The 94,674-nt window shown below is 72.6% G+C and carries 87 protein-coding genes (1 of these 87 cut by a window edge); 55 read left to right on the top strand and 32 right to left on the bottom strand.

The features are described 5' to 3' along the window. Positions 1-158 precede the first annotated feature (158 nt). From ACIBQ8_RS40750 to ACIBQ8_RS40710, 9 genes are read right to left on the bottom strand one after another with little or no spacing between them, the layout of a single operon-like run. Complete coding sequence (locus tag ACIBQ8_RS40750) at positions 159-1,121, bottom strand: UDP-glucuronic acid decarboxylase family protein (RefSeq protein ID WP_397177371.1); 963 nt, start codon at positions 1,119-1,121, stop codon at positions 159-161. Further along, positions 1,118-1,990: a glycosyltransferase family 9 protein gene (locus tag ACIBQ8_RS40745; RefSeq protein WP_397177373.1), complete on the bottom strand. Its 873-nt coding sequence runs from the start codon at positions 1,988-1,990 to the stop codon at positions 1,118-1,120. Before ACIBQ8_RS40745 ends, ACIBQ8_RS40750 begins: the two co-directional genes overlap by 4 nt. Next, positions 1,981-2,655, bottom strand: coding sequence for an SDR family oxidoreductase (locus ACIBQ8_RS40740; RefSeq protein ID WP_397177376.1), 675 nt, complete (start codon positions 2,653-2,655; stop codon positions 1,981-1,983). Before ACIBQ8_RS40740 ends, ACIBQ8_RS40745 begins: the two co-directional genes overlap by 10 nt. Continuing rightward, positions 2,652-3,995: a PfkB family carbohydrate kinase gene (locus ACIBQ8_RS40735; protein ID WP_397194710.1), complete on the bottom strand. Its 1,344-nt coding sequence runs from the start codon at positions 3,993-3,995 to the stop codon at positions 2,652-2,654. The genes ACIBQ8_RS40740 and ACIBQ8_RS40735 overlap by 4 nt, the downstream gene beginning before the upstream one ends. Beyond that, positions 3,995-4,543 (bottom strand): SIS domain-containing protein, encoded by a 549-nt coding sequence (locus ACIBQ8_RS40730; RefSeq protein ID WP_387680190.1) that lies wholly within the window; start codon positions 4,541-4,543, stop codon positions 3,995-3,997. The genes ACIBQ8_RS40735 and ACIBQ8_RS40730 overlap by 1 nt, the downstream gene beginning before the upstream one ends. Before the next feature lie 2 nt (positions 4,544-4,545). Continuing rightward, a complete protein-coding gene (locus ACIBQ8_RS40725; RefSeq protein ID WP_397177380.1) occupies positions 4,546-5,736 on the bottom strand; it encodes a glycosyltransferase in 1,191 nt (396 codons plus the stop codon). Next, the gene (locus ACIBQ8_RS40720; RefSeq protein ID WP_397194709.1) at positions 5,733-6,965 is read right to left on the bottom strand and encodes a glycosyltransferase family 9 protein; all 1,233 of its coding nucleotides are present in this window, start codon (positions 6,963-6,965) and stop codon (positions 5,733-5,735) included. Before ACIBQ8_RS40720 ends, ACIBQ8_RS40725 begins: the two co-directional genes overlap by 4 nt. After that, positions 6,962-8,011 carry a glycosyltransferase family 2 protein gene (locus tag ACIBQ8_RS40715; RefSeq protein ID WP_397194708.1) on the bottom strand — a complete coding sequence of 350 codons (1,050 nt, stop codon included), beginning with the start codon at positions 8,009-8,011 and terminating at the stop codon, positions 6,962-6,964. Before ACIBQ8_RS40715 ends, ACIBQ8_RS40720 begins: the two co-directional genes overlap by 4 nt. After that, entirely contained in the window at positions 8,008-9,639 is a 1,632-nt protein-coding gene (locus ACIBQ8_RS40710) for a carbamoyltransferase (RefSeq protein ID WP_397177386.1), read from the bottom strand. The genes ACIBQ8_RS40715 and ACIBQ8_RS40710 overlap by 4 nt, the downstream gene beginning before the upstream one ends. 172 nt (positions 9,640-9,811) lie before the next feature. Here ACIBQ8_RS40710 and ACIBQ8_RS40705 point away from each other — a divergent pair, with 172 nt between their 5' ends. From ACIBQ8_RS40705 to ACIBQ8_RS40695, 3 genes are all read left to right on the top strand, one after another. Then, positions 9,812-10,405 (top strand): D-glycero-alpha-D-manno-heptose-1,7-bisphosphate 7-phosphatase, encoded by a 594-nt coding sequence (locus ACIBQ8_RS40705; protein WP_397177387.1) that lies wholly within the window; start codon positions 9,812-9,814, stop codon positions 10,403-10,405. Next, on the top strand, positions 10,402-11,322 hold the full coding sequence (locus ACIBQ8_RS40700) for a glycosyltransferase (RefSeq protein ID WP_397194707.1): 921 nt from the start codon (positions 10,402-10,404) through the stop codon (positions 11,320-11,322). Before ACIBQ8_RS40705 ends, ACIBQ8_RS40700 begins: the two co-directional genes overlap by 4 nt. Positions 11,323-11,493: 171 nt before the next feature. Next, complete coding sequence (locus ACIBQ8_RS40695; protein ID WP_397177567.1) at positions 11,494-11,778, top strand: WhiB family transcriptional regulator; 285 nt, start codon at positions 11,494-11,496, stop codon at positions 11,776-11,778. Here the strand turns inward: ACIBQ8_RS40695 and ACIBQ8_RS40690 are convergent. After that, a complete protein-coding gene (locus ACIBQ8_RS40690; protein WP_397177390.1) occupies positions 11,714-12,178 on the bottom strand; it encodes a peptide deformylase in 465 nt (154 codons plus the stop codon). The genes ACIBQ8_RS40695 and ACIBQ8_RS40690 overlap by 65 nt on opposite strands. A 248-nt stretch (positions 12,179-12,426) precedes the next feature. Between ACIBQ8_RS40690 and ACIBQ8_RS40685 the strand changes: the two genes are divergently transcribed. Together ACIBQ8_RS40685 and ACIBQ8_RS40680 are read left to right on the top strand one after the other, a co-directional pair. Further along, positions 12,427-13,575 carry a uroporphyrinogen-III synthase gene (locus ACIBQ8_RS40685; RefSeq protein ID WP_397177392.1) on the top strand — a complete coding sequence of 383 codons (1,149 nt, stop codon included), beginning with the start codon at positions 12,427-12,429 and terminating at the stop codon, positions 13,573-13,575. A 140-nt stretch (positions 13,576-13,715) separates the two neighbouring features. Next, complete coding sequence (locus tag ACIBQ8_RS40680; RefSeq protein WP_397194706.1) at positions 13,716-14,465, top strand: sirohydrochlorin chelatase; 750 nt, start codon at positions 13,716-13,718, stop codon at positions 14,463-14,465. 596 nt (positions 14,466-15,061) lie between these two features. Here ACIBQ8_RS40680 and ACIBQ8_RS40675 read toward each other — a convergent pair. After that, complete coding sequence (locus ACIBQ8_RS40675; RefSeq protein WP_352325653.1) at positions 15,062-15,916, bottom strand: PAC2 family protein; 855 nt, start codon at positions 15,914-15,916, stop codon at positions 15,062-15,064. 307 nt (positions 15,917-16,223) lie between these two features. Between ACIBQ8_RS40675 and metH the strand changes: the two genes are divergently transcribed. The 8 genes from metH to ACIBQ8_RS40635 all read left to right on the top strand — a co-directional run bounded on the left by metH (position 16,224) and on the right by ACIBQ8_RS40635 (position 27,164). Continuing rightward, positions 16,224-19,688: a methionine synthase gene (gene metH, locus ACIBQ8_RS40670; protein WP_397177395.1), complete on the top strand. Its 3,465-nt coding sequence runs from the start codon at positions 16,224-16,226 to the stop codon at positions 19,686-19,688. 21 nt (positions 19,689-19,709) lie between these two features. Continuing rightward, positions 19,710-20,351, top strand: a complete 642-nt coding sequence (locus ACIBQ8_RS40665) for an HAD family hydrolase (RefSeq protein WP_397194705.1) — start codon at positions 19,710-19,712, stop codon at positions 20,349-20,351. An 85-nt stretch (positions 20,352-20,436) separates the two neighbouring features. Beyond that, on the top strand, positions 20,437-20,901 hold the full coding sequence (locus ACIBQ8_RS40660) for a cellulose synthase (protein ID WP_397194704.1): 465 nt from the start codon (positions 20,437-20,439) through the stop codon (positions 20,899-20,901). A 274-nt stretch (positions 20,902-21,175) separates the two neighbouring features. Beyond that, a complete protein-coding gene (locus tag ACIBQ8_RS40655) occupies positions 21,176-22,174 on the top strand; it encodes an ABC transporter permease (RefSeq protein WP_397177400.1) in 999 nt (332 codons plus the stop codon). Between the two features lie 63 nt (positions 22,175-22,237). After that, the gene (locus ACIBQ8_RS40650; protein ID WP_397194703.1) at positions 22,238-24,004 is read left to right on the top strand and encodes an ABC transporter substrate-binding protein; all 1,767 of its coding nucleotides are present in this window, start codon (positions 22,238-22,240) and stop codon (positions 24,002-24,004) included. 93 nt (positions 24,005-24,097) lie between these two features. Next, entirely contained in the window at positions 24,098-25,111 is a 1,014-nt protein-coding gene (locus ACIBQ8_RS40645) for an ABC transporter permease (protein ID WP_352364030.1), read from the top strand. Then, positions 25,108-26,136 carry an ABC transporter ATP-binding protein gene (locus tag ACIBQ8_RS40640; protein WP_397177402.1) on the top strand — a complete coding sequence of 343 codons (1,029 nt, stop codon included), beginning with the start codon at positions 25,108-25,110 and terminating at the stop codon, positions 26,134-26,136. Before ACIBQ8_RS40645 ends, ACIBQ8_RS40640 begins: the two co-directional genes overlap by 4 nt. After that, entirely contained in the window at positions 26,133-27,164 is a 1,032-nt protein-coding gene (locus ACIBQ8_RS40635; RefSeq protein WP_397177404.1) for an ABC transporter ATP-binding protein, read from the top strand. The genes ACIBQ8_RS40640 and ACIBQ8_RS40635 overlap by 4 nt, the downstream gene beginning before the upstream one ends. Positions 27,165-27,236: 72 nt before the next feature. On the opposite strand, the gene ACIBQ8_RS40630 is transcribed toward ACIBQ8_RS40635, so the two are convergent. From ACIBQ8_RS40630 to ACIBQ8_RS40620, 3 genes are all read right to left on the bottom strand, one after another. Then, a complete protein-coding gene (locus tag ACIBQ8_RS40630) occupies positions 27,237-27,920 on the bottom strand; it encodes a response regulator (RefSeq protein WP_397177406.1) in 684 nt (227 codons plus the stop codon). After that, a complete protein-coding gene (locus ACIBQ8_RS40625; protein WP_397194702.1) occupies positions 27,917-29,092 on the bottom strand; it encodes a sensor histidine kinase in 1,176 nt (391 codons plus the stop codon). The genes ACIBQ8_RS40630 and ACIBQ8_RS40625 overlap by 4 nt, the downstream gene beginning before the upstream one ends. Positions 29,093-29,174: 82 nt before the next feature. Then, the gene (locus ACIBQ8_RS40620; protein ID WP_358011338.1) at positions 29,175-30,035 is read right to left on the bottom strand and encodes a RecB family exonuclease; all 861 of its coding nucleotides are present in this window, start codon (positions 30,033-30,035) and stop codon (positions 29,175-29,177) included. 116 nt (positions 30,036-30,151) lie between these two features. On the opposite strand from ACIBQ8_RS40620, the gene ACIBQ8_RS40615 reads away from it, so the two are divergent. Together ACIBQ8_RS40615 and ACIBQ8_RS40610 are read left to right on the top strand one after the other, a co-directional pair. Beyond that, positions 30,152-31,288 (top strand): site-2 protease family protein, encoded by a 1,137-nt coding sequence (locus tag ACIBQ8_RS40615; RefSeq protein ID WP_397177410.1) that lies wholly within the window; start codon positions 30,152-30,154, stop codon positions 31,286-31,288. Positions 31,289-31,605: 317 nt separating this feature from the next. Beyond that, positions 31,606-33,141 (top strand): FHA domain-containing protein, encoded by a 1,536-nt coding sequence (locus ACIBQ8_RS40610; protein ID WP_397194701.1) that lies wholly within the window; start codon positions 31,606-31,608, stop codon positions 33,139-33,141. 473 nt (positions 33,142-33,614) lie between these two features. On the opposite strand, the gene ACIBQ8_RS40605 is transcribed toward ACIBQ8_RS40610, so the two are convergent. Both ACIBQ8_RS40605 and ACIBQ8_RS40600 read right to left on the bottom strand, forming a co-directional pair. After that, positions 33,615-34,085 (bottom strand): hypothetical protein, encoded by a 471-nt coding sequence (locus ACIBQ8_RS40605; protein WP_397177414.1) that lies wholly within the window; start codon positions 34,083-34,085, stop codon positions 33,615-33,617. A gap of 188 nt (positions 34,086-34,273) precedes the next feature. Further along, positions 34,274-35,365 carry a GNAT family N-acetyltransferase gene (locus ACIBQ8_RS40600; RefSeq protein ID WP_397177416.1) on the bottom strand — a complete coding sequence of 364 codons (1,092 nt, stop codon included), beginning with the start codon at positions 35,363-35,365 and terminating at the stop codon, positions 34,274-34,276. 55 nt (positions 35,366-35,420) lie between these two features. Between ACIBQ8_RS40600 and ACIBQ8_RS40595 the strand changes: the two genes are divergently transcribed. The 6 genes from ACIBQ8_RS40595 (at position 35,421) to dop (ending at position 44,704) form a co-directional block, all read left to right on the top strand. Then, positions 35,421-36,272: a tRNA (adenine-N1)-methyltransferase gene (locus ACIBQ8_RS40595; RefSeq protein ID WP_397177418.1), complete on the top strand. Its 852-nt coding sequence runs from the start codon at positions 35,421-35,423 to the stop codon at positions 36,270-36,272. 204 nt (positions 36,273-36,476) lie between these two features. Continuing rightward, the gene (gene arc, locus ACIBQ8_RS40590) at positions 36,477-38,240 is read left to right on the top strand and encodes a proteasome ATPase (RefSeq protein ID WP_352326893.1); all 1,764 of its coding nucleotides are present in this window, start codon (positions 36,477-36,479) and stop codon (positions 38,238-38,240) included. Positions 38,241-38,618: 378 nt separating this feature from the next. Beyond that, entirely contained in the window at positions 38,619-40,877 is a 2,259-nt protein-coding gene (hypF, locus tag ACIBQ8_RS40585) for a carbamoyltransferase HypF (protein ID WP_397194700.1), read from the top strand. 57 nt (positions 40,878-40,934) lie between these two features. Beyond that, the gene (locus ACIBQ8_RS40580) at positions 40,935-41,954 is read left to right on the top strand and encodes a pyridoxal-phosphate dependent enzyme (protein ID WP_397194699.1); all 1,020 of its coding nucleotides are present in this window, start codon (positions 40,935-40,937) and stop codon (positions 41,952-41,954) included. 66 nt (positions 41,955-42,020) lie between these two features. Further along, complete coding sequence (locus ACIBQ8_RS40575; RefSeq protein WP_397177425.1) at positions 42,021-43,100, top strand: acyltransferase family protein; 1,080 nt, start codon at positions 42,021-42,023, stop codon at positions 43,098-43,100. A gap of 86 nt (positions 43,101-43,186) precedes the next feature. Further along, positions 43,187-44,704 (top strand): depupylase/deamidase Dop, encoded by a 1,518-nt coding sequence (dop, locus tag ACIBQ8_RS40570; protein WP_397177426.1) that lies wholly within the window; start codon positions 43,187-43,189, stop codon positions 44,702-44,704. A gap of 25 nt (positions 44,705-44,729) precedes the next feature. On the opposite strand, the gene ACIBQ8_RS40565 is transcribed toward dop, so the two are convergent. Continuing rightward, complete coding sequence (locus ACIBQ8_RS40565) at positions 44,730-45,134, bottom strand: hypothetical protein (protein ID WP_397194698.1); 405 nt, start codon at positions 45,132-45,134, stop codon at positions 44,730-44,732. A 149-nt stretch (positions 45,135-45,283) separates the two neighbouring features. Between ACIBQ8_RS40565 and ACIBQ8_RS40560 the strand changes: the two genes are divergently transcribed. Beyond that, entirely contained in the window at positions 45,284-45,493 is a 210-nt protein-coding gene (locus tag ACIBQ8_RS40560; RefSeq protein ID WP_132622197.1) for a ubiquitin-like protein Pup, read from the top strand. A gap of 70 nt (positions 45,494-45,563) precedes the next feature. On the opposite strand, the gene ACIBQ8_RS40555 is transcribed toward ACIBQ8_RS40560, so the two are convergent. Genes ACIBQ8_RS40555 through ACIBQ8_RS40535 form a run of 5 tightly spaced genes read right to left on the bottom strand, consistent with a single transcriptional unit; the run spans position 45,564 to position 50,781 of the window. Beyond that, positions 45,564-46,628, bottom strand: coding sequence for a DNA polymerase IV (locus ACIBQ8_RS40555; RefSeq protein ID WP_397194697.1), 1,065 nt, complete (start codon positions 46,626-46,628; stop codon positions 45,564-45,566). Positions 46,629-46,657: 29 nt separating this feature from the next. Continuing rightward, complete coding sequence (locus ACIBQ8_RS40550; RefSeq protein ID WP_397194696.1) at positions 46,658-47,704, bottom strand: ABC transporter ATP-binding protein; 1,047 nt, start codon at positions 47,702-47,704, stop codon at positions 46,658-46,660. Then, complete coding sequence (locus ACIBQ8_RS40545; protein WP_397177431.1) at positions 47,701-48,519, bottom strand: carbohydrate ABC transporter permease; 819 nt, start codon at positions 48,517-48,519, stop codon at positions 47,701-47,703. The genes ACIBQ8_RS40550 and ACIBQ8_RS40545 overlap by 4 nt, the downstream gene beginning before the upstream one ends. Further along, entirely contained in the window at positions 48,516-49,442 is a 927-nt protein-coding gene (locus ACIBQ8_RS40540) for a carbohydrate ABC transporter permease (RefSeq protein WP_397194695.1), read from the bottom strand. The genes ACIBQ8_RS40545 and ACIBQ8_RS40540 overlap by 4 nt, the downstream gene beginning before the upstream one ends. Next, a complete protein-coding gene (locus ACIBQ8_RS40535; protein ID WP_397194694.1) occupies positions 49,417-50,781 on the bottom strand; it encodes an extracellular solute-binding protein in 1,365 nt (454 codons plus the stop codon). The genes ACIBQ8_RS40540 and ACIBQ8_RS40535 overlap by 26 nt, the downstream gene beginning before the upstream one ends. Before the next feature lie 169 nt (positions 50,782-50,950). On the opposite strand from ACIBQ8_RS40535, the gene prcB reads away from it, so the two are divergent. The 8 genes from prcB (at position 50,951) to ACIBQ8_RS40495 (ending at position 58,188) form a co-directional block, all read left to right on the top strand. Then, a complete protein-coding gene (prcB, locus tag ACIBQ8_RS40530) occupies positions 50,951-51,799 on the top strand; it encodes a proteasome subunit beta (protein ID WP_352327595.1) in 849 nt (282 codons plus the stop codon). 21 nt (positions 51,800-51,820) lie between these two features. Continuing rightward, the gene (gene prcA / locus ACIBQ8_RS40525; RefSeq protein WP_397194693.1) at positions 51,821-52,699 is read left to right on the top strand and encodes a proteasome subunit alpha; all 879 of its coding nucleotides are present in this window, start codon (positions 51,821-51,823) and stop codon (positions 52,697-52,699) included. Between the two features lie 210 nt (positions 52,700-52,909). Next, positions 52,910-53,467 carry a hypothetical protein gene (locus ACIBQ8_RS40520; RefSeq protein WP_397194692.1) on the top strand — a complete coding sequence of 186 codons (558 nt, stop codon included), beginning with the start codon at positions 52,910-52,912 and terminating at the stop codon, positions 53,465-53,467. A 136-nt stretch (positions 53,468-53,603) separates the two neighbouring features. Then, complete coding sequence (pafA, locus tag ACIBQ8_RS40515; RefSeq protein ID WP_125642647.1) at positions 53,604-54,962, top strand: Pup--protein ligase; 1,359 nt, start codon at positions 53,604-53,606, stop codon at positions 54,960-54,962. Positions 54,963-55,081: 119 nt separating this feature from the next. After that, complete coding sequence (locus ACIBQ8_RS40510) at positions 55,082-55,990, top strand: FKBP-type peptidyl-prolyl cis-trans isomerase (protein ID WP_397177442.1); 909 nt, start codon at positions 55,082-55,084, stop codon at positions 55,988-55,990. Between the two features lie 94 nt (positions 55,991-56,084). Next, positions 56,085-57,008 (top strand): FKBP-type peptidyl-prolyl cis-trans isomerase, encoded by a 924-nt coding sequence (locus tag ACIBQ8_RS40505; protein ID WP_397194691.1) that lies wholly within the window; start codon positions 56,085-56,087, stop codon positions 57,006-57,008. Between the two features lie 19 nt (positions 57,009-57,027). Then, on the top strand, positions 57,028-57,675 hold the full coding sequence (locus ACIBQ8_RS40500) for a helix-turn-helix transcriptional regulator (RefSeq protein WP_397194690.1): 648 nt from the start codon (positions 57,028-57,030) through the stop codon (positions 57,673-57,675). A 33-nt stretch (positions 57,676-57,708) separates the two neighbouring features. Continuing rightward, a complete protein-coding gene (locus tag ACIBQ8_RS40495; RefSeq protein ID WP_397194689.1) occupies positions 57,709-58,188 on the top strand; it encodes a DUF3291 domain-containing protein in 480 nt (159 codons plus the stop codon). Here ACIBQ8_RS40495 and ACIBQ8_RS40490 read toward each other — a convergent pair. Continuing rightward, positions 58,134-59,201: a DUF3866 family protein gene (locus tag ACIBQ8_RS40490; protein WP_397177448.1), complete on the bottom strand. Its 1,068-nt coding sequence runs from the start codon at positions 59,199-59,201 to the stop codon at positions 58,134-58,136. The two genes, ACIBQ8_RS40495 and ACIBQ8_RS40490, sit on opposite strands and share 55 nt — an antisense overlap. Before the next feature lie 38 nt (positions 59,202-59,239). Here ACIBQ8_RS40490 and ACIBQ8_RS40485 point away from each other — a divergent pair, with 38 nt between their 5' ends. From ACIBQ8_RS40485 to ACIBQ8_RS40440, 10 genes are all read left to right on the top strand, one after another. Next, positions 59,240-60,202 carry a helix-turn-helix transcriptional regulator gene (locus ACIBQ8_RS40485; RefSeq protein ID WP_397194688.1) on the top strand — a complete coding sequence of 321 codons (963 nt, stop codon included), beginning with the start codon at positions 59,240-59,242 and terminating at the stop codon, positions 60,200-60,202. Continuing rightward, on the top strand, positions 60,199-61,167 hold the full coding sequence (locus tag ACIBQ8_RS40480) for a WYL domain-containing protein (protein ID WP_364341813.1): 969 nt from the start codon (positions 60,199-60,201) through the stop codon (positions 61,165-61,167). Before ACIBQ8_RS40485 ends, ACIBQ8_RS40480 begins: the two co-directional genes overlap by 4 nt. Further along, positions 61,164-61,382, top strand: a complete 219-nt coding sequence (locus ACIBQ8_RS40475; protein WP_397177451.1) for a hypothetical protein — start codon at positions 61,164-61,166, stop codon at positions 61,380-61,382. The genes ACIBQ8_RS40480 and ACIBQ8_RS40475 overlap by 4 nt, the downstream gene beginning before the upstream one ends. Positions 61,383-61,395: 13 nt before the next feature. Beyond that, entirely contained in the window at positions 61,396-61,740 is a 345-nt protein-coding gene (gene tatA / locus ACIBQ8_RS40470; protein ID WP_397194687.1) for a Sec-independent protein translocase subunit TatA, read from the top strand. Positions 61,741-61,774: 34 nt separating this feature from the next. Then, positions 61,775-62,656 carry a twin-arginine translocase subunit TatC gene (tatC, locus tag ACIBQ8_RS40465; protein WP_397177453.1) on the top strand — a complete coding sequence of 294 codons (882 nt, stop codon included), beginning with the start codon at positions 61,775-61,777 and terminating at the stop codon, positions 62,654-62,656. A 16-nt stretch (positions 62,657-62,672) separates the two neighbouring features. Further along, entirely contained in the window at positions 62,673-63,557 is an 885-nt protein-coding gene (locus tag ACIBQ8_RS40460) for a diacylglycerol/lipid kinase family protein (RefSeq protein ID WP_397177455.1), read from the top strand. 79 nt (positions 63,558-63,636) lie between these two features. Further along, positions 63,637-66,363: a DEAD/DEAH box helicase gene (locus tag ACIBQ8_RS40455; RefSeq protein WP_397177456.1), complete on the top strand. Its 2,727-nt coding sequence runs from the start codon at positions 63,637-63,639 to the stop codon at positions 66,361-66,363. A 597-nt stretch (positions 66,364-66,960) separates the two neighbouring features. Further along, complete coding sequence (locus tag ACIBQ8_RS40450) at positions 66,961-68,613, top strand: ABC transporter ATP-binding protein (protein WP_397194686.1); 1,653 nt, start codon at positions 66,961-66,963, stop codon at positions 68,611-68,613. Between the two features lie 128 nt (positions 68,614-68,741). Further along, a complete protein-coding gene (locus tag ACIBQ8_RS40445) occupies positions 68,742-69,320 on the top strand; it encodes a TetR/AcrR family transcriptional regulator (RefSeq protein WP_397194685.1) in 579 nt (192 codons plus the stop codon). Positions 69,321-69,591: 271 nt separating this feature from the next. Next, positions 69,592-69,762 (top strand): hypothetical protein, encoded by a 171-nt coding sequence (locus ACIBQ8_RS40440; RefSeq protein WP_352331507.1) that lies wholly within the window; start codon positions 69,592-69,594, stop codon positions 69,760-69,762. A 114-nt stretch (positions 69,763-69,876) separates the two neighbouring features. Here the strand turns inward: ACIBQ8_RS40440 and ACIBQ8_RS40435 are convergent, their stop codons facing one another. After that, a complete protein-coding gene (locus ACIBQ8_RS40435) occupies positions 69,877-71,292 on the bottom strand; it encodes an RNB domain-containing ribonuclease (RefSeq protein ID WP_397194733.1) in 1,416 nt (471 codons plus the stop codon). Between the two features lie 36 nt (positions 71,293-71,328). Then, positions 71,329-71,661, bottom strand: a complete 333-nt coding sequence (locus ACIBQ8_RS40430; RefSeq protein WP_352324744.1) for an STAS domain-containing protein — start codon at positions 71,659-71,661, stop codon at positions 71,329-71,331. A 270-nt stretch (positions 71,662-71,931) separates the two neighbouring features. On the opposite strand from ACIBQ8_RS40430, the gene ACIBQ8_RS40425 reads away from it, so the two are divergent. Then, entirely contained in the window at positions 71,932-74,007 is a 2,076-nt protein-coding gene (locus ACIBQ8_RS40425) for an alpha-galactosidase (RefSeq protein ID WP_397194684.1), read from the top strand. A gap of 119 nt (positions 74,008-74,126) precedes the next feature. Here ACIBQ8_RS40425 and ACIBQ8_RS40420 read toward each other — a convergent pair whose 3' ends face one another. After that, positions 74,127-74,525: a hypothetical protein gene (locus tag ACIBQ8_RS40420; protein ID WP_397177462.1), complete on the bottom strand. Its 399-nt coding sequence runs from the start codon at positions 74,523-74,525 to the stop codon at positions 74,127-74,129. Between the two features lie 330 nt (positions 74,526-74,855). On the opposite strand from ACIBQ8_RS40420, the gene ACIBQ8_RS40415 reads away from it, so the two are divergent. From ACIBQ8_RS40415 to ACIBQ8_RS40405, 3 genes are all read left to right on the top strand, one after another. After that, complete coding sequence (locus ACIBQ8_RS40415) at positions 74,856-76,907, top strand: FUSC family protein (protein ID WP_397194683.1); 2,052 nt, start codon at positions 74,856-74,858, stop codon at positions 76,905-76,907. Between the two features lie 124 nt (positions 76,908-77,031). Then, on the top strand, positions 77,032-77,535 hold the full coding sequence (locus ACIBQ8_RS40410) for a MarR family transcriptional regulator (RefSeq protein WP_352364113.1): 504 nt from the start codon (positions 77,032-77,034) through the stop codon (positions 77,533-77,535). Positions 77,536-77,804: 269 nt separating this feature from the next. Further along, the gene (locus tag ACIBQ8_RS40405) at positions 77,805-78,452 is read left to right on the top strand and encodes a DedA family protein (protein ID WP_397177465.1); all 648 of its coding nucleotides are present in this window, start codon (positions 77,805-77,807) and stop codon (positions 78,450-78,452) included. Here ACIBQ8_RS40405 and ACIBQ8_RS40400 read toward each other — a convergent pair. The 4 genes from ACIBQ8_RS40400 to ACIBQ8_RS40385 form a co-directional block, all read right to left on the bottom strand. Beyond that, on the bottom strand, positions 78,396-79,136 hold the full coding sequence (locus ACIBQ8_RS40400) for a GntR family transcriptional regulator (RefSeq protein ID WP_352364117.1): 741 nt from the start codon (positions 79,134-79,136) through the stop codon (positions 78,396-78,398). The two genes, ACIBQ8_RS40405 and ACIBQ8_RS40400, sit on opposite strands and share 57 nt — an antisense overlap. A gap of 28 nt (positions 79,137-79,164) precedes the next feature. Then, positions 79,165-79,866, bottom strand: coding sequence for an HAD family hydrolase (locus ACIBQ8_RS40395; protein WP_397194682.1), 702 nt, complete (start codon positions 79,864-79,866; stop codon positions 79,165-79,167). Further along, the gene (locus ACIBQ8_RS40390) at positions 79,863-80,588 is read right to left on the bottom strand and encodes a hypothetical protein (protein ID WP_397194681.1); all 726 of its coding nucleotides are present in this window, start codon (positions 80,586-80,588) and stop codon (positions 79,863-79,865) included. Before ACIBQ8_RS40390 ends, ACIBQ8_RS40395 begins: the two co-directional genes overlap by 4 nt. Before the next feature lie 110 nt (positions 80,589-80,698). Next, positions 80,699-81,361, bottom strand: a complete 663-nt coding sequence (locus tag ACIBQ8_RS40385) for a GntR family transcriptional regulator (RefSeq protein ID WP_397194680.1) — start codon at positions 81,359-81,361, stop codon at positions 80,699-80,701. A 60-nt stretch (positions 81,362-81,421) separates the two neighbouring features. Between ACIBQ8_RS40385 and ACIBQ8_RS40380 the strand changes: the two genes are divergently transcribed. Together ACIBQ8_RS40380 and ACIBQ8_RS40375 are read left to right on the top strand one after the other, a co-directional pair. After that, on the top strand, positions 81,422-82,609 hold the full coding sequence (locus tag ACIBQ8_RS40380; protein WP_358299074.1) for a CoA transferase: 1,188 nt from the start codon (positions 81,422-81,424) through the stop codon (positions 82,607-82,609). Beyond that, positions 82,606-83,436 (top strand): HpcH/HpaI aldolase/citrate lyase family protein, encoded by an 831-nt coding sequence (locus tag ACIBQ8_RS40375; RefSeq protein WP_397194679.1) that lies wholly within the window; start codon positions 82,606-82,608, stop codon positions 83,434-83,436. The genes ACIBQ8_RS40380 and ACIBQ8_RS40375 overlap by 4 nt, the downstream gene beginning before the upstream one ends. Here the strand turns inward: ACIBQ8_RS40375 and ACIBQ8_RS40370 are convergent. Continuing rightward, complete coding sequence (locus ACIBQ8_RS40370) at positions 83,433-84,071, bottom strand: TetR/AcrR family transcriptional regulator (RefSeq protein ID WP_397177473.1); 639 nt, start codon at positions 84,069-84,071, stop codon at positions 83,433-83,435. The genes ACIBQ8_RS40375 and ACIBQ8_RS40370 overlap by 4 nt on opposite strands. 130 nt (positions 84,072-84,201) lie before the next feature. Here ACIBQ8_RS40370 and ACIBQ8_RS40365 point away from each other — a divergent pair, with 130 nt between their 5' ends. The 9 genes from ACIBQ8_RS40365 to ACIBQ8_RS40325 all read left to right on the top strand — a co-directional run bounded on the left by ACIBQ8_RS40365 (position 84,202) and on the right by ACIBQ8_RS40325 (position 93,591). Beyond that, the gene (locus ACIBQ8_RS40365) at positions 84,202-85,179 is read left to right on the top strand and encodes a sugar ABC transporter substrate-binding protein (RefSeq protein ID WP_397177475.1); all 978 of its coding nucleotides are present in this window, start codon (positions 84,202-84,204) and stop codon (positions 85,177-85,179) included. Between the two features lie 40 nt (positions 85,180-85,219). Continuing rightward, the gene (locus tag ACIBQ8_RS40360; RefSeq protein ID WP_397177477.1) at positions 85,220-86,260 is read left to right on the top strand and encodes an ABC transporter permease; all 1,041 of its coding nucleotides are present in this window, start codon (positions 85,220-85,222) and stop codon (positions 86,258-86,260) included. Further along, positions 86,257-87,012, top strand: a complete 756-nt coding sequence (locus ACIBQ8_RS40355) for an ATP-binding cassette domain-containing protein (RefSeq protein WP_397194678.1) — start codon at positions 86,257-86,259, stop codon at positions 87,010-87,012. Before ACIBQ8_RS40360 ends, ACIBQ8_RS40355 begins: the two co-directional genes overlap by 4 nt. A 106-nt stretch (positions 87,013-87,118) precedes the next feature. Continuing rightward, positions 87,119-88,078 (top strand): alpha/beta hydrolase, encoded by a 960-nt coding sequence (locus tag ACIBQ8_RS40350; protein WP_397194677.1) that lies wholly within the window; start codon positions 87,119-87,121, stop codon positions 88,076-88,078. A gap of 88 nt (positions 88,079-88,166) precedes the next feature. Continuing rightward, positions 88,167-88,583, top strand: a complete 417-nt coding sequence (locus ACIBQ8_RS40345) for a nuclear transport factor 2 family protein (protein WP_397177482.1) — start codon at positions 88,167-88,169, stop codon at positions 88,581-88,583. A gap of 196 nt (positions 88,584-88,779) precedes the next feature. Continuing rightward, positions 88,780-90,099: an MFS transporter gene (locus ACIBQ8_RS40340; protein WP_397194676.1), complete on the top strand. Its 1,320-nt coding sequence runs from the start codon at positions 88,780-88,782 to the stop codon at positions 90,097-90,099. Continuing rightward, the gene (locus ACIBQ8_RS40335) at positions 90,096-91,037 is read left to right on the top strand and encodes a hypothetical protein (protein ID WP_397194675.1); all 942 of its coding nucleotides are present in this window, start codon (positions 90,096-90,098) and stop codon (positions 91,035-91,037) included. The genes ACIBQ8_RS40340 and ACIBQ8_RS40335 overlap by 4 nt, the downstream gene beginning before the upstream one ends. Then, positions 91,034-92,089, top strand: a complete 1,056-nt coding sequence (locus ACIBQ8_RS40330) for a DUF917 domain-containing protein (RefSeq protein WP_397194674.1) — start codon at positions 91,034-91,036, stop codon at positions 92,087-92,089. The genes ACIBQ8_RS40335 and ACIBQ8_RS40330 overlap by 4 nt, the downstream gene beginning before the upstream one ends. Next, positions 92,086-93,591 carry a PucR family transcriptional regulator gene (locus ACIBQ8_RS40325; protein ID WP_397177488.1) on the top strand — a complete coding sequence of 502 codons (1,506 nt, stop codon included), beginning with the start codon at positions 92,086-92,088 and terminating at the stop codon, positions 93,589-93,591. Before ACIBQ8_RS40330 ends, ACIBQ8_RS40325 begins: the two co-directional genes overlap by 4 nt. Positions 93,592-93,612: 21 nt before the next feature. Here the strand turns inward: ACIBQ8_RS40325 and ACIBQ8_RS40320 are convergent, their stop codons facing one another. Continuing rightward, a protein-coding gene (locus tag ACIBQ8_RS40320) for a right-handed parallel beta-helix repeat-containing protein (protein WP_397194673.1) crosses the window boundary here: on the bottom strand, positions 93,613-94,674 show its 3' portion. 159 nt of this gene lie beyond the right edge of the window; only the last 1,062 of its 1,221 coding nucleotides appear in the window; its start codon lies off the right edge, out of view — the gene reads right to left on this strand; the stop codon is at positions 93,613-93,615.

The raw sequence follows: 94,674 nt of genomic DNA, 5'->3' as shown, positions 1-94,674 counted from the left end.
CGACCGTCACCCCCCCCCCGCCGGGGGGGGCCCCGGGCCCCCCCCCCCCGGGGGGGGGGGCCCCGGGGCCCCCCCGGGGGGTTGGGGGGGGGGGGGGGGGGGCGCCCCCCCCCCCCCCCCCACCTCCCGTGGAGTCGCCGATCCCTCGGCGTTCTCCGTCACACACGCAGCTCCTCGAACCTGTCGTTCGCGGCGAGCTCCGCGGTGAACCACTCGATCGTGCGCCGCAGCCCCTCCTTGGCGGGCACCTCCGCCCGCCAGCCCAGCCGCTCGGCGGCCAGGGTGGTGTCGGGCCTGCGCACCTTCGGATCGTCGGCGGGCCGGTCGATGAACTCGATCTCCGAGGCCGAACCGGTCAGGTCGCGGATGAGGGTGGCCAGCTCCAGCATGGTCAGCTCGTCCGGGTTGCCGATGTTGACCGGGCCGGTGAAGTCGCTGCGGGCCATCGCCAGGATGCCCGAGACGGTGTCGTCCACGTAGCAGATCGACCTGGTCTGGGAGCCGTCGCCGGTGATGGTGAGCGGCTCGCCCTTCAGCGACTGCCGGATGAACGTCGGGATCGCCCGGCCGTCGAACGGGCGCATCCGCGGGCCGTAGGTGTTGAAGATGCGCACGATGCCGGTGTCGGTGCCGCGCGAGTGGCGGTAGGCGGTGGTCAGCGACTCGGCGAAGCGCTTGGCCTCGTCGTACACGCTGCGCGGGCCGACCGGGTTGACGTTCCCCCAGTACGTCTCCTTCTGCGGGTGCTCCAGCGGGTCGCCGTACACCTCGCTGGTGGACGCCAGGACGAACCGGGCGCCCTTCTCCCTGGCCAGCCCGAGCGCGTGCAGGGTGCCCACGCTGCCCACCCGCAACGTCTCGATCGGGTAGCGCAGGTAGTCGGCCGGCGAGGCGGCCGAGGCGAAGTGCAGCACCAGGTCCACCCGGCCCGGGACGTGCACGTACCCGGTCAGGTCGCTCTCGATGAGCCGGAAGGCGGGATTGTCCAGCAGGTGCTCGACGTTGCGCGGGCCGCCGGTCAGGAAACTGTCCATGCAGATGACCTCGGAGCCCTCCTCCAGCAGACGTTCGCACAGGTAGGAACCGAGGAAGCCGGCTCCGCCGGTGACCAGAGCCCTCATGACGTGACCTCCAGAGCTGCGTCGACCACTTCCGACACCTCGATCCTGAGCAGGCCGGGATCGGGGCGCAGGCCGTGCGGGTCGCCCTTGCGACCGGCCCACAGGGCCACGTGCCGCCATCCGGGCGGCGGCCCCCACTCCGACGGCGGCACGGGGCCGAACAGCACCACCGACGGCACGCAGAACGCCGTCGCCAGGTGCGCGACCCCGGTGTCGCCGCAGACCACCAGCCGGGCCCGGCTGACCAGGTCGATCAGGTCGGCCAGACGGGTGCGGCCGGCCAGCATGCGCTCCGGCGGCAGCCCGGCCAGCTCGGCGACCTTCGTGGCGATCGGCACCTCGTCGGCGTTGCCGGTGACGACCACGTCGTCCAGCGCCGCCGCGACCTCGGCGAACCGCTCGGGCGGCCAGCGCCGCGCCGGGTAGGCGGCCCCCGGATGCACGATCACCGGGCCCGTCCGGTCGGAGATGCCGAGCGTCAGGTCCTCCGGGTCGGCGGGGATGCCGTGCCACTCCAGCAGGCCGCACCAGCGCCGCACCTCGTGCACGCCGTCCTGCCACGGCGGGCCGACGCCGAAGCTGATCAGCCGGCCCGGGTCGGTGGCGCGCAGCGCCTCGATGCTCTGCGGCCCCTTGCCGTGCAGGTTGACCGCGATGTCGGGCCGCCGGAACGGCACCGGGCCCGGCCCGGACACGTCCACCTGGGCGTCCACCGCGCCGATCAGCGGCAGCAGGGCCTCCAGGGACTTGGGCGCGGCCAGCGTGATCCGGTGCCCGGGAAAGGACTGGCGCAGCGCCCGCAGCGCGGGGACGGCCGTGAGCAGGTCGCCCAGGCCGAGCCCGCGCAACGCGAGCAGTTCTAGGGCCATGACGTCTCCGTGGAGGGGCAGACGACCAGCTCTCTGACCTCGCACCCGGCCGGCTGCCGGAGCGCGAACACGACGGTCTGGGCGACGTCGGCCGGGTCGTTCAGCCCCGCCTCCGGGCCCGGCTTGTACTGCTCGGGACGTCCGTCGAAGAAGCTCGTCCGCATGCCGCCCGGGATCAGCAGGGTCACCCCCACCTCGCCGCGCAGCTCGACCGCCAGCCCCCTGGTGAAGCCGACGACGCCGAACTTGGACGCCGAGTACGCCGAGGCGTCGCTCAGCGGGCGCAGCCCGAGCGTCGAGGCGCAGGTCACCACCTTGCCGCGGGTCCGCTTCAGGTACGGCAGCGCCGCCCGGACGACGGCGGCCGTGCCGAGCAGGTTGACCTGGATCACCCGCTCCCAGTCGTCGGCGGGCACGTCCTCCAGGCGCCCGCAGGCGTCGATGCCGGCCGCGGTCACCACGCCGTCCAGGCCGCCGGCCCGCTCGGCCAGCTCGCGTACGGCCCGCTCGGCCTGCCCGCGGTCGGCCAGGTCGGCCGTGACGTGGTCGAAGCGCTGGTCCGGCTCGCGCACGTCGACGACGAGCGCCCGCCAGCCCTCCTTCTCGACCGCTTCGGCGGTGGCCAGGCCGAGACCGGAGGCGCCACCGGTGATCAAAATATTCACTGGATCTCCCTGATCAGATTGCTGGTCGAACGTCCCGGCAGCGTGCTGAGCGCGACGAACTCGGCGCCGAGCCGCTTCAGGACCTCTGACTCGGGCAGGACTTCCCCCTCGTAGTCCCCGCCCTTCACCCACACGTCGGGCCGCAGCAGCTCGATGGACTCGGCCGGGGTGTCCTCCTCGAACACCAGGACCGCGTCCACGCAGCTCAGCGCCCGCAGCACCTCGACCCGGTCACGCGCGTCGACGACGGGCCTGGACGGGCCCTTCAGCCTGCGCACCGAGTCGTCGGAGTTGACGCAGACGACGAGAGCGTCGCCCAGCGCCCTGGCCCGCCGCAGGAGGCTCACGTGCCCCGCGTGCAACAGGTCGAAACAGCCGCCGGTGGCGATCAGCCGGCCGCCCCGCGCGCGGGTGAGCCTGGCCACCTCCAGCGCGGTGCGCGGCCGGTCGCCTAGCCGCTGCTCCTGGGTCCTGACGGTGGCGGCCCCGCCGCGCTCGACGAAGCGCGAGGCCTCGCCGACGCCGATGGTGACCGCCTCCTCGACGTCCGCGCCGTCCCGCAGCGCGAGCGCCGCGGCGCCGGCGAGCCGGTCGCCCGCGCCGCACGCGTCCTGCCCGGCGGCCGTCACCGGCGGCGGCACCCGCGTCAGCGGGCCGCCCTGGACGGCCAGCGTGGCGCCGTTGCCGCCGGTGGTGACCGCCACGGCTGCGGCGCGCAGCTCCCGCACCAGGCGGCGGGCCGCCTGGTCGGGGCCGCGGTAGCCGTCCGGGCACAGCATCCTGGCCTCCGCCTCGCTCGGCGTCAGCAGCGTGCAGCCCGGCATGGGCGGCCCGCCCCGGGGATGCGGGTCCCACACGACCGGTACGCGGGTCTCGCGCAGCGGCTCCCGGGCCAGGCCGGCCACGCCCCTGCCGTAGTCGGAGACCAGCACGGCGCCGGCGCGGGCCAGCACCGCCGTGATCTCCTCGGGGATCTCGCCGGGCGGGTCGGACGGGGCCACGCCGTCGCCGCTGTCGAGCCTGAGCATGGTCTGGCCCCTCGACCTGACCCTGGTCTTGCGCACGGTCCCGCCGTTCAGCGGCAGGCGTACCAGCTCGACCTCCTCCGACAGCAGCGCGCACAGGCGGTGACCGTCGGGGTCGTCGCCGATCGCGGTGATCAGCACCACCTCCGCGCCGTCCCGCGCGGCCAGCAGCGCGGCCAGCCCGGCCCCGCCGGGACGGGCGTGCTCGGCCGCGATGTCGACCACCGGGACCGGCGCGTCCGGGCACAGCCGCTCGCTGTCGCCCTCGACGTCCACGTCGAGCAGCGTGTCGCCGATGACGACGAGGGGGCCCATCAGACGGCCTCCTCGACGGCGTCGCAGAGCAGGTGGATCATGGCGAGATGCACCTCCTGGACGGTGGCCGTCTCCTGCGCGGGCACGGCCACCGCCTCGTCGCACAGGTCGGCCAGCGGGTTCGGCGCGGGCCCGGTCAGCGCCCAGGCGACGACGCCGACCTCCTGCGCCGCCCGGGCCGCGGCCAGCACGTTCGGGCTGCCGCCGCTGGTCGACAGGCACATCAGCACGTCACCGGGACGGCCGTGCGCGCGCACCTGGCGGGCGTAGACCTCCTCGTGGCCGAAGTCGTTGGCGATCGCGGTCATCGAGGAGCTGTCGCCGTGCAGCGGGATCGCCGCGTACGGCGGCCGGTCGGCCCGGAACCGGCCCACCAGCTCGGCCGTCAGGTGCTGGGCCTCGGCCGCCGACCCGCCGTTGCCGCAGGCCAGCAGCCGGCCGCCGGCCGACAGCACGCCGGCCAGCTTCCCGCCCCAGGCACGGATGGTGACCGCGTGGTCGTCGACCTTCTCCAGCGTGGTCCAGAGCTTTTCCAGATGTCTGTCCATGATCAACCCCCCAGAGCGGCCAGGCGGCAGAGCTTGCCGTCGATGACCTGCGTGTACACCGCCTCGGTCTGCTCGGCGATGCGGGACCAGCCGTACCGCTCGCGGGCCCGCCGCGCCCCCGCCGCGCCCAGCGCCGCGCGCCTGCCCGGGTCGGCGAGCACGTCGCGCAGCGCCCTGGCCAGCGCCCGCGGGCGGCGCGGCGGGACCAGCACGCCGCAGCCCGCGACCGTGTCCAGGTGGCCGCCGACCGCCGAGGCCACGACGGGCACGCCGCAGGCCATCGCCTCGATCGGGACCATCCCGAACGGCTCGTACCAGGGCACGGTGACCACGACGTCGGCCGAGCGCATGAGCGCCGGCACGTGCGTGCGCGGGACGCTGCCGATCAGGTGCACCCGGTCCTGGAGCCCGTAGGCGAAGGCCAGGTCGCGCAGCCGCGCGGTCTCCTCCTCGTCGTCCGGGCCGCCGCCGGCGATCACCAGGTCGGCGTCCGGGAGCTGGCGCAGCGCGGCGATCAGGGTGTCCACGCCCTTGCGCGGCACCATCCGGCCGATGCTGAGCACCACCTTGGCGCCCGCGCGCGGCGCGACCGGCCCCTGCGGGCGGAACGCCGTCAGGTCCACCCCGCAGGGCACCACCGTGACGCGCCGCTCGGGCACGCCCATCGCGCACAGCTCGCTCACCTCGTCGCTGCAGGTGGCCAGCACCGCGTCGGCCCGCTTGCCGATCTCGCGCTCGGTCTCGATCCGGTGCGCCGGGCTGGTGTCGGCCTCGCCCTGCCAGCGCCGCTTCACGGTCCCCAGCGCGTGGAAGGTCTGCACCACCGGCACGCCCCCGGCGGCCCGCAGGGCCGCCTGGCCGCTCATCCAGAAGTGCGCGTGCGCCACGTCCGGCGGGTCGGCCGCCCAGCGCTCGGCCAGGCGTTGGGTGAACTCCGGCATGTACGGCGGCAGCTCGTCCTTCGGGACGACCGCGGCCGGGCCCGCCGTGACGTACTCGACCGTGACGCCCGGCGCCATGGTCACCGCGTCGGGCTGCGACCGCGCCGAGCGCCTGGTGTGGACGACGACCGTGTGCCCGCGCTCGGCCAGTGCGACGGCCAGGTGCGCGACGTAGACGTTCTGCCCGCCCGCGTCCACGCCACCGATCGCCGCCAGCGGATCGGCGTGTTCGGAGATGAGATCGACCTTCACTGCGTCAGCTCCCTCACTGCCTTGACCACCTGCTCACTTGTCACCAGGGACAGGCACGGGTGCCCGGCCACCGGACAGGTGCGCGCCCTGCTTCCCGAGCAGGGCGCCTGCTGGTCGCCGAGCAGCACCGTGGGCACGCCGTACGGGGCCCATCGAGCGGCGGGGACGACAGGGGCGAACAGGCTCACGACCGGCGTGCCGACCGCCGCGGCCAGGTGCGCGGGACCGGTGTTCCCGGCCACCAGCACACTGGCGCCTTCGATCACGGCGGCCAGCTCGGCGAACGTGGTCCTGCCCCCGAGGTCGACTGCCGCGTCGCAGGCCACGTAGGCGGTGAGGTCACGTTCCTTGCCGGTCACGACGACCCGGTGCCCGTCGTCCACCAGCTCCCTGACGGCCTGCCGATGCCTGTCGGCCGGCCACGTTCTGGCGGGGGCTGACGTCCCTGGATGCACCACGACGTACGAGCGTTCATCGGCAGCGCCGCCGACGCCTAGGAGATGCCCGCTTTCCCGGCCGATATCCGGCAAGGGCCGCCGAACAGCCAGTTTGCCGTCGTCGCCGGGTGGCAGATCGAACCCGGCCGCCCGCGCGAGGGCCAGCATGCGCTCGGCCTCGGGCACGTCGAGCGTCTCGTCCACGACGTGCCGGACGTCCAGGAGCGAGCCGGGGTAGTCGTTGCTGATCGCGCAGACGCGCCGCACGCCGGCCATCCGCAGCAGCAGGGCCAGCGGCAGCGCCGACTGGTGGAAGGAGGTCAGGAGCAGCGCCTCGTCCACGCCCTTGACCCGGGCGATCAGGTCGGCGACCTGGGCGTTGGACACGGCGGCGGGGGAGTGGTCGATCCACGGCGCCCGCCACTCGATCACCCGGTCCACGCCGGGCAGCAGCTCGGCGGCGGCCCGGCCGTTGGGACCGGCCAGGAAGACCAGTTCGTCGGCGAGCGTGCGCACGGCCCGGGTGGCGGGCCCGGCCAGCAGGACGTCCCCGGCGTCGTCGAGCCGCGCCACCAGGACGCGTCCCCGGCCGCCGCCGTGCTCTCCGGCCGCCCGGCAGGCCAATGCCTCCGGCGTGGCGGGGTCCGCCGTCGTGGTCTGAGCCGTGGTGTTCTGCGCTGCGGTGTTCTGCGCGGGCTTGCGGGCGCGGGCGGGCCGTCCGGCCTTCCCGCCGCACCGCGCGGCGCTCGTACGGCTGCCGCCGCAGCGAGCCGCCGGATCGCGACGTCTCATCGCCGCCACCTCCATTCCCCCCGAAGCCGGTGCACACAGGCGACCGGCGGGATCACCACGCTGGTGACGGCCATGCGCCACACCTCGCGCGGGGTACGCGGCCCTGGGGCGATGCGCCGCCAGGCGAACTCGGCGGTCATCGCCGCCCACAGGGCTCCGGCGAGCGCGGCCAGCACCGGCAACGCCCGCCACCCGCCGGCCGCGCCGCGCCTGCCGGGCCGCCGATCGAGCCGCCCGCCGGGCCGACTGCCGGGCCGTCTCACGGGCCACCGGTCCGCGCGTCCTCTTCCGGGCGGGCGGGCCGCGGTGGCGGCCAGGCCGAGGGCGGCGGCCGTGAGCGCGGCGGCGGAGGTGGCGGCGTGGCGGCGCAGCCGGCCCCCCGACCCGCCGATGGCCTGCCGCCAGCCCGGCCCGTGCAGCCGCCGCATCAGCGCGTCGTCGGCGTTGCCGCGCTGGAAGCGCACGCTCGCCCAGAACCCGTCCTGGCGCACCGGGTGCGTGGTCACGCGCTCGCCCGCGACCAGCCGGTGGCCGGCCCGCGCCACCCGCAGGGCGATGTCGGCGTCCTCCCGGTAGGCCCGGGGGAAACGTTCGTCGAACCCGCCGATCTGCTCCAGCACCGAACGCCGGTAGGCCATGTCGGCCGTCACCCACAGCGCGTCCGACAGCCCCAGCGTGTGCCGCTCGGCGTCGGTGGGCCGCCGGCCGGCCGGTCGCGGCACCTGGATCCGGCCCTGGCTGCCGCCCACGTCGTCGGGCAGGTCCACCAGGTCCTTCCAGACCGCCTCGGCCCACCCGGGCGCGGGGATCACGTCGTCGTCGAGGAACACCACCCAGGGCGTCCCGGCGGCCCGCCACCCGGCGTTGCGCGCCGCGGCCGGGCCCCGGCCGCCCGAGCGCACGACCCGCACGTGATCGGGCAGCTCCAGCGCGGCGGCGGCCTCCCGCCGGTCGTCCACCACGATCACCGGCGCCGTCCGGCCCACCGCCGCCAGCGTCTCCCGCAGCGTGGCGCGGCCGATGGTGGGGATCACGACGGTGATCACGACGCGAACACCTCCCCGCGCCGCACCAGGTACGGCCCCAGCGCCAGCACGTCCACGGGCGAGGAGCCGAAGCACTCCAGCGCGTCCCGCGGGTCGTCGACCATCGGCCGGCCCGCGGTGTTCAGGCTGGTGTTGACCACCACCGGCAGCCCCGTGCGCGCCTCGAACTCGGTCAGCACCCGCGCCATCAGCGGGTCGTCGGCCGGCGAGATCGTCTGGATGCGCGCGGTGCCGTCCACGTGCACCACCGCCGGGATGCGGTCCCGCCAGGGCTCGCGCACGTCGTGCACGAACAGCATGTACGGCGAGGGCACCGGCCCCCGCCCGAAGATCTCCGGCGCCCTGGACTCCAGGACCATGGGCGCGATCGGCCGGAACTGCTCCCGGCCCTTGACGTCGTTGAGCCGCTCGGTGTTGCGCGCGTGCCCCGGATGGGCCAGCAGCGACCGGCGGCCGAGCGCCCGCGGCCCGTACTCCGACCGGCCCTGGAACCAGGCCACGATCCGGTCGGCGGCCAGCTCGGCGGCCACCGCCGCGCCCAGGTCGGCCGGCCGCGTGTACGGCACCCGCGCCACGTCCAGCCAGGCGCCCAGCTCCTCGTCGGTGAACCCGCGGCCGAGCGCCGCGCCCGGCATGGGACCGGCCGGCTCGCCGTAGGTCTGCGCCAGGTGCAGCGCGCCGCCCAGCGCCGTGCCGGAGTCGCCGGCGGCCGGCTGGGCCCACACCTCCTCGAACGGCCCCTCGTCCAGCAGCCGGGTGTTGGCCACGCAGTTCAGCGCCACCCCGCCGGCCAGCGCGAGCCGGCGTTCGCCGGTGCGCTCGTGCAGCCAGCGGGCCAGCTCCAGCAGCACCTCCTCCAGCCGGGCCTGCACGCTGGCGGCCAGGTCGGCGTGGTCGGAGGTCCACGGCTCGCCCATGGCCAGGGCCTTGACGTAGACGTTCCAGTCGACCGGCTCGACGCGGAAGCCGCCGTCGCCGGTCGTGTAGATGATCTCGCGCAGCGACTCCAGATGGCGCGGCCGGCCGTAGGAGGCCATGGCCATGACCTTGTACTCGTCGCTGGAGCGCAGGAAGCCCAGGTGCTGGGTGACGTCCTCGTACATCAGGCCGAGCGAGTGCGGCAGCTCCTGGGCGGCCAGCACCTCAAGCTCGCCGTCGCGGTAGCGGCCGGCCAGGTGCGAGACGTTCTCGCCGCGCCCGTCGCACACCAGCACCGCGCAGTCGCGCCAGGGGGAGGCCAGGCCGGCCGAGGCGGCGTGCGCCACGTGGTGCGGCACGTACGAGACCTGCCCGGCGTCCAGGCCCGGCAGCGCGGTCGCCAGGAAGGCGGGCGCCCTGACGGCGTACTTCGTGCGCAGGTCCTCCCAGTCGCCCTCCGGCCGCTGGACGACCAGCGCCGGGTCGTAGGAGTAGGCCACGGCGTCCAGGTCCTCGGGGGACAGGCCCGCCTCGCGCAGGCACCAGGCGGCGGCCTGCTCGGGCAGCTCCCACGCCGAGAACGCCAGCGGCCGTTTGCCGTGCTTGCGGCGGCTGAAGCGCTCCTCCTCCGCCGCGGCCACGATCTTCCCGTCGACGACCAGCGCCGCGGCCGGGTCGTGGAAGATCGCGTTGATGCCGAGAAACTTCATCGTTTCCTCCCCCGCAGATGTCGAGAACCGCTACCGAGAGAAGCGGCTCTCAAACCTTGGGCTACCTCGCGAGATGCGAAAACGGGCGTAACCGCCTGGGATTGGTCACTCTGTGTAGTTGTTTGCCGGGTGGCGGCCCGGGTAGCTGCCGGACCGGCGACGGAGGTGAGAGGTGTTCGAAAAGCGACGTCCCGGGGCCGTCCTCTTCGACCGGGACGGAACCTTGATCAAAGACGTGCCGTACAACGGCGACCCGCGCCTCGTCGAGCCCATGCCGGGAGCGATCGAGGCGCTCGGCAGGCTCCGCCGGGCCGACGTGCCCGTCGCGGTGGTCACCAACCAGTCCGGCGTGGCCAAGGGCCTGCTCTCGCCGGACGAGATGGACCAGGTCAACGCCAGGGTGGAGGAACTGCTCGGGCCGTTCGACGCGTGGGCCATCTGCGTGCACGACGACGCCGACGGCTGCACCTGCCGCAAACCGGCGCCGGGGCTGGTGATCCGGGCGGCCGCCGTCCTCGACGTCAGCCCGCGCGACTGCGTGGTGGTCGGCGACATCGGCCGGGACATGGAGGCGGCCAGGGCCGCGGGGGCCCGGGGCATCCTCGTGCCGACCAGGCAGACGCTGGAGGAGGAGATCGAGCAGGCGGCCGAGGTCGCCGACGATCTCACCGACGTCGTCGACCGGGTGCTCAGCGCGCCCGAGGTGCCCGTGGCGGCGGCCTCGTCCGCGCCCTGGGCCCGGGCCATGGGCTGGAGCCGCTGGTGAGGATCCTCATCTGGCACGTCCACGGCTCGTGGACCAGCGCCTTCGTCAGCGGCGGCCACGACTACGTGCTGCCGCTCGTCCCCGGGCGCGGACCCGACGGCCGGGGGCGCGCCGCCACCTACGACTGGCCGGACAACGTCCGCGAGGTGGCCTACGACCGGCTCCGCGACGAGCCGATCGACGTCGTCGTCTACCAGCGGCCGCACGAGATCGACCTGGCCCGCGAGTGGCTCGGCCGCGCGGTGCCCGGCGTGTACGTCGAGCACAACACCCCGGCCGGCGACGTCCCGCGCACCAGGCATCCGCTGTCCGGCCAGAGCGACGTCACGATCGTCCACGTGACCCACTTCAACGAGCTGTTCTGGGACAACGGCAGGGCACCCACCCGGGTGATCGAGCACGGCGTCCCCGACCCCGGCCACCTGTACACCGGCGAGCTGGCCAGGGCCGGCGTCGTGGTCAACGAGCCGGTACGCCGTACCAGGGTCGCCGGCACCGACCTGCTGCCGCGCTTCGCCGAGCGCGTCCCGCTGGACGTGTTCGGCATGAAGGTGGACGGCCTGCCGTACGGCACCTACGAGGACCTGCCGCAGCACGTCATGCACGCCGCCCTGGCCCGCAGACGCGCCTACCTGCACCCCTACCGCTGGACGTCGCTGGGCCTGGCCCTCATCGAGGCCATGACCCTCGGCCTGCCCGTCGTGGCGCTGGCCACGACCGAGGCCGTCGAGGCGGTGCCGCAGGAGGCCGGGGTGCTCTCCACCAGGGTGGACGTGCTGGCCGACGCCCTGCACGCCTTCGTCGCCGACCCCGAGCGGGCCGCCCAGGCCGGCAAGGCCGCGCGGGCCGCCGCCCTGGCCCGCTACGGCCTGCCCAGGTTCCTGCGGGACTGGGACCGGCTGCTGGCCGAGATCTGAGCCGAGATCTGAGCTGGGATCTGAGCCGAGATCTGAGCCGAGATCTGAGCTGGGATCCGAGCCGAGATCTGAGCTGGGATCCGAGCCGAGATCTGAGCTGGGAACCGAGCTGGGAACTCGGCCGGGATCTGCCAGGTATGACGCCGGAAGGCATGGGTAGGCGCGATGGGCATGATGATGCTCAACTGGTCACGCAGGGCAGCCTGCCTGGAACTGGACCCCGAACTGTTCTTCCCGATCTCGCTCGAAGGCCCCGGCCGCTCGCAGGTCGAGAAGGCCAAGACCATCTGCGGCCGGTGCCCCGTGCGCCGGCCCTGCCTGCAGTACGCCCTGGACACCCGGCAGGCGCACGGCGTGTGGGGCGGCACCGACCCCGAACAGCGGCGCGAGCTCAGCTCGCCGGCAGTGCCTCGGCAAGGAAGCGTGCCCGCTCCTCAGCTTCGAGGTGGTCGCTGAACAGCACCCCGTCGAGATGATCGGCCTCGTGTTGCAGCACCCTCGCCAGCACGCCCAGCGCCCGTAGCGTCACCGGCTTGCCGAACATGTCCCGGCCGCGCGCCGTGACCATGTAGGAGCGTTCCAGCGGACGCCAGAGGCCCGGCGCCGACAGGCACGCCTCGTCGGCGGTGATCCGCCGCTCCGACAGCTCCAGCCGCGGGTTGACCAGATGCCCCGACCGGCCGTCGTAGGAGTAGACGAGCACCCGCACCGGCTCGCCGATCTGCGGGGCCGACAGGCCCGCCCGGCCCGTGCCCGCCCGCAGGGTGAGCGTCAGCGACTTCACCAGGCGCCGCAGCTCCCGGTCGAAGTCCTGGACCGGCTCCGCCACCACGCGGAGCACCGGATCGTCGAACACGCGAATAGGCCGGACCGTCACCCGCAACTCCCCGAAACGCCGCGATCGTCATGCGGAACGGTTCCCGTCGCCGGATCCCCTCAACCCTGAAGGCCGTGCCTTGTAGCACAGCGGTAACAGCGGAGACCCAAGGGCGAAACCACCCGAAAGCAGGATCGGAGCGTGATCTCACTTGCGTCGCCCGCGCCTGTGATGCCCGGCCGGGCGCTCGGGGCCCGGCCGGGCCCCGCCTGCCCGGAGGTGCCGGCATGACCGTCCTTTCCGAAGGGGCTCCCGAGACGGCGCCCGACGCGCTGGCCGGGTTCACCGTCGGGGTGACCGCCACGCGGCGGCGGGAGGAGTTCGCCGCCCTGCTGGCGCGGCGCGGCGCCCGCGTCGTCAGCGCCCCCGCCATCCGCCTGGTGCCCCTGGCCGAGGACGCCGACCTGCTCGCCGCCACCCGGCTCACCCTCCAGGCCCCCCTGGACGACGTGGTCGTCACCACCGGCGTCGGCTTCCGCGGCTGGATGGCCGCCGCCGAGGGGTGGGGCCTGTCCGCCGACCTCGGCGACCACCTCGGCAGGGCGCGCCTGCTCACCCGCGGCCCCAAGGCCAGGGGAGCCGTACGGGCCGCCGGGCTGACCGACCACTGGACCCCCGTCACCGAGTCCTGCGACGAGGTCAAGGAGCACCTGCTCGCCCAGGACCTGCGCGGCCGGCGCATCGCGGTCCAGCAGCACGGCGAGCCGCTCACCGCCTTCGTGGCCGACCTGCGCGCGGCCGGGGCCGAGGTGATCGAGATCCCGGTCTACCGGTGGCTGCCCTGCCGCGACGGCTCGCCCCTGCGCCGCCTGATCAGCCAGACCGTCTCCGGCGCGGTGGACGCGGTGGCCTTCACCAGCGCGCCCGCCGTCCACGCCATGCTCGGCGCGGCCCGCGCCGACGGGCTGGAGGACGCGCTGCTGGCCGCGTTCGGCGGGTCCGTCGTGGCCGCCTGCGTGGGGCCCGTCACGGCCGAGCCGCTGACCTCGCGCGGCGTACGCGTCCTGCGGCCCGACCGGTCCCGGCTCGGCGCCCTGGCCCGCGCGCTGGCCAGGCACCTGCCCGAGCACGGCGTCACCCGGCTGGTCGCGGGCGGGCACCGGCTGGAGGTGCGCGGCCACGCCGTCGTCGTGGACGGCGACCTGCGTCCGCTGCCGCCCGCGCCGATGGCGGTGCTCAAACGCCTGGCCGACAAGCCGGGCCACGTGGTCTCCCGCGCCGACCTGCGCACCGTCCTGCCGGGCGCGGCCCGCGACTCGGCCGAGCACGCGGTGGAGATGGCCGTCACCCGGCTGCGCCGGGCTTTGGGACCGGCCGGCATCGTCGAGACGGTCGTCAAACGCGGCTACCGCCTCTCCTGCCCCCACACCCCATGACCCCCAACCACCCCACCGCCCGCCTGCCCCTTCACGAGCCGGGCGACAGCATGGCCCCCCAGCAGCCCGCCCACCCCATGCCTCCCGAGGAGCCCACCCGCTCTGGCCCGGCGCCGGGTCGGGGCGCTGCCCTGGTACGTGTGCCTGCTCCGGCGGAGGCGTTCGCGCCGGAGGACGGGGCCCTGCCCACGCTGGTGCTGGCCGCCCACGGCACGCGGAGCGCGGCGGGGGAGCGGGCGCTGGCCGCGCTGGCCCGCTCGGTCCGCAGGGCCCGGCCGGGATGCCGGGTCGAGCTGAGTTTCCTGGAGATCAGCGCGCCGCTGCTCGCCGACGTGCTGCCCGCCGTGCCGGGGCCGCTGGTGGTCGTGCCGTTGCTGCTGGCCGGGGGCTACCACGTGCACGTCGACCTGCCCGAGGTGGTCGCCGCCCATCGTCCGGACGCGCTGGTGGCCGGCCGGCTCGGTCCGCACACCCTGCTGACCTCGGCACTCGTCCGCACGCTGGCCCAGGCGGGGCTGCGCGCCGACGACACGGTGATCCTGGGCGCGGCGGGCTCGTCCGACCCCGCGGGGCTCGCCGACGTGCGCGCCGCGGCCCGGCAGCTCTCGGTACGCCTGTCGCGGCCGGTCACGGCGGCCTTCGCCACCTCGGGGACGCCGTCGCTGCCCGACGCGGTGGACCAGGCACGCAGGACGACTCATGGCCGGGTGGTGGTGGCCTCGTACGTACTGGCCCCCGGCTTCTTCCACGACCGGCTGACCGCCTCGGGCGCCGACCTGATCACCGCCCCGCTAGCTCCGGACCCCGCCGTGACCACCTTGATCTGGCACCGCCACGACCAGTCCCTCGCACACCAACCCTCACACCCGGCCCACGCAATACGCAGGTGACCCCGCACCGCCGGGAATCCGGCCACGCGACCTCGCAGGCACCAAGAGACGCAGCCAGCGACCTCGTCCCCTCGCCCCCGAGACGTGAGCGAGCGCCCCACAGCCCCAGCCTGGGCTGCACCTCAAGCAACCTCCCAGCCACAGCTTGGGAAACAGCCGAGCGACCACACAGCCCTGGCCCCGGACGTCCGACCTCCTGAACGCGGCCCGGGACATAGCTCCACAACCCCACCGCCCTGGCCTGGCCCCGGGGGTTGCCCGCCGAGTCGGCCGCCGGATGTGGAGGACAGCGCCACGGGACTCCTCCGGGAGCGAGCCACCGGGCGTGACGGCCTGAGCCGAGACGACCCCGGAGTCGGCGGCCGGGACAGCCAAGCCGCGCGATGCCCCCGGAGTCGGCGCCGGGGGAGCTAAGCCGCGCGATGCCCCCGGAGTCAGCCGCCGGGTGCGACAGCCTGGGCCGGAATGGGCCCCGGAGCCGGCCAACGGTTGTGGCGGTCTGGGCCGGGATGGCCCCCGGGGCCGGCGGGCCGGGGTGGCGGCTTGGGCTGCGATGCCCCGGCAGGCCGGCAGGTGTGGCGGGCTGGGGGGCGAGGTCAGCTGTCGGTGTCGCGGTCGCGGCGGCGCAGGTAGCGTTCGAACTCGGCGGCGATCGCGTCGCCGCTCGCCTCGGGGAGCTCGGCCGCGTCCTTGCGCTCCTCCAGCTCCTTGACGTATTCGGCCACCTCGCTGTCCTGCGAGGCCAGCTCGTCGACGCCGCGTTCCCAGGCGCGCGCCTCCTCGTCGAGGTCGCCGAGCGGCATCGGGATCTCCAGCACGTCCTCCATGCGGCGCAGCAGCGCGAGGGTGGCCTTCGGGTTGGGCGGCTGGGCGACGTAGTGGGGGACCGAGGCCCACAGCGAGATCGCGTCGAGCCCGGCCTCGCCGAAGGCGTGCTGGAGCACGCCGACGATGCCGGTGGGGCCCTCGTAGCGGCTGAGCTCCAGGTTGGTCGAACGGGCCAGCGCCTCGTCGGTGGCCCCGCCCAGGATCGGCACCGGACGGGTGTGCGGCGAGTCGTTGAGCAGCGCGCCCAGCATGACCGCCAGCTCGACGCCGAGCTCGCGGCAGACCTGGATGATGTCGGCGCAGAACGAGCGCCAGCGCATGTTGGGCTCGATGCCGCGCAGCAGCACCACGTCGCGCTCGCTGCCCGGCGGACGGGCGTGGAACAGCCGCGTCGTCGGCCACACGATGGACCGGGTCAGCCCGTCGCCCATCTCCACCACGGGACGGGTGACCTGGAAGTCGTAGTAGTCGTCGGGGTCGAGCGCGATCAGCGGCTCGGCCTTCCAGGACGACTCGAGATGGGCGATCACACCGCTGGAAGCCTCGCCCGCGTCGTTCCAGCCCTCGAACGCGGCAATGAGCACCGGGTCGACGAGCTCGGGGAGCCCTTCGAGCTCGATCACGTGTCGCCTCCTCTCTCCCTCATCGCGCTAAGCCTATGCGGTAAGCAGGCGTCGGCGTCACCGATCTCCCCGCGAACGCTCCGAGCCACCGGCCCACCCCTTTCGCCCAGCCCACCACGCGACTATCCCCCGTCCCGCAGCGCTCACCCCTCCCTTCCGTTCGCCCCTAGCGGATCACCCCGAAAGGGGGCGGACCGCCCGCCCGGAGCACGCGACGGAAGCAGGACGGGCCCGCCGGTATTGGACGCCGGGTCAATTGACAGGCGGAAGAATAAGCGGTCGGGACTCAGCCGATAAGCTCTACGGCATGAGCATCTCCCCGTCCTTCCGAGAAGTGTTGTCCCAGCGCGTGATCGTGGCCGACGGGGCTATGGGCACGATGCTCCAGGCGCAGGACCCGACGCTCGACGACTTCGAGGGGCACGAGGGCTGCAACGAGGTCCTCAACGTCACCCGTCCCGACATCGTCCAGGGCGTGCACGACGCGTACTTCGCCGTCGGCGTCGACTGCGTCGAGACCAACACCTTCGGCGCCAACCTGGCCGCCCTCGGCGAGTACGACATCGGCGAGCGCGTCTTCGAGTACTCCGAGGCCGGCGCCCGCATCGCCCGCGAGCGGGCCGACCACTGGTCCACGCCCGAGCAGCCGCGCTTCGTCCTCGGCTCGATGGGTCCTGGCACCAAGCTGCCGACGCTGGGCCACCTGCCCTACCGCAGCCTGCGCGACGCCTACCGCGACAACGCGGCCGGCCTGATCGCGGGCGGCGCCGACGCGCTCATCATCGAGACCTGCCAGGACCTGCTCCAGGTCAAGGCCGCCGTCATCGGCGCCAAGCGGGCCGTCGAGGCCGCCGGCCGGGACGTCCCGATCATCGCCCAGGTGACGATCGAGACCAACGGCGCGATGCTGCTCGGCTCGGAGATCGGCGCCGCGCTCACCGCGATCGAGCCGCTCGGCGTCGACATCGTCGGGCTCAACTGCGCGACCGGCCCGGCCGAGATGAGCGAGCACCTGCGCTACCTCGCCCGCCACTCGCGGCTCAAGCTGTCCTGCATGCCCAACGCCGGCCTGCCGGTGCTCACCTCCGACGGCGCGTACTACCCGCTGTCGGCGCAGGAGCTGGCCGACGCGCACGAGACCTTCGCCCGCGACTACGGCCTGTCGCTGGTCGGCGGCTGCTGCGGCACCACCCCCGAGCACCTGCGCCAGGTGGTCGAGCGGGTGCGCGGCAAGGAGCCGGTCGCGCGCCGCCCCCACCCCGAGCCGGGCGCCTCCTCCCTCTACCAGACGGTCCCCTTCCGCCAGGACACCTCCTACCTGGCCATCGGCGAGCGCTGCAACACCAACGGCTCCAAGGCCTTCCGCGAGGCGATGCTGGAGGGCCGCTGGGACGACTGCGTGGAGACCGCCCGCGACCAGGCCCGCGACGGCGCCCACATGCTCGACCTGTGCGTCGACTACGTCGGCCGCGACGGCGTGGCCGACATGAAGGAGCTGGCCTTCCGCTTCGCCACCGCCTCCACGCTGCCGATCATGCTCGACTCCACCGAGCCCGCCGTGCTCCAGGCCGGCCTGGAGATGCTCGGCGGCCGCGCGGCCGTCAACTCCGTCAACTACGAGGACGGCGACGGCCCCGACTCCCGCTTCCAGAAGATCATGCGCCTGGTGCGCGAGCACGGCGCGGCCGTCGTCGCGCTGACCATCGACGAGGAGGGCCAGGCCCGCACCGCCGACTGGAAGGTGCGCGTGGCCACCCGCCTGATCGAGGACCTGACCGGCAACTGGGGCATGCGCGTCGAGGACATCATCGTCGACTGCCTGACCTTCCCCATTGCGACGGGCCAGGAGGAGACCAGGCGCGACGGCCTGGAGACCATCGAGGCCATCCGCGAGCTCAAGCGCCGCTACCCGGGCGTCCAGACCACGCTGGGCCTGTCCAACATCAGCTTCGGCCTCAACCCGGCCGCCCGCATGGTGCTCAACTCGGTGTTCCTCAACGAGTGCGTCAACGCCGGCCTCGACTCCGCCATCGTGCACGCCTCCAAGATCCTGCCGATGGCCCGCATCCCCGACGAGCAGCGCCAGGTCGCGCTCGACATGGTCTACGACCGCCGCCGCGAGGGCTACGACCCGCTGCAGCGCTTCATGGACCTGTTCGAGGGCGTCGACGCCGCGGCCATGCGCGCCGGCAAGGCCGAGGAGCTGGCCGCGCTGCCGCTGTGGGAGCGGCTCAAGCGGCGCATCATCGACGGCGAGCGCAAGGGCCTGGAGGCCGACCTCGACGACGCGCTCACCCAGCGTCCCGCGCTGGAGATCATCAACGAGGTGCTGCTCGACGGCATGAAGACGGTCGGCGAGCTGTTCGGCTCCGGCCAGATGCAGCTGCCGTTCGTGCTCCAGTCGGCCGAGGTGATGAAGGCCGCGGTGGCCTACCTGGAGCCGCACATGGACCGCGTCGAGGGCGAGACCAAGGGCCGCATCGTGCTGGCCACGGTCAAGGGCGACGTGCACGACATCGGCAAGAACCTGGTGGACATCATCCTGTCCAACAACGGCTACCAGGTGGTCAACCTCGGCATCAAGCAGCCGGTCTCGGCCATCCTGGAGGCCGCCGACGAGCAGAAGGCCGACGTGATCGGCATGTCCGGGTTGCTGGTGAAGTCGACGGTCATCATGAAGGAGAACCTGGAGGAGATGAACTCCAGGGGCCTGTCGGAGAAGTACCCGGTGCTGCTCGGCGGCGCCGCGCTCACCCGCGCCTACGTCGAGCAGGATCTCGCCGAGCTGTTCGAGGGCGAGGTGCGCTACGCCCGCGACGCGTTCGAGGGGCTGCGGCTGATGGACTCCTTCATGGCCGTCAAGCGCGGCGTCGAGGGCGCCACGCTGCCGCCGCTGCGCGAGCGGCGGGTCAAGACCGGCGCGGTGCTGCAGCGCACGCCGGTGGAGGAGCTGCCCGCCCGCTCCGACGTGGCCGCCGACAACCCGGTGCCGGCCGCGCCCTTCCACGGCGACCGCGTGGTCAAGGGCATCTCGCTGGCCGAGTACTCCGCCTTCCTCGACGAGCGCGCCCTGTTCCTGGGCCAGTGGGGCCTCAAGCCCACCAGGGGCGGCGACGGGCCCGGCTACGAGGAGCTGGTCGAGACCGAGGGCCGGCCCCGGCTGCGCATGTGGCTGGAGCGCATGCAGACCGAGGGCCTGCTGGAGGCGGCCGTTGTCTACGGCTACTTCCCGTGCGTCAGCGACGGCGACTCGCTGATCATCCTGGGCGACGACGGCAACGAGCGCACCCGCTTCACCTTCCCGCGCCAGCGCCGCGACCGGCACCTGTGCCTGGCCGACTTCTTCCGCGGCAAGGACTCCGGCGAGGTCGACGTCGTCGGCTTCCAGGTGGCCACCATGGGCGCCAAGATCTCCCAGGCCACCGCCGAGCTGTTCGCCAAGGACGCCTACCGCGACTACCTGGAGCTGCACGGCCTGTCGGTGCAGCTCACCGAGGCGCTGGCCGAGTACTGGCACGCCCGGGTGCGCGCGGAGTGGGGCATCGGCGGCCAGGAGACCCTCGACGACATGCTCAAGGTCAACATCCAGGGCTGCCGCTACTCCTTCGGCTACCCGGCCTGCCCCAACCTGGAGGACCAGCAGCAGCTGTTCGAGCTGCTCGACCCGGGGCGCATCGGCGTCAGCCTGTCGGAAGAGTTCCAGCTCCACCCCGAGCAGGCCACCTCGGCGCTGGTCGCGCACCACCCCGAGGCCAAGTACTTCAACGTCTAGTTCGTCATCGGGGGAAAGCACGTGGAAGCGGTCTTCTTCGACATGGACGGCCTGCTCGTCGACAGCGAGAAGGTCTGGCTGGAGATCGAGACCAGGGTGATGGCCAGGCTCGGCGCCGCCTGGACGCCGCAGCACCAGGCCCACCTGGTCGGCGGGTCCATGGAGCGCACGCTCGACTACATGCTCGCCGTCTCCGGGGCCGACGTGCCGGCGCCGACGGTGCAGGAGTGGATGGTCTCCGGCATGGTCGAGCGCCTGGCCGAGGGCGTCGCCGTCATGCCGGGGGCCGCGGAGCTGCTGGAGGCGCTGCGCGACGAGGGGGTGCCGGTCGGCCTGGTCACCTCGTCGATGAAGGAGATCGCCGACGCCGTGCTGAAGGGCTTCGGCGAAGACCGCTTCGACATCGTCGTCACCGCCGCCGACGTCGAGCGGACCAAGCCCGACCCCGAGCCCTACCTCAAGGCCGCCGGGCTGCTCGGCGTCGAGCCGGTGCGCTGCGTGGTGCTGGAGGACTCACCCAACGGCGTGGCGGCCGCCACGGCGGCCGGGTGCGCCGTCGTGGCCGTCCCCAACCTGCTGCCCGTCGAGCCGGCCCCCGGCCGCCTGGTGGTCTCCTCGCTGGCCGAGGTCGGCGTCGCCGATCTGCGCGCGCTGATCCCCTAGGGGGCGTCTGGTCCTCGCGGAGGAGAGGCCCCCGGCGTTTCGCGTGCCAGGATGGAAGGCGTAGTCGAGACGAGGGGCGGCCTCAATGTTCAATCAGATCGCCTGGTTGCCGCTGTGCGCCGGGGTGACGGCGGTAGGGCTGGTGCTGAGCTTCCTGGCCTTCAGGCGCCGGGGCGCGGCGGCGGGGACGAGGCTGGCGGCCTGGTCCCTGCTGCCGGTGGCGGCCTACCTGACCGGCGCGCTCAGCGCGCTGTGGACGATCGGGGCGACCGCGGTGGGGTTCGTCACCGGGCTGGTGCTCAATCCGATGGTGTGGGCCGGTGTGGCCGTGGCTGGCCTGGCCGCCGTGCTGTTCGTGGTCTCCGGGGTGATGCGCGGCCGCAGGCTGTCCTTGGGCCGCAAGAAGAAGGCCGCTCCGGAGCCGGGCGGGAAGCCGCCGGTTCAGCCCGTAGCGAACAAGACCCAGCCGTCGGTGGCCGCCAAGACCCCCAAGAACGACGATGACTTCTCCGATATCGAAGCGCTTCTGAAGCGCCGCGGGATCAGCTGATTTCGGACGGAAACGGTCGTGGATCGGCACTGTCACAGTTCCGAGACCCAACCGGGACGGGCCGTAGACATTCACATCAAGATCGATACGAATAAGTTTCGCGTGAATCACAGTTGAGCCACATCGAGCGCTGAGGGACTGGTCATACCAGCTCAGGCCATAGATTCTGCCTCCTGGGGCCGCGACTCTGCGGACTCGCCTTGCACGGGCGCACTACCCTGACCGGGTCGCGCCGACACGGACGACGTCGTCTGGAATCCAGGGGGCCACTGGCATGACCGCACCGCTCGATGTTCCTGACTCGGCCGTCGAGGCCGGGCCGGAGACCGTTCTTGAGGGGGCGGAGTCTTCAGTCATCCGGGGGCGTTCCCTCGGGCAGATCGCCTGGATGCGCCTCAAGCGCGACCGCATCGCGATGATCGGCGGCATCGTCATCGTCCTGCTGATCCTCGTGGCGATCTTCGCGCCGCTGCTGGTGTCGTGGTTCGGTCACGACCCGGCCGAATGGCACCGGGAGAAGATCGACCCGGCGATCCAGGCTCCGATCGGCGCCTTCGGCGGCATGAGCTGGGACTTCCTGTTCGGTGTCGAGCCCACCACGGGCCGCGACCTGTTCAGCCGGATCCTGTACGGCGCCCGCATCTCGCTGCTGATCGCGTTCTTCGCGACGCTGCTGTGCGTGGTGATCGGCACCGTGCTGGGCATGATCGCCGGCTTCTTCGGCGGCTGGGTCGACACCGTCATCTCCCGCCTCATGGACATCTTCCTCGCCTTCCCGCTGCTGGTGTTCGCACTGGCGCTGGCCGGCGTCATCCCCGACAAGGCGTTCGGCATGTCGGGCGACACCCTCAGGATCAGCCTGCTGGTCTTCATCATCGGCTTCTTCAACTGGCCCTACATCGGGCGCATCATCCGGGGCCAGACGCTCTCCCTGCGCGAGCGGGAGTTCGTCGACGCCTCCAGAAGCCTGGGTGCGCGCAGCCACACGATCTTGTTCAAGGAGATCCTGCCCAACCTGCTCGCGCCGATCCTCGTGTACTCGACGCTGCTGATCCCGTCGAACATCCTGTTCGAGGCCGCACTCTCCTTCCTCGGCGTGGGCGTGCGGCCGCCGACCCCCACGTGGGGAGGCATGCTGGCTGAGGCGGTCCACAACTACGACGTGGCGCCCAACTTCATGATCTTCCCCGGCCTCGCGATCTTCATCACCGTGCTGGCGTTCAACCTGCTCGGTGACGGCCTCAGGGACGCCTTCGATCCCAAGGCCCGATAAGGCCTCGTGAGTAGTTTTCCGCAAGTTCTCTCAACTCCTAGATTCAAGGGGTGTGTCAGGTCGATGAAGATGAGATCTAAGGCGTCGGCGATCGCGGTGACCGCCGCTCTCGCCGTGGTCGTCTCCGCGTGTGGCGGCGGCGGTGGCAGCAAGAACACCAGCGGCTCGGGCAGCGACGACAAGCCGTCCAGCAAGTACAACGCGGGCGTGACGGCGGTCATCAACCCGTCGGAGAAGGTCGGCGGCACCCTCCACATGGGCATGCCCGGCGACTTCGACTCGGTGGACCCGGGCGACATGTACTACGGCTACGCCTGGAACTTCGCCCGCCTCTACACGCGCGCGCTCACCATGTTCAAGCCGGTCCCCGGCGAGGAGGGCCTGCAGCTCGTCGGCGACCTGGCCGAGGGCCTGGGCACGCCGAGCGACGGCGGCAAGACGTGGACGTACAAGCTGCGCAAGGGCGTCAAGTTCGAGGACGGCACCCCGGTGACCTCGAAGGACGTCAAGTACGGCGTGGCGCGCTCGCTGGACAAGGACATCCTGCCCAGCGGCCCGACGTACTTCAACGACTGGCTCGACCTCGGCGGCTACACCGGCCCGTACAAGATGAAGGGCAAGCTCGACGACCTCAAGGCGATCGAGACGCCCGACGACCAGACCATCGTCTTCCACCTGAAGAAGCCGTACGGCGGTTTCGACTACTTCGCCATGCTCCCGCAGACGGCCCCCGTGCCCGAGGCCAAGGACACCGGCTCGAAGTACAAGGAGCACCCGGTCGCGACCGGCCCGTACATGTTCAAGGCGCACGAGCTCACCAAGCGCATCGAGCTCGTCAAGAACCCGAACTGGGACGCGGCGACCGACCCCAACCGCAAGCAGCTCAACGACTCGATCGAGGTGCTGCTCGGCCAGAACGAGGACGACCTCGACCAGCGCCTGCTCTCCGGCAAGATCGACGTCAAGGTCAACAGCACCGGCGTGGCGGCCAACGCCCGCAAGACGGTCCTGACCGACGAGAAGGTCAAGCAGTACGCCGACTCGGCCCCGATCGACCGCACCTGGTTCACCAACATCAACGGTGACGTGCCGCCGTTCGACAACATCCACTGCCGCAAGGCCGTGCTGTACGCGACCGACCGCTCGGCCATCCAGGGCGCCTACGGCGGCCCGGACGCCGGTGGCGACGTGGCCCTCAGCCTCATGCCGGCCAAGATGACCGGCTACGAGAAGATCGACCCCTACGGCGTCGAGGCCAACCCGACCGGTGACCTCGCCAAGGCCAAGGAGGAGCTGGCGGCCTGCGGCCAGCCCAACGGCTTCAGCACCACCATCTCCTTCCGCAACGAGCGCTCGGCCGAGAAGCAGACCGCCGAGTCGCTGCAGCAGTCGCTCGGCCGCGTGGGCATCAAGCTGGAGCTCAAGGGCTTCCCGCAGGGTGACTACTTCAAGCTCTACGCCGGCAAGCCCGACTTCGCCAAGAAGAACGGCCTGGGCCTCATGGTCTACGGCTGGGGCGCCGACTACCCCGAGGGCTTCGGCTTCTTCCAGCAGATCGTCGACAGCCGGGTCATCCGTCCCGCCGGTAACACCAACCTCGGCGTGAAGGACCCCAAGATCGACGAGCTGATCGACCAGGCCGCGGGCGAGACCGACGCGACCAAGCGCAACAGCATCTGGGCCGCCGTCGACAAGCAGGTCATGGAGTCGGCCTACATCCTTCCCTACGTCTGGGCGCACGGCCTGTTCTACCGTCCGCCGCAGCTGAAGAACGTCTTCGTCTCCCAGAACTGGGGCATGTACGAGTTCCTCACGCTGAGCACCCAGTAGCAACGGCGCATACTGCCGGAACGTCCCGTACCGAAAGCAGGTGAAGGCTTCGGCGGCCGGGCTCACAAGGCCCGGCCGCCATGGCCGAGATCAGTGTTCACATACATTCTCAGACGGTTGATAGCGGCCGTCATGCTGCTCTTCGTGGTGAGCATCGCGACGTTCGCCATCTTCTTCCTCGTGCCTCGGCTCGCTGGGATGTCCGCTGACGACCTGGCCTCCCGGTACGTGGGCAAGGCGGCCAACGCCGAGGTGATCCACGACACGGCTGTGCGCCTCGGCTTCTACGACCCGATCCTGGTCCAGTACGGACGTTTCGTACAGGGCATCTTCGTCGGCGTCGATCGCAACTACGGCCCCGGCATCGAGCACTGCCCGGCGCCCTGCTTCGGCTACAGCTACGTCAGCCAGAACCCGGTCCTGCCCGACCTGCTCAACCGCCTGCCGATCACCTTGTCGCTGGCGCTCGGCGCGGCCGTGGTGTGGGTCATCTTCGGCGTGGCCACCGGCGTGTTGTCGGCGCTGCGCCGCGGCAGCTTCTTCGACCGCCTGTCCATGGGCATCGCCCTGGCCGGCGTCTCGCTGCCGATCTTCTTCACCGGCATCGTCTCCCTGGCCATCTTCCGCGACCAGCTCGGCCTGGTCGGCGACGTGGCCGACTGGGTGCCGATCAGCGAAGACCCGCTCACCTGGGCCAACAACCTCATGCTGCCCTGGGTGACGCTCGCCTTCCTGTACGCCGCCGGCTACGCCCGCCTCACCCGCGCGGGCATGCTGGAGACCATGTCGGAGGACTACATCCGCACGGCCAGGGCCAAGGGCCTGCCCGAGCGGAAGGTGGTGCTCAAACACGGGCTGCGGGCCACGCTCACCCCCGTGGTCACCATGTTCGGCCTCGACCTGGGGCTGCTGCTCGGCGGCGCCGTCCTGACCGAGAGCACCTTCTCGCTGCCCGGCATCGGCAAGTACGCCGTCGACGCCATCAGCAACAACGACCTTCCCCAGGTGATGGGCGTCACGATCGTCGCGGCGGCCTTCATCATCCTGGCCAACCTGATCGTCGACCTGCTCTACGCGGTCGTTGACCCGAGAGTGAGGCTGGCGTGAGTCCCTTCCTCGACGTCAAGGACCTGAAGATCCACTTCCCGACCGACGACGGCCTGGTCAGGTCCGTCGACGGGCTGACCTTCAGTCTCGAACGCGGCAAGACCCTCGGCATCGTCGGCGAGTCCGGCTCGGGCAAGTCGGTGACCAGCCTCGGCATCCTCGGCCTGCACAAGGGCAAGGGCGCCAACGTCTCGGGCGAGATCTGGCTCGACGGCGAGGAGCTCGTGGGCGCCTCGCAGGAGCACGTGCGCGGGCTGCGCGGCAAGAAGATGGCGATGATCTTCCAGGATCCGCTGTCGGCGATGCACCCCTTCTACACCGTCGGCGACCAGATCGTCGAGGCGTACCGGATCCACCACAAGGTCAGCAAGGCCGTCGCCAAGAAGCACGCCGTGGACATGCTGGGCCGCGTGGGCATCCCCGAGCCGCAGCGCCGCGTCGACTCCTACCCGCACGAGTTCTCCGGCGGCATGCGCCAGCGCGCGATGATCGCCATGGCGCTGTCGTGCGACCCCGAGCTGCTCATCGCCGACGAGCCGACCACCGCGCTCGACGTGACCGTGCAGGCCCAGATCCTCGACCTCATGGTCGACCTGCAGCGCGAGTTCAACTCCGCGCTGATCATCATCACCCACGACCTGGGCGTGGTGGCCGAGCTGTCCGACGACATCCTGGTCATGTACGGCGGCAAGTGCATCGAGTACGGCACCGCCGACGACATCTTCTACCGTCCCGAGCACCCCTACACATGGGGTCTACTGGGATCGATGCCCCGCCTCGACCGGGAGCCCACCGAGCGGCTGATGCCGATCAAGGGCTCGCCGCCGTCCCTGATCAACGTGCCTCCGGGCTGCGCCTTCCACCCCCGCTGCCCCTACGCCGAGCGCACCGGGGGCAAGTCCAGCAGTGAGGTGCCCGGCCTGATCGAGACCGAGGGCGGCCACCTGGTGCGCTGCCACATGAGCAGGACGGAGCGGCGGGAGCTGTGGGAGAACGAGATCAAGCCAGTGCTGGAGAGCCAGTGAGCGAGACGGTGACCGCGAACGAGCCGCTTCTTTCCGTCCAAGGACTGGAGAAGCACTTCCCGGTGACAAAGGGCCTGCTCAAGCGGCAGGTCGGCGCCGTCAAGGCGGTCGACGGGGTCAGCTTCGACGTCTTCAAGGGCGAGACGCTCGGCCTGGTGGGGGAGTCCGGCTGCGGCAAGTCCACCACCGGCCGCCTGGTCACCAGGCTCCTTGAGCCGACCGGCGGCAAGGTCGTCTTCGAGGGCCAGGACATCACGCACATGGGGCAGGGCAGGCTCAGGCCGCTCCGCCGCGACATGCAGATGATCTTCCAGGACCCGTTCTCGTCGCTGAACCCCCGCCACACCGTCGGCACCATCGTCGGCGCGCCGTTCCGCATCCAGGGCGTGCAGACCGAGAACGGCGTCAAGAAGGCGGTCCAGGACATCCTCGCCCTGGTCGGGCTCAACCCCGAGCACTACAACCGCTACCCGCACGAGTTCTCCGGCGGTCAGCGGCAGCGCATCGGCATCGCCCGCACGCTCGCGCTCAAGCCCAAGCTCATCATCGCCGACGAGCCGGTCTCCGCGCTCGACGTGTCCATCCAGGCCCAGGTCGTCAACCTGCTGGAGGACCTGCAGAACGAGCTCGACCTGACCTACGTCGTGATCGCCCACGACCTGTCGGTGGTGCGCCACATCAGCGACCGGGTCGCGGTCATGTACCTGGGCAAGATCGTCGAGATCGCCGACCGCAAGAGCCTGTACAGCTCGCCGATGCACCCCTACACCAACGCCCTGCTGTCGGCCGTGCCCGTGCCCGACCCCAAGGCGCGCAAGGAACGCGAGCGCATCAGGCTCACCGGCGACGTGCCGAGCCCGCTCAACCCGCCGCCCGCCTGCCGCTTCCACACCCGCTGCTGGAAGGCGCAGGAGATCTGCAAGACGGTCGAGCCGCCCCTGGAGCAGCTGGCCGGCGGCCACCGCGTGGCCTGCCACTTCCCGGAGAACGCCCCCGCCGCCGCGACCGCCGCGGCGACGCAGGCCTGACCCCGGCGTGACGCGGGCCCGACGCGGGCCCGGAGACCTTGCGGCCGCCGCCCTCCTGCCGGGGCGGCGGCCTCAGGACATCGCGCCGGGCGTGATCAGCCCGGTCTCGTACGCCAGCACCACGGCCTGCACCCGGTCGCGCAGCCCCAGCTTGGTCAGCACGTTGCCCACGTGCGTCTTGACCGTCGTCTCGCTCACCACGAGCTTGGCCGCGATCTCCGCGTTGGACATGCCCTTGGCGATCAGCCGCAGCACCTCCAGCTCCCGCTCGGTCAGCCGGTCGAGGCGGGCCGGCGTGGCCTGCTCGTAGGCCGAGGGCAGCCGCTTGGAGAACCGGTCGAGCAGCCGCCTGGTCACGCTCGGCGCCACGATCGCGTCGCCCGCGGCCACCACCCGGATCGCCTGCACCAGCTCGTCGGGCGGCACGTCCTTCAGCAGGAAGCCCGAGGCTCCCGACCGCAGCGCCTCCACGATGTACTCGTCGAGGTCGAACGTGGTCAGCACCAGCACCTTCGGCACGTGCGCCGTGGGCGCGGCCTCCCGCACGATCCGGCGGGTCGCCTCGATGCCGTCGACGCCCGGCATGCGGATGTCCATGAGCACGACGTCGGGCAGCAGCGCCCTGGTCTGCTCCATTGCGCCCTTGCCGTCGCCGGCCTGGCCGACCACCGTGATGTCGGGCTCGGCCTCCAAGATCAGGCGGAATCCCGTGCGCAGCAGCGGCTGGTCGTCCACCAGCAGCACTCTGATCGTCATTGGCCGTCCTTCAACGGGAAGCTCGCCCGCACCTCGAAACCGCCCCCCGGTCGCGGACCGATGTTCAGAATTCCACCATAGAGTGCGACCCGCTCGCGAATGCCGACCAGACCGTGGCCCGGCCGGTCGGCCGCCGGAGCCGCGCCCCTGCCGTCGTCCTCGACGCGTACGTCAAGGCCCGAGGGGGCGTGCGAGACGGTGACCACCGCCTCGGCCCCGGCGCCCGCGTGCCGCAGGCTGTTCGTCAGCCCCTCCTGGACCAGCCGGTAGGCGGCCAGGTCGACCCCCGCGGGCAGCGGCCGCGGCTCGCCCTCCACGCGCAGCCGCGTGGGCAGCCCCGCCTCGCGCATCTGCTCCACCAGCACCGGCAGGTCGCCCACGCCCGGCTGCGGCCCCAGCTCGGCCCGCGCGTCGGTACGCAGCACGCCCACGATGTTGCGCATCTCGGACATGGCCAGCCGCCCGGTGTTCTCGATCGCCGACAGCGCCTCCCGCGCCAGGTCGGGATCGGCGGCCAGCACCCGGCGGGCAGCGGCCGCCTGCACCGTCATCACGCTCACGTGGTGGGCCACCACGTCGTGCAGCTCGCGGGCGATGCGCGAGCGCTCCTCGGCCCGCGCGGCCCGCGTGTCGGCCGCGTGGGCCCGCTCCAGCCTGGCCGCCCGGTCGCGCAGCTCCTCCAGGTACGCCCGCCGCAGCCGCAGGCTCCGGCCCGCCCCCCAGACCGCCAGCAGCACCAGGACCGCCACCACGTGCCCGCTCGCGCCCGGCGGCAGGTCCGGCGCGGCCAGCGCCCCCAGCGCGTACGTCAGCAGCGAGACCAGCAGCCCGCCCAGCGCCACCGCCAGCCCCCGGTTGGAGGCCACCGAGTACACCAGCACCAGGCTGGACACCCCCGACGCGCCGGTGCCGTAACCCAGCGCGGTCAGCGCCGTCTCGGGGATCAGGCCGGCGCACAGCGCCGCCAGCGGCCAGCGCCTGCGCACCGCGATGGGCGCGGCGGCCAGCACCAGCAGCGCCGCGCCGAGCCCGTCGGGCGCGCGCATGCTCACCGTCGTCAGCTCCGCCGGCTCCAGGCGCTCGGGCCCGTAGAGGAGGAAGAGCGTCACCGAGGCCGCGGCCACCACCACGGCCAGGACCGTGTCGTGGAACAGGGGTCGGTCGATCCGCACCGCTTCACTGTAGGCCCAGGTGAGAGCCTTGAACTCCTCCCTTCGGAGGATTAGGAGCGGCCTGTCGGAGGGCTATCGGCGGCTACAGCTCGTCGGTGGCCGCGCGCCGGTTGCTGCGCACCGTGTCGCCCGGCTGGCGGTCGGGCACCGGCGGCGGGGTGCCGCCGAACTCCGGGCACAGCGCCTGGTGGTCGCACCAGTCGCACAGCCGGCTGCGGCGCGCCCGCCACTCGCCGGTCTCCAGCGCCCGCTCGATCGCCGTCCACAGCGCCATCACCTTGCGCTCGGTGGCCAGCAGGTCGGCCTCGTCGGGGGCGTAACGCAGCACCTCGCCGCGCCCGCCCAGGTAGACCAGCTGCAACAGCCGGGGGACCTGCCCGCGCAGCCGCCACAGCACCAGCGCGTAGAACTTCATCTGGAACAGCGCCTTGGCCTCGAAGTCGGGGCCGGGCGCGCTGCCCGTCTTGTAGTCGACCACCCGGACCTCGCCGGTGGGCGCCACGTCGAGCCGGTCGACGTAGCCCCGCAGCATCAGGCCGCCCTCCAGCACCGCCTGCACGTAGAGCTCGCGCTCGGCGGGCTCCAGCCGGGTCGGGTCCTCCAGCGTGAAGTAGCGCTCCAGCATCGCCCGCGCCTGCGCCAGCCACTCGGCCTGCTCGGCGTCGTCGGCGAACATCCGCGCGTACTGCTCGTCCTCCTGCAGCAGCCGCTGCCACTGGGGCTCCAGCAGCTCCAGCGCCGCCTGCACCGACCGGCGCGGCGCCGGCAGGTCGTAGAGCCGCTCCAGCACGGCGTGCACCACGGTGCCGCGCACGGCCGCGGGGGAGGGTTTCTCGGGCAGCTGGTCGATGACCCGGAACCGGTAGAGCAGGGGACAGGTCATGAAATCGCCTGCCCGGGACGGGGAGAGAGCTCCGATGATCACCGGTTCGGTCAACGTCATGCACCGCACTCTAGGTCAAGAGCCCGACAGAATAACCCTCGCCGGGACGAGGATCACGTGATCCGGCGCGTAGCATCGAGGCAGCAACAGCACGTAATGGACGTACGAGGAGTGCGGTGAGCGAGCAGAGCCCGCGTCAGGAGTTCCCCGGCCTTCGGATGGGGCGGCCCTTCGGCATCCCGGTGTACGTCTCCTGGACGTGGTTCATCGTCGCTGCCTTCATCACCGTCATGTTCGGCCCCCGCATGCGCGACATGCTGCCCGAGCTGGACAGCACCGTCGCCTACGCGGTGGCCTTCGTCTTCGCCGTGCTGCTCTACGTCTCGGTGCTGCTGCACGAGCTGGCCCACAGCGTGCTGGCCAAGATGTTCGGCCTGCCGGTGCGCCGGATCACCCTCTACTTCCTCGGCGGCGTGTCGGAGATCGAGAAGGAGCCGCCCACGCCGGGCAAGGAGTTCCTGGTCGCCGCCGCCGGGCCGGGCCTGTCGCTGGGCCTGGCCGGGCTCGGCCTGCTCGCCGACACGTACGTGATCAACGACGGCGGCATCGCCGAGGTGCTCATCTGGCAGCTGTGGGTGGCCAACCTCATCGTCGGCGTGTTCAACCTGCTGCCCGGCCTGCCGCTCGACGGCGGCCGGATGCTGCGCGCGGGCGTGTGGAAGCTGACCAGGAACCCCGGCTCCGGCACGGTCGTGGCCGCCTGGGGCGGGCGCGTGCTGGCCGTGCTGCTGGTCGTCCTGCCGTTCGCGACGTCGATGACGAGCGGGCAGGAGTTCGACCCCGTCGAGCTGCTGTGGCCGGTGGTGCTGGCCTCCTTCATCTGGATGGGCGCCACCCAGTCGCTGCGCGTGGCCCGCATCCGCGCCCGCATCCCGCAGGTCAACGCGCGCGCGCTGGCCCGCAGGGCGATCCCGGTGGCGGCCGAGACGCCGCTGGCCGAGGCGCTGCGGCAGGCCGCCGAGCAGCGGGCGGGCGCCCTGGTGGTGGTCGACCACGACGGACGGCCGGTCGCCATCGTCAACGAGGCCGCCGTCCAGGCCACTCCCGAGCACCGGCGCCCGTGGGTCGACGTCGGCTCGCTGGCCAAGGCGCTCGAACCGACCATGGTGCTGGCCGCCGACCTGACCGGCGAGCCGCTCATCGACGCCATGCGCTCGGCCCCCGCCGGGGAGTACCTGCTGGTGGAGCACGGCGGCGAGATCTACGGCGTGCTCGCCACCGCCGACGTCAACCGCGTCTTCACCGGGGTCTGACATGCCCGGCGCGTTTGCGGCTAAGGTCTTGTCCGGCCACTTCCCGTAGCCCGGCGATTTCGATGCCAGGACGGCAGGCCGATAGTCTTCTGTTTGGCCGAACTTGCACAGTAGACGGGTTGGTCGTGGTCCACCGGTTCACCGAATCGAGACGCCTGGGCCGCGACACGGCGTCGTCGTCTGGGTATGCGTATGGCTGGTGGCCGGCACGGCAGTGCGGGTGCCGTAACACCGCCGGCTTCCGGGGAGGAGAGTTGAGTGACCGAGCGCAGCGAGGGCACCGATGAGCGCAGCACGGTCGTCATGAGGGAGGGCGCATGAGCGGCCAGGGCTTCGGAGTGGTGCGTCCCCTTCCCGGCGACGGGCTGGTCGCCTACATCGGCGGCCTGCTGCTGGTGTGCGACGCGGGCGAGGCGGCCGCCGACGGCCTGATCGAGGCGCTGCGCGAGACGGCGGCCTCCGGCGGCGACGGCCGGGCGCTGGCCCGCCGCGCGGCGCAGGTGCTGGCCGCCAACATGGCGGGCGACCCGGCCACGTGCGCGGTCGCCGGTCCCGTGGGCGGCGGCGTGGCCGTCCTGGTCAGCGGCTCGGCCTCGGCCTCGGTCAGCACCTCCGGCGGCGAGACGCGCCTGGCCGGCAGCGACTCCCTCACCTGGGCCGACCGGCTGATCAGCGGCCCGGTCGAGCGCGTCGAGCTCACCCTGCCCGGCGCCGGCGACGCCCATCCCGCGGTCGGCTTCGAGGGCGGCGTCGTCCACGGCGGCGGCCTGATCGGCGACCTCACCGACCAGCCGTCGCACGTCCGTCCCCAGGGGCGGGCGGCCGACCGGCCGCTCACCAGCGAGATGCCCAACACGGCCCTGCACATGGAGCCCGACCTGGCCCCGCCGCCCGAGCGGCCCGCCGAGCGGCCGGCCGAACGACCCGTCGAGCGGCCTCCCTACCCGCTGGCCGACCAGCCGCCGATCGTCCAGGGTCCGCCCTCGGGCGCGCAGGCCGGCGTCCCGCACCCGGGCCCCCAGCCCGGTCCCCACTCCAGCCCTCACTCCGGGCCGCCGTCGCTGGACCAGCCGCCGTTCGGGCACGAGCAGCCGCCCTTCGGCCAGGAGCAGGCCCCGTTCGGGCACGAGCAGCCGCCCTACCTCCCGCCCCAGGACCAGCCTCCCTTCCTGCCCGCGCAGGAGCAGCCCCACCCCGAGCCCCAGCAGTTCCCGTCCTACGACGAGCTGCCGCCGTCCGGCAACGGCATGGCCGACCAGCAGCAGCACATGGGCCCGCCCGATCACTTCGACCAGCCGGCCCCGCCCGTGCTCGGCCCGCCGGAGCACTTCGACCACCCGGGGCCGCCGCCGCAGGAGCAGCAGGGCGACCACGGCGACCGCCCGCTGGTCTACGGGGTCGACTGCAAGAACGACCACTTCAACGACCCCAGGGTGCCCTACTGCGCCGTCTGCGGCATCGCCCTGGTGCAGCGGACGCTGGTGCCGTACAAGGGGCCGCGGCCCTCGCTCGGCGTGCTCATCCTCGACGACGGCACGGCGCTGCCGCTGGAGAGCGACTACCTGCTGGGCCGTGACCCCGAGCGCGCGCCCGAGGTGGCGGGCGGCTCGGCCAGGCCCGCCAAGGTCACCAGCCCCGACGGCTCGGTCTCGCGCCGCCACCTGCGGGTGGCCCTCGACGGCTGGGACGTCAACCTGGTCGACCTGGGCTCGGTCAACGGCACCCAGATCCAGCCGCCCGGCGACCCCAACTTCTACGACATCCCGCCCAACGAGCCGGTCACCATCGCGCCCGGCACGACGGTGCGCGTGGGCGTCTCCCGCACGCTCCGCTTCGAGGCCCACCGGGGCTGATTCCGGCGCCCGTCCGCCCGCACCTCTTTTCCGGGGGTGCGGGCGTTCGTGTTTCCGGATAAGCGTTTACGAAATGCGCCGGGAATGGTCGGGGGTGAATGGGTGAGGGGAAATTCTCGGCGTCTGAGGGAGGGGTTAGTAAGGGTATTTCGTGGGCGCTGGGCGATATTTCGGGAAAAGTCAGGACCGGGTCCGCGGCCCTCTTCGAAAGAGAGATCCGGGCCGTCCCAAAGGGGGCGGCCGTGCCAATGAGCCGGCCGTCCCGAGGGGGCCGGAGTTCCTGAGATGCGGTCGGTCCGAGAGGGCAGGTGTTCCGAAGGTGCAGCCGTCTCGAGAGAGGCGGGCGTCCCGGAGGCGCTGCCCCTCTCCGAAGAGGTGGCTGGTCGGCAGGTGCATCGGTTCGAGGGGCGCGCTTCCCTGAGGTGGCAGCTCAGAAGGGGTGGCCGTGCCGACGAGGCGGTTGGGGTGGAGGGTCAGCTGGGGCGGAGGGCGCGGACGCCGCGCAGGAGCCGTACGGCCGCCTCCAGGCCCCGGGCCCCCTCCATCGCCCGCCCCGCCGCCGTCGCGTACCGGCTCAGCAGGTGTTCGTCCCCCTCCTGGAAACCCCGTCCCGCCACCCACACGAACGTGTGGTCGCGGACCTGCGCCGGCACCGGCACGGCCAGGAATCCCGGCTCGCCCATCGACTCGTCCCGCGCCAGCCGGAGCGACCCCTCCGCGGCGGCCAGCTCCTTCAGCACCCCGGACCCCGACAACCACCGCCGCACCCGCAGCGGGTCTCCCGGCGGCGCGTGGACGTGCAGCGGACGGGCGTCCCGCCGCAGCACGTCCACGTGGACGAACCCCGCGTACGCGGTCCCCGCCACGGCCGCCGCGGCGCGCGCGAGCCGATCGATCACGTCGGCGACCTCCAGGCAGGAGAACGCGGTGATGAGTTCACGCATGGCGATATCGACACGGTTGTTTGGCATCGCGGTGATTCCCTCGGGTGGAGGGCGAAGAGATCGCGCGGCCCGATCACGCGAAACTCCGAACGGTGCCCCGGAGTATCACCCTCGACGCGGCTCTTGACTACCCCTCAACAGGAAATTGCGATTTCTCCGCATTTCGCAGGCAGGGCCGGTCGAGCCGTTCACGACGGGCGCAGCCGCACCCACTCCACGTCGTCCGCCCGGGTGCCGTCGGGCTTCGGGAACAGCTCCCGGTGCAGGCTCTCCCTGCTGAAACCGGCACGTTCCAGCACCGCGTGCGAGGCCGTGTTCGCCACGTCGGTGCCCGCCACGACCCGGTGCAGGGCCGTGCGCGCGAACGCCCAGTCGACCAGCAGCCGCACCGCGCGGGTCATGAACCCCCTGCCGCGGAAGTCCGGAACCAGCGAGTAGCCGATCATGGCCTGCCCGAGCACGGGAAGGACCTGCATGAGCTGGAGGTGCCCGGCGAACGCGCCGGTGGCGGCGTCCCTGACCGCCAGTTCGATGCGCTGCCCGGTGACCCACCAGTAGCCGGTGCAGCGGCAGCGCTGCTCGTCCTCCTCCAGGGAGGCGGGCGGCGTCAGGGAGTAGGCGGTCACGCTCGGGTCGCACATCATCCGGTGGTACTCCGGGGCGTCCTCCACCGCGAGCGGCGCGAGCCGCACCACGCCGTCGGTCAGCTCGCCGCCGTCGAAGAAGGGCAGGTACGGCTCCTCGGCCGCCGCCGGCTCCCCGGCGATGCGCGCGAAGGAGACCAGGTCGACCCACCGCCCGTCGCGCAGCCGCTTGGCCCTGCGCCGCCGGCCCTCCTCGCGGAACCCGGCCCTGAGCGCGACCCTGAGGCTGGCCACGTTCTCCACCTCGGCCTGCAGCTCCACCCGGTGCACGCCCCGGTCGGTCAGCCAGTCGGACACCGCCCTGGCGGCCCGGGCGGCCACGCCCCTGCCGCGCGCCCACGGCGCCACCACGTAGCCGATCTCGGCCGTGCCCCAGCGGTCGGGCGGGCGGACCCCGATCGCGCCGGCGTACCGGCCGTCCTCGGTGACGGCCCACTCCGCGCCGCCCGACGCCCACTTGTCCTCGGCGAACTTCAGGTAGGCGCGGGCGTCCTCGATCCGGTACGGCGACGGCAGCAGCGGCAGATGCCGGGCGGTGACGGGATCGTCCATCATGCGCGCGATCGCCTCGGCGTCGGGGTCGGCGGGCATTCGCAGGATCAGGGGGCCGGTGGAGATCACGTCGCGCGGGAGCATTCCCCATAGATACCGCGCGTCCGCGCGCCCGAGAAACCCATATAACCTTGCCGCCATGGGTTTCCGCAGGCATGGGCCGTTCCAGGCAGGGGATCAGGTGCAGCTCACCGACCCCAAGAACAAGCGCCACACGATCACGCTCAAGCAGGACGGCGTCTTCCACACACACAAGGGCGCCATCCCGCACAGCGAGCTGATCGGGCAGCCTGAAGGCTCCGTCGTGCGGTCCTCCGGCGGCACCGCCTACCTCGCCTTCCGCCACCTGCTCCAGGACTACACGCTGGCGATGCCGCGCGGCGCGGCCGTCATCTACCCCAAGGACGCCTCGATGATCGTCGGCATGGCCGACGTCTTCCCCGGCGCGCGGGTGATCGAGGCCGGCGTCGGCTCCGGCGCCCTGACCTGCTTCCTGCTGCGCGCCGTCGGCCCCGAGGGCCACGTCACCTCCTACGAGCGCCGCGAGGAGTTCTCCGAGGTGGCCCGCAAGAACGTGGAGAAGTTCTTCGGCGACCCGATGGACGACAACTGGCGCCTGGTCGTCGGCGACCTGGTCTCCTCGATCGACGAGGCCGACGTCGACCGCGTCATCCTCGACATGCTGGCCCCCTGGGAGTGCGTCGACGCCGCCGCCAAGGCCCTCACGCCGGGCGGCGTCATCTGCTGCTATGTCGCCACCACCACCCAGATGTCCAAGACCGTGGAGGCCATTCGCGATCACGGGTGTTTCACCGAGCCTCATGCGTGGGAGACCCTGGTTCGCGACTGGCATGTCGAAGGGCTCGCGGTTCGTCCCGATCATCGGATGATCGGCCACACCGGCTTCCTCGTCAGCGCCCGCCGCATGGCAGACGGAGTGACGCCGCCACCGCGACGCCGCCGACCGAAGGGAACCACCGAGGAACTATGACAATTTGGCCACGAGGGTGCGTTGGTGCGTGACACGGGAACAGATCGCCGTGTTCATATGCTGGGAGTATTAAACGCACCATTGGGGATTATTCACCGAATACTGCATGTCACTCGACGAACACTGCCCGGCCAGGTTACGGAGGGGCCCGAGATAGGTAAGGTCCTTAGTAGTCGCCCTCGACTGGGAAGGAGGTGACGGGGCGTGGCAGCTCGCGATGATGCTGAGGCTCGAGCCGCGCAGCGCGAACGGGAGGTCGCTGATCTTTCAACACAGGTCTCCTTCCTCCAGGAGGAGATCACCGCGCTGAGGCGGAAGCTGGCCGAGTCACCCCGTCAGGCCAGAGTCCTCGAAGAGCGTCTCCATGAGGCACAGGCGAATCTCGCGGCCGTGACAGGCCAGAACGAGCGCCTGGTGGCCACACTCAAGGAGGCCCGGGACCAGATCGTCGCTCTCAAGGAGGAGGTCGACCGGCTGGCGCAGCCGCCGTCCGGCTTCGGCACCTTCCTTGAAGCCCGAGAAGACGGCACGATCGAGGTGTTCACCGGAGGGCGCAAGCTCCGGGTGAACGTCAGCCCCGCCGTCGACGTCGACTCGCTGAGGCGTGGCCAGGAGGTCATGCTCAACGAAGCACTCAACGTGGTCGAGGCGCTCGGCTACGAAGAGGTCGGCGAGATCGTCATGCTCAAGGAACTGCTGGACGAGGGCAGGCGGGCCCTGGTCATCTCGCACGCCGACGAGGAGCGCGTCGTGCGACTGGCCGACTCGCTGGTCGGCCAGCCCATCAGGGCCGGTGACTCGCTCCTGCTCGAACCCCGCTCCGGCTACGTCTACGAGCGCATACCCAAGTCCGAAGTCGAAGAGCTCGTGCTCGAGGAGGTCCCCGACATCTCCTACGAGGAGATCGGCGGGCTCATGCGGCAGATCGAGCAGATCAGGGACGCCATCGAGCTGCCCTACCTGCACGCCGACCTGTTCCGCGAGCACAAACTGCGTCCCCCGAAGGGCGTGCTGCTCTACGGCCCGCCCGGCTGCGGCAAGACGCTCATCGCCAAGGCGGTCGCCAACTCCCTGGCCAAGCAGGTCGCGGAGAAGACCGGCCAGTCCGGCAAGAGCTTCTTCCTCAACATCAAGGGCCCGGAGCTGCTCAACAAGTACGTCGGCGAGACCGAGCGGCACATCCGCCTGGTCTTCCAGCGGGCGCGGGAGAAGGCCTCCGAGGGCACCCCGGTGATCGTGTTCTTCGACGAGATGGACTCGATCTTCCGCACCCGTGGCTCCGGCGTCTCGTCCGACGTGGAGAACACCATCGTCCCTCAGCTGCTGTCGGAGATCGACGGCGTCGAGGGCCTGGAGAACGTCATCGTGATCGGCGCCTCCAACCGCGAGGACATGATCGACCCCGCGATCCTGCGGCCGGGCCGCCTGGACGTGAAGATCAAGATCGAGCGGCCCGACGCCGAGGCGGCCAAGGACATCTTCTCCAAGTACCTGCTGGCCGACCTTCCCCTGCACCCCGACGATCTGTCCGAGCACGGCGACTCTCGCGAGGCGACCATCCACGGCATGATCCAGAGTGTGGTGGAGCGCATGTACACCGAGAGCGAGGAGAACCGCTTCCTCGAGGTGACCTACGCCAACGGTGACAAGGAAGTCCTCTACTTCAAGGACTTCAACTCCGGCGCGATGATCCAGAACATCGTCGACCGGGGCAAGAAGATGGCCATCAAGCAGTTCCTGGAGAGCGGGCAGAAGGGTCTGCGGGTGCAACACCTGCTCACCGCCTGCGTCGACGAGTTCTCCGAGAACGAAGACCTGCCCAACACCACCAACCCCGACGACTGGGCCCGCATCTCCGGCAAGAAGGGCGAGCGGATCGTCTACATCCGCACGCTGGTCTCCGGCAAGCAGGGCACCGAGGCCGGCCGTTCGATCGACACGGTCGCCAACACCGGCCAGTACCTGTAGGGAACGTCTGGAAAGGGCCGCGCGGCCGCCCGCGCGGCCCTTTCCATGCCCGCCGGGCAAAGCGGCCCTATCCATGCCCGCCGGGCAAAGCTGTCTGGAAGAGACGGGGCCGGCTTCCCGAGGAGAGCGGGAACCCTCCGGGGTGACCTTCGGGGGAGGCGTCCGGGAGAGAGCCGGGGGAAGCCACCCGGGCCGGCGCGGGGGAGAGCCGGGGCGCTTCTCGGAGATGGGCGCGCGACTTCCGGGGAGACGGGGGCGTCCTCTTCAGGACAAAGCGTGCTTCTTCTTGAGGAGAGAGCGCGTGAGTTCCTGGGAGAAGGGGGCGCGACACGCGTCATCCGCCGTACAAGCCGCCCGGGTGAGGCGCACACTGGGCCTGTGACGGTCCGTAAGCGGGTGGACGTCCGCGTCGAAGGCGTCGTTCAGGGCGTGGGGTTCCGCCCCTTCGTGTATTCGCTGGCCAGCAGGCTCGGCCTGGCCGGCCGCGTGCGCAACGACGTCGAGGGGGTGTTCATCGAGGTCGAGGGCGCCCTGGCCGGGGTCGAGGAGTTCCTGACCGCGCTGGAGCGCGACGCGCCCGCCCTGTCGGAGATCGAGAGCGTCACGGTCGTCAGCGGCCCGCCCGCGGGGCACCGGGGCTTCAGCATCGCCGCCGGCGACCCGGCCGGCCCGCGCCGCGCCCTCGTCCCGGCCGACCTCGCCACCTGCGACGACTGCCTGCGCGAGCTGGCCGACCCGGCCGGCCGGCGCCACCGCTACCCGTTCATCGCCTGCGCCAACTGCGGGCCGCGCTTCACCGTCGTGCGCGGCGTGCCCTATGACCGGCTGCTGACCACCATGGCCCGGTTCGCGATGTGCGCCGGCTGCTCGGCCGAGTACCACGACCCCGGCGACCGTCACTTCCGCGCCGAGTCCACCTGCTGCCCGGCCTGCGGCCCGTCCCTGCGCCTGCTGGACGCCCGCGGCGCCGAGCTGTGCGGCGATCCGGTCACCGCCTGCGCGACCCTGCTGCGGGCCGGCCGCGTCGTCGCCGTCAAGGGGCTGGGCGGGTTCCATCTGGCCGTGCCCGCCGCCCACCAGGAGGCCGCCGCGGCGCTGCGGGCCCGCAAGCACCGCGCGGAGAAGCCGTTCGCCGTCATGGTCGCCGACCTCGACCAGGCCCGGCGGCTGTGCGCAGTCGACGGGCAGGGCGCCGCGCTGCTCACCGGCCGCGCGCGGCCGATCGTGCTGCTGCCCCGGCTGCCCGGCGCGCCCGTCGCCGACGCCGTCGCGCCCGGCAGCCGCGACCTCGGCCTGATGCTGCCCTGCACGCCGCTGCACCACCTGCTGCTCGCGGAGCTGGCCGAGCCCATGGTCCTGACCAGCGGCAGCGTCGGCGACGAGCCCATCGCCTACGAGGACGCCGACGCGGTCACCCGGCTCGGCGGCATCGCCGACGCCTTCCTCGTCCACGACCGGGCCATCCACGTCCCCGCCGACGACTCGGTGCTGCGTCCCTGGTCGGGCGGGCACACCGTGCTGCGCCGCGCCCGCGGCCACGCGCCCGAGCCGCTCACGCTGCGCCGTCCCGCGCCCCGGCCGGTGCTGGCCTGCGGCGCCGAGCTGCGCAGCACCTTCTGCCTGGTACGCGGCCGCCGCGCGTTCCTGTCCCAGCACATCGGTGACCTGGACGACCAGGAGACCCTGCGCTCCTTCGTCGAGGGCATCGACCACTTCTGCGGCCTGTTCGACATCCGTCCCGAGGTCGTCGCGCACGACCTCGACCCCGGCTACCTGTCCACCAGGCACGCCCTGGAGCTGACCGGCGTCGAGCTCGTCGGCGTCCAGCACCACCACGCCCACATCGCCTCCTGCCTGGCCGACAACGGCGAGACCGGCCCGGTGATCGGCGTGGCCCTCGACGGCCCCGGCCACGGCCTCGACGGCACGCTGTGGGGCGGCGAGTTCCTGCGCGCCGACCTGACCTCCTTCCACCGGCTCGGCCACCTGGCCCTGGTGCCGATGCCCGGCGGGGCCGCCGCGGTCCGCCAGCCGTGGCGCATGGCCGCCGCCTACCTGCGCGACGAGCACCCCGGCCTGGACGTCGTCCGCCGCAACGCCGCCCACTGGCCCGACGTGCTCGCCCGGACCCGCACCGGGCTCGGCGCGCCCATGACCTCCAGCGCCGGGCCGCTGTTCGACGCCGTCGCGGCGCTGCTCGGCATCCGGGACGCCGTCACCTACGAGGGGCAGGCGGCCGCCGAGCTCGAACAGCGCGCCGACCCGGCAGAGAGCGGCTCGTACCCGGCGACCATCACCGAGGGCGACCTGCTCGTCGTGCACGCCGCCGACCTGGTCCGGGCCGCCGCCGCCGACGTCGCGGCCGGGGTGGCCACCGGCTCGATCGCGGGCCGCTTCCACAACGGCGTGGCCGACGCCGTCGTGCGCTGCTGCGTCATGCTCAGGGACGGCACCGGCCTGAACACCGTGGCGCTGTCGGGCTCGGTGCTGCAGAACGCGCTGCTGCTCGAACGGGCCGTCGAGCGCCTGCGCGGTGCCGGGTTCCGGGTGCTCACCCACACCCGGGTGCCGCCCGGCGACGGCGGGCTCAGCCTCGGCCAGGCCGCCGTGGCCGCCGCCCGCGACCGCTCGTCGTGACATGCGGCCGGGCGCGCCCGCCAGGCACCCGGGAACGCCCGTCCTAGCATGGCGATCATGCACTTCTTCAACCCCGGCCGCACGCCCTACGCCGAACGCGACCGTGAGCTGATCGGTGTGGAGCACGCCCGGCTCGCCCGCGCCCACTTCGCCCGGCACCCCGCCTACCGGCCCACGCCCGTGCACACCCTGACCGATCTGGCCGGGGCGGGCACCGTGCACGTCAAGGACGAGAGCGGCCGCATGGGCCTGGGCAGCTTCAAGGCGCTCGGCGGGGCCTACGCCGTGCACCGGCTGTCCGAACGCGACGGCGGCGGCACCACGTACGTCTGCGCCAGCGCCGGCAACCACGGCATCTCGGTCGCGGCCGGGGCCAGGGAGCTCGGCGCGCACTGCGTCGTCTACCTCAGCGAGCAGGTGCCCGAGCCGTTCGCGCACCGGCTGCGCGCCCTGGACGCCGAGGTCCGCCGCGAGGGCGGCGACTACGACGCCAGCCTGGCCGCCGCCCTGCACGCCTCCCAGGAGCACGGCTGGCGCCTGGTCGCCGACACCTCCTGGGAGGGCTACGACGACATCCCCCTGGACGTCATGCGCGGCTACACCGTCCTGTTCGACGAGATCGAGATCCCGCCCACGCACGTGTTCGTGCAGGCCGGGGTGGGCGGGCTGGCCGCCGCCGCGGCCGGGTACGCGCGCGACCGCTGGGGCGAGCAGCCGCGGATCGTCGTGGTCGAGCCCGACGGCGCGCCCTGCCTGCTGGAGAGCGCCCGCGCCGGACGCCCGGTGCACGCGACCGGTTCGCCCACGCGCCTGGGCAGGCTCGACTGCCTGGAACCGTCCCTGATCGCCTTCGACCTGCTGAGCCGGCAGGCCGACCTGTTCCTCACCGTGTCCGACGCGCAGGCCGCCGAGGCCGCCGCGCTGCTGGCCGAGCGCGGGGTGGCGCTGTCGGAGTGCGGCGCGGCCGGGGCCGCCGGGCTGCTCACCCTCGATCCCGGGACCCGCGAGGCGCTCGCGCTGGGCCCGGCGGCCCGCGTGTTGCTGGTGGGAACAGAGGGACCTGTGGAACCAAAGTGATCAGCGGGTCGTCAAAGGGGCGTGCATCAAGCTAACCGGCCAAAGCATGCTCGGGGAGACGGCCGGTTGGCCGAGCTCGACCTGCTGCGTTTCCTCGCCGCCCTGGCGGTCGTCGCCTTCCACTACCTGGTGGCCTTCGCCTCGGTCTGGGGGGCCAGGCCCGCCGCGCTGTTCCCCGCGGTGGCGCCCTTCGCCGGGCTGGGCATCCTCGGCGTCGAGCTGTTCTTCGTCATCAGCGGGTTCGTCATTCTCATGACGGTGTGGGGGAGGGGCCTCGGGGCGTTCGCGCGGTCGCGGCTGGTGCGGCTCTACCCGGCGTACTGGCTGAGCCTCGGCGCGGTGGCGGCCCTTTACGGGCTGACCGGCGCCACCGCGCTGGACCCAAAACTTTCACCAGGCCAGTACCTGGTGAACGCCACCATGTTCCAGCGGCTGTTCAAGGTGGCCGACGCCAGCGGCGTCTACTGGTCGCTCTGGGCCGAGCTGCGGTTCTACCTGCTGATCGCGATCCTGGTGATCGCCGGCGTCACGTACGGGCGCGTGCTGGTGTTCTCGGGCGTCTGGCTGGCCGCCGCGCTGGCCGCCAGGTTCGTGGAGAACGACCTGCTGAACGAGATCGTCATGCCCGACTACGCCCCCTACTTCGTCGCCGGCATGGCCTTGTATCTCATCCACCAGAACCGCAAGGCCCTGCTCCCGTGGCTGTACGTGGCCGCCGGATACGCCATGGCCATCCCCGCCGCGCTGGGCCGCGTGCACCGCCGCATCGACGCCGCCGGGTTCAAGAACATGCCCGTCACCGATACCAGCGTGATCGTCACGCTCACCCTGATCTTCGCCGCCATGGCCCTGGTCGCCCTCGGCCTGATCCGCCTCAAACCCTCCAGGACGCTCACCGCGCTCGGCGCCACCACTTACCCGCTTTACCTCTTCCATGGGGTCGCCGCGGCGGCGCTCATCCCGCTGCTCACCGGCGACCTGCCCCCCTGGACGGTGGCCCTGGTCACGACTCTGGCCGCCGTCGTGCTGTCGTATCTGATCTACTCCTTTGCCGAACGGCCCATCCAGCGACTCCTCAAGCCCCGCAGATCACCGCAAACCACAACAAGCTCCGCCGTACAGATTCAGAAGGCGTCGGTGCCATAACTCTGTGGCCTCGGGGCACTGTGAAGGGCATAGGCTCGGGCATATAAACGGCGGATAGGCAGATCCGGACGAACAGAGGGTGTTGCATGACGGTGCGTCGGGTGATGGGCATCGAGACCGAATACGGCATCTCCGTACCAGGTCAGCCAGGCGCCAACGCGATGGTGACCTCCTCCCAGGTCGTGAACGCCTACCTGGCCGCCTCGGCGGCCCGCGCGCGCAGAGCACGATGGGACTTCGAGGAGGAGAACCCGCTCCGCGACGCGCGCGGCTTCGACCTGGCCCGCGAGGTCGCCGATCCGAGCCAGCTCACCGACGAGGACCTCGGGCTGGCCAACGTCATCCTCACCAACGGGGCCAGGCTCTACGTCGACCACGCCCACCCGGAGTACTCCTCGCCGGAGTGCACCAACCCGCGGGCCGCGGTCATCTGGGACAAGGCCGGCGAACGCGTGATGTACGACGCGGCCACCCGCGCCTCGGCGATCCCGTCCAACGCGCCGATCCAGCTCTACAAGAACAACACCGACGCCAAGGGCGCCTCCTACGGCTGCCACGAGAACTACCTGATGCGGCGCGCCACGCCGTTCGCCGACATCGTCCGGCACCTGACGCCGTTCTTCGTCTCGCGGCAGGTCGTCACCGGCGCGGGCAAGGTCGGCATCGGCCAGGACTCCCGCGGCGAGGGCTTCCAGATCAGCCAGCGCGCCGACTTCTTCGAGGTCGAGGTCGGCCTGGAGACCACGCTCAAGCGGCCCATCATCAACACCCGCGACGAGCCGCACGCCGACCCCGAGAAGTACCGCCGGCTGCACGTGATCATCGGCGACGCCAACATGTCGGAGATCTCCACCTACCTCAAGCTCGGCTCCACCGCGCTCGTCCTGGCCATGATCGAGGAGGGCTTCCTGACCCGCGACCTGGCCGTGGAGAACCCCGTCCAGTCGCTGCGGGCGGTCAGCCACGACCCGACCTGCCGCTACGAGATCCCGATGCGCGACGGCCGCAAGCTCACCGCCGTGCAGCTCCAGATGGAGTACCTGGAGCAGGCCCGCAAGTACGTCGAAGAACGCGGCACCGCCCAGGACGAGATGAACAAGGACGTCCTCGACCGCTGGGAGTCCGTGCTCACGCGCCTGGCCGAGGACCCGATGCAGCTCTCGCGCGAGCTCGACTGGGTCGCCAAGCTGGAGCTCCTGGAGGGCTACCGCACCCGCGACAGCCTGCCCTGGTCCCACCCGAGGCTGCAGCTCGTCGACCTCCAGTACTCCGACATCCGCCCCGACCGCGGCCTGTACAACCGGCTCGTGGCGCGCGGGCGCATGCAGCGCCTGATCAGCGAGGAGGAGGTCGAGCGCGCGATCGAGCTGCCGCCGACCGACACCCGCGCCTACTTCCGCGGGCGCTGCCTGAGCCAGTACAGCGAGTCGGTGGCCGCCGCCTCCTGGGACTCGGTGATCTTCGACATCCCCGGCCGGGAGTCCCTGCAGCGCGTGCCCACGCTCGAACCGCTGCGCGGCACCAAGGCCCACGTCGGCGAGCTGTTCGACCGCTGCCGCACCGCGGCCGAGCTGGTCGCGGCGCTGACCGGCAGCGGGGAGTGACCGGGGCCCCGGGCGGTCCCGGGGCTCACAGCAGGCCGATGCCGAGCGTCAGCGTGCCCGCGGCCAGCGACGCGCCGCCCACCGCGGTCAGCCAGATCAGCCGGTTCGGCTTGGTGTCGCGCGGACGCAGCACCGACAGGAAGAAGCCCAGCGGCATCAGGATGGGCGCGGCCACGATGAGCGTGCGCGTCAGCGCCTTCACGCCTTCCGGCAGGCTCGCCTGGTCCACGTACACCATCGCGACCAGGCTGAACAGCACCAGGACGCCCGCGTGCGCGTGCCCGGCCCGCCACAGGCCCCTGCGGACGGGGTTGTCCAGATAGCCCGGCTCGTTGCGCATGAGGAAACGCAGCAGCGTCACGCCGCCGAAGGCGACGCCGGGAACTGTGATGAGGAGCACACCTGCCGTGTGCAGCGACGAAGGCGACATGTCGGGATCTCCTTGTGTATAGGTGGATCCATTATTGGATAGGACTGCTATCCAGTCAAGCCGCCAAGATCGCAGGGTGTTCGACGCGAAATGTCGTCCGGTTCGGGGAAGATATGCCTTAGAGGCAGTCCCCCAAGCGGAGGTAGGACATGGCAACCAAGGACACCGGCGGGCAGAAGCAGACCGGCCGGCGTGAGGCCGAAGTTGAGGAGACCGAGGCCTCGGCGGCGCCGGACGTGCAGGAGCGACAGGAGAAGCTCACTGACGATGTCGACGCGATCCTGGACGAAATCGACGAAGTGCTCGAAGAGAACGCAGAGGAATTCGTGCGTTCCTATGTGCAAAAGGGTGGCGAGTAGGGCCAGTAGGGCCTTGTCCTCACCGCTCTGACCATGGGGAAGGATGAGCCCCGGCCGGCCCGGCCGGGGCTCACTCCTCGGGCCCTGCCGGGTCCGGCGTCCGGCCGGGCGCCGTGTAGTCGACCGCCACGCCGAGCAGCCTGATCGGGCGGTCCAGGTCGAAGCGGCCCAGCGCGGCGAGCGCCGCCTCGGTCAGCGCGCCGGGGTCGGCCGTGGGCTCGGGGAGCGTGCACTGCCGGGTACGGGTCAGGAACGGGGTGAAGCGCACCTTGACCGTCACCCGCGCGCAGAGACGCCCGGCCGCCACGGCGTCGCGGGCGACCTGCCCGGCGAGATCGGCCACCTGACCGGCGACGGCCTCGCGATCGGTGAGGTCACGCGGGAAGGTGATCTCGCGGCTGTGACCGCGGGCCACCCAGGGAGTGGTGTCCACCTCGGCCTCGCCCTTGCCGAGGGCCAGATAGCGGTACCAGGGGCCGTTCACCGGGCCGAAGGCGCGGGCCAGCTCGGCGGGGTCGGCGGCGGCCAGCTCGGCGACCGTGCGCAGGCCGAGCGCGGCGAGCTTGCTCGCCGTCCGGGCGCCGATGCCCCACAGCGCGTCGGTGGGCCGGTCGTTCATCACCTCGGCCCAGTTCTCGCCGGTCAGGCGGTAGACGCCGGCCGGTTTGGCGAAGGCCGAGGCGAGCTTGGCCTGGTGCTTGTTGTCGCCGATGCCGACCGAGCAGCTCAGCGTGGTGCGGTCGAGCACGACCCGCCGCAGGTCGGCCGCCAGCGCCTCGGGGTCGTCGGTCGTGGCGCCGACGAACGCCTCGTCCCAGCCCCACACCTCCACCTGCACCGGAAGCTCGCGCAGGGCGGCCATGACGCGCTCGGAGGCGGCCTCGTAGGCGGGCGGGTCGCTGGGCAGGAAGACCGCGTCGGGGCAGCGCCGCAGCGCGGTGCGCAGCGGCATGCCGGAGCGCACGCCGTGCGCGCGGGCCTCGTAGGTGGCGGTCGCGGCGACCGTGCGCGGCTGGGCGGGGTCGCCGGAACCGCCCACGACGACCGGCCTGCCGCGCAGCTCGGGATGGCGCAGCAGCTCGACGGCGGCGATGAACTGGTCGAGGTCGACGTGCAGGATCCAGGACCTGGCCATGAGTCCAGTATGCGAGGCGGCCCCCGGGGTCACAGCAGCCGGTCGTCCCGGTAGACCAGGGCGCGGCGCGGCACGGCCCAGCGGGCGGCGCCGAGCGGCGGCTCCTCGCCCTCCGGCACGACGGCCTGGACGAGCGCGTCCGGGGACTCCAGGGTGATGAGGGTGTGGGTGCCCATGTTCTCCAGGACGGAGACGACGCCAGGGAAGGCGTCGGGGCGCTCGGCGGCGGACAGGTCCATGTACTCCGGGCGTACGCCGTACGTCACGGGGGCGTCGTCGTCCGGGGCCAGGCCGTCGGGCAGGGGGCGCAGGGCGCCGGCCACCTTGAGCCCGGAGCCGGTGACCTGGGCGGGCAGCAGGTTCATCGGGGTGGAGCCGATGAAGGAGGCCACGAACGTGGTGGCCGGCCGGTGGAAGATCTCCGCCGGGGTGCCCACCTGGATCATCGAGCCCCTGGACATCACGGCGATGCGGTCGGCCAGCGCGAGCGCCTCGGCCTGGTCGTGGGTGACGAACACGGTGGTGACGGCCAGCTCCCGCTGCAGCCGCTTGAGGAAGGTGCGCGCCTCCAGGCGCAGGCGGGCGTCGAGGTTGGACAGCGGCTCGTCGAACAGGAACGCGGCCGGATGGCAGGCGATCGCGCGGGCCAGCGCCACCCGCTGCTGCTGGCCGCCCGACAGCTCGGACGGACGCCGCAGCAGCAGCTCGGTGAGGCTGAGCCGGGCCGCGACCTCGGCCGCCTTCTCCGCCCGCCGGGCGCGGGGGACCTTCCTGATGCGCAGCGGGTAGGCGATGTTGGCGGTGACGTCCATGTGGGGGAAGATCGCGTAGTCCTGGAAGACCATGGCGACGTCGCGCTCGCCCGGCGGCAGCGCGGTGACGTCCCTGCCGTTGATGGCGACCGTCCCGGAGGTGGGGGTCTCCAGGCCGGCGATGCTGCGCAGGAGGGTGGTCTTGCCGCAGCCGGAGGGGCCGAGCAGGGCGAAGAACTCGCCGTCCTCGACGGTGAGCGCGAGGTCGTCGAGCGCGCGTACGCCTCCGGGGAACACCTTGGTCAGGCCGTGCAGGGAGATCAACGCTTGATTCCTCCGTGGAAGCGGAAACCGTACCGCTGGGAGACGAACAGGTACATCAGCACCACCGGCAGGGAGTACAGCAGCGAGAAGGCGGAGATGAGGTCGAGCCGGGGCGCGCCGCCCTCGGTGTAGAGCGTGTAGAGGATGATCGAGCCGGGCGCCTTCTCCGGGTCGCGCAGCAGGATGAACTGGAACAGGAACCCGCCCCACACGCTGGCCAGCGCCCACACGGCGATGGTGGCCAGCCCCGGCCGGACGAGCGGGACCACGATGTGCCGCAGGATCTGCAGCGACGAGGCGCCGAAGACCCGGGCCGACTCCTCGTAGGAGGTGGGCGTCTCGTCCATGAAGTCCTTCAGGATGAAGATCGCGGCGGGCAGCAGCCCGGCCGAGACCACGAGGACGACGCCGAGATGGGTGTCGATCAGGCCGAGCCGGGTGGCCAGCTCGAAGATCGGCACCATCGCCGCGGTGCCGGTGACCACGGACGACAGCAGCAGAAGCAGGTAGAGCAGGACGTCGCGGCCGGGCAGCCGCACCCGCGAGAGGGCGTAGGCGGCCAGCGCCGACAGGACGACGACCAGCGCCGCCGCCCCGCCCCCCTGGATCAGGGAGTTGCGGATCGAGCCCAATGCGTACGGGTTGTCCAGGACGGCGGCGAAGTTGCGCAACGTGAACTCGGGGATCGACGTGGTGATCGTCGGCGTGGCGTCGAAGGGCGCGCCGGCCAGCCAGAGCATGGGCAGCGCGAAGAAGGCCAGGACGACGGCGACGAACACGGTGGCGGCCAGCCGTCCGAGCGTGTGGCGGATCATGCGGGCGGTCCTCCGGCGGCGGCGGCCTCCCGGGTGCGGCGGCGTCCGCGCAGCAACCGCAGGTAGGCCAGGGCGAAGACGAGGTTGATCAGCAGGATGAGGAAGGAGATGGCGGCGCCGACGCCGAGCTGCCCGTCCTGGAGGGCGACGCGGTAGACGTACACGGGCAGGATCTCCGAGCGGCCCTCGGGCCCGCCGCCGGTCAGCACGAACGGCGTGAAGTCGTTGAACGTCCACAGGCTGATCAGCAGCAGGTTCGTCAGCACGTGCCGCCTGATGGCGGGCAGCACCACGTCGCGCAGCTGCTGCGGCACGCTCGCGCCGGCCAGCCTGGCGGTCTCCAGGTGCGAGGGCGGCACGTTCTCCAGGGCGGCCGAGTAGAGCATCATCGAGAACGCGGTGCCGCGCCACACGTTGAAGACGATGATCGACAGCAGCGGGTAGTCCAGCAGCCAGGCGAACCCGGGCGTGTGCAGCAGGGCGTTGAGCGTGCCGTCGTCGCGGTCGAGCAGCGCGAACCACAGCATGCCGACCACGGTGCTGGGCAGGATCCACGACAGCAGCACCGCGCCCTCGACGACCCGGCGCAGCGGGCCGGTGCGCGAGCGCAGGATCCAGGCCAGGGCGAACCCCAGCCCGGCCTGCCCGACGACGGCCGAGCCGCCGACGTACAGCAGGGTGAGCCACAGCGAGGACAGGAAGCGCGGGTCGGCGAGCGCGGCGGTGTAGTTGTCCAGCCCGACGACCTGGGGGTCGGCGGCGGCCAGGCCGGTCAGCCGGTAGTCGGTCAGGCCGAGGTAGATGGTCCACAGGGCGGGGAAGAGCAGGAAGACGCCGACCAGGACCAGGGCGGGCAGGACGAACGCGACCGCCCTGCCCCGGCCCAGCCCCGCGGCGTCAGCCGCCGACGTTGGCCGCGCCACCGACCAGTCCCTCCAGCTTGACCCGGTACGCCGCGGCCGCCTCCTCGGCGCTCTTCCCGGCCACCACGGCCGCGGTGGCCTCCTGCAGGGCGGTGGAGACCTGCGGGTAGACGGCCAGGCCCGGCCGGTAGGCGGTGATGGGCAGCACCTCGTCGGCGACGAACTTGAGCATGGGGTCGGCGCTCAGCACCTCTTCGTTGACGTCGGTACGGGCGCTGACCCGGGCCTGCCCGGCCAGCTGCGACTTGGTCGCGGCGGCCGAGTGCATGAAGGCCAGCAGCTCCCAGGCCGCCTTGGGGTTCTTGGAGAAGGGGTTGAGCACGCGGACGGCCCCGCCGGACATGCTGACGAAGTCCTGGCCGCGGATGCCGCCGCCGGGCTGCTTGGCCGGGATCTTGGCATAGCCCACGACCTGGTCGCGGTCGGGCATGGGGGCGACCCCGGCCTTGGGCTCGATGACCGAGCGCCAGAAGTAGTCGCTCTCGGCCAGGATGGCGATCTTGCCGGCGGCGAACTGCGCGAAGGACTTGTCGCGGCCCTTGGCCTCCTGCTGGAGCTTGGGGTCGCCGAGCCCGCTGCCGCCGTAGACCTGCTGGTAGAAGCCCAGGACGTCCTTGACGGCCTGGGAGGCGCCGGTCCACTTGCCCGAGGCGTAGATCTCCGCCCCGGCGCCGGCCAGCAGGGGCAGCACGCCCTGCATGGTGGTGGCCTCGCCCATGGCGGTGCCGGCGTCGATCTGGATCGGCGTGGGCACCCCGGCGGCCTTGAGCTTGACGCCGGCGTCGATGATCTGCTGCCAGCCGGTCGGCTGCCAGGTCTCGGGCAGCCCGGCCTTCCTGAACAGCGCCTTGTTGTAGAACAGCACGCGGCCGTCGGTGCCCTGGGGCAGGCCGTACTTCTTGCCGTCGAAGATGCCGAGGCCCTGGACGGCCTGCGGGATCTGCGACCAGCCCTCCCACTGCTCGACGCCGGCGCCGCCGACCTCGGTGAGCGGCTTGATGTATCCGGCCTGGGCGAACTCGCCGACCCAGATGCCGTCGAGGTCGATGACGTCGGCCCCGGTCCTGGACTTGAGGTCGAGAGCGATCTTGGTCTTGTACTGCTCGTCTTCCACGCCGTTGCCCTGGAAGAGCACCTTGACGTTCTGGTGGGTCTTCTCGAACTCGGGGATGACCCACTTCTTGATCCAGGCGGCGGACTCGGAGTTCTTGCCGCCCTCGATGGAGTTGGCGGTGATGGTGAGGGTGACGCTGCCCCCGGACTGGCTGCCGGAGCCGCAGGAGGTGAGGGCCAGGACGGCTGCGGCCGCGACGAGCGCGGGCCGGCTGGGGAGTCGCAAGTCGGCCTCCTGTTCAGGACGTGCAGACATACCGACAATCGCACGGGGTGTGGCGGGCGTAAAGAAACGATCTGATGAACGGTTCGCCGTGAGCTGATCGTGGGAAGTGCAGACAGCGACGCAACATGAGTAGGGTCGGCCTAAGACACTGATGTTGGGAGGGAGTCGCGTGGCACCGAACAGGGATCTGCCCGTCGGCCTGGTGGACCAGCTTTTCCGAAACTCAGGGAACTCCTCGTTCACCGAGTTCGTCGGCTCTTACGCGCCCGAGTTGCTGCCGCAGCGTCACCAGGCGCTGGCCACTCCGATCGGCGACCAGGTCCCGCACGCGACCACGATCGTGGCCGCCACCTTCGCCGGCGGCGTGGTGATGGCGGGCGACCGGCGGGCCACGTCGGGGAACATCATCTCGCAGCGTGACATCGAGAAGGTCTTCCGCGCCGACGACTACTCGTGCATGGGCATCGCGGGCACGGCCAGCACCGGCATCGAGATGGCCCGCCTCTACCGCGTGGAGCTGGAGCACTACGAGAAGATGGAGGGCCGCACGCTGTCGGTGGCGGGCAAGGCCAACCGCCTGGCCACCATGATCCGCGGCAACCTCGGCATGGCGATGCAGGGCCTGGTGGTGGTGCCGCTGTTCGCGGCCTACGACCCCGACCGCGACGAGGGCCGCATCTTCAGCTACGACGTGGCGGGCGGCCCCTACGAGCGCGACCGGTTCGACGCCATCGGCTCCGGCTCGATCTTCGCCCGCGGCTCGCTGAAGAAGCTCTACCGCGACGGCGCCTCGGCCGACGACATGGTGATGACGGTGATCCAGGCCCTCTACGACGCGGCCGACGACGACTCGGCGACCGGCGGTCCCGACGTGTCCAGGAAGATCTGGCCGATCGTGTCGGTGATCGACGCCGACGGCTTCCGCAGGCTGACCGACCAGCAGGTGGCCGCCAAGGTCGAACAGATGCTGGAGGCCCGGATGATCTCGCCCGACGGCCCCATCGCCCCGCTGCGCTAGAAAGGACCACTGCCCGTGTCCATGCCTTTTGGATATGCGTCCCCTGAGCAGATCATGCGGGACAAGGCCGACTACGCGCGCAAGGGCATCGCGCGGGGCCGGTCGGTCGTCGTGTTGCAGTACGTCGACGGCATCCTGTTCGTGGCGCCCAACCCGTCCCGGGCGCTGCACAAGATCAGCGAGATCTACGACCGCATCGGGTTCGCCGCCGTCGGCCGCTACAACGAGTTCGAGGAGCTGCGCCTCGGCGGCATCCGCTACGCCGACATCAACGGCTACACCTACGACCGCTCCGACGTGACCGGCCGCGGGCTGGCCAACCTCTACGCCTCCAACCTGGGCCGCATCTTCACGGAGTCGATCAAGTCGCTGGAGGTGGAGGTCGTCGTCGCCGAGGTCGGCGACACCCCCGACGGCGACGCCATCTACCGGCTCACCTTCGACGGCTCGGTGTTCGACGAGCACGGCTTCGCGGCCATGGGCGGCCAGGCCGACGCCGTGGCCGGGCGGCTCAAGGAGCGCTACCGCGAGTCGATGTCGCTGGCCGACGCCCTTGAGGTGGCGCTGACCGCGCTCACCGAGCCGGGCGGCGAGCGGCCGCCGGTCGCCCAGCTGGAGGTCGCGGTGCTCGACCGCAACCGCGAGCACCGCAAGTTCCTGCGGCTGACGGGCGCGCGGCTGGAGCGCCTGCTCGCCCAGACGACGACGTCCGCCACGCCGCCCGCCACGCCGCCCGCGGCCCCGCCGACCGGGCCCGCCGACGAGTCGTCCGCGTCGTCCGCGTCGTCCGAGGCGTCTGAGACCCCGCCTGCGCCGCCCGCCGCGCCGCCCGCCGCGCCGCCGACCGGTCCGCCCACGGGCCCCGAGGGCGACGTCGACGACGGCTCCGGGCCGCTCTGAGCCTTCGAAGATCGCCGGGACAGGGCGAGGGCCGCGGTGACGGCCCTCGCCCTGTCCCGTGAGGCCACCGCGTCCATGAGGCCACCGCCCGGTACAGGGGGCCCGGTACAGGGGCCCGGTAGAGGGGGCCCGGTAGAGGGGCCGCGCTGTGTGACCTGTATCACTGGCGTGGCGGTGAACCCCGGGGCGCGAGGCGGGATCTCAGCAAGCGTGAACACAACGATGCGCACCCTCCTCGCCGGTGGCGTCGCCGCCGCCGCGCTGCTGGCCTCCGGCGTCGCCGCCCACGCGGCCACGACCGCCACCGCGACCGCCACCGCGACGGCGAGCAAGTACCCGGCGTACAAGAAGCCCGCGATCTTCGGCACGAGCTTCCAGGCCGACCCCGGCCACGACTTCACCAAGGGCATCCACTCCCGCCACAACGGCATCCTGCGCGGCTGGATCACCGACGTGCGCGACGGCGTCGCCGAGTACGAGCCCATCAAGTGGAAGCGGTCCAAGACCACCGAGGGCTACTTCGTCGGCCCGCCCGAGGGCGACGTGACGGCCTACGCCTCCCCGATCGCCAAGGACGTCGTCTTCCTGTCGGCCTACGGCTGCAAGCCGGTGATGGCCGCCATGACCGTCGACCGCAACACCGGCCTGGGCGCCAAGCGCTGCCCCGCCTCCGTCCTGGTCAAGCGGCACGACAAGCAGCGGCAGCCGTCCCTCATCACGGTGCACCAGGGCAAGATCGTCAAGGTGCAGGAGATCTACACCCCGTGATCCCGGCTCCGCGCTCCGCGGGGGCGGGCGCGGACCTGGTAAAACCCACCCAGCAAATCTGGCAAATGGGACGTCCGCCGGAAAACACCTGTGAAGATCTCTCCCGATCGCCGATCCGTGGGCATAGTGTGAGGTGATGGATCGTCGCATCTTCGGGCTGGAGAACGAGTACGGCGTGACCTGCACGTTCAGGGGGCAGCGCAGGCTGTCCCCCGACGAGGTCGCGCGCTACCTGTTCCGGCGGGTCGTGTCCTGGGGCCGATCGAGCAACGTCTTCCTCCGCAACGGCGCACGTCTCTACCTCGACGTGGGCAGCCATCCTGAGTACGCAACACCCGAGTGTGACAACGTCATCGAACTCGTCACCCACGACAAGGCGGGCGAGCGCATCCTTGAGGGCCTTCTCGTCGACGCCGAGAAACGCCTGCGCGAAGAGGGCATCGCGGGTGACATCTACCTGTTCAAGAACAACACCGACTCGGCCGGCAACTCCTACGGCTGCCACGAGAACTACCTGGTGGGCCGGCACGGCGAGTTCGGCCGCCTGGCCGACGTGCTGATCCCGTTCCTGGTGACCCGGCAGATCGTGTGCGGGGCGGGCAAGGTGCTCCAGACGCCGCGCGGCGCCGTCTACTGCGTCTCGCAGCGGGCCGAGCACATCTGGGAGGGCGTCTCCAGCGCCACCACCCGGTCCCGGCCGATCATCAACACCCGCGACGAGCCGCACGCCGACGCCGAGCGCTTCCGCCGCCTGCACGTCATCGTCGGCGACTCGAACATGAGCGAGACCACGATGCTGCTCAAGGTCGGCGCGACCGACCTGGTGCTGCGCATGATCGAGGCCGGCACGGTGATGCGCGACCTGTCCCTGGAGAACCCGATCAGGGCCATCCGCGAGGTCTCCCACGACATGACCGGCCGCCGCCGGGTGCGCCTGGCCAACGGCCGGGAGGCCTCCAGCCTGGAGATCCAGCAGGAGTACCTGTCCAAGGCCCAGGACTTCGTCGACCGGCGCGGCGGCGACGCCATCACCCGCCGGGTGCTGGAGCTGTGGGAGCGCACGCTGCGCGCGGTCGAGACCGGCGACCTCGACCTGGTCTCGCGCGAGATCGACTGGGTGACCAAATACCAGCTGATCGAGCGCTACCGCAAGAAGTACGACCTGCCGCTGTCCTCGCCCAGGGTGGCCCAGCTCGACCTGGCCTACCACGACGTCCACCGCAAGCGCGGCCTGTTCTACCTGCTGCAGAAGCGCGGCTCGGTCGAGCGGGTGGCCTCCGACCTGAAGATCTTCGAGGCCAAGTCGGTGCCGCCGCAGACCACCAGGGCGCGCCTGCGCGGGGAGTTCATCCGCAAGGCGCAGGAGAAGCGGCGCGACTTCACCGTCGACTGGGTTCACCTGAAGCTGAACGACCAGGCCCAGCGCACGGTGCTGTGCAAGGACCCCTTCCGCAGCGTGGACGAGCGCGTCGACAAGCTCATCGCCGGCATGTGAGGGAACGGCCGGGGCGTGGTGTTTACCTCGGCCCTACCTCGATGTCAGGTAGGGTGACGCGAATCTGACGTCTTTTCCGAGGGAAGTCCATGCGCCGCGCTCTGGCCGTACTGGCAGCCGTGCCTTTGATCTTCTTCGCCGCCGCGTGCGGCGACACCGACGCCGGGGCGAACGGAGGCGCCACCACCAGCACCGACTCGGCCGGGCTCACCGTCACCGGGAACGTGGGCGTCAAGCCCACGGTGACCTTCCCCGCCGGCTCGCCGGCGACGAAGTCCTCCTACCAGGTGATCCAGCCCGGCACCGGCCCCGAGGTCAAGACCGGCGACAAGCTGATCGTCAACCTGACCGTCTACAACTGGGACGGCAAGGGCAACGCGATCCAGGGCTCCTCCTACGACACCAAGCAGCCCGAGACCGTCCCGGTCAACGAGCAGCTGCCGCAGGTGCTGCGCGACGGCTTCACCAAGGTCAAGCACGGCGGCCGGCTGCTGGCCGTGCTGGCCAACGACTCGGCCCCGGCGGGGCAGGCCACGGCCGGCGCCGAGCCGACCAAGGTGTTCGTGCTCGACGTGGTCGGCGCCCGGCCCCCGGCGCTGAAGGCGGCCACGGGCAAGGAGACCGGCCAGACCCTCAAGGGCGTCAAGGTGGACAACCCGGGTGGAGACAAGGCCCCGACGCTGACCACCAAGACCGGCGACAAGCCGTCCAAGGAGCTGGTGGTCAAGACCCTCATCGAGGGCACCGGCGCCAAGGTGCAGCCCACCCAGACCCTGACGGTCCACTACACGGGCAAGATCTGGGGCACCGACAGCCAGTTCGACTCCAGCTGGGAGCGCGGCGAGCCGGCCGAGTTCCCGCTCGCGAACGTGATCCAGGGCTGGCAGAAGGGCCTGGCCGGGGTGCCGGTCGGCAGCCGGGTCGTGATGAGCATCCCGCCGGACCTCGGCTACGGCGACCAGGCCCAGGACAAGATCCCCGCCAAGAGCACGCTGGTGTTCGTGGTCGACGTGCTGGCGGCCTCCTGACCGGGTGATCTCCTGACGGGCCGTCCGACGACGCGGTAGCATCTCGTGGCCCGGTGGCGTCTCGCCGCCGGGCCACTCCGTCGTGGGAGGGCAGATGCGCCGCCGTACGATCGTGCCGTCGCTGGCGTCGCTGCTGCTGGCCGCCGCCTGCACGGGCCCGACGGCCGGCGGGGGCGCGCCCAGGGCGCAGGAGAGACTCGACCTGAAGGTGGGCGGCGCGTTCGGCGCCCGGCCCACGATCGTCTTCCCGGCCGGCCGGCCCGCCGCCGATCTCCGGGTCGACGAGCTGACCACGGGCGGCGGCGACCGGCTGGCCGACGACGACGTCGCGGTCGTCCAGTACACCGCGCACGTCTGGGACGGCCGCGGCAACCGCCTGGTCGACTCCAGCTTCAACCGGGGCGTCCCGGCGGCCTTCCCGGTGGGCTCGCTGCTGCCGGGGCTCGGCAGGGCGCTGCGCGGCCGTACGGTGGGCAGCAGGGTGCTCGCGGCCGTCCCGCCCGATCAGGGCTTCGGCGCGACCCCGCCGCGTGGCGTCGGCCCGGCCGACGACCTGGTCTACGTCGTGGACATCCTGGGCGCCCACCGCAAGGGCGCCTCGGTCGAGGCGGCCGGCGGGTCGCTGTCCGGCGTCGGCGTGACCGGCGGCGAGCGGCCGAAGTTGTCGATCCCGGCCGCCGCGCCGCCGCGCGCCTTCGCCGCCAAGGTGCTGCGACGGGGGAGCGGCAGCCCGGCGCAGGCCGGGCAGCTCCTGGTCACCCAGTACGAGGGCGCGATCTGGGCCCGGCGCAAGGTCTTCGACGCCACCTGGCCGACCGGCCTGCCCAGGGCGTTCCGGATCGGCGACGGCGCCGTGATCAAGGCGTGGGACAAGGCGCTGGTCGGGGTGCCGGTCGGCAGCCGGGTGCTGATGGTCGTGCCGCCCGCCGACGGCTACGGCGCGCCGGGCCATCCCGCGTACGGGATCAAGGGCTCCGACACCCTCGTGTTCGTCGTGGACGTCCTGGCGGCCTACTGAGGCTCCGTAGACTCCGGCTGTGAGCAGTGACGACGACCTGCAGGCGCTCGGCCTGCTGCACGACCCCGTGCGCCGCAGCCTGTACGAGGCCGTGACGGCCGGCGGCGGCGACGTCGGCAGGGGCGAGGCCGCCGAGGCGGCCGGCGTGTCCAGGACGCTGGCGGGCCACCACCTCGACAAGCTCGTCGAGGCCGGGCTGCTGGAGAGCGGCTTTCGCGCCCAGGACAGGAAGGGCCCCGGCAGCGGCCGTCCGGCCAAGGTCTACCGCAGGGCCAAGGGCGAGCGCACGGTCAGCCTGCCCCCGCGCGACTACGCGACGCCCGCCTCGGTGCTGGCCGACGTGGTGGAGCTGCTCGGCGCCGAGGAGCAGGCCGAGCAGGCGGCCCGCCGGGCGGGCGCGCGCATCGGCAGGGGACGTGGCGGCGAGCCCGTCGACCGGGTGCTGCGCGAGCGCGGCTACGAGCCCTACGACGAGGGCGGCGCGCTGCGACTGCGCAACTGCCCCTTCCACCTGCTGTCCCAGGACCAGCCGCTGCTGGTGTGCTCGATGAACCTGGCGCTGTGCCAGGGACTGCTGGAGGGCATGGGCGAGGACCCGGGCAGGGCGCGGCTGGATCCGCGGCCGGGGGAGTGCTGCGTCTCGCTTTCTAAAACAAATGAAGATTGACATAGAAGCCGCGAGAGTGATGTGCTGAGCCCCATGCATCTGGCCCAGCTCAACGTCGCGCACCTGCGCGCGCCCATCGACGCCCCCGAACTCGCCGAGTTCGTCGCCCTGCTCGAACCCGTCAACGCCGTCGCCGACGAGGCCCCCGGCTTCGTGTGGCGGATGAAGGAGAGCGAGAGCGACCCCACCGCCACCGTCGTGCACGACTACGGCGACCACCTGCTGATCAACTTCTCGGTGTGGGAGTCGCTGCAGACCCTGTGGGACTTCACCTACCGCAGCGTCCACCTGGGCGTGCTGCGCCGGCGCAGGGAGTGGTTCCTGCGCGTGGCCGAGCCGTACATGGTGATGTGGTGGGTGCCCGAGGGGCACATCCCCTCGCTGGCCGAGGGCATGCGGCGGCTGGAACGCCTCAGGACCGAGGGGCCGAGCCCCGAGGCGTTCACCTACAAGGACTCCTACGACAGCAGCGAGGCCGCCAGCCTGCCCGCCGCCGCCGAGGTCAGGAAGTAGGGCAGGTCCTCCTCCAGGCCCCTGCCCATGGTGGACAGCTTCACGGGCGCGGCGCGCAGCGCCTCGTGCAGGCCGTCCACCGGCACCGGCACCAGCCGGTGCCGGGCCGCCAGCGGCCCGGCCTGCTCGCGCACCCGCTCGCCGAACGCGCCGGGCAGCTCCGGCACCGCCACGTCGGCCGGCGAGAGCGCGACCCGGCCGTAGGCGGTCAGCGAGTGGTGGGAGACGCCGACGTGCCGCTCGCGCGCGTCGCCCTCGCTGACCCGCAGCGCCGCCACCGGACGGCCGCCCAGCACCCCGGCGGCGTTGACCGCCTCGCCCGCCGCCACGCCCGAGAAGCCCCAGCGGGTGCCCGTCCCCAGGTTGCCCGGGCCCTGCGTGACGATCGCCACGTCGGCCCGCAGCACGTGCCTGGCCGCCAGCAGCCCGGTGTGGACGGTGACCGTCTCGACGTCGCCGCCGAACGCCTGGCCCGTCGTCACCACCCCGGCCAGCCACCCGGTCTCGCGCAGCCGGGCCGCCGACATCGAGAACCAGGCGGGCAGCGCGCCGCCGTCCTGCATCACGTACGCCACCCGCAGGCCGGGGGCGCCGTCGTACAGGCCGGACAGGATCGGGGCCAGCGCGGAGTGCAGATCGGCCACGATCACCGGCATCCCGGCCAGGTCGTCGGCCTGGCTCAGGACGTCGTGGAACGGGGAATCCTGCTCGTCGGCGCCCAGCACCGTGGCCTGCAGCGGCGTGTAGCGGGCCTTCACCAGGTGCCCGGGACCCACCGGATCTTGCGGCAAACGGTTCGGGACGGCCACCACCATGGCGTAACCTCCCGTACCGAGACCCATCGCGAGTGCGGTCGTGTTGAGCAGCACCTCGTCACCGGGTTCCGGGCGGCCCACCAACGGGGGGTAGGCCAGTGCCCGGCACTCACCTTCGGGGACGGCGACATCCAGCTCCACCGCTCCCGGCCACTCGCGTCGGATCCGGACAACCTCGCCCTTGCGCCATCTGATCACGGGGGCAGGGTAGCGTCGATGAAGGAGGAGTGAGGCAGATGTCGCGCCGTAAGACCGAGCGGTTGCTGAATCTGGTGATCTGCCTGCTCGCCACCCGGCGCCCGCTGTCGGCCGAGCAGATCCGCCAGGCGGTTCCCGGCTACGACCGCGACGGCGACGAGGCGTTCCAGCGCATGTTCGAACGCGACAAGAACGAGCTGCGCGAGATCGGCATCCCCATCGACGTCGTGCGCGACCCGTGGGAGGACGAGCCGGGCTACCGCATCGACCCGCAGTCGTACGAGCTGCCGGAGATCACCCTGGAGGCCGACGAGGCCGCCGTGCTGGGCCTGGCGGCGCAGGTGTGGCAGCGGGCCAGCCTGGCCGAGGCCGCCTCGGGGGCGCTGCTGAAGCTGCGCGCCGCCGGCGTGGCCACCGACGAGCCGGTCGGCGGCCCGATCGGCGGCGGCGCCCTGGAGCTGCGCGTCGACACCCGCGACCCGGCCTTCCCCGCCCTGTGGGACGCCGTGCGCGACCGCCGCGTGGTGCGCTTCGACTACCGCGCCTCCGGCAGCGAGACGGTGCGCGCCCGCACCGTCGAGCCGTGGGGCGTGGTCAGCCGGCGCGGGCGCTGGTACCTGGCCGGGTTCGACCGCGACCGCGCCGCGCCGCGCGCCTTCCGCCTCAGCCGCATCGCCGGTCCGGTCACCGCACTCGGCCGTCCCGGCGTCGTCGAGGTGCCCCACGGGGTCGACCTGCGGGCCATGGTCGGCTTCCCCGAGGAGCCCGTGGACGAGCGCGTCGCCGTCATCCGGGTGCGCCGGGGCACCTGCGAGGGCCTGCGCCAGCTCGCCAGGGCCGTGCGCCCGCGCGAGGACGGCTGGGACGAGGCCGAGCTGGCCTTCGCCGACCCCGAACGCCTCGCGGGCTGGATGGCCAGCCTCGGCGCCGACGTCGAGGTGGTCGGGCCCCCCGACGCCCGCGAGGCCGTCATCCGCCGACTGAAGGGAGCCCTGGCATGAGCGGTTCGGCTGACCGGCTGCCCAGGCTGCTGGCGCTGGTGCCGTACCTGATGTCCCACCCGGGGGCCCAGGTCGGCGAGGTCGCCGAGGTGTTCGGGCTGAGCGAGAAGCAGCTCATCGACGACCTGCAACTGGTGTGGATGTGCGGCCTGCCCGGCCACACCCCAGGCGACCTCATCGACGTCTCCTGGGACGGCGGCGAGATCATCATCGACAACGCCGACACCATCGCCCGGCCGCTGCGGCTCGGCATCGACGAGGCCAGCGCGCTGCTGGTCGCGCTGCGCATGCTGGCCGCCACGCCCGAGCTGGCCGACGTGGCCGCCGGCGACGCGCTGCCGCGCGTGGTGGCCAAGCTGGAGCGCGCCGCCGGCGAGGGCGCGGCCACCGTCAGCAGCCAGGTCGCCTTCGACGTCGAGGCCGCCCCCGACGCCCTGGGCCGGGTGCGCGAGGGGCTCACCGCCCGGCGCCGGCTGTCGCTGCGCTACTACGTGCCCGGGCGCGACGAGGTCACCCCGCGCGAGGTCGACCCGACCCGGGTCGTGGTCGTCGACGGCCGCACCTACCTGGAGGGCTGGTGCTACCGGGCCGAGGCGATGCGGCTGTTCCGGCTCGACCGGGTGCTCGGCGTCGACGTGCTCGACGTGCCGGCCGACCCGCCGGCCGAGGCCGAGCCCATCGACGTCACCCGCGGCGTCTTCCGTCCCTCGCCGACCGACGAGCTGGTCGAGCTGGAGGTCAGCGCCGCCGGGCGGTGGGTGGCCGAGTACTACCCGTGCGAGGAGGTCACCGAGCTCGGTGAAGGGCGGCTGAAGATATCGTTGCGGGCGCGTGACGAGGACTGGATCGTCAAGCTGGCGCTGCGGCTCGGCGACACCGGCCGGGTCGTCTTCCCGCCCGCGATGGCCGAGACCGTGCGCGGGGAGGCCGAGCGGGCCCTGGCCCTGTACGCTCAGCACCCATGACGTGGATGTTCTTGGCCGCCGGGCTGGTCCTGGCCGGGCTGGCCGTGCTCGGCGCCGCGGGCGCCAGGGCCGCCGCCGCGGCACGTGCCTTGAAACGGGAGGTCGCCGCGGCGAAGGCGCGTCTGGAGCGGGGGCAGGCCAGATTGACGCCTCGGGAAGATGAGACCACGGCCCCTGGGGGCGTACCATCGGGGCTGAAGACCGGCACTCGCTGATAAAGGACGTTTCATGTCGAACCTTGGAGTTCCCGAGCTCCTGATCATCGCAGGCGTGCTCGTCCTGCTGTTCGGTGCGAAGAAGCTGCCCGACGTGGCCAGGGGCGTCGGCAGGTCGCTGCGCATCTTCAAGTCGGAGACCGCCAAGCTCCGCGATGACGACGACGACACGCCCCACACCACGGTCCAGGCGCAGCCGGCCCCGGCCCAGCAGCCCGCACCGCAGCCGATCACCCCCGCTCCCGCCCCGGCCCCCGCCGCCTCCCCGGCGCTGTCGGCCGAGGAGCAGGCCCGCCAGCTCGAGGAGCAGGCCGCCCGCCTGCGCGCCAGCGCCGCCCAGGCCGACAAGCAAGGCTGACCCCCCTTCCTCCTCCTTCACCCCTGGACTGCGAATGGCGCTGCTCAAACGGTCGAGAGATTCCGGATCGGCCCCCGACCCCGAGGGCCGGATGCCGCTCATGGAGCACCTGCGCGAGCTGCGCAACAGGTTGCTCATCTCGGTTCTCGCGGTGGTCGTGGGCATCGTCGTCGGCTGGATCCTGTTCGACCCGGTGTGGGAGGCGCTGCGCGCGCCCTACTGCGAGACGGTGCAGTCGCGCCAGCTCAACGGTCACTGCAGCCTGGTCTACAACGGCATCTTCCAGTCCTTCTTCATCACGCTGAAGGTCTCGGCGATGGTGGGCGTCGTGGTGGCCTCACCGGTCTGGCTCTACCAGATCTGGGCCTTCGTCACCCCGGCCCTCTACCGCAACGAGAAGCGCTACTCCATCGCCTTCCTCGGCCTGGCCGTCCCGCTGTTCGTGTTCGGCGCGGGCCTGGCCTACGTCATCATGGACACCAGCCTCGGCATCCTGCTGAGCTTCTCGCTCGAGGACACCGTCGCGACGATCTCGATCGACGAGTACCTCGACTACGTCCTGATCATGTTGATGATCTTCGGCGTGTCGTTCGAGCTGCCGCTGCTGCTGGTCTTCCTCAACGTCATCGGCGTCCTGTCCCACGCGACCGTCAAGAAGCACCGGCGTACGGTGATCTTCGCGATGTTCGTGTTCGGGGCGGTCATCACCCCCGGTGGCGACCCGCTCACCATGATGGCGCTGGCCGCGCCGATGATCATCCTGTACTTCCTCGCCGAGCTCTTCATGTTCGTGCGGGAGCGCCGCAGGCCCGCGGGCGAGGACTTCTCGCACCTGTCCGACGACGAGGCCTCGCCGCTGGCCGACGCCCCGTCCGATGCCACGTCCGACGCCGAGGATTCCGACGGCGCCCGATAGGCGATAGGTTCCGGGCGTGGCCCCCCAAATCGCCCTGCTCGTCAACCCCGCCGCACGCGGCGGGCGCACCCTGCGACTGCTCGAACCCGTCGCCCGCCGGTTGCGGGCCGGCGGCGCCGAGCTGTCGGTGATCGTCGGCGCCGACGCCGCCGACGCCCTCGAACGAGCCTGCACCGCCGTCGCCGAGCGCCCCGACGCGCTGGTGGCCTTCGGCGGCGACGGGCTGGTCCACCTCGCCGTCCAGGCCGTGGCGGGCACCGACGTGCCGCTCGGCATCATCCCGGCCGGCACCGGCAACGACTTCGCCGCCGCCCTGGGGCTGGCGCGCGACCCGCTGGCCGCGGCCAGGACCGTGCTGCGGATGCGGGCCCGGCCGGTCGACGCCGCCCGTGTACGGGCCGGGGAGTCGGAGGAGCTGTTCGCCGGGGTGCTGTGCTGCGGCTTCGACTCGCGCGTCAACGAACGCGCCAACCGGCGCACCTGGCCGCCAGGCAAGGGCCGCTACCTGGTGGCGGTGGCCGAGGAGCTGCGCGCCTTCCGGCCCATCCCGTTCCGGGTCACGCTCGACGACGGGGAGGTGGTCGAGCAGGAGGCCATGATGGTCGCCGTGGCCAACACCCGCTCCTACGGCGCCGGCATGCGCGTGTGCCCCGACGCCTCGCCCGACGACGGCCTGCTCGACGTGATGATGGTCGGCGCGGTCTCCAAGGGCGAGTTCCTGCGCGTCTTCCCGGGCGTCTACCGGGGCACCCACGTGGGCCACCCGGCGGTGTCGGTGCGGCGGGCCCGCAGGGTCACACTGGAGGCGGCCGACGTGGTGGCCTACGCCGACGGCGAGCGCGTGGGGGCGGTGCCGGTCAGCTGCGAGATCCAGCCCGGCGCGCTGCGCGTGATCACCTGATCTACAACGTAAAGGCTGTTCGCCGCGGGCCGAGTCCGCCGGGACGGACCGGAATGGCGATTTCGGTAGGCTGACGGGTATGACAACGCCAGCGGAACGCTACGCGGCCTTCCGTCAGAAGCACGGAGACGACGGAGGGGCGCTGAGATCGTTCCGCGGTCTCTACGACTTCGAGCTCGACGACTTCCAGCTCGACGCCTGCCGGGCCCTGGAGGCGGGCGACGGCGTCCTGGTGGCCGCGCCCACCGGGTCGGGCAAGACGGTCGTCGGCGAGTTCGCCGTCCACCTGGCCCTGGAGCAGGGCCGCAAGTGCTTCTACACCACCCCCATCAAGGCGCTGTCCAACCAGAAGTACAACGACCTGGTCAAGCGCTACGGCACGGCCAAGGTCGGCCTGCTGACGGGCGACAACAGCGTCAACGGCGAGGCCCCGATCGTGGTCATGACCACCGAGGTGCTGCGCAACATGCTCTACGCCGGCTCGGCCACCCTGGCCGGGCTGGGCTTCGCCGTCATGGACGAGGTCCACTACCTCGCCGACCGCTTCCGCGGCGCGGTGTGGGAAGAGGTCATCATCCACCTGCCGGAGTCGGTGCGCCTGGTGGCGCTGTCGGCCACGGTCAGCAACGCCGAGGAGTTCGGCGAGTGGCTGGGCGAGGTGCGCGGCGACACCACGGTCATCGTCGACGAGCACCGGCCGGTGCCCCTGTGGCAGCACATGATGGTCGGCAACCGCGTCTACGACATGTTCATGACCGACGACCTGACGCCGCGGATCAACCCCGCGCTGATGCGGGTGACGCGCGACGCCGAGCGGCTGATGGCCGGGCGGCGCGGGCGCGGCGGCTACGGCAAGGTCCACCGCTCGCGTCCGCCCGACCGCGTCCAGGTGATCGAGAAGCTCGACTCCGAGGGGCTGCTCCCGGCGATCACGTTCATCTTCTCGCGGGCCGGCTGCCAGGCGGCCGTGCAGCAGTGCCTCTACGCCGGCATCCGGCTGACCACCGACCGCGAGCGCCACGAGATCAGGCAGCTCGTCGACGAGCGCACCGCCCACCTGCCCGACGAGGACCTGGCCGTGCTGGGCTACCTGGAGTGGCGCGACTGCCTGGAGCGCGGCCTGGCCGCCCACCACGCGGGCATGCTGCCGGCCTTCAAGGAGGTCGTCGAGGAGCTGTTCACCCGCGGCCTGGTCAAGGCCGTCTTCGCCACCGAGACGCTGGCGCTCGGCATCAACATGCCCGCGCGCAGCGTGGTGATCGAGAAGCTCGACAAGTGGAACGGCGAGACCCACGCCGACCTCACCCCGGGCGAGTACACCCAGCTCACCGGGCGGGCCGGGCGGCGCGGCATCGACGTCGAGGGGCACGCGGTGGTGCTGTGGCAGCCGGGCATGGACCCGCTGTCGGTGGCCGGGCTGGCCGGCACCCGCACCTACCCGCTGCGCTCCAGCTTCCAGCCGTCCTACAACATGGCCGTCAACCTGGTGGGCCAGTTCGGCCGCGAGCGCGCCCGCACGCTGCTGGAGGAGTCCTTCGCCCAGTTCCAGGCCGACCGGGCGGTCGTTGGCCTGGCCAAGCAGCTGCGCAAGCACGAGGAGGCCCTGGAGGGCTACCAGGAGGCCATGACGTGCCACCTGGGCGACTTCCCCGAGTACGCCGCGCTGCGCCGGCGGCTGTCGGACCGCGAGGCCGAGCTGTCCAAGCAGCGCGGCGCGGCCCGGCGCGCGGCCGCCGTGCGCTCGCTGGAGGCGCTGCAGCCCGGCGACGTGATCCGGGTGCCGGGCGGGCGCCGGGCGGGCCTGGCGATCGTGCTCGACCCCGGGCGCAACCCGCGCGGCCACGGCCCGAGCCCGCTGGTGCTGACGATCGGCAAGCAGGTCAAGAAGCTCGACCCGGCCGACTTCCCGGTGCCGGTCGAGCCGCTGGAGAAGCTGCGCATCCCGAAGAACTTCAACGGCCGCTCGCCGAAGGAACGCGCCAACCTCGTCTCCACCCTGCTGGCCAAGATCGGCGACCGCGACCTCGGCAAGCCGGCCAGGGCGCGCGACCACTCGATCGACGACGACGAGGTCAACGAGCTGCGCCGGCGCATCCGCCAGCACCCCTGCCACGGCTGCGACGAGCGGGAGGACCACGCCCGCTGGGCCGAGCGCTACTACAAGCTCCAGCGCGAGACCGAGGGGCTGCGCCGCCGCGTCGAGGGCCGCTCCCACGTCATCTCCCGCACCTTCGACCGCATCTGCTCGGTGCTGGAGCAGCTGGGCTACCTCGACGGCGAGGCCGTCACCGACGAGGGCCGCCGCCTGGGCCGGCTCTACACCGAGCTCGACCTGCTGACCGCCGAGTGCCTGCGCGGCGGCCTGTGGGAGGAGCTCGAACCGGCCGAGCTGGCCGCGTGCGTGTCGGCGCTGGTGTTCGAGTCGCGGCAGTCCGACGACGCGCGCCGTCCCAAGGTCCCGGCGGGGCGGGCCCAGGACGCGCTGTCGTCGATGATCCGGCTGTGGGGCGAGCTGGAGGGCATCGAGTCCGACCACGGGCTGTCCACCATCCGTGAGCCCGATCTGGGGTTCGCGTGGGCGGCGTTCCGGTGGGCCAAGGGCCACAGCCTCGACGCGGTGCTGCTGGAGGGCGTGGCCGGCAACGAGCTGGCGGCCGGCGACTTCGTGCGGTGGATCAAGCAGCTGATGGACCTGCTCGGCCAGCTCGGGAGCGCGGCTCCGGAGGGCAGCAAGATCAAGCAGACCGCGGGCAAGGCGATGGACGCCATGCGGCGCGGCGTCGTGGCGTACTCGTCGCTCACCTGAGGTCCCTGCAGGTCACCTCAGGTCACCGCAGGTCACCTGGCGTGACCTTTGACGCGGGAATGTCCGCGAAGGGCGGGCGGATCCAGCCGGATCCGCCCGCCCTTCGGGCTTTCCGATTAGCTGAGAACCAGTTCTGAGTAGCATCTTTGAGCGTTCCGTGACCGCCATAAGCGGATTTCGCGATTTACGGCTCATTTAAGTAGCCGGCGGCAGTGCCTTTGTGGCCGGGATTCACCGGTCAATTCTCCCTTTAACGGCCGAACTTCTGGTGATTTGCGGCGAATTCGTGGGTATCGTCCCATTTGTCGAATGGAACAGCCATACGGGGGAGGAAGATATGGCTAACAACCAGCTGACCCAGCCCGGCTTCCAGGAGTCCTGGCGCTGCCGCCGTCGCCGGTGGTACCGCCGTCGCTGCTGCTACCGCAGGTGGTGGGGCTGGGGGTGGTAGAGCAACCCCGTGAGAGCCGGCGGCCCAGCCGCCGGCTCTCCCTTACGCTCTCCGGCCGTGAACTCGCTCCCGCCGTTTCCATCCGTCGAACCTTTCGCGAGTTCTGGCCGGACACCAAAGGTCTGCGCCGGTTTTTCGCCTGTGGCGTGGTGTTCGCCGTCCTCGCGGCGCTCTGCGAGGTCGCCGCGATCCGCCTGTTCGGGCACATCACGGACGACGTGCTCGCCACCCGCGATCTGGACGCCTTCTGGGCGCCCGCCTTCACCTGGCTCGGGCTCGCCGCCTTCGCCGGGCTGACGTCCTTCGTCGGGACGTACGCCACGGCCTACGGCGCGGAACGCTTCCTGCTCGCCCTGCGCGACCGCGTGTTCGCGCACATCCAGACCCTGTCGCCGGACTTCTCGGAGAACCGGCGGCTGGGCGACCTGATGGCCCGGCTGACCGACGACATCCAGGCCATCGAGGAACTCGTCGGCTCCGGCCTGGTCAAACTGTTCACCACCGCGGCCAGCGTGGTGTTCTTCGCCGGCGCCGCCTTCCTCATCCGCTGGGACCTCGCCCTCGTCACGATGGCGCTGATCCCGGCGTTCCTGGTCGTCTCGAAGCTGTTCGCGGCCAGGTTCAGGACGGCGGCGGCGCGCGAGCGGCTCAGCAACGGCGCCATGAACAGCGTGCTGGAGGAGGGGCTGGCCAACCAGGCGCTCGTCCAGGCCTACAACCGGCAGGGGGCCGAGTCCGGGCGCCTGCACGGCGAGGGCCGCCGCTGGCTGCGCGCCAATCTGTCCCAGGCCTGGCTGTCGGGGCTCTACCAGCCCGTCGTCCAGGTCATCGAGACGGTCTGCCTGATCGTCATCATCGGGTTCGGCGCCTGGGAGATCGTCTCAGGACGGCTCACCCTGGGCGGCCTGCTCGCCTTCGCCGCCTACCTGGCGATGCTCTACCCGGCCGTGCAGAGCCTGGGGGAGCTGGCGCTGACGGTGTCGGAGGCGGCGGCGGGATCGGACCGGGTGATCGAGATCCTGCGCGTCCGGCCCCTCGTCACCGACCCCGAGGGGGCGGTGGCGCTGCCCGGCCGGGCCGAGGGACGGGTGGAGTTCGACGGCGTCGGCTTCACCTATCCGGGACGCACCCGGCCGGCCGTGCGCGATGTGTCGTTCACCGCCGGGCCCGGCGAGCTCGTCGTCTGCACCGGGCCCAGCGGGAGCGGCAAGTCGACGCTGGCCAAGCTGCTGCTGCGGTTCTACGACCCGGAACGCGGGCGCATCCTGCTCGACGGCCGCGACATCAGGGGCCTGACGCGGGAGTCGCTGCGCGCCAACGTGGCGATCCTGCACCAGGAGACGCTGCTGTTCTCGGGGTCCGTGCGCGACAACATCGCCTACGGCCGGCCGGGCGCCTCGCTCGACGAGGTGATCAGGGCGGCCGAGGCGGCCGGCGTGCACGACTTCGTCAAGCTGCTGCCCCAGGGGTACGACACCCCGGTCGGGCAGCGGGGCCGGCTGCTGTCCGGCGGCCAGCGGCAGCGGATCGGGATCGCCAGGGCCATCCTGCGCGACGCGCCCGTCCTGGTGCTCGACGAGCCGATGACCGGTCTGGACGACGCCACCGTCGCCCAGGTCATGAAGCCGCTGCGGCGGCTGATGGCCGGGCGCACGACCATCCTCATCACCCACGACCTGCGTCACGTGCCGGAGGGCGCGCGAGCCGTGGAGCTGGAGCCGGTGCCCCGCGAGGAGCGCATCCGGCTCAAGCGCGTCGGCTCGTTCGGCCTGCGGCCGCCGCTTGCGGCGCCGCCCTGAGCGGCGGGCGCGGCAGGTCCCATGCGGCCGCCCCTCCTGGCTCCGGCCAGGGCGGGCGGCCGCGCCACGCCGGGCTACCGCCCGGTAGAATCGGAGCCCTCCCTCCGCTTGCCGAAGGCAGGTTCCCCATGGGCGACCACAGCTCCGCCCGGCCGTTACGCGCCGACGCCCGCCGCAACCGCGAGCGGGTCCTGCAGATCGCGCAGGAGGCACTGGCCGCCGACGGGCTGACCATCTCCCTCGACGAGATCGCCCGCCGCGCCGGGTTCGGGGTCGGCACCGTGCACCGGCACTTCCCCACCGAGGAGGCGCTGCTGGAAGCGGTGCTGCTGGGCCGGGCCGAACGTTTCGTGGCCGACGCCCGCGCGCTGGCCACCGCCGAGGACGCAGGCCGGGCCTTCTTCGGCTGGTTCTGCCGGGTCGCCGGGCAGGCCGCGGCCCACCAGGCGCTGTGCGACCTGCTGGACGGCGGCGCGGGGCCGGCGCCGCGGCCCGGCTCGGCGCTGGAGGCCGACCTCGCCGACGCGGTCGGGCGGCTGCTGGCCCGCGCGCAGCGCGCCGGGGCCGTGCGCCGCGACCTGTCCGCCGACGACGTCCGCGACCTGCTGCGCGGCGCCCTGGCGGCCGAACGCCACGCGCGGGGCAGGGGCGCGGCCGGGCGGATGGCGGCCGTGATGTGCGACGGCATGCGCGCCGGGGCGGGCTGACCGGCCGTGAGGGCTGGCCGGCCGTGAGGGCTGGCCGGCCGTGAGGGCTGGCCGGCCGTGAGGGCTGGCCGGCCGTGAGGGCTGGCCGGCCGTGAGGTGCGGCGGGCGGGGGCCGACTGACCGGCCGGTCAAGGGGGTGTCGTCATATGGCTACAGATCGTCACCCTCGGGGCAGTTTCTCCGCCGAGTCCGGCGGACATCCCGAAGACGTAGGAAAGGGACCCCCTTCAGGTCCATCGGGCCGGGGTCCGGTCAGCTCGGGAGGTAACCCGTGTTCGCTCTCATCGCCGCCCTGTTCTTCCTGCTCGCCCTGATCTTCGACATCGCCGGCACCGCCGTAGGCAACGTGCTCACCGCGGGCACGCTCACCACGGCCGGGCTGCTGTGCGTCGCCCTCCACCTGCTGGGGGTCGGCGCGGGATGGTCGCCGCTCAAGCGGTGAGGGCGGGTCCACCGGGGGCCGCGCGCGAGATCGTCCGGCGCGCGGCCCTCGCCGTGCCCGGGAGTGCCGTGCCCGCGGGTGCCGTGCCTGCGGGCGCCGGTCTCGCGGCGGGTTTCAGGCCAGGGTGAAGCGGACCTCGCGGGTTGCCGGGTCGGCCTGCGTCAGGCGGACGGTGACCCGCTCGCCCAGCGGCAGGACGCCGTCGCAGCGGGCGATCACGGCCGGCTCGACGAGCTGCACCTGGCCGCCGCCGCGGCGCTCGTCCACGTCGATCACCATCGCCTCGAACGACTGGCCGATCCGCTCCCGCAGCAGGAACGCCTCCACCAGGTCCACGCAGGCCCGGTCGACCGCCCCGGCGCGGCGGCCGGTCGCCGACATGATGTCCGGCAGCAGCGGCAGCGCGGCCCGTACCTCGGCGGGCACCGGCTCGCCCGCTGCGACCGCCAGGCACACCTCCGTCGCGTACCGGTCCACCAGCCGCCGCAGCGGCGCCGTGACGTGCGCGTACGGCGCCGCCACCGCCGCGTGCTCGGCCAGCTTGGGCGGCGCGCCGTCGAAGGCCGCGTACCCGGCGCCGCGCAGCAGCACCTTCGACTCCTGCAGGAACGCCGCCTGCTGCGGGTTCTTCGGGTCGAGGTCGTGCACGACCTCCCCGTAACCGGCGCCCTCGGGCCACGGCACGCCGAGCGCCTGCGCGACCCTGCGCACCTTGGCCAGGTCGTCCGGCTGCGGAGCGGGCAGCACGCGCAGGATGCCGACCTCGGCGTCCAGCATCATCGAGGCGGCGGCCATGCCGGTCAGCAGCGAGATCTGGGCGTTCCACGCCTCGGCGGGCAGCGGCAGGCGGAACTCCAGCCGGTAGCCGCCGTCGGCGTCCCGGACGACCTCCTGCTCGGGCGTGGGCAGGGTGACCCCGCCGCGCGCCCGCTCCAGCCCCAGCCGCAGCGCGCCGATCTCGGCCAGCAGGCTCAGGGTGCCGTCGGCGGTGCCGGTGTCCACGGCCGCCTGAACGTAGGCGTAGTCGAGCCGCTCGCGGCTGCGCACCCGGGCGCGCTGCACGTCCGCGCCGACGATCCGGCCCTCGGCGTCGAGATCGACCCGCCAGACCGCGGCCGGACGGATCGCGCCCGGCAGCAGGCTCGCCGCGCCCTCCGACAGCACCTTGGGATGCAGCGGCACCCTGCCCACCGGCAGGTACACCGTCTCACCCCTGGTACGGGCCTCGGCGTCGATCGCGCCGCCCGGCCGGACGAAGGCCCCGACGTCGGCGATGGCGTACCAGACGCGGTAGCCGTCGCGCAGCCGTTCCAGGTGCAGGGCCTGGTCGAGGTCCATCGAGCCCGGCGGGTCGATGGTCACGAACGGCACGTCGGTCAGGTCTTTGGCGTCCAGCCTGGGCACCTGCGCCACCCAGTCGGCCTCGTCGAGCACGTCCTGGGGGAATCCGGCGGGCAGCCGCTGCTCGCGCAGCACGCGGTCGAACCCGTCCTCCAGCCTGGCGGGGATCGGGCCAGGAACCTGAATCATCGACACGCCCACAACCTACTCAAGGCGGGCGTACCGTCACGACTGGGGCGTCAGGTGGGCGTCCAGGCCGGTGATGCGCAGCAGGCGCTTCATGTTGGGCGGGACGTTGGCCAGCCGCAGGCTGGTGTGCCCGCGGGCGGCCTGGTTGTGCAGGGAGACCAGGATGCCGAGCCCGGCCGCGTCGATGAAGGACAGCCCGCCCACCTCGATCACCACCGACATGTCCGGCCGCCGTGCCCGCCCGGCCTCCTCCAGCACGCCGAGCAGGTGGCCGCGGACGGCCTCGGTGGTGGCGATGTCGAGCTCGCCGCTCAGGGAGACGGTCACGGTCGTGTCGTGGCGGCTGGTGGTCAGGTGAAGAGAATCCATGTCGGCTCCCCGCTGTCGGTCCGGGCGGAGGAAAGTGGTGCTGACTACGGGGACCCGCCCCTGGCCGAAGGCGCCGGATGCGATGATCGTCACGCAGCGCTACGGTCTGTTTCCGAAGAGGAGTGTACATGCCCTCCTGTCCGGGCTCGCGGAGCAGGCCCCCTCCGTGCGAAGAGCCCGCCGAGACCGGCGCCGCGGGCGTTGCGGGCGGGGGCGTACCGCCCGGTAACGTCTCGTTCCACCTGATCCACTGACATTGAGGAGCGTGACGTGCCCCCCGTCATCCTTTCCGCCGCAGGTTCGGCCCTGGTGCTCGACGACTCCGGCCCCGGGCTGCCGCGGGTGCGGCACTACGGCGCCGACCTCGGGTCGGTCGCCGGAGCCGACCTGGCGCCCGCCCTGCTGTCGCTGACCCCCGCGCTGGCGCTGCTGCCCGGCCAGGACGAGTCCTGGTTCGGACGGCCGGGCCTGTCCGGTGACCGGGCCGGTGAGCACTGGCCGGTGCGCTGGAGCGCCGAGAGCGTCGAGACGGCGGCCGAGCCGGGCGCGGGCGGCCGCGTCACCGTCTCCGCCGCGGACGCCGAGGCGGGGTTGCGGCTGCTCAGCGAGCTGGTGATGGACGCCTCCGGCGTCGTCATGATGCGGCACACGGTGACCAACACCGCCGCCTCGCCGTACCGGCTGCAGGGGTTGACGTGCGCGCTGCCGCTGCCCGCCCGGGCCGGGGAGCTGCTGGACTTCACCGGACGGTGGGCGCTGGAGAAGGTGCCGCAGCGCAGGGAGTTCGGGCAGGGGGTGTGGTCGCGGGAGAGCCGCCGCGGCCGGACCGGGCACGACGCGACCGGCCTGCTCGTCGCCGGCACGCCCGGTTTCGGGTTCCGCTCCGGCGAGGTGTGGGCCGTGCACGCCGGCTGGAGCGGCGGCCACGTCCACTACGCCGAGCGGCTCGTCGAGGGCCAGGCCGTGCTGGCCGCCGGCGAACTGCTCGAACCCGGCGAGATCACCCTCGCCCAGGACGACGCCTACACCACCCCGTGGGTCTACTTCACCTGGTCCGGCAGCGGCCTGGACGAGGCCGCCGGCCGCCTGCACGACCACCTGCGCGCCGCCCGTCCGCTGCCGGTCCGCCCGGTGACCCTGAACAACTGGGAGGCCACCTACTTCGACCACGGACTCGACCGGCTGCGCGAGCTGGCCGACAAGGCGGCCGCCGCCGGGGTCGAACGGTTCGTGCTGGACGACGGCTGGTTCCGCCACCGCCGCCACGACCGCGCCGGGCTCGGCGACTGGTACGTCGACGAGGACGTGTGGCCCGACGGCCTGCACCCCCTGGCCGAGCACGTACGCGAGCTGGGCCTGCAGTTCGGCCTGTGGTTCGAGCCCGAGATGGTCAACCCCGACTCCGACCTGGCCCGCGCCCACCCCGACTGGATCCTCGCCCGCGCCGCCCGTCCGCCCGCGCTCTGGCGCAACCAGCAGGTGCTCGACCTGGCCCGGCCCGAGGTCTACGACTACCTGCTCGACCGCCTGGACACGCTGACCCGCGAGTACGCGCTGGACTACATCAAGTGGGACCACAACCGCGACCTGGCCGAGCCCGTCCACGACGGGAGGCCCGGCGTGCACGCGCAGACGGCCGCGGCCTACCGGCTGATCGACGAGCTGCGCCGCCGCCATCCCGGGCTGGAGATCGAGTCCTGCTCGTCGGGCGGCGCGCGCATCGACTACGGCGTCCTGGCCCGCACCGACCGCGTGTGGGCCTCCGACTGCAACGACGCCCTCGACCGGCAGGCCATCCAGCGCTGGACCGGGCTGCTGGTGCCGCCGGACCGCATGGGCTGCCACGTCGGCGCGCCGCACGACCACATCACCGGCCGCGCGCTGCCGCTCGCCTTCCGGGCGGCCACGGCGATGTTCGGTCACATGGGCGTGGAGTGGGACCTGACCTCGGCGAGCCCGCAGGAGCTGGAGGAGCTGGGCGTCTGGATCGCGCTGCACAAGCGGCTGCGTCCGGTGCTGCACGCGGGCCGGGTCGTGCGGGCCGACCATCCCGACCCCTCGACGCTGGTGCACGGGGTCGTGCTGCCCGAACGGGCCGTGTTCGCCTGCGTCCAGCTCACCAGCCGGGTCACCGTCAGCCCGGAACCGTTGCGGCTGCCGGGGCTCGACCCGGCCGCGCTGTACGAGGTGCGCGCCGCCGGGCCGCTGCCGGAGGGGGCGGGGCTGCCGCAGTGGGTGTTCGCGCCGGCGCGGCTGCCGGGGGCGGTGCTGGCCGAGCTGGGGCTGCCGGGGCCCGCGCTGCGTCCGGCCTCGGCGTTGATCTTCGAGGTCGAACGCGTGGCCTGAGGGGGGCGGAGCTGGCCGATCGATCGCCGGGCCCCCGGCCCATCGAACCGCCCTCCCGCGCCTCGGCGGCGTACGGGGGCGCGCGGTCGGGGTACGGTCGGGGTGCGGTCGGGGTGCGGTCAGTGGGTGGCCGGGCGCCAGGGGGCGTCGGCGGGGGAGGGGCGCCAGGCAGCCCAGTCGATGCGCACCCGGTCCGGCCGCGCCGGGTCCACCTTCACGGGCAGCACCGCGCCCGGGATCACCAGCCCCATGGGGATGCGCGGCAGCGTCTGGCGGTGGGCGACCCGGTAGGCGGGGCCCTCGTGCGGCTGCACCACCAGCCCGAAGCTGACGACGGGCTGGTCGTTGACGGACATGTGGGTGTCGGCCATCGACTCCACCACGGCCTGGGCGGGAATCCCGGTCGCCAGGAGCCGCTGGCCGTTCCTCGCCATGATCAGGAACGGCACGCCGACCGCGGCCGTGATCAGCGTCGTCCCGGCGGTGATCGCCACAGCCAGCAAGATTCCCGTGGTCACTGTGCTTCCCCAGTTCTGTTCTCCGCCCGGCGTCCGGGCGGCTCGTTCCGTCTGATCTCGAAGGAGTTTCTAGCGGGGACGGCTTGATCGCCGCTTGATCGCCGGTTGCAAGATCCGGCCGTCTAGCTGGTTTATTTCACGGGTAAAACACCTGGTAACCTTTTGGGGATGACCAGTGCTCTCCGACCCCGTGCCCGGTCCCTGCCGTCCCGTGCGTCGCCGTCGCTGGCGCCGGGGCCTTCGTTCGAGGCGTCATTGCGGTCTGGGGTGGGGGCGTCGGCGGGGTGGCGTGCGCGGCTGCCTGTGTGTGCGGCGCTGCGTCTGGGGCCCGTGGGCGACATCTGGCACAAACCCGCCCTGAGCGCCGTCGTCGCCCTCGCCGTCCCGCTGCTCGCCCTCCTGGCCGCCGGACGGCTCGACCTCGTGCCCTACGCCGCCGCCGGGTCGATGTGCGCCTTGTACGGTCACGGCCTGCCGTACGCGGCCCGTGCCAGGGCGCTGGGCTGGGTGGTGCTGGGGATGACGTCCAGCACGGCGGTCGCGCTGGTCGTCTCGGCCCTCACCGGCTCGGTCGCCGTCCGGGTGGCGGTGGCCGCCCTGCTGGCCGGGCTGCACAAGGCCGTCTGCGACGCCACCCGGATCGGGCCGCCGGGGAACGTCGTGCTCACGTTCGTCGCCGCCGGCTCGGTGTTCGTACCGCAGGAGCTGGGCGACGTGCCCGCCCACGTCGGCCTCGGGCTGCTCGGCGGCCTCCTGGCCTGGACGGTCGGCATGGCTCCCGGCCTCCTCCGCCCCGACGGCCCGGAACGCGTCGCCGTCGCCCGCGCCCTCGAATCCACCGCCCACCTCCTACGCACGGCCCCGAAGCCCCGCCATCTCCCCGAGCCCCACGATGTCCCCGAGACTCGCGGCCTCCTGGATGGACGCAGCCTCTCCGGCATCCGCCGCCTGCCCGGCGCGCGCGGCCTCCTTGCAGGGGCCGGCCTTTCAGGGACCTGCGAACTCTCGGAAGACCGCGACTTCCGCGAGGGGCGCGAGGGCGTCGCGGTGCGCCAGGCGCGCCATGCCGCTGCGGCGGCGGTCAACGCTGCCTGGCAGACGCTGCTGCGCTCCGGGGTTTCCGCTCGGCGCCGCGACGCACTGGCCCGGCTGCTGGTCCGCGCCGAGTCGGCCGCCGCTGGGATGGCCGAGGAGACCGGTCCGGGCGCTGCGAGGGCTCCGGGCGTTCCCGCCTCTCCACGTGTTCCGGGTGTTCCGGCCTTTCCCGATGTTCCGGGCGTTCAGGCTTCTCCTGGAGTTCCGGGTGTTCCAGCCTTTCTGGGTTCGGCCTTTCCGGAGGATCAGGTGGTTCCTGAGGCTCCGGTCGCTTCAGGGGCCGCGCGGCGGGCTGCCCCCCGAGAGCTTGCCGGATGGGCCCGGGACCTGCGTAAAGGGCGCCCGCTGCCGTCTCCTCGCGAGGTCCCGCTCCTTGCGGACGAGCGGGCCGAAGTCGTAGGCGTCGCGGCTGGACGGGACGAGTCCGCGATGACCGGAGCGGACCGGCCGGGGCGTCCGGCAGTGGCCGGCGAGGTGGGACGTGCGGCAGGGGCCGGCGGAGTGCGGCGTGGAGGATCGGGCGAGGGAGTGCGGCGTGGGAGATCGGCCGATGGAGCCCGGTGTGGGGGATCGGGCCTTGGAATGCGGCGTGGTGTCGTGCGGGTGGTGGTGGAGGTGGCTAGGCGGTGGCGGGTTGTCGGGATGGTGTTCGGCGGGGCCGCTGCGGCCGGGTGGGGGTCGTTGGCGCTGGGGGTGGGCAGGCCGTACTGGGCGGTGGTGACGGCGGCGGCCGTGTTCGCGGCCAACACCACCCTCTCCTGGAGCCGCGCGATCCAGCGCGTCGTCGGCAACCTGCTGGGCGTCGGGCTGTTCACCCTGGTCGCCCCCGTGACCCGGCTGGGCGCGGTGGCGCTGGTCGTGGCCGTTCTGGCGTTGCAGTGTGCGACGGAGGCGGCCATCACGCGCAACTACTGGCTGGGAAGCGTCTTCGTCACGCCGATGGCCATCCTCATGGGGGAGTTCGCCGGGACGCGGCCGGTGGCCGAGCTCGTGGCCGACCGCTGGCTGGACACGTGTCTCGGCGCGGTGGCGGGGCTGCTGGCCTGCGTGCTGGTGCCGGACCGGAGGGCGGCCCGGCGCGTACGGGCGGGGCTCGTACGTCTGGAGCGGATGCTGGCCGGGACGCCGGAACCGGGGGAGCGTGACCGGCTCCGCGCGGCGCTGGCGGAGGTCCGCGAAGCGGCCGACGTCGCCGCCGGCGAGTGGTGGACCGGGGCGCTGCCCCACGAGCGCATCGCCGCCGCCGAGCGGGCCGGCCACCGCAGGCTCGCCGCCCTGTACGCCTGACCCCACGCCTCGGGCGACCGCGCGGCCGGTCGCCGTCGGCCCACCCCGCACCACGCCCCGGCCCCGGGTGGAGCGCGTACGATCGGAGCCACCGGAAGATCGGCACGATGAGAGGAACGAGCACGTGGAGGACGCCGTCGCGAAGGCGTTGCGGCAATGGCGGCAGGTCCTTCCCGACGCCGACCTCGACACGATCGCCGTCATCGGCAGGCTCAACCGCTGCGCCGCGCTCCTGCAGCAGGCCGCCGACGCCCCGCTCGGGCGCGCCGGGGTGAGCCGCCCCGAGTACGACCTGCTGTGCGCCCTGCTCAGGGTCGGCGGCGAGCTTACGCCGGGCAGGCTGGCCCGCGAGACGTTCGCGTCGGGAGCGGCGGTGACCAAGCGGGTCAGGCGGCTGGAGGAGATCGGCCTGGTCGCCCGGCGGGTGGACGAGCGGGACCGGCGCGTCGCCCACCTCTCGCTGACCGGGCGCGGCAGGGAGCTGATCCTGCGCCTGCTGCCCGAGCAGCTCGACTACGAGACCGAGCTGCTGGAAGGGCTTCCCCGCGACCGCGAACGCCAGCTCGCCGACCTGCTGGCCGAACTGCTGCTCGTCCTGGAGGGCCGCCTCGGCGGCCTGCTCGGCTGAACCCCGCCGCCCCCGCCCGCCCACCGCCGCACGGCAAGCCCCGCCAACGGCGGCCCGCCCGCGCGGCCCCGCCCGCGCGGCCCCGCCCGCGCGGCCCCGCCCGCGCGGCCCCGAGCGTGTGGGGCCCGAGCATGTGGGGCCCGAGCGTGTGGGCCCATAGTGCGTGGGCTGCGAGTGCGGTCGGGCGGGAGGTTCGGGTGTGCGGCTCGGGTGTGAGGTTTGGGTGGCGTACGGATGGAGGAGGCGGGGAGCGGGGTTAGGGTGGCCGCGTGCATATCGACGAATGGCTGCAAGCGATCCCCGCCGCCTGGTTGTGCGCGATGGTCGCGCTCGTGATCGGCCTGGAGAGCCTCGGCATCCCGCTGCCCGGCGAGATCGTGCTGGTCAGCGCCGCCATTCTGTCCGCCAAGGGCGTGGTCAGCCCGGTCGCCGTCGGCGTGTGCGCGAGCGCGGGGGCGATCGTGGGCGACTCGGCCGGCTACGCCATCGGGCGCAAGGGCGGCCGCCGGCTGTTCGACCGGCTGGGCCGCCGCTTCCCCCGTCACTTCGGCCCCCGCCACGTCGCCAAGGCCGAGAACTACTTCCACCGGTACGGCGTCTGGGCCGTGTTCGTCGGCCGCTTCATCGCGCTGCTGCGCATCCTGGCCGGGCCGCTGGCGGGGGCGCTGCGCATGCCGTACTGGCGGTTCGCCGTGGCGAACGTGCTGGGCGGCATCGTGTGGGCGGGCGGCACCACCGCGGTGATCTACTATCTCGGCATGGTGGCCGAGAAGTGGCTGAAGGGCTTCTCCTGGGTCGGGCTCGGGGTGGCGGTGCTGTTCGGCATCGGCACCACGCTCTACCTCAAGCGCCGCGCGGCCTCAGCGCTCGATGAGGGTGACCTCGAGGGAGTAGTGCGAGGCCCGATAGACGTGTGAGCCGTGCTCGACGGCCCGTCCCTGGTCGTCGTACGTCGTCCTGATCATGGTGAGCAGCGGCGCGCCGCGGCGCTCGTCGAGCAGCTTGGCCTCGACCTGGCCGGCGGCGCGGGCCCCGATGCGCTGGTTGGCCACCCGCATGCGCACGCCCGCGCCGCGCAGCAGCTCGTACAGGCCGCGGCCCTCCAGGTCGGCGGCCGAGAGCGGGGCAAGGCCCAGCGGCAGCCAGTTGTGCAGCACGGCGAGCGGCTCGCCGGCGGCGAAGCGCAGGCGTTCGAGGTAGAGGATCTCGGTGCCGGGCTCGACGCCCAGGATGGCCGCCTTGTCCTCCTCGACCGGGCGCGGCTCCAGCGCGAGCACCTGCGTGGCCGGCTCCTGGCCCGAGCGGCGCAGGTCGTCGTAGAGGCTGGTCAGCTCGACCGAGCGCTTGACCTGGCCGTGCACCACCTGCGTGCCGACGCCGCGCTTGCGCACCAGCAGGCCCTTGTCCACGAGGTATTGGATCGCCTGGCGGATCGTCGGCCTGGACAGGCCGAGCTTGTCGGCGAGCAGGATCTCGTTGTCCAGCCGGGAGCCGGGCGCCAGGTCGCCGCGCCGGATCGCCTCGGCGATCTGCTCGGCCACCTGGAAGTAGAGCGGCACAGGGCTGGATCGGTCCAGGTCGATGGCCAGGTTCGGGGTCATGCTGATCAGCCTAACCGAGGTCAGAATGTCAAGACAAATAGCGTGTGGCGAGCAGTGCGGGCAGCCCGGCGAGCGAGGTGAGGCGGGGGAACCCGGGCGGCGCCGCCTCGACGCCCAGCCGGTCGATCCACACCGAGGGCATGCCGGCCGCCGCCGGGCCGCGTACGTCGTTGTCGAGGTCGTCGCCCACGAGCAGCACCTGTCCGGGCGGCAGGCCGAGGGCGCGCGCGGCGGCGGCGTAGCAGGCGGCGGACGGCTTGAAGTGCCCGCCCAGGCACTCGCCGGTCAGCACCGGGCCCACGTCGAGGCCGAGCGCCCGGATCTTCGCCTCCTGCACGTCCTGTGAGCCGTTGGTCAGGACGCCCAGCGTGTAGCCGCGCAGTTCGGCCAGCGCCGGGACCACGTCGGGGTAGGCGGCCCAGCCGCGCCGGTAGTGGTCGCCGTAGCTCGCGAAGGCGGCCTCCAGGTCGGCGGGCGCCTCGACGGACAGCTCCCGGCACAGGGCGCGCACCCGGCGGCAGCGCTGCTCCTGCCAGGAGCACTCGCCGGCCTGCCAGGCGGCCAGGTGGGGGATCTCCAGCGCCGCCCACAGCGCGGCCACCTCGGGCAGGCGGGGATGGCCGGGGGCCAGCTCCGACGCCCACGCGGTGATCGCGGCGTCGGCCGCGCCGCGATGGTCGAGCAGAGTGCCGTCGAGGTCGAACAGGATGCCCTTGATGGTGCCGCTCACCCGGCGAGCATATCGGCGGTCACCCGGGCCGCCGTCTCGCGCGGCGGGTAGCCCAGGGTGAGGCCGCGCACCGAACGCGGCGCGGCGGCGAAGCGCGCCTCGGCGTCCTCGCCCAGCACGTAGGCCAGGGCGGGGGACAGGCCGCGATGCGACTCCAGCGCCGCCACCTCGGCCGCGGCCCGCCCGGGGGGCAGGGCCTCGTGGTAGTCGGCGATCAGGGAGTCGAGGTCGAAGAGCCGCTCGTAGGGCTCGGTGGTGCCGGCCACGACCCGGACGGCCGCGCCTTCGGCGCGCGCCCGGTAGACCAGGCCGGTGCCGCCGCTCTTGGCGAACCAGCGCAGCGCCTCCTCGGCGGGCAGGATGAAGGTGCCGTACGGCTTGCGCCCGTACAGCAGGGCCTCGGCGATCCAGCGGTCGCACCAGTGTTCGTCGCGGTACGGCGTCGGCGACCCCGGGTCGCAGCTCAGGCCCTGGGCCAGCACCGGGTTCCAGGCCGAGACCAGCGGGCTGCTGAAGCGCGGCATGCGGGGGCCCAGGCAGCGGCTCAGCGCGTAGCCGTACCAGACGGTGACGACCTCGGTGCGCCGCTTGGGACGCCTGCGCTCGTAGGCGCCGTTCATCACCTGGCCGTCGGGGTGGCGCCAGGGGCCGGGTTCGGTGGCCTGGTCTGTGGGGACCCGGGGGGTGCGGTAGTCGGGATTGAGCGTCCACGCGTCCGCCACAGTGTCGGCTCCTTCGGCGTCGGGGTCGCGGCAAGACCATCAGAGTGACTCATCGTGCAACACCCGTCACGGTGAATCAATGAACCGGGAGTGAACGATGATGTTTGTCATCAGTGGTGCCTGCGGTACTCGCCTGCCTGCCGGATATGGTCGATCATGACGCGTTCCGCTGCGTCGGCGTCGCCCGCCTCCAGGGCGGCCAGCAGCCGCGCGTGCGCCTGGAGCTGCCGCCCGACCTGCTCGGGGTCGAGCCACAGCGACGCCTCGGCGGGCACCGGGACGCCGTTGCGCACCGACCTGGCGTGGGCGCCGAGGAGGGCCGGGCCGCCGACGTCGACGATGCGCAGGTGGAAGCGGCTGCTCTGCTCGGCCAGCCGGTCGTGCCTGCCCTGCTCGGCGTCGGCGGCCATCTCGCGGTGCAGGTCGCGCAGCCCGGCCAGGTCGCCGGGGGTGATCCGGGCGGCGGCCAGCCGCGCCCCTAGGCCCTCGACGACCGCGCGCAGCCCGTAGTACTCGGCCAGGGCGTCGTCGCCGAGGTCGATGACGGTCGCGCCGTGGTGGGCCTCGTAGCTGATCAGCCGGTCCTTCTCCAGCCGGCGCAGCGCCTCGCGCACGGGGGTGACCGAGACGCCGAGCCGCCGGGCGACGGCCCCGGCGCGCAGGGCGGTGCCGCCGGGGATGCGGCCGCCGCGGATCTCGTCCAGCAGCACGGTGTAGACGTACTCGGCCTTGCTCATGGGGGGCGCGGGCGGCGTCGGGTCGCTGGCTGTCATGTCTCCAGTCTCTCGCACGGCCGGTCGCGGCTATTACTTATTTCTTATAACTTACAAACTATGACAAGTCTGGCCGACCTGCGGGTCATCGACGCGGCGACGCTGTTCGCCGGTCCCTCCGCCGCGATGATGCTCGGCGACTTCGGCGCCGACGTGATCAAGATCGAGCATCCCCGCCGCGGTGACCCCTCGCGCGGCCACGGCGCCTCGGTGGACGGCGTCGGCCTGTGGTGGAAGTCGCTGTCCCGCAACAAGCGCACCGCCGCCGTCGACCTCTCCCGCGCCGAGGGCCAGGAGATCCTGCGCCGCCTGGCCGAGCGCTCCGACGTGCTGATCGAGAACTTCCGTCCCGGCACCCTGGAACGCTGGAACCTGGCCCCCGAGGACCTGCTCAAGGCCAACCCGCGGCTGATCGTGGCCCGGATGACCGGGTTCGGGCAGATCGGCCCGATGGCCGGGCAGCCGGGGTTCGGGACGCTGGCCGAGGCCATGAGCGGGTTCGCGGCCATGACCGGCGAGCCGGACGGCCCCCCGACCCTGCCGCCGCTGGCCCTGGCCGACGGCATCGCGGGCCTGGCCATGTCGTACGCGATCATGGTGGCCCTGCACGCCCGCGCGGCGACCGGCCGCGGGCAGGTGATCGACCTGGCCATCATCGAGCCGATCCTGGGCCTGCTCGGGCCGCAGATGACCGCGTACAAGGCGCTCGGGGTGGTGCCGCGGCGCACCGGCAACCGCTCCAGCAGCAACGCCCCGCGCAACACCTACCGCACCCGCGACGGCCGCTGGGTGGCGATCTCCACCAGCGCCCAGCCCATCGCCGAGCGGGTCGTCACCCTCGTCGGACGGCCCGACCTGGTCGAGCAGCCGTGGTTCGCCAGCGGTCACGGCCGCGTCCAGCACGTGGACGAGCTGGACGAGGCGGTCGCCACCTGGATCGCCGCCCGCGACGCCGACGAGGTGATCGCCCGCTTCGAGGAGGCCCAGGCCGCCGTCGCCCCCATCTACGACGTCACCGACCTGGCCACCGACCCGCAGTACGCCGCGCTCGGCACGTTCGTCGAGCTGCCGGACGCCGAGCTGGGCACGGTCACCCTGCAGAACGTGCTGTTCCGCCTGTCGGAGACGCCCGGCGAGATCCGCTGGCCCGGACGCCCGCTCGGCCACGACACCGACGAGGTGCTCGGCGAGCTGGACTACCCGGCCGAGACCGTCGCGGCCCTGCGCGAGGCCGGGGTGATCGCGTGAACGCCCCCGTCACCTGGCTGTACGTGCCCGGCGACCGTCCCGAGCGCTTCGCCAAGGCCGCCGCCTCGGGCGCCGACGTCGTCATCATCGACCTGGAGGACGCGGTCGCGCCCGCCGCCAAGGACGCCGCCCGCGCCCACGCCGTCGCCTACCTGCGCGGGCCCAGGCAGGGCGGGCCGCGGATCCACGTCCGGGTGAACGACGTGACGACCCCGCGCGGCCTGGACGACCTGGCGGCCGTGGGCGAGCTGGCCGACGCCGTACGGCTGCCCAAGGTCGAGTCGGCCGCCGCGCTGGACGCCCTGCCCGGCACGGCCCCCCTGTACGCGCTGCTGGAGTCGGCGGCCGGGATCCTCGGGGCCGGCGCCGTGGCCGCGCACCCGCGGGTGGCCGGCGTGGCGCTGGGCGAGCAGGACCTGGCCGCCGAGCTGTCCCTCACCGACGAGAGCGCCATGAACCAGCTCAGGCTGCAGGTCGTGCTGGCCGCCGCGGCCGCGGGCCTGCCGCCGGTGCCCATGTCGGTCTACCCCGACGTCAAGGACGAGGACGGGCTCCTCGCCTCCTGCCGGGCCGGCCGCGCGCTGGGCCTGTTCGGCCGGACCGCCATCCACCCCGCGCAGCTCCCGGCCATCCGGCGGGCCTTCCGCCCGACCGAGGAGGAGACGGCCAGGGCCGCCGAGATCGTCGAGGCGGCCGAGCGGGCGGGCGCGGGAGCGGTGGCCCTGCCCGACGGCCGCTTCGTGGACGCCCCGGTCCTGGCCCGGGCCCGCCGCGTGCTGGACCTGGCCCGCCGGCTCGCCCCCGCCGACCGGCCCGGACCCGGTTAACGCGACGGGTACCAGCGAACCTGCAGCTCCTCGTCGTCGGGGGCCGGGCCGGGCAGGTCGCGGTGGGCGGGCGGCACCCGCAGCGAGTCCATCATCAGCGTCAGGTAGCGGTGGCGGAGCCGGCCGGTGCGCTCCTCGTCACCGAGCTTGATCGAGGCGATCTGCTCGAACAGCAGCGCGATGTCGGCCACCGTGACGTCGGCCCGCAGCACGCCCGCCTCGACCGCCCGGCGGTGCAGCCGGGTGGCCAGGTCGCCGGCGCGGACGGCGTCGTGGTAGAGCTCCTCCGTCGGCTGGAAGGTGCCGGCCAGCTTGATCGTCAGGGAGCTGGTGTCGGCGTCGACGATGCCGCGCAGGTAGGAGGCGAACGCCTCCCAGGGGTCGCCCTCGTCGTCCATCGCGCGCTGGGCCACGTCGGCGTAGAGCTTCAGGCCGTCGCCGCACAGCTTCTGCAGCAACGCCTCCTTGCTGGGGTAGCGCCGGTAGAGCGCGCTGATCCCGACGCCCGCCTTCTCGGCCACGGCCGCGATGGGGGCGCCCGGATCGGCGGTGAAGACCGCCCTGGCCGCCTGGAGGATCAACTCGTCGTTGCGGGCGGCCTGAGCCTTGCGGCCGCTCATGGGTGCGCTGGTCATGCCTCCAGCATACGGGAACGAAAGATTCCGTTCTACTATTAGCGAAGATCGAAGCGCTGGTCCGTATGTCTATACAAAGAGATCGCAGTGCGGTAGAACCAGGCTAGCCCGTTGGTCTTGGAGGTATTCGATGAGACGTACCCCGATCGTGCTGGCGCTGGCCGGCGTACTGGCCCTGACCGGCTGTTCCTCCTCCGCCGAGCCGGCCGCGCAGAGCGCCGCGCCAGGCTCGGCCGCCGCCCCGGCGGCCGGCGGCAGCTTCGCCGTCATCACCCACGGCGGCGCCGGGGACGCCTTCTGGGACGTGGTCAAGAACGGCGCCGAGGCCGCCGGCAAGCAGTACGGCGTCAAGGTCACCTACCAGGGCGACGGCGACCCGGCCAAGCAGTCGCAGCTCATCGACCAGGCCGTCGCGGAGAAGGTGGACGGCCTCGTCGTCTCCATGGCCAACCCCGACGCGCTCAAGGAGGCCGTCGGCAAGGCCGTCGCGGCCAGGATCCCGGTCGTCACCATCAACTCCGGGGCCGACTCCTCCAAGGCGTTCGGCGCCCTCACCCACGTCGGCCAGTCCGAGGACGTGGCCGGGCGCGGCGCCGGCGAGCAGCTCAAGGCCGCGGGCGTCACCAAGCTGCTGTGCGTCGTGCACGAGGCCGGCAACGTCGGCCTCGACCAGCGCTGCAAGGGCGCCGAGCAGACCCTCGGCGGCACGGTCGAGCGCCTGCAGGTGGACGTCGCCAACCTGGCCGACGTCACCTCCAAGGTCACCGCCAAGCTGCAGTCGGACAAGCAGCTCAACGGCGTGCTCGCGCTCAACCCGGCGGTCGCCGTGGCGGCCAGGGACGCGATCAAGGACTCCGGCTCGCAGGCCAGGCTCGCCACCTTCGACCTGTCGGGCGACGTGGTCGCCGCGATCAAGGACGGCGAGATCCTGTTCGCCGTCGACCAGCAGCAGTACCTCCAGGGCTACCTGCCGATCGCGTTCCTGAAGCTGTACAAGGACAACCTCAACACCGTCGGCGGCGGGCTGCCGGTCAACACCGGGCCCGGGTTCGTCACCAAGGACAACGCCGAGCAGGTGGCCAAGCTGGCCGAGGCGGGCACCCGATGAGCGGCCGCCCGGGCGAGCGCGGGGACGGGGAGGGCCGCCGATGACGGCCGCACCCGCGCGGGCCGACGAGCGGGTCGCCCGGGTCGGCCTGGCCCGCCGCCTGATCGTCCGGCCCGAGCTCGGCGCCGTGGTGGGGCTGGTCGCGGTGTTCGCGTTCTTCGCCGCGCAGTCGGAGGTGTTCCGCTCGCCGGCCGGGATCGCCAACTGGCTCGACCCGGCCGCCACGCTCGGGATCATGGCGGTCGCGGTGGCGCTGCTCATGATCGGCGGCGAGTTCGACCTGTCGGCCGGCGTGCTGACCGGCACCAGCGGGCTGATCCTGGTCACGCTGGCCACCCGCTACGGGTTCGGCGTGTGGCCGGCGATGCTGGCCGGGCTGGTCGTGGCCCTGGCCGTGGGGTTCGCCAACGGCCTGGTGGTGACCCGGACGAAGCTGCCCAGCTTCATCGTCACGCTGGGCACGTTCCTCATGCTGCAGGGCGTCAACCTCGGCGTCACCAAGGCCATCACCGGGACCGTGCAGGTCGGCGGGCTGCGCCGGGCGGCCGGGTTCGACGGCGCGAGCGCGCTGTTCGCGGGCACGATCCAGATCGGCGGCACGTCGTTCCGGGTGGCGATCCTGTGGTGGATCGCGATCACCGCGCTGGCCACGTGGGTGCTCATGCGCTCCAGGCCGGGCAACTGGATCTTCGCCGTGGGCGGCGACGAGCAGGCCGCGCGGGCGGTCGGGGTGCCGGCGGCCCGGACGAAGATCGCGCTGTTCATGACCACGGCGGTGGCCGCCTGGCTGGTCGGCTCGATCCTGGCGCTGCGCTACACCTCCGTCCAGGCCAACATCGGCATCGGGCAGGAGTTCATCTACATCATCGCGGCCGTCATCGGCGGCTGCCTGCTGACCGGCGGGTACGGCTCCGCCGTCGGCGCCTCCATCGGCGCGGTGATCTTCGGCATGGCCGACAAGGGCATCGTGTTCCTGGGCTGGGACGCCGACTGGTTCAAGTTCTTCCTCGGAGCCATGCTGCTGCTCGCCACGCTGGCCAACCGGATGGTCCGGCGCTACGCCGAGGAGGTGCGGCATTGATCCTGCAGACCCGCGACATCGGCAAGACGTTCGGCTCGGTGCTGGCCCTGCGCGGGGTGTCGATGGGGGTGGAGGCCGGCTCGGTCACCTGCGTGCTCGGAGACAACGGCGCCGGCAAGTCCACGCTCATCAAGATCCTGGCCGGGGTGCACCAGCACGACACGGGGACGTACCTGGTGGACGGGGCCGAGGTGTGCTTCTCCAGCCCGCGCGAGGCGCTCGACCGCGGCATCGCCACCGTCTACCAGGACCTGGCGATGATCCCGCTCATGTCGGTCTGGCGGAACTTCTTCCTCGGCTCAGAGCCCCGCAAGGGACTCGCCTTCGACGTGGCCGGGGCCCGCCGGGTGGCGGCCGAGGAGCTGCGCGCCATGGGCATCGACATCCGGGACGTCGACCAGCCCGTCGGCACGCTGTCGGGCGGCGAGCGGCAGTCGGTCGCCATCGCCAGGGCCGTGCACTTCGGCGCGCGGGTCCTCATCCTGGACGAGCCCACCTCGGCGCTGGGCGTCAGGCAGGCGGGCGTGGTGCTGCGCTACATCGCCCGCGCCCGCGACCGGGGGCTCGGCGTGGTGTTCATCACCCACAACCCGCACCACGCCTACCCGGTCGGCGACCGGTTCCTGCTGCTCAACCGCGGTACCGGCATGGGCGAGTACGCCAAGTCCGACATCGCCAAGGACGAGCTGACCGCGCTGATGGCCGGCGGCGCGGAACTGGCGGAGCTGGACCACGAGCTCCGGCGCGAATGAGCCGCTTGATCGGAATTTGGCGAAACCGGGCGATCGGATCGAGGTAGGTCAAGGCAGGAACCGGGGTGGACCACACTGACGACCGGGGGCGGCCACCGTGACGACGATGATCAGCAAGCAGATCGTGCTGGAGAAGGCGGCGCAGGAGTTCGCCGACGCCAACGCCAAGCGGCCCTTCATCTACGAACTGCCGCCCGAGCAGGGCCGCGAGGTGCTGGAGAAGCTGCAGTCCGATGCGAGCGTGCCCAAGCCGGAGATCGACGAGGAGTGGATCCAGGTCCAGGGCGGCCCGACGGGCATCGTGCCGGTGCGCATCGTCAAGCCCAAGGGGGCCACGGGCACGCTGCCGGTCATCTTCTACATCCACGGCGCGGGCTGGGTGTTCGGCTCGGCGCACACCCACGACCGGCTCGTGCGCGAGCTGGCCGTGCGGACCGGCGCCGCCGTCGTCTTCCCCGAGTACGACCGCGCGCCCGAGGCGAAGTACCCCACGCAGATCGAGCAGAACTACGCCGCCGCCCAGTGGGTGGCCGAGCACGGCGCGGAGAAGGGCCTGGACCCCTCCCGCATGGTCGTGGCCGGGGACTCGGTGGGCGGCAACATGTCGATCGTGCTCACGCTCATGGCCAAGGAGCGCGGCGACGTGCGGCTGCTCGGCCAGGTGCTGTTCTACCCCGTCACGGACGCCAACTTCGACACCGAGTCCTACAAGCAGTTCGCCACGGGCTACTACCTCAACCGGGACGGCATGAAGTGGTTCTGGGACCAGTACACGACAGATCCGGCGCAGCGCGCGGAGAGCCACGCCTCGCCGCTGCGCGCGAGCGACCAGGAGCTGCGCGGCCTGCCGCCGGCCCTGGTGCTGAACGGCCAGGCCGACGTCCTGCGGGACGAGGGCGAGGCGTACGCGGCCCGGCTGCGGGAGGCCGGCAACGACGTCACGGCGGTCGAGCTGGCGGGGATGGTGCACGACTTCGCCATGGTGGACCTGCTGCGCGACACCAACGCCAACAAGGCCGCCATGAGCCTGGCGGTCGCCAAGCTCCGCGAGTGGCTGAATCCCTGATCTACAACGTAAAGACGCCTGCGTTCCACGCTGCCCATACGGTGAGAAAGAACCATATTTCTCCACCAAGACAAAGGAGTACGGAAGCGTGGCACGCGACGCTGTCTGGGCCGTTATTACCGGCATGTACGACGCCTACGCGCGAGGTGACAGGCAGGGCATCGACCGGCTCCTCCACCCGGAGGCCACGATCTGGGACTCCGCCGAGCCGGGCCTGATCACCAGCAGGCGGCAGCTCGACCGAGTGCGCGACGCGCGCCCGTCGGACGGCCCGGCGGAGACCTCCGTCCGGGCCATCGACGAGATCGTGGACGTCTGGGGCGACACCGCCCTGGCCCGGTACCTGCTGCAGGTGGACTTCGAGCGCGGCGACCCCGAACTCGTCCGGACGACGAGCGTGCTGCGCCTGGTGGACGGCGAGTGGAAGATCGTCCACGTGCACGAGAACACGCTCAGCTCGTGCACCAGGACACACACCGACGACGTGCGCGAGGACACGCCCTGACGGCGTGACCGGAGGCAGGCCCGCCGCCTGAGGGACCGGCGGCGACCCGGCGGCGACCCGGCGGTGACCCGGCAGTGACCCGGCAGTGCGCCGCGCACAGCCGGGCCCGCCCCGGCCGGGCGTCGCGCACACCGACGCGGAAGGGGGACGGCCCTATGGTGCGGCAATACTTCGCGCCCCCCTCCGAGGAGCTTGCATGACCGCCACCGACGCACCGACGCTCCCCATCGGGGCGGCGTTCGACCGGATGCCGTTCTCCCGCCGGCACGTGCTCATCGCGCTCGCCCTGTTCATCGCCTTCGTCATCGAGTCCTGGGAGCAGCTCGCCCTGGTCTACGTCTCCGGCGACCTCGGGCCGGCGTTCGGCATCGACGAGGCCGGGATCGGCGTCGTGCTGTCGGCGGTGGCGTTCGGCATGATCCCCGGCGTGCTGGTCTGGGGGCCGCTGGCCGACCGCGTCGGGCGCAGGCCGACCGCGTTCTGGTCGCTGCTGGCCTATGGCGTGATCGCGCTCGCCTCGGCGTTCGCGCCGAACATGGCGACCCTGGTCGCGCTGCGCGTATGCTCCGGGCTCGCGCTGGCCGGGGTCTACACGATCACCTTCCCGCTCTTCCTGGAACTGCTGCCGACCAGGCACCGGGGCCGGGCGGCGGTCTACCTGTCGATCGGCTGGCCCATCGGCATGCTGGCGGCCATCGCCGCCTCGGTGACGCTCGGCGGGCTCGGCTGGCACGTCGTGGTCATCGCCAGCGCCGCGGCCGGGCTGTGGGCGTTCGCGATCAGGGCGTGGGTGCCCGAGTCGCCGTACTGGCTGGCCGCCCGCGGGCGGCAGGAGGAGGCGCGGGCCGTGCTGCGCGTCCTGGGCAGCCCCGACGCCGAGGCCACGTTCACGGTCGCCGGAACGGTGGCGAGCCAGCGCGCCAGCCACCCCATGGACCTGTTCCGCGGCCGGCTGGCCCGGATCACCGTGCTCATGCTGCTGCTCAACTTCGTCTTCAACTGGGGCTACTGGGGGCTGCAGACCTGGCTGCCGACGCTGCTGCAGGCCAAGGGCCTGTCGCTGTCGGCCTCGCTCGGCTTCGCCGCGCTCAGCGCGCTGATGATGATCCCCGGATACGTGAGCGCGTCCCTGCTGACCGGCCGGTTCGGCCGCAAGAAGGTCTTCCTGTTCTACGTCGTCGCCGCCGTGCTGGGCGGCCTGTGGTTCGCCACCGCGAGCAGCCTGACCGGCCTGTACCTGGGCAACTTCGTCCTGTCGTTCTTCAGCCTGGGCGCGTGGGGCGTCTGGAACACCTGGAACGGCGAGTTCTACCCGACCGCGCTGCGCGGCACCGGCTACTCCTGGGCCACGGCCTCCCAGCTCGTGGCCACCACGGTCGCGCCGTCGGCCGTGGGCGCGCTGCTGGCCCACGCCACCGGCTTCACCGCGACGATGCTGGTGATCAACGCGTTCATGGTGGCCACGGCGCTGCTGGCCATGCCGCTGCCCGAGACCGAAGGGCGCGAGCTGGAGTGATCCTCGGCGTCGCGCTGGACGGGCCGTCGCCGGCGGTGGTGGCCGTCGGCGACGGCGCGCCGCCGTCGCAGGCCGTACGCGCCTGCGTGGCGGTCGACCTCGACGGGATGCCGCGCGCGCCGGTGGCCGCCATCCGCGTCGGCGGGCCGTGCCCGCCGGTGCTGCGGCCGGTGGCCGACCCGGGGGTGGCCACGATCGTGCGCGGCGGGCACAGCCTGACCGGCCGCCCGCTGGCTCCGCTGGACACCGGCGCGGTGCGCGAGTTCGCCGCCGGCTGCGGCCTGGTCGACTTCGCGGTGACCGCGACCGGCTCGCCGATGCTGGCCGACCACGAGCTGGCGGTGGCCGCGATCATCGCCGCCGAGGTGCCTGCGGCCAGGATCACGCTGTCGTACGAGTTCGGCCGCCCCGGCCTGCGGGAACGCGAGGCGCACGCGATCAGGAACGCGGCGCTGGGCCCCGAGGCGGGCCGGATCGCCGACCGGGTGGCGCGCGAGCTGCCCGGGGTGCCGGTGTTCTTCGCCCGCACCGGCAGCGGCCTGGTGTCGGCGCACTACTTCCGCAGGTACCCGCGGGCCTGCGAGCGCGGCGGGACGACCAGCCTGCGCCGCGGCCGGGCCGCCCTGGCCGCGGCGGACGTCCCGGCGCCGTTCGAGGTGATCGAGCCCGGCGGCGCGGGCGAGGACCTGCTGGCCGCGGCCTACGGGGCGGCGCTCGCCCGTCCCGAGGCCCAGGTGGAGCGGATCGTGCAGGCCCGCGGCCGGGCCGAGCTGGACCGGGCGCTGCAGGACGCCAGGGACGAGGCCCTGACCCGCGTGGTCAGCGCCGGCGCCGCGCCCGGCTTCGCCCGGATCGCCGAGACCACCGTCAACCCGCTGTCCTACCTGCCCGACGGCTTCTACCGGGTGCGCGTCACGGCAGAAGGTGCGACGCCGTGACCCGGCTCGTCGGCCCCGATGAGCTGCGCCGCTTCTCGGCGGGGTCGCGGCTGTTCGCCACGGGCGCGGGCGAGTCCTCCTACGGCCTCACCCTCGCCTGGGCGGAGTCGGTGCTCGGCGACGGCGTCGAGCTGGCCGCCGCGCACGTGCTGGACCCCGGGACGTTGTGCATGGTGGTCAGCCTGGTCGGGTCCACGACCGCGCTGGGCGAGCAGCTGCCCGCGGGCGACGAGCCGGTACGGGCGGTGCGGGCGCTGGAGCGGCGGCTGGGGGAGCGGGCCGGGGCCGTGGCGGCGCTCAACCTGGCGGCCGAGAACGCGCTGATCCCGCTGGTCGCCGCGGCGGCCCTGGGCGTGCCGCTGGTCGACGGCGACGGGACGGGCCGGGTGTTCCCGCTGGTGGAGCAGACGACGTACACGCTGGGCGGGCTGAGCGCGTCGCCGCTGGCGCTGGCCGGGGCGTCGGGGGAGCTGGTGCTGCTGGAGACCGCGGGCGGGCGGGTGGAGGAGCTGCTGCGTCCCGTCGTGCTGGCGGTGGGCGGGTGGGCGGTGGCCGCCTGCTACCCGATGGCGGCGCGGGACCTGGCCCGGGTGCTGGTGCCGGGCACGGTCAGCCTGCTGCTGGCGGCCGGGGTGCCCGGCGCGCCGCGCTCGGCGGCCGCCCCGTACGGGGTGCGCACGCTGTGCGCGGGCCGCATCCTGGCCGTCGAGGGCAGCACGGGCCACGGCGCCGACGTGGCCATGCCGTCGCTGCCCTCCAGCATCGTGGTGCAGGAGACGGGCGGCCTGCGCAGGCTCGTCCGGCTGGAGGCGCACAACGAGATCGTGCTCGCCCTCGCCGACGGGGCGCCGGTGGCGATGGCGCCGGACCAGATCTGCATGATCTCGTCCGCCGACGGCCTGGTCGTGGACGTCGACAAGGCGGCGCCCGGCATGGAGGTGGAGATCATGGTGGTCAAGGCCGCGCCGGTCTGGCACACGGACGCGGGGCTCGCGCTGGGCGGGCTGCGGGCGTTCGGGATCCCGTTCGAGCAGCGGGCGGAGTCGCCGTGAGCGGCCTGCGCGAGCCCGGCTGGGAGGCGCCGGTCACGGTGGCGGAGCTGGTCAACGCCGGCCCGCTGGCCGGGGCCAGGATGTACGGCAGCGGCGACAACCCCGTGCACCAGGTCCGCATCGTGGACGACCTGTCGGTGTTCGGCGCGGTGACGCCGCACACGGCGGTCGTGCTGATCGGCGCGGCGGCCGGCGGCGGCTGGGCGGTCGAGATGGCCATGCGCCGGGCCTGGGAGCAGGCGGCGGCCTGCGTGATCGCGCCGTCGGGCGGCCTGAGCGCCGGGTCGGGCGAGGTGCTGGCCGAACGGCTCGGCGTCACCCTGATCTTCGTGGACGAGGACCCGCTGATCGTCGCCGTCCGGGTCGCCTCGGCGGCCTCCAGGCCGGAGGCGGCCCGCACCCAGCTCGTCGCCCGCTGCGCGACCCGGCTGGCCGACGCGGGCCCCTCGGCGCGGCGGGTGCTCGGGGTGCTCAACGCCGAGCTGCCCGGCACGTCGGTGGCCTTCCTCGACCGGTACGGCCTGCACGTCGCCGGCCGCCAGAGCGCCACCCGCGCGCCGGGCGAGCACGAGCCGGCCCGGCCGCCGGGGTCCCGGTGGGCGGCCGAGGTCGAGGTGCCCGGCCAGGAGGGGCCCGCGCTCGGGACGCTGGTGGCCGCCGGCACGTCCCGCTCGCCCGGCTGGCCCGCGGTGGTGCGGACCGTGCTGGGCCTGGCGGTGGCCCCGCTGGCGGCGTGGGCGGCCCAGGAGCGCCTGCGCGCCTCGCGCGACTTCGCGCTGCAGTCGGCGCTGGCCCGGCGGCTGCTCGCGGCGGGCCGGCCGGCCCACGAACCGGCCGGCGACGGCGGCATCTGGCTGGAAGGGGCCCCGGCCGAGGCCGTGGCGCTGGGATGGGGGGTGCGCGGCACGCTGACCGCCTACCACGTCCGCCCGGTGGGGGCGCTGGCCGACGACGGGCCGCTGGTGCAGGCGCTGGTCACCGCGGCGCTCGGCCAGGTGCCGGTGCTGCGGCGCGGCGAGGGCTGGGCCGGGTGGTCGCCGGAGCCGCCCGGCGACCTGGCCGAGCACCTGCGGCGCTGCGTGCACGGCATGCCCTGGCCGTGCGCGGCCGGGGTGGGCGCGGCGGTGGAGGGGCTGGAGGCGGTGGGGGAGTCGCTGCTCGGCGCCGAGGCGGCGGCGTTCGTGGCCGGCGCGGGCACGGTGGCCCGCGCCGACCGGATGGGACCGGCCGAGCTGCTCGGCGCGCTCCCGGCGGGGGTGCTGCGCGCGCCGGCGACCGTCGTGCTCCAGCCGCTGCTGGCCGTCGACAAGGACGGCACGCTGCTGGTGACGCTGGCCGCCGTCCTGGACGAGGGCGGCGCGCTCAAGGCCGCCGAACGCCTGGGCGTGCACCGCAACACGGTCACCACCCGCCTGGACCGCATCAAGGCCGCCGGCTTCGACCTGGACGACGCCGCCACCCGCCTGGCGCTGCAGCTCGCCTGCCACGTGCTGCTGCGCTGAGCCGGGGGCGGCGTCGCCGGGTCAGGAGCCCCTGGTGAGGCGGACGCCCGCGCCGACCTTGCGCCGGGTCCCGACGCCGTCGAGGAGGTTGCCCGAGGAGGCGATCGACATCGACTCGCCCTCGCCCTTGGCCAGCAGGATGCCGGTCTCGCGCTTGGTGCCGTGGCCGACGACGGTGTTGCCGGTGATCGCGGCGTGGCCGGCGCCGTAGTTGACGGCGTCCAGCGCCAGGTAGACGAAGTCCACGCCGTCGGGGAGCGGGCCGGTCGCGGCGATCTTGCGCTCGGGCGGCGCCGAGCCGCTCTGGCGGGCCTTGCGCAGCCCGGCCAGCGCGTTCGGCGGCGGCAGGAACTTGTGCACGCGGTTGCCGGTGATGGTGGTGGCGGCCTCGCCCTGAAGGTCGCAGCGGATGCCGTAGTACGTCTGGCCCGCCGTGCTCTCGGCGCCGAAGTCCTCGATGTAGTTGTCCTGGATCGAGGTGCCGAAGCAGCGGTGGGCGTCGATGGCGTTCTTCGGGGTCGCGTACAGGTGCAGGCCGCTCATCGTCCAGCCGGCCGCGTTGTCGGTCTGGATGGCGCTGGTGCCGCTGAAGCCGATCCAGGAGCGTTGGAGCGTCCAGTCGGTGACGGAGTTGCCGGGGTCGACGACGCGGATCCCGGCCTCGGCGGCGCCTTCGATGTAGACGTCGCTGATGACGCTGTTGACCATGGTGTTGCGCAGCGTCGTGCCGTTCCTGGACGGGTTGCTGATGCGGATGCCGTCCGACGGCGTGCCGTAGATGTCCACGTCGTAGACCCGGGTGTTCCACGAGCGCAGCAGCAGGCCGACCGTGCCGGTGTTGTGGTCGCGGTTGCCGTCGATGGTCAGCCGCTCGACGCGCACGCTCTCGCCGCTGAACTCGGTGTCCTCCAGCCAGCCCTTGGAGGCCAGCACGGCGGGCAGGTTGGCGCCGTCGGCCTGCTTGAGCACCGTGCCGGCCTTGGCGTCGCCCCGGTAGGTGCGCCGGTCGGCCAGGCTGATCGTGGCGTTGATCAGGCACGGCCCCTTGATGACGATCTCGTCGCCGTCCTTGGAGGAGTCGAT

Origin of the sequence: Nonomuraea sp. NPDC049646, assembly GCF_044465525.1 — a bacterium.
Classification (GTDB): domain Bacteria; phylum Actinomycetota; class Actinomycetes; order Streptosporangiales; family Streptosporangiaceae; genus Nonomuraea.
The sequence above is the reverse complement of the archived record's forward strand: the minus strand, read 5'-3'. Positions and strand labels throughout refer to the sequence as shown.

What these genes read in the sequence shown, in the direction of transcription:
- ACIBQ8_RS40750 (WP_397177371.1), bottom strand. Translation starts at nt 1,121, where the DNA reads ATGAGGGCTCTGGTCACCGGCGGAGCCGGCTTCCTCGGTTCCTACCTG.
- ACIBQ8_RS40745 (WP_397177373.1), bottom strand. Translation starts at nt 1,990, where the DNA reads ATGGCCCTAGAACTGCTCGCGTTGCGCGGGCTCGGCCTGGGCGACCTG.
- ACIBQ8_RS40735 (WP_397194710.1), bottom strand. Translation starts at nt 3,995, where the DNA reads ATGGGCCCCCTCGTCGTCATCGGCGACACGCTGCTCGACGTGGACGTC.
- ACIBQ8_RS40730 (WP_387680190.1), bottom strand. Translation starts at nt 4,543, where the DNA reads ATGGACAGACATCTGGAAAAGCTCTGGACCACGCTGGAGAAGGTCGAC.
- ACIBQ8_RS40720 (WP_397194709.1), bottom strand. Translation starts at nt 6,965, where the DNA reads ATGAGACGTCGCGATCCGGCGGCTCGCTGCGGCGGCAGCCGTACGAGC.
- ACIBQ8_RS40710 (WP_397177386.1), bottom strand. Translation starts at nt 9,639, where the DNA reads ATGAAGTTTCTCGGCATCAACGCGATCTTCCACGACCCGGCCGCGGCG.
- ACIBQ8_RS40695 (WP_397177567.1), top strand. Translation starts at nt 11,494, where the DNA reads ATGATGATGCTCAACTGGTCACGCAGGGCAGCCTGCCTGGAACTGGAC.
- ACIBQ8_RS40685 (WP_397177392.1), top strand. Translation starts at nt 12,427, where the DNA reads ATGACCGTCCTTTCCGAAGGGGCTCCCGAGACGGCGCCCGACGCGCTG.
- metH (WP_397177395.1), top strand. Translation starts at nt 16,224, where the DNA reads ATGAGCATCTCCCCGTCCTTCCGAGAAGTGTTGTCCCAGCGCGTGATC.
- ACIBQ8_RS40660 (WP_397194704.1), top strand. Translation starts at nt 20,437, where the DNA reads ATGTTCAATCAGATCGCCTGGTTGCCGCTGTGCGCCGGGGTGACGGCG.
- ACIBQ8_RS40655 (WP_397177400.1), top strand. Translation starts at nt 21,176, where the DNA reads ATGACCGCACCGCTCGATGTTCCTGACTCGGCCGTCGAGGCCGGGCCG.
- ACIBQ8_RS40650 (WP_397194703.1), top strand. Translation starts at nt 22,238, where the DNA reads ATGAAGATGAGATCTAAGGCGTCGGCGATCGCGGTGACCGCCGCTCTC.
- ACIBQ8_RS40630 (WP_397177406.1), bottom strand. Translation starts at nt 27,920, where the DNA reads ATGACGATCAGAGTGCTGCTGGTGGACGACCAGCCGCTGCTGCGCACG.
- ACIBQ8_RS40620 (WP_358011338.1), bottom strand. Translation starts at nt 30,035, where the DNA reads ATGACGTTGACCGAACCGGTGATCATCGGAGCTCTCTCCCCGTCCCGG.
- ACIBQ8_RS40610 (WP_397194701.1), top strand. Translation starts at nt 31,606, where the DNA reads ATGAGCGGCCAGGGCTTCGGAGTGGTGCGTCCCCTTCCCGGCGACGGG.
- ACIBQ8_RS40605 (WP_397177414.1), bottom strand. Translation starts at nt 34,085, where the DNA reads ATGCGTGAACTCATCACCGCGTTCTCCTGCCTGGAGGTCGCCGACGTG.
- ACIBQ8_RS40600 (WP_397177416.1), bottom strand. Translation starts at nt 35,365, where the DNA reads ATGCTCCCGCGCGACGTGATCTCCACCGGCCCCCTGATCCTGCGAATG.
- ACIBQ8_RS40595 (WP_397177418.1), top strand. Translation starts at nt 35,421, where the DNA reads ATGGGTTTCCGCAGGCATGGGCCGTTCCAGGCAGGGGATCAGGTGCAG.
- ACIBQ8_RS40580 (WP_397194699.1), top strand. Translation starts at nt 40,935, where the DNA reads ATGCACTTCTTCAACCCCGGCCGCACGCCCTACGCCGAACGCGACCGT.
- dop (WP_397177426.1), top strand. Translation starts at nt 43,187, where the DNA reads ATGACGGTGCGTCGGGTGATGGGCATCGAGACCGAATACGGCATCTCC.
- ACIBQ8_RS40565 (WP_397194698.1), bottom strand. Translation starts at nt 45,134, where the DNA reads ATGTCGCCTTCGTCGCTGCACACGGCAGGTGTGCTCCTCATCACAGTT.
- ACIBQ8_RS40560 (WP_132622197.1), top strand. Translation starts at nt 45,284, where the DNA reads ATGGCAACCAAGGACACCGGCGGGCAGAAGCAGACCGGCCGGCGTGAG.
- ACIBQ8_RS40555 (WP_397194697.1), bottom strand. Translation starts at nt 46,628, where the DNA reads ATGGCCAGGTCCTGGATCCTGCACGTCGACCTCGACCAGTTCATCGCC.
- ACIBQ8_RS40545 (WP_397177431.1), bottom strand. Translation starts at nt 48,519, where the DNA reads ATGATCCGCCACACGCTCGGACGGCTGGCCGCCACCGTGTTCGTCGCC.
- prcA (WP_397194693.1), top strand. Translation starts at nt 51,821, where the DNA reads ATGCCTTTTGGATATGCGTCCCCTGAGCAGATCATGCGGGACAAGGCC.
- pafA (WP_125642647.1), top strand. Translation starts at nt 53,604, where the DNA reads ATGGATCGTCGCATCTTCGGGCTGGAGAACGAGTACGGCGTGACCTGC.
- ACIBQ8_RS40505 (WP_397194691.1), top strand. Translation starts at nt 56,085, where the DNA reads ATGCGCCGCCGTACGATCGTGCCGTCGCTGGCGTCGCTGCTGCTGGCC.
- ACIBQ8_RS40495 (WP_397194689.1), top strand. Translation starts at nt 57,709, where the DNA reads ATGCATCTGGCCCAGCTCAACGTCGCGCACCTGCGCGCGCCCATCGAC.
- ACIBQ8_RS40485 (WP_397194688.1), top strand. Translation starts at nt 59,240, where the DNA reads ATGTCGCGCCGTAAGACCGAGCGGTTGCTGAATCTGGTGATCTGCCTG.
- ACIBQ8_RS40480 (WP_364341813.1), top strand. Translation starts at nt 60,199, where the DNA reads ATGAGCGGTTCGGCTGACCGGCTGCCCAGGCTGCTGGCGCTGGTGCCG.
- ACIBQ8_RS40475 (WP_397177451.1), top strand. Translation starts at nt 61,164, where the DNA reads ATGACGTGGATGTTCTTGGCCGCCGGGCTGGTCCTGGCCGGGCTGGCC.
- tatA (WP_397194687.1), top strand. Translation starts at nt 61,396, where the DNA reads ATGTCGAACCTTGGAGTTCCCGAGCTCCTGATCATCGCAGGCGTGCTC.
- tatC (WP_397177453.1), top strand. Translation starts at nt 61,775, where the DNA reads ATGGCGCTGCTCAAACGGTCGAGAGATTCCGGATCGGCCCCCGACCCC.
- ACIBQ8_RS40455 (WP_397177456.1), top strand. Translation starts at nt 63,637, where the DNA reads ATGACAACGCCAGCGGAACGCTACGCGGCCTTCCGTCAGAAGCACGGA.
- ACIBQ8_RS40445 (WP_397194685.1), top strand. Translation starts at nt 68,742, where the DNA reads ATGGGCGACCACAGCTCCGCCCGGCCGTTACGCGCCGACGCCCGCCGC.
- ACIBQ8_RS40435 (WP_397194733.1), bottom strand. Translation starts at nt 71,292, where the DNA reads ATGATTCAGGTTCCTGGCCCGATCCCCGCCAGGCTGGAGGACGGGTTC.
- ACIBQ8_RS40430 (WP_352324744.1), bottom strand. Translation starts at nt 71,661, where the DNA reads ATGGATTCTCTTCACCTGACCACCAGCCGCCACGACACGACCGTGACC.
- ACIBQ8_RS40400 (WP_352364117.1), bottom strand. Translation starts at nt 79,136, where the DNA reads ATGACCCCGAACCTGGCCATCGACCTGGACCGATCCAGCCCTGTGCCG.
- ACIBQ8_RS40385 (WP_397194680.1), bottom strand. Translation starts at nt 81,361, where the DNA reads ATGACAGCCAGCGACCCGACGCCGCCCGCGCCCCCCATGAGCAAGGCC.
- ACIBQ8_RS40380 (WP_358299074.1), top strand. Translation starts at nt 81,422, where the DNA reads ATGACAAGTCTGGCCGACCTGCGGGTCATCGACGCGGCGACGCTGTTC.
- ACIBQ8_RS40370 (WP_397177473.1), bottom strand. Translation starts at nt 84,071, where the DNA reads ATGACCAGCGCACCCATGAGCGGCCGCAAGGCTCAGGCCGCCCGCAAC.
- ACIBQ8_RS40365 (WP_397177475.1), top strand. Translation starts at nt 84,202, where the DNA reads ATGAGACGTACCCCGATCGTGCTGGCGCTGGCCGGCGTACTGGCCCTG.
- ACIBQ8_RS40360 (WP_397177477.1), top strand. Translation starts at nt 85,220, where the DNA reads ATGACGGCCGCACCCGCGCGGGCCGACGAGCGGGTCGCCCGGGTCGGC.
- ACIBQ8_RS40350 (WP_397194677.1), top strand. Translation starts at nt 87,119, where the DNA reads ATGATCAGCAAGCAGATCGTGCTGGAGAAGGCGGCGCAGGAGTTCGCC.
- ACIBQ8_RS40340 (WP_397194676.1), top strand. Translation starts at nt 88,780, where the DNA reads ATGACCGCCACCGACGCACCGACGCTCCCCATCGGGGCGGCGTTCGAC.